Below are 115,343 nucleotides of genomic sequence, written 5' to 3' on the forward strand. Positions count from 1 at the left end.
CGGAATTTCTTTGTAAGCTCTCTGAACATCAAAGTCTTTAGCCGTAAAATGAGCATCAAAATGTGCCGAGGTTGGGGATTCGTCCTTATACAGCGCATTAACTCCTAAAACACAGTCAATAATACTAAAGGTAATATTTTCTAAGTAAAATCCTTCTTTTTTTATTCCTATTTTTCCGTTTAATTTGTTAAATATCAATTTATTGTACTCTATTTTGTCTGCATTTGCATTTAGATTGATATTTAAATTTTTCGGAATAATAACTACACCACTCATTTTTGGATGATCTTCTTTGGCATATTCCACCTCGATGTTTCGATTGTTGTTTTCGCCTTCTTTAAGCGCCATAAATTCATCCACATTAATTAATTTTGATTTTAGGTTGAAATTACCGCTCAAAGTTCCTTTTGATTCTAAGAAATAATTGATGGTATTAAGCAAATAACCGTTAATGTCAAAATCTGATTTTCCGTAAGAAGCATTGAATTTTTCAAACCACATTTTTTCGTTTTGAAAACGGAAATGTCCTTCTTTGATAAAGAAAGCTTTCGGAAACAATTCAGATGTTGCTTTTATGTTTTTTAGCAATAAAGTCCCTTTGTTATCCAATTTATTATATTGACCAGTTGTAGCATAACTTTGTTTTCCTTTTAAAGAAAGATCAGCTTTGGCGTAACCAGTTAAATCCAAACCTTTTTGAGAGAAAACCTGATAGATTTTGCCCACATTTAGCTCGCCTTTAATTTTGGCGTTATAAGCTAAATCGCTAAAATCGGATAATGTGGCATTGACATAAACAGGGTTTCCTTCAAAAACAAAAGAAGCAGGCGCTACGGCAACAATCAAATCCTGATAAGTTCCTGCTTTATTTAGCATATTGGCTATAAAAGTGATATTGGTAATAGGATTTGGATAATACTTTGTTTTAAGCCATCCGTCTCGCAAGGAAATACCGCCAATAGTTTTTGGGAATAATTTTTTAGTGCTAAAAACTCCTCGAGCTTGGATATCGGTTTTCAGAATTCCTTTCAAATCAATATTTTCCAATCCTAAAGCAGCATCAACAACAGCAAGATCCAAAGCACCTTTCACGCTTGCATTAATCGACATTTCGCCTAGACCTTTGCTGTGCAGATAAGCATTAAAATAATCTTTGTCGCCCACTTTAAATTTCAATGTTCTCAAATTAACCAGCAATTGTTCGGTGTCCAGAGATGGAAGCATCGCATTCAAATCCATTTTAAAATCGGTTAAAGGAACGGGAGCATTTTTATAATTTACCGAGCCTTCATTAATTTTTAAATTGAAAGCCAAGTTTGGTTTTTGTTTTTTCGAAACATTATAATCTCCTTTGAAAGTAAGCAGTAAATCGCTTCTTCCGGAAATTTCAGTTTTTTCAAGCCACGTTAAATATTCGGGAGGCATTACAGAAAGTAAATCTTTAACTGTTGTATTTTCTGAAGCTGCTTTAATATTGATTTTATATCCGTCTCTTAAAATGGTAAATAAACCTGTAAATTTTAAAGGCAGTTTATTGATGTGAAGCTCATTTTTTTGGAGAATAAATGAAAGGGCGTGTGTATTGATGCGGGTAATTAAATCGGCACTGACTTTTTTTCGTCTCAAATAGCCTGTTCGATCATAAAAGAAATCAAGATTATCAATTTTGGCATCGGTTGCGAGATCAAAAATATCGTCGCTCAGATTTCCTTTTCCGATGTAATTAAAACCTTTTGCATCAACCAAAATCTTTGCAGAACGGTCGTTATATTTTACATGGCAGTTTTGCAAATCAATGCGTTCCAATCTTATTGCTGTTCCTTCTTCTGGAGCATTCAGATCTTCTTTTTTGTCTCTGTCTTCTGGGGCAACATAAATATTATAATTGGCCTGACCTTTTTGGTTGACCATTATATTTATTAAAGCATCAGAAACATAAAGTTTATTAATTTTTATTTCGTTATCAAAAAGTAGCCTTTTGATGTCGATTCCAAAAGCAACCTGATTTGCTTTTATTAAAGTATCATTGTTGAAAGGTTGAGAACCTGTTAAAGACAAATCGTCTAATGAAACGGTCAATGACGGAAAATGCGTGAAAAACGAAAGTTTAGATTTGGTAAATTCCAATTTGGTGTCCAATCTTTCGTTTGCAATTTTCTTTACTTCCGAAGCAATTTTTCCAGGAAATAGCAACGGAGTAATAAACAGCAAAAACAAAATCACCACAATCGTAATTCCAGTAATTTTTAAAACTTTTAAGGCGGTATGTTTGATTGAACTAGGCATATAATTTTAATTGTGAATTGTAAATTGTGATATGCTGTATTTGGATTTTTCTTCGTGCCTGTCCTTCGACTTCGCTCAGGAAGACATAAAATGAGAATTGGAATTTGGCATTTTAAAAATTTGGAATTTAATTTTTAGTTTCTGATTTCTTAGCTTCTTCCTGTTTTTGCTCTTCTTGCTTTTGTTCGTCTTGCTTCTGTTGTTTTGCTTCTTGCTTCTCTTGTTTTTCTTTTTTAGCTTCTTCTTGTTTCTCTTTTCTTTCTTCTTGTTTCTCCTTTTTCTCTTTTTCTTTTTTCTTGAAGTAGCCTCTAAATAGGAAATTGCTTTTTGCTGCTTCCATGTTTTCACTAAAACCTTTTGTTCCCGTTTCCAGATTAGAAAGTGTATTCGAAACGCTATTAGCCATTTTATCATCTTTCACCAGTCTAGCTAAAGCGCCGTTTCCGTTGTTCATGCTGTGGCTGAAAATGGCTATTTCATCTGAGATCACGCCAATATTATCAACGCTTTTCTTCACGCTTTTCATAATATCGTACATTTCAATTCCGTCAACAGAAGCAATTTGACCATTCTCTTCGATTTCTTTTTTGGATTTGGCACCTGGCGAAATAGTCAGCACTTTGTCACCCATTAAACCATCTGAGCCTATACTGGCTGTGGCGTCGGTTTTAATGAATTTTCGAACTTCTTCTTTCATAACCAAAACAACTCTTACAGTTGAATCGTTTTTCAACTGAATTTGTTCTACGGTTCCCACGTTGATTCCAGAGAAACGAACATTATTTCCAACTTCTAAACCGCTGACAGTTTTAAATTGAGAAGTGATATGAAAGGTTGATCCGAAAAGGTTTTGCTGCTTCCCGATAAAATATACCGCCATTATAAAAAGCAGTAAACCGATCGTTACAAACATTCCTAATTTCCAAGTATATCCAGATTGCTTTTCCATGATTTCTATTATTTATTTTGCTTTATTCAAAAAATGAGCGAACCCATTCGTCTTCGTCTTTTTCTAATTCTTCGTATGTGCCTTCGGCGTGAATTACACCATCTTTTAAAACTACAATTCGATCGGCTGTCATTTTTGCGCAGGCCATATCGTGAGTGATAATAATCGAAGAGGTTTTTTGTTTGTGTTTAATGTCCAAAATCAATTCGCTGATTTCTCTAGATGTTATTGTGTCTAAACCCGTTGTTGGTTCATCGTACAAAATGATTTCTGGTTTTAAAATTAAAGTTCGCGCCAAGCCAATTCTTTTTTTCATCCCACCCGAAAGTTCAGAAGGCATTTTGTCAATGGCATCGGCAAGTCCAACATTTTCTAGTGCTTCCATTACTTCATTTTCGACTTCTTGATTGCTCAAATCACGTTTGTGTTTGGTCAATGTAAAAGCGAGATTTTCTCTAACAGACATTGAATCGTAGAGTGCTCCACTTTGGAACAAAAACCCGATTCGGACTCTAATTTCATTCAGCTCGCTTTTTGAAATATTAAGAACGTTTTCATCAAAAACTTTGATTTCGCCTTTGTCGGGCTCGATCAATCCAACGATACATTTTATGGTGACCGATTTTCCAGAGCCTGAACGTCCTAAAACCACCAAATCTTCTCCTTTATTCAAAGTGAGATTTACGCCTTTTAAAACGGCATTATCTGTTCCAAAAGTTTTGTGCAGATCTTTAATCTCAATAATCGGAGTTAGATCTTTTTCTTTTGTTTTAGGTTCTTTATGTAATTTTTCCTTCATCATTTTAAAAGAATAAATCGGTTATTTGAACAGCAACCATATCAATTATAAAAATGCTTAATGATGCCGTAACTACGGCAGAATTTGCAGCTCGTCCTACGCTTTCTGTTCCATTAGAAGCATTAAAGCCTTTAAAACAGCCAATGATCCCGATAAAAAATCCAAAGAAGAAAGTTTTAAGAGTGGCAGGAAGCAGATCTAGATATTCTAAGGATTGAACGATCTGAGTTAAGAACCTGTAAAAATTGACATCTCCATGAATATTAATTCCCACATAACCGCCAATAATTCCGATGGCATCTGCAAAAAACACTAAAATGGGAACCATCAAAGTGCAGGCTAAAACTCTGGTTACAACTAGATAGTTATACGGATTTATAGCCGAAACTTCCATGGCATCAATCTGTTCAGTCACTTTCATTGATCCTAATTCGGCTCCAATTCCTGACGAAATTTTTCCTGCACAGATTAATGCTGTAATTACAGGAGCAATTTCTCTTATTAGCGAAAGCGCTACCATTCCCGGAAGCCAGGATTCTGCTCCAAATTTTACCAATGTCGGGCGCGATTGAAGCGTAAGCACCAAGCCCATAATAAAACCGGTAATAGCAACCAAAGGCAGAGATTTGTATCCAATAACATAACATTGTTTCAGGAACTCGCGAGTTTCATAAGGCGGAATAAAAACCTCCTTAAAAAACCTTTTGGCAAATATTGTGGTTTCTCCAATTTCGGCAAATGTATTTTTAATATCGAGAATCAAAATTTTTGTTTTTAATGTGAATGATGTAAAATGAAAATCAATTATTTAACAGTTTTTTCAAATCGTTAAATTGTATAGGAAAGTTAGCTCAATACTTGTTAAAATGTATTACACAACTTTTTTTCAGCCTTATATAATTTTCATAAACTCACAATAATTAAAGCAAATTGACGTTTTTGGGCGAAACAAAAAATCCCTTTCATTAAGAAAGGGATTTTCAGGGTTTAAAAAATGAAGTATTTGGTTAGCTTCAATTTCTCTTCTTATAAATTTATGGCAATACCGCTTCGAGATTTCATTAACGGAATAACGCGCGATTGTGATATAGCTAATTTTTCCATTAATAATCTTGCAGTTAAGTAACAAACAGTAGATTCTGCGCCTTGATTTAAGTTGATATTATTTTTCTCCAGTCCGTCGTAACCGCCACCGCTTACAGGATTATACATAATTTGATTTAAATGATTTTTGCCTAAAAACCAGTTAAAAGCGGCTCTCATTTTCTTTTTGTATTCTGAGTTTTTAAAAGCATTGTAAAAAGTGTTTAATGTCTGAATGGTATAAGTGACATCAATTGGCTGCTCGCCATATTCATGTGGCTCAGAACCTTTATGATGCCAGCTTTGGTTCGAAATGGCTTTGAAAGTTCCTTCTTTGAAAGTTTTAGAAATTAGGAAATCTAAAGAATCTAATGCTACTTTTTTGTACACTGGTTTATTGGTAATTAAGTAAGCATAGAGCATTGATTCTGGCAAAATGCCGTTTCCGTAAGTCAAATAATTTTCAAACCATTGCCAGTCTTCTGTTGCAGTGTCTTCATAATTTGCAAGAAGTTTAGCATTTAGCTTATTGATAATTGCCGCAACGTATAAATTTGGAATGGTTGAATGGTATAAATACAATCCTTTTGTAGCAAAGCCAATTGAACGAGGCGACTGAATGTTTTCTGCCCATTTTAAGGTGTTTAATAAACATCTTGTTGCTTTTTTGGTAATCGCTTCTGGGAGAATATCAGACATAGAAACCACAGTTCCTAAAGCCCAAATGGCTCTTGCATTTGAATCTTCTAGATTTACTTCGGCATTTTGCTCAATATGTTCGCGGTTTTCTTGATCGACATAATTGATAAAATCTCCTTTTGGTTTCTGACAGCGTTGAATGAAATCTAAATAGATTAAAATATAAGCGAGATCATCTTTGTCTTGAGTAAGTTTATAATGCATGCAAAACGCTATCAAAGCTCTTGCATTATCGTCTAAAGTATAGCCTGAATCTAAATCTGGAATAGAAATTTTGCTGAACTGAATAATTCCCAATTCGGTTGTTAGTTTTTTGATATGTTTTAACTGAATAGGAGGATAGCTGTATTTGATCTCTGATGGATTTTTAATCAGGTTTTTATAAGTATTCATTTGAGTAATTCCAACATTTTCCCAAGATGAAGCTCTCATTTTGGTAAATGAATTGATTCCCATTTCGTGTCTTAAATTTTCATCTTCAATCAATTTAATTGCCGCTGCAGCAAATTGATCAGAATCTCCAATATCACATAAAATTCCAGAATCTGGAGTTAATACTTCTCTCGTATGCGGAATTTTAGATGCCACAATCGGACATGCACAGCTCATGGCGTAAGCAAATGTGCCGCTTACAGCCTGATTAGGATCTTTTGAGGTAAACATGTAAATGTCTGTAGCTTTTAAATATTCTAAAAGCTCATTGGTATCTAAATATTGATTGATAAAGCGAACATTATCCTGAAGATTTAATTCTTTTACCAAACCTTCCAATTTATCTCGATATGCATCAACGCCGTCCTTAATTAAATTTGGATGTGTTTTTCCTATAATGAGATATAAAGCATTTGGCGCTTTTTTGATAATTTTTGGTAAAGCCTGTAAGCCTGTTTCTATATTTTTTCCTTCACCCAAAAGCCCGAAAGTAGAAAACACTAATCTGTCTTCAATGTTTAATTTTTCTTTTGCTTGTTGTGGAGTTTCATATATTACAATGTGAGTTCCATGAGGTACGCAAGTAATTATTTTTTCATTGATATCGTAGTCGTTAATTAGAATTTCTTTGGATTTATTAGTCATTACAAAAACCGAATTGCTATAGCTTAACAGCAGTCTCACAAAGGTTCTCAATTCGTCATTCGGATTCGGAATTACGCTGTGAAACGTAAATGTAACGGGTGTTTTAATAGCGTTTAGAAAATCTAAAAGGTAATCTCCGTAATTTCCTGAAAACAAACCAAATTCATGCTGAATATGAACTAATTTGACAGTTTCATCCTGATTAATTTCCTCGGCTACTTTAGCATATTCTGCTCTATTTTTTGTGTTTAAGGTAAAAGCTTGCGTTGGTTCTTCAATAGGTTCTGTAACCAATTCGCATATTTCACATTTAATAGATTTACCGTAAACATCTGTAATTCCTTTGATGGTATCTTGCGTATAAGTTGCTATGCCGCATTGCGTAGGCGGAAAAGTAGATAAAAAAACTATTTTTGATTTATTTGATATTGTTTTCATGAGGATTCTTTTTTAGCTCGATTAATAACTCGTTCAGGTTCAAAGATGCCACCGCAATCTTATCATCGGTAGCGCCATAATAAATATATAGTTGGTCATCAAAAATGGCAATTCCTGTTAGGGAAACCCTATAATTGAGATAGCCATGTCTTTCCTATCATTATGCTAATAAATTTTATTTAAAATTACTTTGAGATAAAAGCGACGATTAATTCAATCCACTAAAAAATTAACTCAAAAGCATAAACATGGTAATTCTGTAAGGCTGTTAAGTAATAATGAAAAGGGCATGTAGTCTAGTTTTTTTGAAGGTTCATAGGTTCAAAGTTGCAAAGGCTCAAAGTCTTTAACCTTTGCACCTTTTAGCCTTTGTTCCTTTGCACCTTATCTCAGTACCATTTTGCGTAATATTTTCGTGTTATAAAAGCTATCGGAATTCCGACACAGCAGATAACAATCAATATGGAAAGCAAAAGAGGAAAATCTAGTTTTTTTTCAGGTAAAACTGGAAATACAATCGGCAACACAACAAGGTTCATTACAACCCAAATAAAGAAACCATAAGAAACTCCCGAGAGTAATGTGTTGATTTTAAAAAAGGGGATATAAGGAAAAATTTTAAAATAAAACCAAGCAAAAATAAAAGCAATTAAGAAATGAAGTCCCAAACCCGCAAAAGTCATTTCTGGTCCGCCTGCATATGCTTCTTTTTTAAAAATTCCGCTTGCAATAGATTGCAAAATTTTTTCGGCTGTTGTTTTATGAAGTATTACAGCATAAACTATAATAGCAGCAGCAATGTCTAATGTTCCTGCAACTAAACCTGATGAAACAATGGTCCTAACTTTTGATCTCATAAAAATAGTTTTAATTATACTGATCTATTGTTTTTTGATATGCTCGTAAATCGATTGTAGCTGGCGTGTATGTCTCTGTGTGTGCACAATGGCAAAATGAAGCCATTCATAAATGGTAAAATGTTCAAATCCTGGTATTTTAGCATCCGTGCACGTTAGTGTCAAATCGTAAGTTTCTGCGGCTTCAAATAAATCATTTTGTATTTTTTTGACAGAAGCCAGCAGTGTGCCTTTTTCATACTCGATAGCAGGAGGTTTTATGTTTTCGGGTGATTGGTATTTGGTAGTATAATCTAAAAAGATAGCATCGAGTCCTTTTACGTTTTCGTCAGGTTTTCTAGTTGTTTTTTCTGTTTTCCCTGCAAAGAGCATTGTTAGACCTGAGTAAGCAAGAATGATATGCTGTACAGTTTGTCCGGCTGTCCAGCTTCCTTCAAATGGAACAACATTGATTTCTTCTTTTGAAAAAGAGGAAATTAAGTCGCCAAATTTATCGTAGGTTTCCAGTAAGGTATTTTGAATAGCACTCTTCATTTTTTTAATTTTAGAAATTGAAAACTCGACAGTAGATCTTTACCGATTGGTTAAAGAAAAACCTCAGTATATTAAATCTGTGAAATTAAATTTATAGAATTAGGGGAAATGATACTCCTTCAAATATACAATAAAAAATATTAAAAAGCTATAAATCAGATATTTGAGAAGTGTTAATTTTTAAGGAAGCGCCTCGCAGAAGTAACCGTGCGAATTTAAAATGGCGATAATTTTTGTATTCGAAATAGCGGGCGCATGAATACGGAGGATTTTGTCGCAATCTTCTAAATCGAAGTTGATCGAGCTATTTGGAAAATGCTCAAGAAGCTTCTCAATGATAACTTGACATTGAGATTCTTCTTGAACATTTGTTTTAAAAACTTCAATAATCATAAAGTTTTGATTTTTAGAGTGCTATGTTTTTATAACGCTGTATTTTATGATATGTTACATACGAAACAATTAATATCGCTAAAATGATTAATGGAAAGAAGCCTTGAAAACCAATTCCGTCAACCGCAAAATGGCTTATTGAGGCAAAAATAAAATCGAATGCAAATCCTGCATAAGCCCATTCTTTGATTTTTCCAGGTACTTGCGGAATAATTAAGGCTAAAACACCTAGGATTTTAAACACGACTAATGCATTTCCGAAATATTCAGGATAGCCAAGATGTTTGATTCCTTCTTTGGCTAATTCAGTTTGAGAAGTTAATGCCGGCATAACACCTTCAAATAAAAAAATTAAAATAGTAGTAGTCCAGAAAATGATTTTGGTTGTCTTCATTGGGTATTTGTTTTAAAAGATTATTAGTTAATGTATTACAAATGTACTATTCTTATTTTTTCATGAAATACCTATTTATGACTATTTTGGGGGCATTTGGGACAAGATTTTGATTTTAGATTTTTATAAGTAAAGGAACAAGGGCTTTTTTTTTGAGTTTTAGTTTTTACACATAAAGTATGTCATCCTGACGAAGGAAGGATCACACAAGTAACTCTACAAAGATTAACGGAATAACTTTGCGGAATTTCTTGCGTGATCCTTCCTTCGTCAGGATGACAAAAAAATGCTAGAGGATTTAAAATTTTACGCCAATTGGTAATTCGTAATCGTAAACAAATCCTCAAAACCTAACCTCGTATAAATGCCTTTTCCTAAGGCAGAAGCTTGTAGTTGAGCATATTCACAATTGGCATCAATGGCTTCGTTGATGGCAAATTTCATGATTTCTTCTGCAAAACCTTTTTTTCGCATTTCAGGAATAACGCCAACACCATGAATTCCCATTATATTTTGGGTTTGAAAAAGAGTCAATGTTCCAATTGCCTTTCCTTCAAAATGAACCAGAAAAAACTTTGCATTTTGGTAATTATGAATCAAGGTTTCTTTGCTAATTACATAATTGAAAGATAACGGATAAATATCAGACCACGTTTTAGCATCTTCTTCATTTAAAACTCGTTTAAAAGTCAGATTGTTTTGAAGTGTAAACTTTTGATCTAGTTTTAATGCCATAGCCGCAAGTTGATTGCGAATGGAAAAACCATTTTTTTCAAAAATTTCATTTGAATTGCTTCCAAAGATATCCCAATAGGGAACAACCAATCCTGAATTCTTTTCAATAGTTTTTTGAATCTTCGGAAGATCTTCTTCAGTAATATCTTCTCTGAACCATAATCTATTTGGCCAGCCAGAGTCTTTGATTTGAGAAAATTCTAAAAATTCATTTTGATGATAGGAAAGGAGCGGAGTGGCAACGGTTTTCCAAAGAGTAGTTAAATTATCTATATTGTCTTTGATGAGATTTATATGGTTCATTGTGTTTGATGAATTAATAATTATAAGGCAAAGATAAATTCAGTTTTTCAGGAAAACCTTTACATATGTTGATTTACAAATCTTTTTCCAGACTTTTCCTGATTCGGCTTAACTGTGTTGGTGTAATGCCTAAATGAGATGCAATATGCAATAACGGAACGCGATCTGCAATTGTTGGATGCGTCTCAAGAAGAGTAAGATATCTTTCTGTTGCATTTTGCATCACTAGCGCCACTTCTCTTTGTTCTTTTTCAATAATCCAGTTTTTTTCTAAATAGGCAATGTAGAAGTTTTTGAGATCATCATTTTCAGTGATCAACTGGATATATTTTTTGTAATTAAGATTGATTAAAATACAATCTTCTAAAGCTTCGATCGTAAAGTCGGAAGGAGTTTGCAGCATTGATGAAACTTTAGAGCATGCAAGTCTGTTTTCGAAAAAAAGATTTTTGTTATAGAAATTTCCTTGTTCGTCTGTAATAAAAGTACGTATAATTCCTTTAGCAATAAAATACATATTTTTACAGATTTCTCCTTTTTCTAATAGGATTTCTCCCTTTTTGATTGTTTGGAAATCTGTCAAGTCTTCAATCAATTTCCATGACTTTTCAGAGATAGGAGCGTAACTTTCGAAATATAATTTTAGATTGTTGAGGTATGTTTCTTTGTTGAAAGTCATATTTTTTTGTTTTGCCACAAAGGCACTAAGGCGCAAAGTTTTTTTTATTTTAAGGTACTAAATTTACTATTCAAAAATAAAGAAATAAGTCTAAGTTTGTCATTTCGACGGAGGAGAAATCTCCACAAGTAGCTCCGCAACAAGAGTCCAATCTTTGTAGAGTTTCTCGCGGAGATTTCTCCTCCGTCGAAATGACAAAAAATATGAGAATAAATCTGCACAATTTGAATAATCTGTGAGAGACTGAAAAAAAACTTCGCGCCTTAGTGCCTTTGTGGCAAAAAACAAAAAACGCCATGAAACCTTAGTTCCACAGCGTTTTCATCTCAAAAAATAAATAATTAACGGGTAATGTAACTGGTATTATTTCCAGCCACCGCCTAGTGCGCGGTACAAATCTGTATTGGCTGTAAGCTGCTGTCTTTTAATATCAGCAAGTTCCAATTCGCTTTGCAAAAGATTTGCCTGCGCTGTTAAAACTTCTAGATATTCTGCTAAACCATTTTTGAATAAAAGGTTTGCATTTTTAATAGCCTGCTGTAATGTTTTTACTTTTTCTTTTAAGAAAGTTTCTTGTTGCTGTAATTTCTCCACTTTTACTAAAGCATCCGAAACTTCGCTAACGGCAACCAAAACCGATTGTCTAAAAGAAAAAACTGCTTTTTCTCTTTCCGCGACAGCGATATTATATTGCGTTTTAAGTCTTTTGTTATTCAAAAGCGGTTGTGTTAAACCACCTGCAACTGTTCCGAACAATGAAGCCGGAATATTAAACCAATTGCTGGTTTCAAAAGAGTTAACGCCGCCTTGAGCCGTAATTCTAAGAGCTGGGTATAAATCCGCTTTCGTGATACCGACATTTGCATTGGCAACTTTAAGAGCCAATTCGGCGCTTTTTACATCTGGTCTTCTGCTTACTAAAGCAGACGGAATTCCGATTGCTGTATTGTGTTTTACTTCAAGCGTGCTTAACTTAACCGTTCTTTCTTTTGAATCAGGAAATGAACCTGTTAAAACGCTTAAAGCATTTTCCTGAATTGCAATATTTTGTTCCAATAACGGAATCAATTGCGCTGAATTTAATTTTTGTGCTTCAGATTGCTGAATTGCTAAGTTGGTTACCTGACCAGCATCATATTTTAATTTGATAATATTGGTTGTACTATCATTTAAACGAAGATTTTGTCTGGCAATATCCAATTGCGCATCTAGCATTAAAAGATTATAATATCCTCTTGAAACATTGGCAACAATATTAGTCTGCAATGCTTTTTTTACTTCTTCAGATTGAAGATATCCTGCGTAAGCCCCTTTCTTTTGGTTTCTGATCTTTCCCCAAATATCAGCTTCCCAAGAAAGAGAAGCTCCAGCAGAATAGTCGTCAATATGTTTGGCACCAATTGCTTGATTTAAGTTCAACCCCGTAAAACTATTGTCAGACGGATTGCTTGTACTTGCGTTTACAAATAAATTAACCTGAGGCACATTTCCCCATTTTGATTGTGTAAAACGGTATTGCGCAATTTCGATGTTCTTTTCGGCAATCTGAAGGTCGTTGTTTCTGGCAACGGCGCTGTCAATTAATTTTATAATATCTTTTTCTGTAAAGAAGTTTTTCCACTCCACATCGGCAATACTAGTTGTATCACTCGAAACCGATGCATTCCTGAAATTCTCAGGAAATGCATCTTTTGGAGTTTCAATATCCTTTGAGACTTTACAGGATATTAAAGTCGTGATCAGAATGGCGAAGGTCACGATTTTGGTTATATAATTTTTCATTTAGTTTTTTATTAAATTTTTTTTATCCGTTGGGTTTTTAAACACATAGAAACATAGTTTGTAGAGGCTTTAAAAAAGGCGTTTCACTTATTTTAAATACACATAGTTTTTCTATGTGTGGAAACTAGTTTCTTTTATTCTCTTTTTTCAAAATAAGAAATCTATGTTTCTATGTGTTAAAATATTATTTTCCCAAAAAGGTTAAATTTCTGTACAAGTATCTTTTCTAGTTTCAAGATCTCTTGAGATTCTGTACGATATATATCCGATGCCAAATATGATGGCGACAAGTATGGTTGTGATATAGTTTTCCATTTATTATTTTTCTTCGTTATGAATTACAGCGATTGGTTTCCCGCTCACTTTTTCTTGTAAATGCTGGAAGATGATGAATAAAACAGGAATGATAAACAAACCTAGAATTACTCCTGAAAGCATACCTCCAGCTGCCCCAATACTGATAGAGTGGTTACCTTGTGCAGATGGACCTTTGGCACTCATCATCGGTATTAAACCAACCACAAAAGCAAGAGACGTCATGATAATTGGTCGCAAACGTAATTTTGCTGCCATAATTGAAGCTGCTATTAAACCTTGTCCAGATCTTCTTCGCTGTGCCGCAAATTCCACAATCAAGATGGCATTTTTGGCGAGAAGTCCGATAAGCATGACAAGAGCAACTTGTACGTAAATATTGTTTTCGATTCCAGTTAAACCAATAGCAACGAATACTCCAAAAATACCTGCAGGGATTGACAAGATTACTGCCAAAGGCAAAATGTAACTTTCGTACTGTGCAGCAAGTAGGAAATAAACGAATATCAAACACAGTAAAAATATAGTTGCCGATTGTCCTCCTGACGAAATCTCCTCACGTGTTTGGCCCGAGAATTCAAACCCGTAACCTGCAGGCAATTGTTGTTTTGCTACTTCTTCAATCGCTTTAATGGCATCTCCAGAACTAAATCCAGGTTTCGGAATGGCATTAATAGAAATTGAGTTAAACAAATTATATCTAGAAGCGGTTTCTGAACCATAAATACGAGTTAGTTTTACTAAAGTATTTATTGGCACCATTTCGCCTGTTTTATTTTTTACAAAAACTCTGTCAATTGCTGTTGGATCGGCTCTGTCTTCAATATCGGCCTGAACAACTACTCGGTAATATTTACCAAATCGGTTGAAGTCTGATGCTTGTGCACTACCAAAATACGCTTGCATGGTTTGTAAAATGTCTTTTACATTAACACCCAATTGATTTGCTTTTTCGTCGTTGACTTCCAATTGTAATTGTGGATAATCTGCTTTGAAAGAAGTAAAAGCAACTGCAATTTCCGGACGTTTCATTAATGCTCCGATAAATTCCTGAGAGATTCCACTGAATTTATCCAGTTTTCCTCCCGTTTTATCTTGAAGAACCAAATCTAAAGCCTCAACGTTACTAAATCCAGGAACGGTTGGGAAACTGAACACGAAGAAACTTCCTCCAGAAATTCCGCTTAGTTTACCGCGAACCTGATTCATGAATTCGTCAATGTTTTTTATTTCTCCACGTTCTTCGTTTGGTTTAAGCAATACGAAAATTACGGCTGAAGATGGACTAGTAGAATTCGTCAATAAGTTAAAACCTGAAATCGCGGTTACGAATCTTGAAGCTTCTAATGATTTTAAAGTATTCTCAGCTTCAGTCATTACTTTTTGAGTTCCGTCCAATGATGTTCCAGATGGCGTATTTACTGCAATTGCAATAAATCCTTGATCTTCTGTTGGAATAAACCCTGCAGGAGTTGTTTTTACCATCACTACAGTTGCCAAAGTAATTAAAGCTAATCCGCCTAAACTCAACCATTTTCTTCTGATTAAGAATTTAAGTCCGCCTACGTAACGATTTGTCAACGATTCAAAACTGCTGTTGAAAGCGCTAAAGAATTTTTCTTTAAAACCTTTTTTCTCATGAGGTGTATCGTGATCGTGCGCTCCGTGATTATCTTTTAAGAATAATGCCGCAAGCGCTGGACTCAATGTTAAGGCGTTTACAGCCGAAATTACAATTGCAATTGCCATCGTAAAGGCAAACTGACGATAGAAAACTCCTGTTGAGCCTTCCATAAAACCAACCGGCAGGAATACAGCAGCCATTACCAGCGTAATCGAGATAATAGCACCCGTTATTTCGTGCATTGCTTCATGGGTTGCGATTTTTGGAGACAAGCGTTTATGCTCCATTTTCGCATGCACCGCTTCGACTACCACAATGGCATCATCGACCACAATACCAATCGCCAGAATTAATGCGAAAAGCGTTAAAAGGTTGATCGAAAATCCGAATAACTGCATGAAGAAGAACGTTCCTAAAATTGCTACAGGTACAGCAATAGCCGGGATTAATGTTGATCTAAAATCTTGCAAGAAGATAAATACCACAATAAATACCAGTATAAAAGCTTCTATTAATGTATGCTCAACTTGTTCGATAGATTGGTCAAGAGATACTTTTGTACTATAGAAAATATTGTGTTTTATGCCTTTTGGAAAATCTTTAGAAGCTTTTTCCATCATTTTGTTAATGGCAATCTGAATATCATTTGAGTTAGATCCAGCCAATTGAATAACTCCAATTACAATTCCTTTTTTACCATTTAAACGAGTTAAACTGTTATAAGAGTAAGCACCCAATTCAACTCTCGCTACATCTTTTAAGCGAAGTACTGAGCCATCTGCATTAGAACGTATAGCAATATTTTCATAATCTTCTGGTTTAGTTAATTTCCCTTTGTATTTAATAACGTATTCAAAAACTTCTTTGCTTCGCTCTCCAAATTTACCCGGAGCCGCTTCCAAACTTTTGTCTTGAATCGCTCCCATAACTTCGTTTGGAGTTACTTTGTAAGCAGACATTTGCGTTGGATTCAACCAAACACGCATAGAGTAATCTTTTACCCCACCAAAAATACTGGCAGAACCAACACCTGGAATACGTTTTAATTCCGGAATAATATTAATCTGTGCATAGTTGGCAACAAATGTCTGATCGTATTTTGCTTCATCATCGGTGTACATACCAATCGCCATGATGAAACTGTTTTGCTGTTTCGCTGTAACAATACCTTGCTGTACAACTTCAGCAGGTAATTGGCTCGTTGCCTGAGCAACACGGTTTTGTACGTTTACCGCAGCCTGATCGGCATCTGTACCCAGTTTAAAGAAAACTGTAATTGCCAAAGTACCATCGTTACTCGCTGTAGAACTCATGTACGTCATGTTTTCTACACCATTTATTGATTCTTCGATAGAAGGTGCCACAGAACGTAAAACCGTTTCTGCGTTGGCTCCCGGATATACCGCCGTTACCAAAACCGATGGAGGCGCAATATCAGGAAACTGTTGTAAAGGCAGTTTAGTTAAACCTAATACCCCCAGAATCACCAATAAAATGGAAATTACGGTTGCCAGTACAGGTCTTTGTATAAATATTTTGAACATTGTCTTTTATAATTATTTTTGATTAGTTACTTCGGCAACTTTAGTTGATTTTTCAGGCTGAATCGCTTGCCCATCCTGAAGTTTATCAATACCGCTTAACACGATTTGGTCACCAGTTTTTACACCTTCTTTAATTAAATAGTTGGTACCACTTTTACCTACGACTGTTATAGGCATTTTAGTCACTTTGTTGTCTTTGCCTACAGTGAAAACAAATACTTTATCTTGCATTTCTACTGTAGCCGCTTGCGGAACTAAAATCGCATCGTCGTGTTGTAATCCTAAACGGATTCTTCCTGTGTTTCCAGAACGTAAAACACCGCCTTTATTAGGGAAAGTTGCTCTAATAGTGATTGCACCGGTAGTTTTATCAAACTGACCGTCAACCATATCGATTTTTCCAGTTTGAGGATAAGCGTTGTTATCAGCTAAAATCAAAGTAACAGGTGGTAATTTTTTGATTTTATCGCCTAATGAACTTCCAGCATATTGCTCTTTAAAGTTGATGAAGTCAGTTTCGCCTAAAGAGAAATAGGCAAACACTTCATGAACATCAGATAAAGTTGTAAGCGCTTCAACGTCAGTAGCAGAAACTAAACTTCCTTGTTTTTTAGGTAATCTTCCAATGTAACCACTAACTGGAGCTGTAACATTAGTATATCCTAAATTAATTTTAGCAGAACCTACCATTGCTTTTGCCTGTTCGATATTGGCAGCAGCAATTTTTTGAGAAGCTTTAGCAGTTTTCAATTGATAATCAGAAACTACTTTGTTTTGTACTAAAGGAGTCAATTTATCAACTTCTAAATTGGCGTTTATCAAAGCCGCTTCTGCAGCGTGAAGACTTGCCAATGCATTGTTTAACTGCTCGCGATATGGACGCTCATTGATTTTGAATAAAGTTTGTCCTTTGCTTACATAAGCACCTTCGTCTACATAAATTCTGTCAAGGTTTCCGCTTACTTGTGGACGAATTTCAACATCTACAGTTCCTTGTATAGAAGCAGGATATTCAGAGTCAGTTGTTGTGTTGGCACTTGTGATAGCCAATACTGGTAAAACCGGTGGTGGTGGAGCAGTAGGCGCTTGATTTTTGTCGCCACAGCTGCTTAATACTAAGGCCAGAATAAAACTGGTTATAATTACATTTTTCATTTTCATAGTGGTTTTAATTGGTTGAACATTTTCTCGGATAAAATTCTTTGGTATTCTGGCATTCTCGGGATTCATATTTAATTGAATTAAATTATCTAACATTGTTAAGTAAAAGAGCGCAAATTTCTATACAGTTAAGCTTTTCCAATTTTATTCAAAATCAGTATTAAATTATCTAACGTTGTTAAGTAAAAGTCTAAAAAAAGAGCTTTTATTACCTTGATTAAATTTTCTAACAGTGTTAAGCGAAAGTTATAAAAAAAAGGATTCTATGTTATCCCGTTTAAATCATTTTACACTGTTAAGTAAAATTGAAAATTTTTTTATTGTATAGATTTAATGATACCAGTAATGGCATCCTTCAAAATCTGAGCATTTATTGTTTCTAAAATATCACTTTTGTTAATGATGTTGATGGCGATTAAACCATGAATAACAGAAAAGAAAGTAAAATATTTTTGTTTAATGATATCTTCACTAGGATTGCTGTCCTTCATAATTTCAGCAATAACCCCAGTAAACAATTTGTAAGGTGCTTCCTGAGCCGAACATCGCTGTGCGCAGCAAGTCATTTGAACACCAAACATAAGTTGATACATTTCAGTATTAGTAAAAGCGAAATCCCAATAAGTCATCCACATGGCTTCTAACTGATCTTCGGGTTTGTCAAACTTGTCTTTTGCAGTCTGCAACTCTTTAGCCAGTTTTAAAAAACCTTTGCCTGTCAGTTCTTCTAATATTGCTTCTTTATTCGAGAAATATTCATAAATAATAGGAGCAGTATATTCGATTCTGTCGGCAATTTTACGCATACTCAAACCATTCCAGCCTTCATCTTTTACGATATCATAAGCAGCGCCAAGGATGTTGTTCCTTGTCTCTTCTTTTTGTCTTAAAATTCGATCTTTGCTAGCCATTGTATTCAAGTATTAAATCGTTTAACACTGTTAGGCAAATGTATGGCAGATTTTCGAATTTCAAAATATTTTTATCATAATATTTTCTTATCGTGCAATAAGTGTTTTTAAAATTCTCTGCAAAGTCCTTATTTTATTAGACTTTTTGTTGAGATAATTTTTTTAAGGAGCAGATCTATTTTGGTTTTCAGAACCATTTGTCCCGTTCTACATTCTATTTTTTGTGGTGAACCCCACCACAAAAAGATGCCATTTCGATCGGGGCTAGGAGAGAACATGTATTTTTTCATTAGAACTTTGTCAAAGTTTCAAACTTTGACAAAGTTGACACTAAGGATTTTCTTTCTGCAAAAATTCCAGCGGAATGAAATATTTATGGATTATTGAATACGCCGTTTGCAAAAGCTCCAACGGAGTGACATATTAATTATTGTAAAACCAAAAATATTTCACCCCGCTGGGACTCTTGCAAAACGGAATTACTATTTCTATAAATATTTCGTCCCGCTGGGACTTGCTATAGAATACAATTTTAGCGTTTAGTTTGTCATCCTGAGGAACGAAGGATCACACTCGCAATTCGACAAAGAGTATATTCTACGCGTAGTTTGTCATCCCGACGAAGGAGGGATCTTCGTAAGCAGCTCCGTAAAGATTGTTAATTATGATTGCAGAAATATCTAGTGTGATCCTTCGTTCCTAAGAATGACAAAAACTCGAATAGAGCCATCTGTATTCGTTTTTTTCGTAACATTACAACAAAAAAAAATGAAAACCCTGACTATCCTAAAAACCACAATCACTATTTTATTTTTCCAGCAAACCTTTTCTCAGGAAACTAAAAAAGAAACTGCATCGCCCCAATACACAATAGAAAACTGTGTCAATCATTTTGATATAAACAAAGCCACCAAAACCAAAGTAGGCTACCAATATTGGTTTGCAAATAAAGATTTCACTCAAGAAAACACTTTAAAAATGAGTATTGTCGAACCTGGAAAATCGACGCACGCGCCACATCATCATCCTGAAGAAGAATTTTTCTATATTTTAGAAGGAACTGCCGAATTCTTTCTAGACGGAAAAACCGTTACAGCGGGTCCAAATACAAGTTTCTATTGTCCGCCAAATGCCGAACACGGAATTAGTAATGCTGGGAAAACAGATTTAAAGTATTTGGTTATTAAAAAAGATTTGAGGTAAAGATCATAATAGAAGTTCAAAAAATGTAATTATTTAAATTGCCTCCAGCTTTAGCTGGAGGTTAATAATTTAGTAATAGAAAAAGGCTTTAGCCAAAAATACATTTGCCCAAAGCCTAAACAAAGAATTACGAATAAGTCTCCAGCTAAAGAGCTTGGCTACTAAATATTATGTTTACTTCAAAATGACAACCTCTTCAGGAATCATAAACAAAAGCGTACAGCCAGTTCTAGAAAATACAGAATGCGTACTTCCAGGTGGCATATACAAATAATCGCCTGCTTTTAGTTGATCTTTTCCAGAGCGTACTTCGCCTTCTAGAACGTAGATTTCTTCGCCCGCAGGATGTACGTGATTTGGATATGAAGCGCCAGGTTCAAATTTTAAAAAGAAAGTAGGAGGACGGTTAGTGGCGGCATCAAAGCGTAAAACTTTAGCATAAATTCCGTCTGTTTTTACACCTTCTTCTTGAAGTGGTTTCCATTCTAATTCGTTGCTTTTTGTGATTTTAGTTTCCATATGTATTCAAATTTAATTTGTTAAGTTATTGGATAATTATTTTAAACACATAGAAACATAGAGTTAGTAAACTTATAAAGGCGTTTCACTTACATTGGTAAACATAGCTATGTGTGAAAATCTAGATTTTTTTAATTGCCTTTTTTCTAATATTTTATAATCTATGTTTCTATGTGTTAGATTTTTTTGTAAACCAAAGGAGTTATTAGATTCTTAAAAGATACTCATCCAAACTCCATCGGTATTTGTCTGCGGTTGCTAAGAGAAAAGCCCCCATTGAAAAGACAAATACAGAATAATCGAGAGGATCTTTTATTCCGAAGGAATAAGTCATTGCCAGCGCAAATAGAAAAGTTAAGATAGAAGCGCCAACAGCAGTTTTTCTGGTCTGATATCCAATCAGCAATAAAACAGCAAATAAGGTTTCCAGAAAAGTGCTGATAATTGCAATTGACGGAATAAAACTTTTAGGTAAAAAAGAATTTACACTTTCGGCGTAAGTCAGAAAATTTTCCCAACCCGAAGATTGTTTCCCAATCAAACCTAACCGACTTAAAACGGCAGATAAAAATCCAATTGCCATTGCAATTCGTAGAAGCAAGATGGCATAATCTTGATATCTTTTCATAAACTATTTTGTTAGTAATTAATCAGATACAAAGATCAGGCAATGGTGCTTTTTAAAGAATAGAGAATCTTGGAAAAAGCATGTAATGGAACATTCTGTGCGATTTATTTAAACACATAGAAGCATAGAATTGTTGTAGTATAAAAAAGGCGTTTCACTTGCTTAAACAAACATAGCTATGTGTTGAGAAACTAGTTTCTCTTTTACATTCTTTTAAGCGGATCTAAAATCCTATGTTTCTATGTGTTTAAAAAACAATCGCTACAATTGAACAACTTTCTCCTTATAAGATTTTGGAGAAATATTCGTGTGTTTTTTGAAGAAGTTCGAAAAATAAAAAGGATCATTAAAACCCAAAGCATAAGCTGTTTCTTTTACCGATAATTTCTCGTAAGTAAACAAGCGTTTTGCTTCAGAAATGACCAGTCCGAAGATGATATTTTGTGCGGTTTTGTTGCAATGCAGTTTAGAGAGTTCGTTTAGTTTGGCCTCAGTTGTGCCTATTAAATTGGCGATTTCGTTTACCGAAAGATTTTTATCAAAATTTCCTCGAATGGCTTCCAGAAAATGAAGAAACAAAGCGTCTGGTTTGTAGATTTCTTCTCCCAATTTTATTTTAGAACGATTGATTTCGATTAAAATCAATTGAATTCTAGAATGAATAGAAATTAAGTATTGATAAGGTTTTTGTGCAATTTCCTGCTGAATAAGCTGTAAAGCATCAACAACCAATTTGTCGTCATCTACTTTTATCACTTCATTCATTGCAAAATGGCAGAACAAGCTGTTATGAAAAATGAGTTCAATGTCATTATCATTTTTGCAGAAGAAATCATAAGTAAATTCGAGAACAAATCCAGTTGCATTGCTGCTGTTTTTTATAAAATGAATTTGACCAGACGTTATCGTTAGGATCGAATTTTTGATGATTAGATATTCGTTTTCATCCACCGAAAGCGTTATTTCGCCCGATGTGCAAAATAGCAACACATATTTTAATACGCGTCTAGGATGCTTTAAATCTTCTGCCTGTTCAAACGTCTTTATTTCAATCATTTGTTTTGGTTTTTAAACGCAATTTCGATAGCTATCGGGAACTAAGATTTTGTAAAGTTATGCATTTAAAGAAATAGTTTTTCAAGCTTACATAAGATTAATCTGCATGTTTTTCAAAATAATTGGAAGCCATTTCTACAATTGCCTCTTTTGTTGCAAAACTGTACTGAACTCCATGATTGAGCGTATAAGAATCACCATGTTCTGGATAATGTTGTTCTCCGTCTATTTGAAAGGGATCCAGAACCGAAAGCCAGAGATTGCGATGTCGATCTTTGAAATAAAACTGATTTCTATCTGAAACCACTAAGATCGTTCCGTTGTTATTGTCAAGAATAGAAGTATGGTTACTGCCTTCATAATCACCCATTATAGTAATATTGGTGTTGTACTTTTTGGATGTTATTTCTGCAATTTTTTTTGTTAGTGGCATAAGAAGTGGTATTTAATTTGTCTCGATGATAGTAAATTTAAAACAGTTGATTTTATCAATATTACCCCTAAAAGTTATTTTTATATCAAAATAAGGTTTTTAATTTAATGAGCTGAGTGAAGCTTTCAATTCTAATTTCGGCTAGAGGTAAAGATTTCAATAAAATATAAAAACCTCGATCTTTATGGATCAAGGTTTTGTTTTAAAGTATTTGTTTTTAAATACGTTATCTATAATTCTAATGTGATCAAATAAAGAATGAATGCAAGTACTATTGATCCAATTCCAACTAATAGTATAGGATCGACCATATCAAAAAGTTTAGGTTTTTTAGGTAGAGCATATACAATGGCTGTCAAAATGGAAATTGAAAACAAAATCAGAAAAATTCTTTTTCCTCCTCCAGTGTCTTCTTCATTTCTGCATCTAAGATAGAGGTAATCTTTATCATTTTTTATGAGCGAATGAATTTCACAGGAATTTTGCGTATTGAAATCATCCAAATCATATTTTAAAATAGCAACAGAGATGGTATCTCCAGTTTTTATTTCATTTAGAAGTTCTTCTTTATTAACACAACTATAGTCATCACCAGTAATTTCAAAATTACTTTGATTATTAATGCAGTTAAATTCTATCCATTTTTTGCTTCTTTTTCCTTTTCTTTCTTTGAATTTAGGAGCGTGCGAAATGATCAGGTTTTCATAAACTTCAAGGTCTGATTGTTCTATGTTATAACTTCCGCTAATGACTTTGATAAAAAAATAAGTTCCGAAAATGAGACATAATACAGATACAACTAAATAACCTTTTTGCTTTTCTTCCCAATCACTAATGCTGTTAATCATATTAAAGTTTGTGAGATTTTGTATTCAAAAATAGGAATATTTTTTAGAGATTTTGGGTTTGGAATTGTTTGTGTTTTTTACGTACAGTTTGTCATCCTGAGGAACGAAGGATCACACGCGAAATCGAAAAAGATTGGCAATGAATAGCCCCTAGTTTTAACTAAGGGATTTGATAGGATTTTATAGTTAGAGGCTTAAGCCAAAACCCGCATTTGGCTTGAGCCTTATTCTCGCTTTTATATATCTCCATCTAAAGATGGAGGCAATTCATTCTTTTAATTGAGATGTTTTTAAATCTGTAAAAGAAAATTCCGGAGGAATGAAATATTTATAGATTCATAAAACGTGCTGTACCAAAAGCTCCAGCGGAGCGACATCGTTATAAGATTTCACCCCGCTGGGGCTTTTTTAAAATGGGAAAAATGTTTTCTATAAATATTTCGTCCCGCTGGGACTTTCTCGAGACAATTCAGAAAATTTTAAAAATGATTATTTCTAATAACGATTTTATACATTTGGTATATTATAAAGTCGATAAATATAGAAATAATATTGAAAGAAAAATCTTTCTTTTTAAAGTAGTTTTCTCTACATTTGAAGTTCCTAAAAAATTACGACTTTAAATTAGAGCAAGATTTGCCCTTGTATTATGTGTACGGTATCGGAAACGACCGTAAACGCCGTCGTAAGCGTTAGGAACACTAAGATACAAGGGTTTTTATATTCCTAATATTACGACATTATGAGTACAAAAAACACCCTTTCCAAAGAAGCCGAAACAAGGCTGATTGATTTTTTTAACCATATTATAGATCCAGAAGATATGGCTAAAATCTTAAGACAAGTAAATTGCATTTTAGCTCTCGGCGTAATGCGACAACACGAAACCCTCCAAATTGGACTAACCAATTTTGAAGACAATTATTATTGGCTCAATGAATTGGCGGAGATTTTGAATCCTTATTTGAGTGAGGAGTAGAGTTTATAAAATGGAAAAACCTCGATTTTTTGGAATCGAGGTTTTTATTTTACCAATTGATTTTTTTTACTACATAAAAATTCTCTTTCGTGCCTCTAACGGCTTTAAAATGAATAGAATCAGGAATTCTTTCAAAGTTGTTAATGAGTGTTTTGTTTTCATTTCTAAATTTATCGTATGTCACTAATTTTATTGTGTCTCCAAATTTCAAATTATCCAAAGATTTATTTTGGTTGTATTTTCTTAATAATTTTAAAGCGTCAACTTTCGATATTAGATGATTTCGTTCTTTTATGATTATATCAATTGGTTTATCAATTAATGATTTATCTGAATCTAACTGATAGATAACTTTTCTTTTATTTTGCTTTTTATATACTTGATAATCAAAAGACCCATCTCTTAATGTTCTATTATCAATTCGATAAAGCCAAACTGCATAATCCACAGAAGAATCCATTGTTATCTGAAATTCAGTAGGAAGTGATAAGACTACACTATCTTTAATATGGGGATTTTTTAAATTTGGTAAAATAGTAACTATTTCTTTAGTATCTAATTGCTTAACTTCAATCGGATCTTTTTTTTTCAAGCAAGATGTTAGTAATGTGGTTACTAAAATAAGGATATAAATATGTTTCATTTTGCTAATTTATAAAGATACAATCTACATAAGTTTTATAATCATCAATAGTATCATCTTTTATTGAATAATGAAGGAGAGTATACTCAAAAAGAGATTTGTCATAATTATTTTTGATTAATTGATTTTCATATAAGTCATTTAATTTTTGTATTGTTTTTATTTCTCCTTTTAATAGTTTGTCCAATATTTGTTGATTAATAAGAGTGTATTGATAGTTTCCATATTTTTCTTTTTTAAACCATTTTGCATCTGCTAATTCATAAATACCATTAAGCCCTCTATCCTTTGCTTCTTCAACAGCATCTGAAACCATTCCATTCCAAACTTGTTCAATAGGTTTGCTAATGCTAGGATAAACAATTGCATTTAAAAAGTCTAAAGGAGCAAACATGGTTGTAATAGTTTCCATTTTTTTTTCATCCATTGCAAAACGTAATAGATCTAGAGCTTGTAAGGTATAATCTAGTTTTTCTACATTTTTTAATAGCGTATTACGTACTCCAACTTCTCTAAAATAATCAAGCTGGCTTATACCCTTTGTGGTAACAAGTTTTCCTTCTTTTATGTAGCCAAAATTTGCAGCTTGTGTAATTTCGTAAAGTTTACCGCTGTTTTCAAATACGGGTTTAGTGTAAAGTCTTTTACTAAATTCTATTTTACCCAAGTTGTTGGCTAAAAATCCTTTTTTGAGTTTTTTTACCGCAATAGAATACCTTAGTTTATCACTGTATTTTACCATCTTTTCGCGAACATCTGCGATGGCGTTATCTTTAATATCGTCGAGAATAGTATCCATTATTTTTTCTAATTCTTTCGATGGTTCTACAATGGCAACAATTCCAGCAGAGAAAACAATAAGTTCGCCGTCTGCAGCTCTAATTTCTGGAAAGCCATAACCTTCATAGGCAGGTTTTATAAATAAATTAGTTTCAGAAGCGTAAACACTCAATAAATTATTATTTGAAATCCAATCCTGATTACGATATTTCCAAGTCCAATAAAAATCTAGACAGCCATCTTTAAAATAACCTTTGTCTGATAAAAGATCACTATTCCATTTTGGGTTCAAAAATAACTCAATGGTCATAATGTGTTTTCCATTTACTTCTCTTACAATAGCATTTCTATAAACTTTTTTACCATCGAGTTTATCATCATCAGGAACTAGCCAATCCAGAAACATTCCAGTATCTTTATCCCATAGCTGAAACGTAATAATCGTACCGACAGAAATATCATTGCTCACAGTCAATTGAAAATAAACGGTTTTACCTAAAGAAGATTTAGGTCCTCTGTTGTCCTGTTCTAAATTTCTCATTCCTTCATAATCTGAAGTCCAACAACCTGAGAAAGCAATTTCAGGCTCTTCTCTAACTGGTCTTGGTTCAGGTTCTCCATAGGTATATTCGGGTGCGAAATATTCGATACGTCTATTGGAGATTATTTCTATTTCGTTTGCCCAAATTTTTGTAGTTCCTCTTACAATATAAGTGGCATTGCCACCAACGCGTCTGGTTTTGGTCATAAGGCATAATTATTTAAATAGTTAGTAAAAAAAACGCAATTTTTTGGATTTTATCTTACTTTCTAAATGTATGCACAAGTAGATTAGGTAAAAACCTTTAGAGGTTTTATTTATATCAAAATAAGGTTTTTGTGAAACGGTTATTATTTTTTCTTCTCTGTATTTGAATAATTGAATCTTAAATTATTTTACAAAAAAAGGACAGTCCTTCCAATTAAAGAAGAACTGCCCTTTTAGGCAAATTTTTAAATTTGCATTCCTAAGAATGCGTACAGTTTTTGGTAATCACTAAATTGAAGACTAAACGCAGGTTATTCGTTTATGACATCGCCTTCCTTAGTTTCTTCGCTGGCAATTTTTACCAGTTTATCGTTTGGAGTTAAGTCGCCAAAAATTTCAATTTTATCTTCGATTTCTCTTCCTTTTTTAATCTCCACTCTTGTTGCTTTGTGGTTTACTACTTTTACCACATATATTCCTTCTGCAGAACTTACTACTGCCGATTTTGGCACTACAAATGTGCTGTCTTTCGCGTTAAGAGGCAACAAAACTTCGGCAACCATTCCAGGCAATAAATTTCCTTTCGTGTTATGAACGTCCATTTCAACTCTTTCAGAACGCAGTTTCAAATCTAAAGCGCCAGACATTCTGGTAATTTTTGCTGTAAACGTTTCTGGCAGCGATTTTACATTAAAACTCATTTCGTCGCCTGGGTGTAAATATCCTGTGTACAATTCTGGAACAGAAACCGCCAAACGTAATTTGCTTTGCTCCTGAATCGTTAATAAAGGCAAATCTGAACCTTTTCCTGCTGGCCCAACAAATGTTCCTAAATTCACATTTCTAGCCGCTACAACGCCATCAAAAGGCGCACGAATTTCTAAGTAACCTCTCATAATCGCAATTTCTTTATGAGCCGCAATTGCCGCTTGAAGTTGTGCGTAATCAGAATTCTTTTTTCCGCTTGCCATTTCTAAGTCGTTTTTAGAAATTGTTCCTTCAACCTTGCTTGTTTCGTACAAACGGTTGTAAGTGCTTTTGCTGGTTGCATAAATCGCTTCCATAGATTTCAGTCTTGATTCGGCCGCAGCTAATTGTGAGCTGATTTCAGGTGCTTCTAAAACAATTAAAAGCTGTCCTTTTTTTACTTTCGTACCAATATCAACTTTCAATAATTTTACGAAACTGCTCACTTTTGCATACAAATCAACTTGTTGGAAACCGGTTAATTCAGCTGGTAAACGCAATTCTGTTGTCAGTTTTTCTTTCGCTAAAGCGAAAGTTTCAACTTTAGGTTCGATTTCTGCTTTCGCAGTTTCTTCTTTTTTCTTTTCGCAGCCGCTTAATACAACTAGTGCTGTAAATAGTAATGCAGATGATTTTATAATATTACTTTTCATTTTTTGGTTTTATATAATGAATATGTTTTTTAACTCTTTGGGATTAATTGTTTTAACACATAGATACATAGCTTTTCTTTGTGCACAAAAGGCGTTTCACTTGTTTCAATGCACATAGCTATGTGTGAAAACTAGTTTTTTTCTTTTACCTTTTTTTATTTAAAATTAAAATCTATGTTTCTATGTGTTAAAAAAATTACACCCAACGGTTTATAACTTTCGACTTTATGACTTTAGACTTTCGACTTATTCAATGATGAGATATAATGGATGCTTTCTTCGTCTTCAGGATCTAAAGAAACCGATTGTGTCGATGTTTTTTCTTGTGCCCACGCAAAGATTTGCGGAAGGATTAACAATACGGCAAAAGTAGAAAATAATAATCCACCGATAACCGCTCTTCCTAACGGAGAAACTTGATCGCCTCCTTCGCCGTGTCCAATTGCCATTGGCAACATACCCATAATCATCGCAACCGAAGTCATGATAATTGGACGAAGACGCAAGGCAGCTGCTTCACGCGCAGATTCTAAGGCATTTCCGTTTATTTTTCGAAGCTGTTCGGCATTCGTAACCAATAAAACGGCGTTGGCAATAGAAACCCCAACCGACATGATGATTCCCATATACGATTGCAAGTTAAGCGTAGAACCTGTAATAGTCAGCATTAATAAAGCGCCTAAAACTACGGCAGGAACGGTGGTTAAAATAACCAGCGAAACTTTGAACGATTGGAAATTAGCGGCCAGCATTAAGAAGATTACAAACACAGCGACCAATAATCCTGTTTGTAAGCTGCTTAATGTCTCTGTCAGTACAGTACTTAGTCCGATTGGCGTGATAAACAAACCACGTGGTAATTCTCCCAATGAACTAATCGTTTTGCTCACATCTTTTGATGCCGTCCCCAAATCGGTTTTGTAGATGTTTGCTGTAACGGTAATGTACGGCATGGCCCCTAAATTGTCATTTTCACCGCTTACAAAACCTGGTGTAATTTTGGCAACGTCACTTAAAACAGGACGAAGAGAGTTTTTCAATACCGGAATTTCTCCAATATCGGTTTTGCTTTTCATTTTATTTAAAGGCACTTGAACTTGAACAGAATATGATAATCCTGCTTTTTCATCGACCCAGTTATTTTTTTCGGTATAACGTGAAGATGAAGTCGAAGCCACAAGCGAACGTGAAATATCATTCATATCAACTCCCAATTCAGCAGCACGAGTTCTGTCAATATCAATATTCATTGCTGGATAATGAATTGGCTGACCAATTTGCACGTCTCTGAAATATGAAATCGCTTTTAGTTTGTCTACAATTTGAGTTGCGTATAATTCATTTTTCTTTTTGTCTTTTCCAGCCACTCGAATCTCGATTGGAGTAGGAGAACCTTGGCTTAAAACTTTATCTGTCAATTCGATTGGCTCAAAAGAAAGTTTAGTGTCTGGCAATACTTTTTTAAGTCTCGCTCTGAACTCATCTTTAAAATCGTCCATATCTTCATGATAGTCTTTTAAACTCACTTGGAAAACCGCTTCATGAGAACCCGCCATGAACAAATAAATCGGGTTGATTGAGAATAGTGAAGGGTGCTGACCAACATATACAGACGAAATTCCGATATGATCTTTTCCGACCATTTTTTCCAATTCTTTTAAAACAATTCTAGCTTGTTCTTCTGTTCTTTCCAAACGCGTTCCGTCAACTGCACGCATTCTCAACTGAAACTGACTTGAGTTGGTTCTCGGGAAAACGTCTTTTCCAATAAAACTAATAAATACAATGGCCAAAGCAGTTGCAGCAACCAGATATGTAATACTTGTTGCTTTTTTGTGAACAAACAAACGATCTAAAGTTCGCATGAAACGATTTCTGAATCTTTCGAAACCGCTTACTTTTCCATCATTGTTGAAATCTTCTCTTTCAACCAAATCCTTTTTCTGACCAATTAAATTTTGCTCAGATTCTGGTGTTAAACCGCAGTCGTTAAACTCAGCTTCGTCATCTGTAATTTCTGGTCCATGTGCATGTTTTTCATGTCCTTTCATCATCCAGTTGGCCATTACAGGCACAAAAGTTTGAGATAGTAAGAACGAAATAACCATAGAAAAACCAATTGCTAAAGCTAAAGGCAAGAACAACGCTCCCGGAATACCAACCATAGTAAATGCTGGAGCAAATACGGCTAGAATACAAAGAAGGATCAATAATTTTGGCAAGGCGATTTCTTTACAGGCGTCCCAAATGGCGAGTGCTTTTGGTTTTCCCATATCGAGATGCTGGTGAATATTTTCGATCGTTACCGTACTTTCATCCACCAAAATACCAATTGCCAATGCTAATCCCGATAATGACATTAAGTTAATCGTCTGCCCGAATAATTTCAGGAATAAAACTCCAGAAATAATTGAAATCGGAATGGTCATAATTACGATTAATGCTGCACGACGGTCACCAAGGAATAATAAAACCATTAATCCCGTTAGAACCGCACCGATAATTCCCTCAGTAATCAAACTTTTAACCGAGTTAATTACATAAACCGATTGATCAAATTCGTACGTAATGTTTACATCTTCAGGAAGTGTGCTCTGAATTTTAGGAAGTTCTTTTTTCAATTTCTGAACCACGTCCCAAGTCGAAGCGTCTCCCGCTTTTGCAATACTAATGTAAACCGAACGTTTTCCGTTTACTAAAGCATAACCAGCTGTAATATCGGCACCGTCTTTTACATTAGCAACATCGCCTAATTTTAAGTTTTGAACACCGCCTTTGAATAACGGAATTTGTTCAAAATCTTTAATTTCTTTAATGGTATTATTAGTTGGCGTAATATAGTTTTTGTCGCCCATACGAACGTTTCCTGATGGAGCCGTTTGGTTGTTTAAACGAATCGCTTCTACGATTTGATCTGGCGTCATATTATGAGAACGCAATAAATCTGGATCTACGTTTACCTCAATAGTTCTTGGGCTTCCTCCAAATGGTGCTGGAGATAATAAACCAGGAATCGAAGTAAAAGAAGCACGAACATAAACGTTGGCTAAATCCTGCAATTCGTTGTTTGATCTAATTTTACTGCTCAGAACCAATTGTCCGATTGGCAGAGAAGAAGCATCAAAACGAATGATAAACGGAGGTTGTGTTCCTGGAGGGAAAACCGCTTGGATTCTGTTTGAAAGCGCACTTAACTCGGCAGCTGCCTGAGCCATGTTGGTTCCTTCGTAATAGGTTAATTTCATAATCATTAACCCCTGAATATTTTTGGTTTCTACCGATTTGATACCGTTCGAAAAAGGTAAAACGTTTACGTAGTTTTTGGCAAAATAAGCCTCCATCTGATCTGGCGTATAACCTCCAAACGGATGCGCAATATAGATAACCGGCAAATTCATTTTTGGCAGAATGTCTACCTTAATGTCTCTTATGGCACCAATTCCGAAGAAAAATAGACCCGCAACCAATACTAAAATGGAAATGGGTTTGCGGAGTGCAAAACGTATTAAATTCATTAGGATTTATAATTAAAATTCATTTATAAATAAGTCAAAATTTCCTGTTGCAGCGACTTTCAATAAGTACGATTGCCACACATTATTATTGACAATATCTCGATCGATTTCAGCGCGATTTAGCGTAAACATGGTTTGAGTCAAATCAGTTAAATCAGTTAGACCATTTTTGTACAATGTCGATTTCTGAATGTAAGCTCTTTGCGCGGCATCAACCTGAATTGGCGCTTCGGCATAATTTTCCAAAGTAATTTTAATTTTATCTTCGGCAAAAGTCAGCTGCGATTTTAATTCTCTGTCGGCCTGATTGTACTCTTCTTGCAATGCTTGAGAAACAAATTTCTGAGCGCTTACTTGCTTGCTTGATCTGAAAGGTGTGGTCAAATTCCACGTAATTCCAACTCCAACCAAATAATTGGTACGATCTGGATTTACGCCATCCCAATAATTTCTCGTAAAAGCATTTTGATTGGTTGCATACGAATTGTCAAATCCAGAAGCTCTGGTTTGTAAAACCCCAAAAGCACTCATTGTTGGATAATAGAAACGTTTGTACAATTTAACCTGCTGATTGCTGTAATCGATTTTGGTTTTGTAGAATTGTAATAAAGGGTGAAGGCTGTCTGTAGCAATTTCTTTAGTTACCAATTCTTTCGGAATTTGAGTTACAAATAAAGTATCGGTAACGAAATCCTGCGGAGCAACGCCCATTAAATCGACTAATTTGTTGTTTTGTTCCTTAACAAAGTTTCTGGCTAAGTTTAAAGCGATTTTTGCTTTAGAGACTTCGGCTGTAGCCAATGTAGAATCGACTCCGGCCAATAATCCGTTTTTAACTCTTGCAACAGCTGTCTTTTTGAAGACTTCTGCGCGGTCTAAGTTTTTTTGCTGCGAAATCAGCAATCTTTGGCTAGCCAATAAATTCAAATAAGCAGCCGAAATTTTGATTTCCTGTTGGAATTTTTCCTGCTGCAAGTCTTTTTCTTTAGCCTGAACATCAATTTTAGATAAATTGATTTTTTCCTGTGTTTTTCCGAAGGTGAAAAAATCCCAGTTCATGTTGACTAAATAAAGTGCACCAAATGCTGAGTTCCAGTTTTGTTCTGGAAGAGGAAGTCCTGATGATGCAACTCCTAAACCTCCAAAACCATACAACGGTCCGTTTTGTCCGTTTACAGTTCCGTAATCCTGCTGTGCCGATAAATTCAAGTTTGGCAGATAATCACGGCGAGATTGTTTTAGAGTCTCTTTTGATGCATTGGTGTAATTGTTTTTTGCTCGGATAGAACCGTAGTTTTCAAGACCTATCTTTAATGCTTCTTTTAAAGACAGGGTTTGAGCATAACCGATTGAGGCAAAAATCAATAAAAATAGTAAGGTAATTTTTTTGAAATACATAAACTCAAGGTGTGAATAGAAATGTTTTTTGATGAAACAAATTTATTTCTCTTATACTGATAAAAGTCAGGTTAAGTGATGTACTGCACTAGTAAATGACGAATTGAATTGGTCATTTTTTGAAAAAAATAATTAAATAATTGTTCGTACTTTGTAAACTATTTCAAAATTAAGAATGAACAAAAGAATTGATAACATACTGGATAACAAATGGTGGCAGGAGGTTGCCGTTGTCCTTTTTTCATTTACAATATATACCCTAAAAAATGATTGGATGTTGTTTAGTTCCTTCATTTCTATAGCAATGGGTGTATTTTTTTATTGCATTTTATACATGCATGCCCAATTTAATCGCTTTTTTATCCTTCCGATTTTATTCAAAGCAAACAAACCTTTTACCTATATTGTTTTAACGCTCTTTGGAGTTTTTGTATTTTCTGTCATTTTGTATGAAATTACAAGGATGGATATGTTTGCCAAATGCCATTTGTACCAAAACTCGCATCAGAGAAGTTATGCGTACCAATTGGCTAGTGTTTTAGGAACTTTGGTCTGCATTCTAAGTCCGATTATTGTCTTTAAGTTTTATCGTATTCATAGAAAACAAACCGATGCGGCTTTATTGTTCAATCAAATGCAATTAAATTCATTGAAAGGACAATTAAATCCGCATTTTTTGTTTAATACTTTTAATACGCTTTACGGAATAAGCCTTCAGTTTCCAGACAGAACGCCAGATTTAATTATGAAAGTTTCGCAGTTAATGCGTTATCAATTGGAAAGTAACAGTAAACAATGTGTATCTTTAGAAGATGAACTAGAGTTTATAAATAGTTACGTTCAGCTTGAAAAAGAGCGTGTTGGTTATCGATGTGATATTACTTTTGAAAGTAATGTTGATAACGAGAATGCGTATAAAATTTCGCCAATGCTTTTAATTGCATTTATCGAAAATGCCTTTAAACATGGAACCTGCGCTATCGAAAGGTGTTTTGTAAAAATTACGATTTCAGTCGAAAAAGGATTGCTGCATCTTCATGTTGCTAATTCAATTCCGAAGAAAAATGATGTGATTTCGACTAAAATCGGTTTAAAAAACACTATCGAACGTTTGAATTTAATTTATGGGAAAGATTATAAATTGGATATAAAAGACGATAAACAGACTTATATTGTAGATTTAGAAATACAGCTTAAAAAGTTTGTAGGATGAGAGAAACGAAAAGATGCATTATTGTAGATGATGAGCCCGCTGCGCATTATGTTTTGGCGAATTATATCAAACAAAATCCGCAATTAGAATTGGTTTTTCAAGGTTATAACGGCATTGAAGCGATGAATTATCTTAGAGAAAATCCAGTCGATTTAATGTTTCTAGATATCAATATGCCTGAAATTTCAGGAATGGAACTGCTTAAGATTCTTCCAACGCATCCTAAAACTATTTTGACTACAGCATATTCTGAATTTGCTCTTGAAAGCTATGATTATGGCGTAATTGATTATTTGCTGAAGCCGATTTATTTTCCAAGATTTCTAAAAGCAATTGATCGTTTTTTTGCAACAGAAAGCGTAAAACAAAAAGCAGAAGAAACGGTAAATTCGGTTAGCGTAAAAGTAGACGGTTATTTGATGGATATCGAATTGGACCAGCTTTTATACGCACAGAGTTTTGGCAATTATGTAAAACTTCACACGACAAAAAGAACTTACCTAGCTTCGATAACTACGACAGAGTTTGAAAAATGTCTTCCAGAAAAGAGTTTTATGCGTATTCATAAATCATATATCGTGGCATTGGACAAAATTGATGCAACCGAAAAAGATTTTGTGGTCATTAAAAACGAAAGAATCCCAATTGGAATTACATATAAAAGAGAACTAACAGACCGATTAAAAAAACTCGAATTGTAATTGAATACTTGATTTTAGAAGGGTTGTTTCAGCTGATAAAAAATGTTAATTTCTTCATGTTATCGTAAGAGAAAAAGTATTAATTTTAATACGTTGCTAAAGTTTAATTTTAAAAATGAAACTATGAAAAACGTGTTTTTGTCTTTTACTTTTTTATGCAGTAGTTTTTTAATTGCTCAGGAAGGAACGAATATGAAAAAGGAAATCACACCACCAGAAAAGGTTCGGTTTGCTTTTGAGAGAGAATATCCGGGGAAAGTACCAGTTTGGTCTGAAGAATATGTTGGAGATGATGCAGATGAGATTCGTTTTGAAGCGCGATACAATGTAGATGATAGAACCAAAGCGGTAGCGATTTATGATAATCTAGGAAACATGAAGGCTTATGAGCTGCAGATTCCGTTTAAACAATTGCCTATAAAAGCGCAGTCGTATTTAAAGAAGAATTATAAAGCAAAAGCCATTCAAGAAATTGCAATGGTGGTAGACGATAAGAAAAAAACAACCTACGAGGTTGGAGTAATAAAGGACACTAAATTTTATGATATTGTTTTTGATGCTGAGGGTGGTTTTGATGTCAGTATAGAAAAAAATTAAACACTCAATGTAAGAAAATACTTTGTTTTGTTATATTTACTTTTTAAAATATAAATGTAATATGAGAAAGATTTTTTTATTTGTTTTCTTTATTTCGATGAGCTTCGCAAAAGCTCAAAATGGGACTTTAGTGCCGCCTGATAATGTTGTAAAAGCATTTGAGAACCAATATCCGAAGAAAAAGGCAATATGGGATATTGAATATAGTGGTAACGGTGATGATGTTATTTTTGAGGCAAACTTTAATGCGGCACCAAAAACAATCGCGCTTGCAAGGTATGATAAAAACGGGGCTTTTAAAGCGTATAAAGTGCAGGTGTCTATAACAAAACTGCCTAAGAAAGTTCAGACCTATTTAAAGGCAAATTACTCTGTTAAGTCCTATAAGCAGTTTTTTTCTGTTATAGATAACACAGATAAAAGACATACGAAGCAGGAGTGACCAAAGATTCAAAGTTTTATAACTTAATTTTTGATCAAGATGGCGAGTTCTTAAAAAGAAATCAAATTCGATAAAACGGCTTACTAATTCAAATATTATTTGAAATGACAAACCCGATGAGTTTTTAATGCTTATCGGGTTTTGTTTTGTGTTTTTTTGTTTCAGGTTGATATTCTTTGTGTGTTTTAACCGCAAAGTGCGCAAGGTTTTTTCTAAGCTTTATGTTATATAAACGCGAAGTTCACAAAGCTTTACGTAAAAAACTTTGCGAACCTCGCGTAATTCCTAGCGTTCTTTGCGGTTAAACTTGAAACCTGAAACTTGAAACCTGAAACCTGAAACTTCCTTACAACATCATTCCGCCAGAAACTTCAATTCTTTGAGCGTTTATCCAGCGAGCGTCTTCGGTACATAAAAAAGCGACTACACCTCCAATATCATCAGGAAGACCAACTCTTCCTAAAGCCGTCACAGAAGCAATCTGTTGGTTCATTTGTTCATTATCGCGAACAACTCCGCCTCCAAAATCGGTTTCTATGGCGCCAGGTGCCACTATATTGGCTCTAATTTTTCTTGCACCCAATTCCTTAGCCTGATATTTTGTCAAAGTTTCCATTGCGCCTTTCATAGAAGCGTAAGCAGCATAACCAGGAAATGAAAATCTAGCTAAACCAGTTGAAATATTTATAATTCCACCACCGTCGTTCATTACATTAAGTCCTTTTTGAGTTAAGAAAAAAGGCCCTTTGAATTGAATAGTAGTTAATTGATCAAATTCTGCTTCGGTTGTTCCAACAAATGAGTTGTGAATTCCGATTCCGGCATTATTTATTAAAAAATCGAATTTATCTGTATTAAAAGTATTTTTTAAAACTGAGTTTACACTTTCAAAGAAAGAATCAAAAGTACTTGAATCAGCAACGTTTAATTGTAATGAAGCTGCTTTTTGCCCTAAACTTTCAATCTCTGAAACTACAGTGTCAGCTTCTTCTTTTTTACTGTTGTATGTGATAATTACATCCAATCCTTTTTTTGCAATCGCAATTGCCATGTTTTTGCCTAAACCTCTGCTACCACCTGTAACTAGAGCTATTTTTGTGTTTACTGCCATATTTTTGTAGTTATGAGTTATGAGTTTTGAATTATGAGTTATGAGTTATGAAATGTTTCTTGTATTTGTGATGTACAATTCATAACACATAATTCATAATTAAGAATGCATTGCATTAAAATGATTTTTCAACTCTTCTGCGCTTGCGTTTAACCTCGTTTCGCTTGTTCCGAAAGTCAATTCTTGTCTGCCTTCTTTTAATTGTTCGAAAATAGATTCGATAAAACTGCTTACACTTGGATGCGCGTCATGAAGACCAATTCCGCCTAAATCAGTATTTAATGCTGGCGGAATAATTTCTACCACTTCAATATTTTTCTCTTTTAATAAATGACGAAGCGAAAGTGTAAATGATCTAAAAAACGCTTTTGTAGCCGAATAAACTGGAACTTTTGCAAAAGGAGAAAACGCCAGTCCAGAAGTAGTGTTCATTACGGTTTTTAGAGAAGGCAACTGAATAAATAATGAAGTTAAATGAAGAGGAGCTTCAATATTGGTAGTAAGCTCATTTTTCATGTTTTCATAAAAATCAGCGTCGGTTATGTTCATCCAGTTTTGAATTCCCGCATTATTGATTAAAACGTTTAAATCAGGATGATTTTCTTTGATCCATTCAAAAAGTGCGATTCGTTCTTGTTCTATAGACAAGTCGCAAACTTTTGTTATAACCGAAGGAAATTTTGTTTTTACGTCGTTTAAAACCGATTCTCTTCTACCGCAGATAATTACGGTATTGTTTTCTTGAATAAATCGTTCGGTAAGTCCAAGTCCGATACCACTTGCACCGCCTGTAATTAAAATTTTGTTGTCTGATAAATTCATCTTTTCGTTCTTTTAATTTGATGGGACAAAGGTAGGAGCGAAGTATAGTTGGGGAGTTGTAAATATCAAATAGATGTTTGCGAAATTCAAATCAAGTTTGAAATTCCAATTTTTTAAAATTCCAAATTCCAAAGCTTTGTGGAGCTTCTTGCGGAGATCCCTCGTTCCTCGGGATGACAAACGGTATGGTTACGACTCGTAAAACCTGAAACCTGAAACTTGAAACTTGAAACTTGAAACCTGAAACCTGAAACAAAACAACTAACTCCTAAAAGCAATCGGCGTAAAAGAAGTTTGTTTTTTAAAGAAATTAGAGAAATGCGCTAACTCTTCAAAACCAAGTGAATAGGCAATTTCAGAAATATTCCAATCGGTTTGTTTTAAAAGTATTTTAGCTTCGTTTGTTAATCGGTTTGTAATTAATTCGGTTGTGGTTTTTCCGGTATTTTCCTTTAAAACCTTATTTAAATGATTCACATGAACAGATAATCTTTCGGCAAAATCTTTCGCTGTTCTCAATTCCAATCTTTGATTTGGGGATTCAATAGGGAATTGTCTTTCCAACAATTCAGCAAATAAAGAAGAAACTCTGGCTGCCGAATTGTGCTTCGAATATAATGCCGTAATAGGCTGTAATTTTTGTCCAAAATGAATTAATTCTGCGACATAATTTCGGATTAAATCGTATTTGTAAATATAATCAGAGTTAATTTCTTTCTGTATTTTATTGAAAATCAATTCAACTTCTGAAACTTCTTCATCAGAAAGCTGAAAAATCGGATAGCCGTCTGAAGCAAAAATTGGAAGTTCATCCAAATCTATTCCGCTTTTACTTTTCGATAAAAATTCGCTTGTGAATACACAAAACTGACCGCCTTGATTGGTGTCTTGAGGGAGATAATTGTATGGGATTTTTGGTGTTGCAAATAACAATCCTTGTTTTTCAATTTCGATTACTTTATCGGCGTATTCTGCTTTGTTATGACCTCTAATTAAACTTATTTTGTAATAGGCCCTTCTATCATAAGGCATTCCAGGTTTTCCTTTCATACGCTCTAAAAGTTCTTTTATATCGAAAACATTAAAATGCCCGATTTCTTTCTGAATGTCGTTTGGCAATAAGGAAGTAGGATCAACAGTTGAACCTTCGGTAATATCTTGGTAAAATGAATCTAGGGATTTCATATTGTAATGAATTGCGAAATTCAAATATACGAAAAATATAAAGATTGGTTTTAGGTTGTTTTAGGTTTAAAGTTTCAAGTTTGAAGTTTGGTTAGAACTTTGTCAAAGTTTGAAACTTTGACAAAGTTTAGCGTACAATTTTGTCATTTCGACGAAGGAGAAATCTTCGTAAGAAACTCCGCAAGCTGAATCGCCAATCTTTGTAGAGCTACTTGTGGAGATTTCTCCTTCGTCGAAATGACAAACTTTACGCTTATAAATTGCTTAAATCTTTGCGAACCTTACGAAAAAACTTTGCGTTCTTTTCGGTTAAAACAAACTTCCCTGAACAAACTCAGGCTCTGGATTGCTTCCAAAAGGAAAAGCATCAATCACAAAAAACTGTTTTACTTTGGGATCAAATTCTCTTAGAATAATTTCATTACATTCAAATTGAAGATCGATTGTGGTAAAAAGTTCTGAAGCTATTTTAAGATTTTCTGGCGTTAATCTTCTTCCGATTGACAGATGCGGATTGTCGCTTTTTTTGAGTTTTAAAAACTTGAAGGTTTCATGAATCTTTTTCATGATTGGCACCAGATTATTTTTTGAATCTTCGGTTACTCCTATAAAAAAAGCACCACTATTTTGAAAAGAATCAAAATGATCTAGAGATAATTTAAAAGGCGTAAAAGTATCTGAAATTTTAGAAAGCTTTTGTTTGATAGAATCGAACTGAGATTCATCGATCGTAAACTCACAAATCGTAATATGTGCTTCAGAATTGCAGCTGTTGTACCAATTGATTTTGCTTCTTAAAAAGTCCTTCAATTTTTTAACGGGCTCAACCAGTGTTTTAGAATAAAATACAACTGAATATGTTTTTTCCATTAGATAAATAATGTTCTACAATTTTAAAATTGGAATTGTAATGGTACTGTCAGAATACCATTTTATTTCTAATGGTTCTTTAGCATCGTCAATGGTTTCGTCACTCACATTTTTGCCAGTACCGTAATTAACTTCCCAGTTTGGGTTTTTATTAGCTCCTAATACGATTATAATTGAACTTCCTTTTTCTAATTCTTTTGAAATTATAAAGGTTTGCTCTATCTTAATTGTTTCTATTTTGTTGGGAGTCAACAATTGTCTTTTGGTTCTGTCTTTTGCAAAACTGGCTCTTTGTAAATTGTTGGTTAAGGCAAAATATTGACCTTTTGCTGTTTTTTCATAAAGCTGTATTTCTACATCAATGTCTTTTTTGTTTATGCTTATTTTTAATGATGTTTTTAATGAACCGCTGATTATAGTGGAGTTTTCAAGAGGATCACTTTCAAAAACCAGTAGATGTTTTTCGGGTTTAAAAATCGAATCTATAACTTTAGGAAAACCATTTACGTAGTCATCATTGTAGATGTTAATTTCAGATCGATCCTTCAAATCAACAGTTTGGTTAATAGAAATGGCCTTTTTAGGAGCTGTTTTTTGTAATGAATATTTCGAATTGCTATTGCTTAAATAAAAGGTTAGGTTTTCATTGTGCATTTTGTCTAAAGAAGAAACGCTTTTCCATTTGTTTTTAACCATAATTTCAAAGTTCACTTTATCCTTCAAAATTTCAGGACGTTTTGCGCCTTTCAAAATATGATCAAACCATTGAAAAATAATAGCATTAATTGGAATATTTGCTACTTCATCGACGGTATAACCGCCTAATTCTTTTCGGGGAGCTCCTTGTGAACCGCCATGATCATAAGGCCCGATTATGAGATAATAATTATCGCTTTTATTATATTTTTGATATTGATTGTAATAGTACATTGCTCCAAGCTGATCGTCATCGTAATAACCTGTTGTACTCAAAATTGGAATATTGATATTCGCAAAAGCTTCTTTTTGCGGCGTCATATTCTGCCAGTAGCTGTCATAAGCAGGATGATCTAACCATCTTTGAAATAAAGGAGATAGATTGCCTTCAATTTTATCTAAGGAACGGAAACTTGCGCCAGTTTTATAATATTGTGTAAAAACTTCGTCCCATTTTTTACTGTTCAAAAAACTATTGAGATCTGTTAATTTAGTATTGGTAACCAAATGAATCCACTTTAAAGCATAACTCATAAAAATACCGTTTTGCATAGGAAAATCAATTCCGGCTCCTACCGAAACCAAAGGCACAATTGTTTTTAAAGCAGGATGTACTTTTTTTACAGCGCTCCATTGGCTAAAGCCTAAATAACTACCGCCATATAATCCAATTTTACCATTGCACCATGATTGTTTGCTAACCCAGTCTAGAATATGGTATGCATCGTCACCATCGTGTTCGTAAGGTTCTATCGGGTCATTGCTTAAACGTTTGCCTCGCGTATTAGCAACAAAACCTACGTATCCCATATTCGCAATTTCTTTGCAGTCGCTAACTTCGTTTCCGGCATAGATATTATATTTCATTACAACAGGCTGTGGTTCAGATACATTTTTAAGTCTGACCATGGTGGCAGAAATTGTGCTTCCGTTTGGCAGTGTAATAATGATATCGCGGTCAATTACATAAGTATCAGCTTCTATTTCTGCAATTATTTTATTAGCTAGAGAAAATGTTTTGTTTATAATAGAATAGCGAGCATATTGTCGGCATAATTGCGCGGCACTTTCTACACTAATGCTATCACTATCTTGAACAGCTTTAAGTTGCTCTTCAAAATCGTTTTTAATGTCGGCCAGTTTTAATTCATAATACCCTTCGGCCCAGCTTTTTCCTTCTGCATTTAATGTATTGTATAACTTGTAGAATTCAGATTTGTAGACTTTTTCAAAATCAGATTTTGTTTTAGGTTCTTTTAAAGCTGTTTTTCCATAAGTTTTATAAATAAAACCTAAAGGTCTGTTGGCAATACTGTCTCCTAAAATTTCCTGAGAATAGGTTGCAAAAGTTTGATGCATTCCTTTGAAATCTCCCGCAACGGCTTGTATTCTGGCATAATTATCTAAGTAAGAAGCCCTGCTTGGATTTTTATAAAGAGGCAGTATCTTTTTGGCAAGAAGCGGCATGCTTTTGCTGAGAGTTAAACTGTCTTTATAATTGTTTTTTTCGAAATAGATTTTTTGTGAAGTTCCTATTTGAAAGGAAAAACAAATTAATAAAAGAATGATGCTTTTTTTCATCTTAAGAAACTTACTTTTTGAGGTTTTGGTTTAAATTTGTCTTCTCAAAAGTAGCATAAATTTCTTATAATCTACAAGTGTAGTTTTATTATGTTTAAAAGAGAAAAAAAGTGTGCCTAAATTTTCCCTTTTAGATGTAATCTGTGCAGAATTTCAGATTTCAATAAACCGCTTCCGCCTCCAAAATGTTCAATGACTTCAACGTCTGGTTGAGTTTTTAAGCAGAAAGCTGTAAATTCTTTTTCTACATGATCTTCAATTGCAGAACTTAAAAGAACAATATCGATTTTATGGTTAAGAAAGTGCTCTTGTGCTTCTTTTTCGTTATTAAAAGCAATGGCATTCCAGTTTTCATCTGCATTAACCAGACGAAGTAAAATAGCTAAAATAGCTTCATTTTTTCCGAGTAATAAAAATTGCAACTGTTTCATTTTTTTTGAGGTTCTAAGATGCTAAGATACTAAGGTTCTGAGATTCTAATTATCTAATTAAAGAATTACTCACAAATGTAGGGAGGGTTTTAAGAAAAGCGACTTAATCTAGGACAAGAAATGTGTTTCTTGAGTTTTTTTGGCGCATATCTGGAAAAGAATCTAGTATTTTCTTTCACAAATTTACGTTAAATAGGATTCTGACAATATTTTGCAGTACAATTACTTAAGGTTTTAAATTAAAGTTAAGAATGTTAATTTTTTCACACAATGAGGAAAACCGTAAGGTTATCTATAATGTGAATTCTAATTTTGGCCTGTAGAAATTTGAAAAGATGGTAGCCTTTACCTTTTTGGGGATCATTTAATTTCTACAGAAAACTGTTTTTGGAGAAACGTTTTTACATTGAATTTGACATATTCATTTGATCGTGGGTACTTGTATATAAGTTTGCAATATACATTAATGTCTAATTTTTTTAGGGTTTTAAGATTAAGTCGACGGACGTAATTTTAAGACCCTTTTTTTTACCACAATAATGAAAAGCCAATTAGCCAGAACTGAATAATATCGGTGTTGATTTTAAACTTTTGAGGCGAAGATCCGTAATAGTTTTTGAATGCTGCAGAAAAATGCGAGACATCTTTGTAGCCACATTTATAAGCTGCTTCGCTTACTGTAGCCGTTTTGTTTTGAAATAATTCTTTCGCATGTTCCATTCTAAGTTTAATGATATAACTTTTGACAGTGGTTCCAAAACAAGCTTTAAAGCCTCTTTTTAGTTTGAATTCGTTTAACGAAATAAGTCTCGAAAGTTCTGGAAGAGTAGGTGTGTTTCTATAATCGTTTTCTAATATTTTTTTTGCTTCTAGAAGTTTATCGTAATCTTCTTGATTTATGTTTTCTGCTTCTAAAGGTTTGATAATTAATGTTTCTAGCTGATGAATGAGAAGCTCTTTAATTTTACTTTCGATATAAATTCTTTTTAGAACACCTTCGCGAGTGCAGTTTTTAATTTCAGATGTTACCCATTGAATTGCAGGTGTAAAAGGAAGATATTTTGAAGTTAAGTAGCTAGATTGTTTTTGAAGGATTTTCTTTGAAAATTTTTCATGTAATTGCCAGTCTTCATTGATAATGTTATAATAAAACTCTTTAGAAAGAATAATTGACAAATAATTGATTTCTGTAAAAGGTGGAATGTTAAAGGTGGCTTTAAAACTATTGGTGTAGAAAATATTATGCGTGTTTTTTTTTGAATATTTTTCGCTTTCCAATTGATCAATATGGGTTTCGACATTACTGCTGTAAATGAAATTCATGACAACCGATTCTTCATCAATCTCAAAACTAACAGTTTTTGGTGTTGAATAATACATCTGAGTATCAAGAAGAACCAATCCTTCCGTTATAAGATGACGGCTTATAATTTTTTCCGAATCTCCATTTTCAATGTTGACATTTTCTTCGGTTAAAATACTTTTCGGATAATATTTATCTCCAATTTCAATTTTAATTATAGGCGTTTCTGACGTTAAAAGGGTGGCGTTGATTTTCAAAATTTAATCCGTTTTTACAAAATAATAATCCGTTTTTCCCTATCTTTTTTAAAGACGTTGATGGTACTTTTGCAGCAAAGTTATTTATAATTAGTCTAATTAAATATATGTCAGCTCAAAAATTTTTATTTGCCAGTTTATTTTTTCTAACTACGTTCTTATCATTTTCCCAGCAAAATCAAGGTTTTACAGTGTCTGGAAAAGTTGTTGAAAATTCTGGAGAAACAATTCCGTTCGCGACTGTTGTTGTCGAGAAAACAGGTTTAAGCGTTATTTCGGATGAAAACGGAAATTATATTTTAAAAAATGTGCCTTCAGGAAAACATACACTAAAAATCTCAGCATTGGGATTTGCTGTTCAGAAAAAACAGATTGAAGTTTTAGGAAGTAATTTAGAAATTACTATTAAAATGGAAAGCGAATTGCAAGAATTAGAAAGTGTTACAGTTCTTGGAAGATCACAAACCGATAAAGTAAACAAACAAGCTTACAGCGTAACTGCAATTGATGCTAAAAAACTGCACAATTCAACGCTAGATTTATCTCATGCTTTAGATCGCGTTTCAGGTGTTCGTAACCGTGAAGCGGGTGGAGTAGGTTCAAGATCGGAGCTTTCGATCAACGGATTCTCAGGAAATCAGATTAAAGTTTTTATTGATGGAGTTCCTATGGATAATTTCGGTTCTTCTTTTCAAATGAATAATATTCCAATCAATCTTGCCGATCGTGTAGAAGTTTACAAAGGTGTTGTGCCAATCTGGTTGGGAGGAGATGCTTTGGGTGGAGCGATAAATATCGTAACGAATAGCAAACCAAGAACTTTTGTAGACGCTTCTTATTCGTTCGGATCTTTCAATACGCATCGTTCAAGCATAAACGCGGGTTATACTGCAAAAAGTGGTTTTACAACCGAAATTAATGCTTTTCAAAACTATTCAGATAACAATTATTGGGTAAATGTAGATGTAGCCGATTTAAATACAGGAGCTTATTTCCCAAATCAGAGAGTTAGACGTTTTCATGATAAATATCGCAACGAAACAGTGATTGTAAATGTTGGGGTAACAGGTAAAAAATATGCTGATAAATTAATGATTGGTTTTACTGGTGGAGAAAATCAAGCAGATATTCAGACTGGTGCAAGAATGGTAAGCGTTTTTGGAAAGATTTACAGAAAAGGAAGCATTGTAATGCCAACTTTAAAGTATCAGGTTAAAGATTTATTTACCAAAGGGCTGAATGTGAATGTTACAGGTAACTACAATTTTGGTTACGAGCAGAATATCGATACCGTTTTTAGAAGATACAATTGGTTTGGTGATTATAAACAATATGCAGGAGCAGGAGGAGAAAGAAGCCGAACGCTTCGCAAGTTCTATAATAACAATGGTATAGCAACTGCGAATGCCACTTATACACTTAATGATAGACACTCTTTTATGGTCAATAATACGTTTAATACGTTCGACCGTAAAGAAAGTGACGAATTGGTTCCTGAATCATTGGTTTATAAACAGCCTAAAAAAACACAGAAAAATGTTTTAGGATTGGGGTATAAGTTAGATTATAACGATAAATGGAGTACTTCTATTTTCTTAAAAGATTATTCATTAAAAACTACTTATTCAAGAAGTTATAATCCGTCAGGAGCTACTGGCGACATTGCTTATCAAAAATATGTAGATCATACTTCGACAACTGGATATGGAGCCGCTACAAGTTATTATCTGAAACACAATCTGCAGATTAAAGCTTCTTATGAAAAGACATATAGGCTTCCAACTCCAGAGGAAATCTTTGGTAATGTGAATGATAATTTAGAAGGAAATCTTGCTTTAAAACCAGAATCTAGTAACAACTACAATTTAGGTGCGAGTTATCAAACTAGCTTCCGCGAAAAAAATGCTTTGTCTTTTGATGTAAATCTTTTGCATAGAAATGCAGTCGACTTTATTCGTCCGACATTAAATAATAATCAAACCATGACTACCAATGTCAATCAAGGGAAAGTAACCAATTATGGTATCGATGGCGAGATTAGATATTCGTACAGCAATCGTTTTACAGCTGGTATTAACACGACTTACCAGAATATTCGAAACAAAACAATGTACGAGCCAAATCAAAATTATGTGTCTCCTTTTTATAATGACAGAATTCCAAACATGCCATACCTTTTTGGAAATGCAGATGCGACAATGTTCTTTAATAATGTTTGGAAAAAAGGAAATAATCTGTCAGTAGGGTATAATCTGCTATATGTTCACACCTATTATTTGTCGTGGCCAAGTATGGGAAGCAAGGATAGCAAACTAGAAATTCCTCAACAGTTTAGTCATGATTTAAATGCTGTTTATACAATGGCAAACGGAAAATATAATATAGCATTTGAGTGTAAAAACCTTTTAGACAATAAGCTTTACGACAACTTTTCATTGCAAAAACCAAGTAGAGCTTTCTATATCAAGTTGAGATATTACTTCAGTAAATCAAATAATTAAATTTTAATACAAACACTATAATACAATGAAAAAAAGTACCACATTAGCGTTATTATCAGCTGTTATAGCTTTTACGGCATTTTCTTGCAGCAGCGATTCTGATAAACCAGGAGAAACTGGCGGAGGAACAGATACAGGGAAAACTAAATATATTATTACTGCAACAACCGGCGCAGCAGGAATTGCAGATTATTTATTAACTGCAGATGATGTTTCTACAGGATCTATAACCACTACAGGAAACGGATTGGAGCAAGATGGAACATACCGTTACTATATTACAGCACAAAACAACTTCTTTAGTTTGCTTTACGGACAAGGAAATCCAGGAGCTGTAACAACTTACAACTTAAATGCTGAAGGTAAATTGGTTAAGAAATCAGATTTTCAAGCTGAGACAGTACATGTATTTGCTGCAATCAACAAAGATATCTTAACAGTTAAAGTTCCAAGAAGTGGTGCTTCTATCGCTTCTATGTACAAAATTGATGCTGAAAAATCACTTATTACTGGCGAGGCTCAACAAGATACTAAGAAATTGGCTGGAAACGGTGAAAGAGCTTTCTATACATGGGCAACTCAGGTTGGAGATAAAGTGTATATGCCTTATATGAGTATTAAAGGAGACGGTGTAGACAACTTTGGTACTGCAAATCCAGATAGTACTTGGGTTGCGGTTTACAATTATCCAGAATTGAAATTAGAAAAAGTAATCAAAGATAACCGTACTAGTTATTTAGGAGCTTATTTCACAAACGGATTATTTCAAGATGAAAATGGAGATGCTTACGGATTCTCTGGTGCTATCGCTACTAGCAATGCTGTAATGACTTCTACAAAACCTTCTGCGATTGTAAAAATTAAAAAAGGAACTACAGAGTTTGACAAAACGTATTTCTTCAATGTTCAGGAAAAATCTGGAGGATATAAAATTTCGTCTACAACTTATATTTCAAAAGGTAAATTCTTATTGTTAATGTATGGAAATGTGGGTAAAAACAACGGTGCAGTAAAAATGGCGATTGCTGATGTTTACAACCAAACGTTTACGTGGGTAACAAATGCTCCAGAAACATTAACTTCTGTAACTAGCCGTTACAATATTACTTCAGAAGACGGAAGTTCTGCAATTGTAGGTATTAATACTCCTGACGGAAACTGGATTTACGCTATCAACGGTACAACTGCGATTGCAACAAAAGGTATGAAAGTGGAAGGCGGACAAATTACTGCAATCCAAAAATTAAAATACTAATATTTTTTTGCCGTAAGTCCTATTTTATAAGGACTTACGGTTTTTTTATTTATCCTATTTATCTATCCAATTATGTTTTCTTCTTCAAAACCAAATAATAAGAAAAAAAGTAAAAAGTCGCTTTTTAAGCGTATAATGGCCTGGCTGCATTTGTGGCTTGGTTTAGCATCTGGAATCATTGTGGTCATTGTCAGTCTAACGGGCTGTATTTATGTTTTTGAAAATGAAATAAAAGATTTTATCGAAGACTGGCGTTTTGTAAAACCTCAGGAAAAAGCATTTTTATTGCCGTCTCAGTTGGTAACGATTGCAGATAATAAAATGAAAGATAAAAAAGCAACAAGCGTAACTTTTGGAGCAAAAGATGAAGCGGCGATTGTTGGTTATTTTGTGGAGAAAAAAGATAATGCCGAAAGAGGAGGTAAAGAAGAAAATAAAAAAGGCGAAAGAAGAAAAGATTTTGCTAAAAATGAAAGCAAAAACGAAAAATCTGAGGTAAAAGCTCAGAAGAATGAAAAAGGTAAAGGCAAAGGAAAAGATGAAAAGCGTAAAGGTGGCAGAAGACAGGGGACTTTTATTAGCGTTTATATGAATCCGTATACTGGAGATATATTAAATATAAAATCGGTTTCTAGAAGTGATTCTCCTGACTTTTTCAGATGGATTTTAAACGGGCATCGTGCTTTGTGGCTTCCTTATGATATTGGAAGACCAATCGTTGGAGTTGCAGTTTTAATCTTTGTTGTTTTACTGATCTCTGGAATCGTTTTGTGGTGGCCAACAAAATGGATAAAATCTATTATTGATAAAAGTTTTAAAATAAAATGGGATGCCAGTTTTAAGCGTGTCAATTATGACATGCATAATGTATTTGGCTTTTACAGTTGCATTTTCCTGTTTTTTATTGCCGTAACAGGTTTAGTATGGAGTTTTGGATGGTGGAGTAAATCTTTGTATTGGGTTACTTCTGGAGGAAAACCATTGGTTGAAAACCGCGAATCTCCAAAATCAGATACAACTCACATTGCCGTATTTAATATTACAACAGCAGACAAAGTTTTGCTGAATTTAAGAAAAGAGAATCCTCAAGCAGCTGGAATTTTAATCAGTATTCCTGCGAAACCTGCAGATCCTATTGGTGCTTTTGTTTATAAGCAAAGACATACTTTTTATAATATGGATCGATATAGTTTTGATCAGCAGAGTTTGAAAGAAATCTCGATTAAGACACCTTTTTCAGGAAAATATGTAGAAGCAAATATTCCAGACAAAATCAGACGTATGAATTACGATATTCACGTAGGAAGTGTTCTCGGGCTAACAGGGAAAATTATTGCATTTTTAGCGAGTTTAATTTCTGCCAGTTTACCCATCACAGGATTTATTATTTGGTGGGGAAAACAGAAATTTGGCAAAAAGAAAACTGCGGCAAAACCAAAAGTGACAACTAAAGCAATTCCCGTTTCTAAATTGAAAAGAATAGCAGAACAAGAAGTTACTGCTTAAACATATAAAATTGGTTTTTATAATTCCTTTTTGTTTTTTTTTTTTTTGAAAAAAGGCAAAACTTTTACAAGTTTTGCCTTTCTTTTTTTAGTTATATCCGTTTGATTTCAGCCATTCTTCGCAATCTTTAGTCCAATATTTGCTAGTGTCAGCAACGCCTAATCCAAATCCGTGACCACCTTTTTCATATATATGCAATTCTGCAGAAACGCCTTTTTTCTTTAGTGCCAAATAGTAATTAATACTGTTTTCTGGAATAACGACAGTATCATCTGTAGCATGAATTAAGAAAGTAGGAGGTGTTTTAGAAGTCACTCTCTTTTCGTTTGAATAATTATTTATTAGCTCTTTTGAAGGATTATTTCCAAGTAAATTGGTTTGCGAACCTTTATGTGTGATTTCATTTTCCATAGAAATTACAGGATAAATCAGCAATGAAAAATCAGGACGTGCACTTACTTTATATGCTGATTCATACACTTTATCATCATAATGTGTTGAAGCGGTCGAAGCCAAATGTCCACCAGCAGAAAAACCTAAAATTCCAATTTTATTAGGATCAATATTCCATTTTGATGCATTCTGTCTCACGTAGCGAATCGCTTCTTGAGCATCTTGCAACGGTCCGACATTTTTGTTTTTCATGGTCAAATCAGTTGGCATTCTATATTTTAGTACAAAAGCTGCAATTCCTAAGCTGTTAAACCATTCTGCGACTTTTGTTCCTTCTTTGTCAAATGCCAAATGCGTATAACCGCCTCCTGGACAAATAACTACCGCTGTTTGATTTGGTTTTACTTCTTTCGGAATAAAAATACTTAAAGTAGGTACAGAAACCTGACTTGTACTCTGCATCTTTCCATCTTTTAACTCAGGTTTTTCTTTGTAATTGGCTGCTTGTATTTCATCTGGAATTTTATCCCATAACGGAATAACTTGATTTTGCGCATTCATAGAAAATAATCCTGAGAAAAGAAGAAAACTCAATGTAATTCCTCTTGAAAATGGTGTTTTTGTAGTTTTCAATTTAATATATAATTATTTGGTTTGTAATAGTATATGCTTTTTGTTTCAAAAAAAAGCAGCTGATGAGCTAAATTAATCAAAGCTGACAAAAAATACTCTTCTTAATTGTAAATTTCAGGACAATTTTACCCCAAAAAAGGATGAATTTCACCCATTGGCTTTTAACAAATATATTGTTTAATGTGTAATTTTGAATTCTTTTTTTTAAGTAATATGTTTATTTGATAGGCTAAAATAATTTTTTATACAATATTATTTGGATTGTACAGATTAAAAACTATATTTGTGCAATCGATTACATTATTTCTTTCCAAAGGTGTTAATTTATTGATTTTAATATTTTTAGAAAGTAGTGAATATGGTCTTTTACGATTACCAAAAATTACAAAAACTATAATACCCACTTACTATGAATCAAACCGAAACTGTTGCAGTAAATCAAGGCATCAAAACCACAGGAAAATACCGTTGGAGTATTTGTGCATTGCTATTTTTTGCAACTACAATCAATTACCTGGATAGACAAGTATTGTCGTTAACATGGAGCGATTTTATCGCGCCAGAATTTCACTGGACCAATAACGACTACGGAAATATCACTGCTTTGTTCTCTATTTTTTATGCAGTGTCATTATTGTTTGCGGGCCGATTTGTAGATTGGTTGGATACTAAAAGAGGGTTTCTTTGGGCAATCGGAATCTGGTCAGTTGGAGCCTGTCTTCACGCTTTCTGCGGTATTGCAACTTCAGGAATTATTGCAGGTGAATGGTTTGTAGGCTTTCATGGTTCAAAAGAAATAATCAGTACAATAAGCAATACAGCATTGGTTATCAATGTAAGTGTTGCTTTATTTATTTTTGCTCGTTTCGTTTTAGCAGTCGGAGAAGCAGGAAACTTTCCTGCAGCGATTAAAACAACAGCAGAATATTTTCCTAAAAAAGACAGGGCTTTTGCAACTAGTATTTTCAATGCAGGAGCAACAGTTGGCGCTTTAGCGGCGCCAATTACAATTCCATTTATTGCAAAATCATTCGGATGGGAAATGTCATTTATCATCATCGGAGCTTTAGGATTTGTCTGGATGGGATTCTGGATGTTTATGTACGATAAACCAGAAAAGCATGCAAGAGTTACGCCAGAAGAATTGGCTTATATTCAGCAAGATGATATTGAAGACAGCAAGATTGGTTTTAAGCCAGAAGCTGGAGGTAAAGTGTCTTTAGCAGATTGCTTCAAATACAAACAAACTTGGGCTTTTGCATTTGGTAAATTTATGACAGATGGTGTATGGTGGTTCTTCTTGTTCTGGACTCCAGCCTATTTAAGTTCTGTTTACGGAATGGATTCTACAGAAGCAGCATTACCTCTATTTGTACTTTACATGATTACATTATTGTCAATTATTGGAGGATGGTTGCCAACATATTTTGTAGAGAAAAAAGGAATGAATCCGTACGAAGGAAGAATGAGAGCGATGTTGATTTTTGCATTTTTCCCATTATTGGCTTTAATCGCACAACCATTAGGATATATCAGTTATTGGGTTCCGGTAATTATTATTGGAATTGCGGGTGCGGCTCACCAATCATGGTCGGCAAATATTTTTACAACAGTAGGAGATATGTTCCCTAAAAAAGCTATTGCAACCATTACAGGAATTGGAGGTTTAGCAGGTGGAGTTGGTTCAACGTTGATTAATAAAGGATCTGGAGTATTGTTTGATTATGCAAAAGATACCAATATGGCTTTTATGGGATTCAAAGGAATTGAGGCTGGATATTTTATCATATTTTCTATTTGTGCAGTTTGTTATTTAACAGGCTGGATTGTAATGAAAACATTGGTTCCAAAATACAGTCCGATTACAGATCTCTAAATAGATTTCTCAAAACTAACTAACCAACCTAAACCACAACCACATTATGAACCAAGCTAATGCAGCAATAGGAAAATACCGTTGGACTATTTGCAGTTTAGTTTTTTTTGCTACAACTGTCAATTATCTGGATAGAAATGTAATAAGTTACCTTAGGCCTTTTTTGGCAGAAGCGTTTCACTGGACCCCCGAGCAGGAGGTTATAGATTACTCGAATATTGAACTGGCATTTAAAATTGCATATGCGCTCGGAATGCTAGTTGCGGGAGGAATTATTGATAAATTGGGGACTAAGTTGGGTTATGCCATTGCAACAGGATTATGGAGTTTAGCTGCAATTGGACATGCATTGGCAACAGGAACAGGAGGGTTTTTAATTGCTCGAGTGTTTTTAGGAGTTACAGAAGCAGGAAACTTTCCGGCAGCAATTAAAGCGACAGCAGAATGGTTTCCGCAGAAAGAAAGAGCTCTTGCCACAGGGATCTTTAATTCAGGAAGTAATATTGGTGCTATAATCGTACCTTTAACTGTTCCTCATATTGCAGAAAACTATGGTTGGCAATGGGCATTTATAATAACAGGAATTGTTGGATTTATTTGGCTTGCTTTATGGTTTTTGTTGTATGAAGTGCCTCAAAAGCAAAAACGTTTATCTCAGGCAGAATTAGAATATATTACTTCAGATCAAGTTGAGGAAGTAGTAGTAGAGTCAAAAGAAAAGGTTTCTTGGATAAAATTATTATCATTTCGTCAGACTTGGGCTTTTGCAATTGGTAAATTATTGACAGATCCAGTTTGGTGGTTTTATTTGTTCTGGTTGCCAGACTTTCTGATGAAGCAATATAAGCTTAATGCGACAGAAATTATCTGGCCTTGTGCATTGGTTTATATGATTGGAAGCATTGGAAGTATCGGAGGAGGCTGGCTTCCATTAAAATTAATAAATAACAATTGGCCTGCTTACAAAGCTCGTAAAACAAGTATGTTGCTTTATGCATTTGCTGTATTGCCGGTTTTATTCGCTCAGCAATTAGGAGCTATAAATATCTGGTTTGCAATTTTAGTAATCGGATTGGCGGTTTCGGCGCATCAGGCGTGGAGTGCCAATATCTTTACAACAGTATCTGATATGTTTCCTAAAAAAGCAACAGCATCTGTTACCGGATTAGGAGGAATGTTTGGAGCGCTCGGCGGAATTTTGCTGACATTGCTAGTTCAGAAAAACATGTTTGTTTACTATACTAAACTTGGAAAAGTAGAAACAGGTTATTTTATTATGTTCTGTATTTGTGGAGCCTCATATTTATTGGCTTGGCTGATAATGCATATTCTGGTTCCTCGAATGAAAAAAGTCGAATTATAAAGAAAAATGAACAGAATTGAAATATTTTTTTCGTTTCAATTATGCTATTTAAATATAAAAATATAATTTTGTGCAATCGATTACATTAATTTAAAATTATGACAAAATATAGTTCAAGATACGCGTCAAGCCCCGAAGCTGTAAAAAAATATGACACGCAGCAATTGAGAGAAGAATTCTTAATTGATGACTTAATGCAGGAAGATGAAGTAGTATTGGTTTATTCACACTACGACAGATACATTGCAGGTTCTGCAGTTCCTGTAAAAGGTGATTTAGCTTTAGAAACTATTGATCCGCTAAAAGCTCCTTATTTTTTAGAAAGAAGAGAATTAGGAATCATAAATGTTGGAGGAAGCGGTTCGGTTGTGGTAGAAGGAACAACTTATGAGTTAGGTTTTAAAGATGCTTTGTACATCGGAGCAGGAAATAAAGAAGTAACTTTTAAAAGTGATGACAGCAGCAATCCTGCAAAATTCTATTTAAACTCAGCGCCAGCTCACACGACTTACCCAACTAAAAAAGTAAGTTTAGCTGAAGCTAATAAATTACAGTTGGGAACAATGGAAACGGCAAATCACCGCACCGTAAACCAAATGATTATTGGAAGTGTAGTAACTACTTGTCAATTGCAAATGGGAATGACGGAATTGAAACCAGGAAGTGTTTGGAATACTATGCCAGCTCACGTTCACGATCGTAGAATGGAAGTATATTTTTATTTAGATATTCCACAAGATCAAGCAGTTTGCCACTTTATGGGACAACCGCAAGAAACGAGACATATCTGGATGAACAATCATCAGGCAGTAATTTCTCCGCCTTGGTCTATTCACTCAGGTTCTGGAACTAGCAATTATACTTTTATCTGGGGTATGGCGGGTGAAAACTTAGATTACGGAGATATGGATGTTTGTAAAATCACTGATTTAAGATAAGATGACAAATTTATTTGATATAAAAGGAAAAGTTGCCCTTATCACTGGGAGTACACACGGACTGGGAATGGCAATGGCAAAGGGATTAGGTCAGGCGGGTGCAACAATTGTGGTGAACGGAAATTCTTCTCAAGAAAAAATTGATAATGCTGTAGCAGAATTAAAAAGTGAGGGCATTAACGCTGTTGGTTATAAATTTAATGTGACTGAAGAGCAAGAAGTAAAAACTGCTGTTCAGAAAATTGAAAGTGAAGTTGGACCAATCGATATCTTAATCAACAATGCTGGAATTATCAAAAGAATTCCGTTGCTAGATATGGAAGTGTCAGATTTTAGAGAAGTAGTAGATATTGATTTGGTAAGTCCGTTTATCGTTTCTAAGCATGTTGCAAAAGGAATGATTGAAAGAAGACAAGGAAAAATTATCAACATTTGCTCTATGATGAGTGAATTAGGAAGAAATACTGTCTCTGCTTATGCCGCTGCAAAAGGTGGTTTGAAAATGCTTACTAAAAATATGGCAACAGAATGGGCAAAATACAATGTTCAGATCAACGGAATTGGGCCAGGATATTTTGCAACTGAGCAAACAAAACCAATTAGAGTGGACGGTCATCCGTTTAACGATTTTATCATAAGCAGAACGCCGGCTGCAAAATGGGGAGATCCAAGCGATTTGGCAGGAGCAGCGATATTTTTATCATCAAAAGCGAGTGATTTTGTAAACGGTCACATTTTATATGTTGATGGAGGAATCTTAGCAACAATCGGAAAACCTTCAAACGAAGAATAATTTTCAAATTATATTTAAAAAGACATGAGCCAGAAATTCATACACGATAATTTTTTATTAGAAAATAAATATGCTGAAGAGTTGTACCACAATTACTCTAAAAATCAGCCCATTATTGATTACCATAATCACTTAAATCCACAGTTTATTGCAGAGGATAAAATCTTCGACAATATCACGCAAGTTTGGATTAATGGTGATCACTACAAATGGCGTGCAATGCGTACTTTAGGAATCAACGAGCAGTTTGTAACTGGAAATGGTTCAGATAAAGATAAATTCTTAAACTGGGGAAAAACGGTTCCGTTCACAATGCGTAATCCGTTGTATCACTGGACGCATTTAGAATTGGCTCGTTATTTTGATATTTATGATTTGTTGAATGAGAAATCGGCAGAGAAAATTTATATCGAAACTTCAGAGAAAATAAATTCTCAGGCGTACAGCACACAAAACCTTCTTAAAAAAGTAAACGCTGAATTAGTTTGTACTACAGAAGATCCAATCGATTCATTAGAATTTCACCAAAAATTCGCGAACAACTCAACTGGAATTAAAATGAGTACGGCTTTCAGACCTGATAAAGCCATCTTAATTGCTAATGATGGTTATAATGCATATCTGGACACATTAGGGGATGTGTCCGGTATTGCAATTAATACATATGCTGATTTACAGTCTGCTTTAAGAAAAAGAATCGAATTCTTTAATGCAAACGGATGTAAATTAAGTGATCACGGATTAAATCAAATTGATTTCGAGAACTATACAGAAAGTGAAATCAATTCTATTTTCAAAAAGAAAAGAGAAAACGGCGAATTGTCTCCAGAAGAAGTTTTAAAATTCCATAGCGCCATTTTAGTTTTCTTATCAGAAACTTATCATGAGTTTGGATGGGTTCAGCAGTTTCACTTAGGTGCATTGCGTAACAATAATGCACGTATGCATAGAATCTTAGGTCCAGATACAGGATGGGATTCTATTGGAGATTATCCGCAAGCACAAAAATTATCAGCTTTCTTAAATGCTTTAGACAGTAAAGATAAATTGACTAAAACGATTATCTATAACCTAAATCCTGCTGATAACGAAGTTATGGCAACAATGATTGGAAACTTCAACGACGGAAGCGTTCGCGGAAAAGTACAATTTGGTTCAGGATGGTGGTTCTTAGATCAAAAAGACGGAATGACAAAACAATTGAATGCGCTTTCAAACATGGGCTTAATTAGCTGTTTTGTTGGAATGTTGACAGATTCTAGAAGTTTCTTATCGTTCCCAAGACACGAATATTTCAGACGTATTTTATGTAATCTTTTGGGAGACGAAATCAAACGTGGAGAACTTCCAAATGATATGGAATGGATCGGAAAATTAGTTGCTGATATTTCATACAACAACGCTAAAGAATATTTCAAATTTTAATTTTTTTTAATCATTAAGGCATTAAGAAAATTAAGTTTTTGGTTTAATAAATAGTTGTTTAAATAATAAAGATAATTAAGCGAGTAGGCTTAATAAACTTAACCTTTAATCGCAAAGAGAACATAAAGTGAAGCTTAATTTTCTTAATGCCTTAATGGTAAAATTAAAAATATAAGAAATGAGTAGAGTAGTTGCATTTGGAGAAATTATGCTTCGTTTATCGACAGAAAGACATTTGCGTTTTTCGCAATCTACAGCATTTGGTGCTACGTATGGTGGCGGTGAATTTAATGTATGTGTTTCTCTGGCTAATTATGGTGTAAATGCTGAATTTGTTACCAGATTACCTGAAAATGAAATTGGTTTTTCTGCATTAAAAGAAATCAGAAAAATGAATGTCGAATCTAAAAACATTGTTTACGGAGGAGAGCGTTTAGGAATCTATTTCTTAGAAACTGGAGCAGGAACTCGCGGAAGCAATGTCGTTTACGATCGTGCTCACAGTGCCATGTCGACTATCCAAAAAGGACAGGTGGATTGGGAAAAAGTATTGGAAGGAGCCGAATGGTTTCACTGGAGTGGCATTACGCCAGCAATTTCAGAAAGTGCAGCTGAAGCTTGTTTAGAAGCGATTAAAGTCGCTCATAAAAAAGGAATTAAAATTTCATGCGATTTAAATTATAGATCAAAACTTTGGCAGTACGGAAAAACTCCAAGTGAGGTTATGCCAGAAATGCTAAAATACAGCAATGTGATTTTGGGAGATATAGATACAGCGTATTTCATGTTAGGAATCCCGAAAGTAAATCCGAATTATCAGGACGAAAAATCACTTCCAGCAGTATATGATAAATTGTTTGAGTTGATTCCGAGCTTAAAAATTGCGGCAACGACACTTCGTTATTCTGTTAGTGCTTCGCACCAGAGAATCGGCGGAATTTTATACGACGGAAAAGCAATTTACAGCGCAGCCGTAAAAGAAGTTACACCAGTTGTAGACCGTGTAGGAAGCGGTGATGCTTTTATGGGCGGATTAATCTATGGTCTGTTAGAATACAATAATAACCAGAGAGCATTAGATTTTGCAGTTGCAGCTTGTTGTTTAAAACATACTATTGCAGGAGATTATAACTTGGTTACTTTAAAAGAAGTTGAAAATATGATTGATGGTGATGGTTCTGCATTAGTATCAAGGTAATTTTAAATAAAAATGGCAAAATATTCAAGAATTGAAGTAGCTCAGACAATGAAAGAGAATGGTATGGTTCCGTTGTTTTTTCATTCTGACATTGAGCTGAGTAAAAAAGTTTTAAAAGCATGTTATGACGGTGGATCCCGTTTAATGGAATTTACTAGCCGAGGTGATTTTGCTCACGAAGTTTTTGGAGCTTTAAACAAATATGCTTTGGCAGAACTGCCAGGAATGATTCTGGGAGTTGGTTCTATTACAGATGCAGCTTCGGCTTCTTTGTATATGAGTTTAGGGGCAAATTTTATTGTAACTCCCGTTTTTAGAGAAGATATAGCTATAGCTTGTAATCGCAGAAAAGTGCTTTGGTCACCAGGCTGCGGTACTTTGACAGAAATTGCAAGAGCAGAAGAATTAGGTTGTGAAATCGTAAAACTATTTCCAGCTGATACTTACGGTCCAGAGTTTATTAAAGCGATCAAAGGCCCATGTCCGTGGACTAACATTATGCCTACGGGCGGTGTTTATCCAACAAAAGAAAGTTTGAGTTCATGGCTTAATGCAGGAGCAACTTGTGTTGGATTGGGCTCGCAGTTAATTTCTAAAGACATACTTGACAATAAAGACTTCGACGGACTTACTGCAAAAGTGAAACAGGTTCTTGACATTATAAAAGATATTAGAAAATAGATTAAGGGGTAATCATGCCAACTCCTTATTTTATAAGTTTTTTTAGATTTTTAGAGATTGTAATTGAACATTACGCTTGAAAAATTTAGCTAGCCATTCCTCACAGCCGGCTTTATTTTACTCAATCGGGTGTAATGTTTCATTTACAATTTTAAAGGCAGAAATAAAGAAATAAGGTTTATAAATGGTTATTTATAACGCATTAAAGAAAATTTAAAATGAAAAAATTAAATAGAGTAAATACAGGATTAGAAAAGTTACAGCCAATTAAAGTAGTTCAGTTTGGAGAAGGTAACTTTTTAAGAGCCTTTGTTGATTATGCTTTTGACAAATTAAATAAAGAAGTCGATTTTAATGCCGGTATTGCAGTAGTTCAGCCTTTGAAAGACGGTATGGTAAATATGATTAATGATCAAGACGGTCTTTATACCTTGTTTATGAACGGAATTAAAAAAGGTGAAAAGATACAAGATATTGTCTTAATTAATAACATTGTAAAAACTATAAACCCATATACTGAATTTGCAAATTATTTGGCTTTAGCTAAAGAAGAAGAACTTCAGTTTATTGTTTCTAATACTACAGAAGCTGGAATTGAATTTATTGAAAGTGATACTCCAGACATGCAGCCGCCAGTGTCATTTCCTGCAAAATTGACGGTTTTATTACATGAAAGATTTAAACATTTTAATGGAGATGCTTCTAAAGGAGTTACAATAATTCCTTGCGAATTAATTGATTATAACTCTGAAACGCTTAAAAAATACATTTTACAATATGTTGATTTATGGAAATTAGAAGATGCATTTAAAACATGGGTATCAGATGCTTGTACCTATCATAGTACTTTGGTTGACAGAATTGTACCTGGATATCCAAGAGCTGAAATTGAAGAATACAATAATAAATTAGATTATGAGGACAATTTAATTGTTGCGGCTGAACCTTTTTTCCTTTGGGCTATTGAAGGTGGAGAGGATCTAAAAGCAAAATTGCCTTTCCACAAAACAGATTTGAATGTAAAAATCGTTGATGATATACGCCCTTTTAAAATGATTAAAGTTCGTATTTTAAACGGTGCGCATACGGCAATGGTTCCTTTTTCACTTTTGCATGGTAATAAATTAGTAATGGAAACTGTCGACGGAGATTTTACAGGGAAATTTGTAAATAGCGTTATTAGTGAAATTAGTGAAACTCTTGATATGGACAAAAATGAAATTACAGCCTATTCTGAGGAAGTAATGGACCGATTTAAAAATCCATTTATCAAACATGCACTTGCTGATATCGCATTAAATTCTGTATCGAAATTCAAAGTAAGAGTTTTGCCTAGTTTATTAGGATATTATAATGCTAACAAAATATTGCCTGTTAATTTGACTTTTTCATTAGCGAGTTTAATTCGTTTCTACAAAGGAACTTGGAATGGTGAAAGTTTACCAGTTAAAGATGGTGAAGATATTACAACATTCTTTAATGGACTTTGGAAGTCTGATGATTATGAGAAAATTGCTCGTTTGACATTACAAAACAAAGGTTTCTGGGACCAAGATTTGACTGAAGTTCCAGGTTTAACAAGAGCAATTACAATTGCTTTAGAAGAAATTGATTCAAACGGAATTGAAGCTGGTTTTGCTAAGTTTCAAGAAAGAATAAAATAAATCCGTTAGATAAAAATCTAATTTGATCTGCTAAAATCTTTTTAAATCTGCGTGAAATATTTGTTACACATCGATTTTTTCACGCAGGTTTATACAGATTAAAGCAGATTTACACAGATTTAAATTTAAGCTGGTGAATATTATTGAAAAAAATAATTTCACATAACAGATAAAATAAAAGAAAAACAAAAAGAACAAAGAACAAAGGTTAATTATGGCAACGCAGAAAAAATTAATAAAAGTACACCCAACCGATAATGTTGCGGTTGCTTTGGTGGATCTTACTGCAGGCGAAGTGATTGATTTTGAAGGACAATCAATTACAGTAGAGTCTGATGTAAAAATGAAACATAAGATTTCAATGGTTCCTTTTAATGTAGGGGACAGAATCATTATGTATGGTGTTTTGGTTGGAAAAGCAAGCGCTAAAATTGAAAAAGGCGGTTTACTTTCTACAGCAAACGTAAAGCACGAAAGTGATAAAGTTACTGGTAAAACAGAAACTATTGGCTGGAATGCTCCAAATGTTGATAAATGGAAAGACAGAACGTGGCAGGGCTATCATAGAGAAGATGGACAGGTTGGAACAGAAAATGTATGGTTATTTTTTCCATTAGTTTTTTGTGAAAACAGAAACATCGAAATCTTAAAAGATATTTTTGAGAAAGAATTGATGAAACCTAAGGAGAACGATTATCAACTATTGTTGCGTTCTTTGGTGAAATCAGAAACGGGTGGAGCAGGAAATCAAGAAGCTTCAAACGATGCTAATTTATTCAATAATATTGAAGTAAAATTCATCACACACCAAGGTGGATGCGGTGGAATTCGTCAGGATTCTCATAGTTTAGCAAAGCTTTTAGCTGGTTATGTAAACAATCCAAACGTGGCTGGAGCAACAGTATTGAGTTTAGGATGTCAGAATCTTCAAATTTCAATCTTCAAAGAAGCTTTAGATGCGATTAATCCAAACAGTAAAAAACCTGTTTTAATTTACGATCAGCAGTCTATCGGTACAATTGAAACGATGTTGAGCAGTGTGGTAAAAGACACTTTTGAAGCTATTAAAAAAGCAAATGAAATTAAGAGAGAACCAGCTCCATTGTCTAAACTAAGAATTGGTTTAGAGTGTGGTGGATCTGACGGATTCTCTGGAATTTCTGCAAACCCAACATTGGGAGTGTTATCGGATCATTTAGTTGCTTTGGGAGGAACTACAATTCTTTCTGAATTTCCTGAATTATGTGGAGTAGAACAAGAATTGGTAAATCGTTGTATAGATGATGAGGATGGAAAACGTTTCTTAGACTTAATGAAATGGTACGAAAAAACAGTTGTTGATGCAGGTTCAGGATTTGATATGAATCCGTCTCCAGGAAACATCAAAGACGGTTTGATTACGGATGCTATGAAATCGGCTGGTGCTGCTAAAAAAGGTGGGACATCACCAATTACAGGTGTTTACGATTATGGAGAATATATTAGCGAACCAGGTTTTACATTGTTATGTACGCCAGGAAATGACGTAGAATGTACAACGGCTATGGTGGGTTCTGGAGCCAATATGGTATTGTTTACAACAGGTTTAGGAACTCCAACAGGAAATCCAATTGCTCCCGTTGTAAAGATTTCATCAAACACACAATTAGCAAACAAAATGTCTGATATTATCGATATCGATACTGGAGGAATTATTACAGGCGAAAAATCAATTGACGAAATGGCTGACGAAATGCTTGAGTTTATTATTGATGTTGCCAGCGGTAACATCAAAACAAAAGCTGCTATTTTAAATCAGAACGATTTTATTCCTTGGAAAAGAGGAGTATCACTTTAAGTTTTTTAGGTACTAAGGTTCTAAGGAGCAAAGTAACAAAGGTTTATATAGAAGACGCACAATATAGTGCGTCTTTTTTTGTGTGTTAGATTTATCTGTAGAAACGCACTGCAGTACGTCTTTGTTTTTCTAGAGAAAGCTCCGGAGGAGCAAAATATTTATAGCAAAAGATTAGCCGGTTACAACATAAAGCTCCAGAGGAGCGACATATATTTAGATTGCAAAAAAATATGTCGCTCCGCTAGAGCTTTATTCTCGATGACTAATTTTTATCTGTAAATATTTAGCTTCTCCGAAGATTACAAAAAAAAGCCCATTCTAAAATGAGCTTATATAACTTATATGGTGAAAAAAAACTAAAAATTAGTTCTTGTAGAAGATTTACGAATATGTAATTCTGGCGCAAGAACAACTTTCTTTTCAATTTTAATAGTATCTGTTTTGTCAACCTGTTCTAAGAAAACACGTGCAGACATTCTTCCCATTTCAAGCGGCGACTGATCTACAGAAGTGATAGATAATTCCATGAATTTAGTAAAAGGTTCGTTACTGAAACCAGCAACACAAAACTCACTTGGAATACTGATATTTCGCTCTTTTAACTCTTGAATTGCTCCCAATGCGGCAAAATCACTCGAAGAAAAAATAGCATCAGGCGGAGTTTGTAATTGTAAAAGTTTATCAACAGCATCTTTACCTGCCTCTACGCTACTTTTAGTGAAAATAACATACTCTTCGTTAAAAGAAAGTCCGTTATCCAATAAAGCTTGTTTGTATCCTAAAAACCTGTTTTTGAAAATGTCTAACGATTGATCTCCAGAGAAATGAGCAATATTTCTACAGCCCTCATCAATTAAATGTTTAGTTGCTAAATAACCGCCTTTAAAGTCGTTAATGGTTACAGAGCTTACACCATCAATGTGTTTGCTTCTATCAAAAAATATTAGCGGTACATTTTTTTCTAACACGTTCCTGAAAGCGCTGTCATTTTCATCAGATATACCAGTAACCGACATCATAATGCCATCAACTTGAGCGTCTACAAGTGTATGGAGGTTTTCATTTTCCCTTTTAATGCTTTCGTGAGTCTGGCAGATAATAACCTGATAACCGTGTGGATAAAGTTCTTCTTCGATTCCTCGAATAACCGATGCGAAAAAATTACTGTCAATACGCGGCACAATAACTCCGATATTATTGCTTCGGCCACTTTTTAAAGCTAGCGCCAGTTTATTTTGCTTGTAGTTCATCGCAGCAGCAGTCTTGATAACCAACTCACGCGTCGCTTCCTTTATTTTAGGATTATTGTTTAACGCTCTGGAAACTGTTGCAGCTGTGATATTTAGTTTTTCAGCAATATCGTAAATAGTTACTTTTTCACTCATTCAAAAAAAGTTTATCGAATTATTTTTAAACAAAAGTACATTTTTTTTTATTACGCAATAAATATTGTTATCGATTACCATAATTTAAAACTCAAACGTTTTAGGTTTTACAATGATAATAAATTATCTAAATTTTTGCATTAAATGTAATTAAAATTTGTAATAAAAATTAAATATATAATTTTTTTCTAAATTAATTTGGTGTCTCAGAACTATTTTTCTACTTTCGTGTAATCGATTACATAAAACTTAGTGTTTTTGATATTAAAACAAGAAAAATCTATGCAAATGATTACAAATAAGATAGTCACAATAAAAAAGATTCTTTTTTTAGCCTTTTTAGGGCTTTTGATGCTATCATGTGCAAGACATTCTTCTTCTGTTTCTTCGGAGAATCCTTGGAAAACAATGGATTTAGTTATAAAAAGTATTCCGCAAGTCCATTTTTCAGATAAAGTTTATAACATCAACGATTTTGGTGCTGTTGCTGATGGAAAAACGTTAAACACTTTAGCGTTTCAGAAAGCTATAAAAGAATGTGCAGCAAATGGTGGTGGGAAAGTTTTAGTTCCAAATGGAAAATATTTAACTGGAGCCATTCATTTAGAAAGTAATGTCAACCTGCATTTGGAAGACAATGCTGAGATTCTTTTTAGTTTAAATCCGAAAGATTATCCTATTGTTCATACTTCTTGGGAAGGAACCGAGGTGATGAATTATTCTCCGCTTATTTATGCAAAGAACAAAACCAATATTGCCGTTACAGGAAAAGGTACTTTAAATGGCCAAGCTGACAGCACAAACTGGTGGATTTGGTCTGGTGGAAAAAATTATGGATGGAAAAAAGGTATTCCGTCTCAAAATGATCCAACAAATCGTGAAGTATTGGTCGATATGGCAGAGAAAGGAGTTCCGGTATCAGAAAGAGTTTTTGGAGAAGGGCGTTATTTAAGACCAAATTTTATTGAGTTTTTTGAATGTAATACAGCTTTAGTAAAAGATGTAAAAATCATCAATTCTCCATTTTGGATTTTGCATCCAATAAAAACAAATAACATGATTATTGATGGAGTAACGGTTAATAGTCATGGTCCGAACAATGATGGTTGCGATCCTGAATATTCACAAAATATCGTAATTAGAAACTGCACTTTTAATACAGGCGATGATTGTATCGCAATTAAAGCAGGACGTGACGGAGACGGGAGAAGAGTAGCCATTCCAAGTAAAAACATTATTGTGCAAAACTGTAAAATGATTGACGGTCATGGAGGAGTTGTAATTGGAAGCGAAATTTCGGCAGGTGTAAACAATGTTTTTGTTGAAAATTGCGTAATGGACAGTCCAAATTTGGATCGCGCCATTCGAATCAAAACCAATTCAAAAAGAGGCGGAATCATTGAAAATATCTACGTAAGAAATCTTGAAGTTGGAACCGTAAAAGAATGTGTTCTGAAATTGAATATGTTTTACAATGTCTACGGATCTCAGACAGGAAACTTTATACCAACAATCAGAAATGTAAGTTTAGAGAATGTAACAGTAAAAAACGGTGGCAAATACAGCGTTTGGGCTGAAGGTTACAAAGAATCGCCTGTTGAGAATATTACATTGAAAAATGTGAAAATTCAAAAAGTAGATTCGCTCTATTTATTAAAAAACGTCAAAAACATAAATTTTATAAATACCTATATCAATGAGAAAAAAGTAGAATCTATTACTAACTAAACACTATCAATTAACCAAACTTTAAACCACATGAGTATTAAACAATTATCTGAGAAAAAAGATAAGTACTTTGTATTTTTCTTTTTCCTGAATTTTTTACTGTGCAGTTCTATATACGCACAGTCAACCACAATTGAAGGGAAGATTACCGACGCTACTGGTATGTCACTGCCAGGGGTAAACATTAATGAAAAGGGAACAAAAAACGGAACTTCGACAGATTTTGAAGGAAGTTTTAAAATTAATGTATCAAACAGTAAAGCAACTTTAATAATTAGTTATTTAGGATTTCAAACACAAGAAGTAAGTGTTGCTGGGAAATCAAAAATCAATGTAACTCTTGCTGAGCAATCCAATTCATTAAATGAAGTTGTTGTTGTTGGATACGGTTCTGTAAAAAAGACAGATCTTACAGGATCTGTTAGTACAATCAGCGCAGCAACTATCACAGAAAGAAATACTACGAGTCCATTAGAGGCAATTCAAGGAAGTACTCCAGGGGTTCAGATTTCATCAGCTTCAGGACGTGCGGGAGATGGATACAAAGTAGTGATCAGAGGAAACAATTCATTAGTTGGATCTTCGCCTTTATATATTGTAGATGGGGTTCCTGTTGACAATATTGACTTTTTGAATCCGCAGGATATTTCTAGAATGGACGTTTTAAAAGATGCTTCTTCGGCTGCAATTTATGGTTCTAGAGGAGCGAGTGGTGTTATTATCGTAACTACAAAAAGTGGTGCTAATGTAAAATCTGGAATCAACGTAACTTTTGACACTTCTTACGGTAATAAGACTGCCGCAAGAATGCCAAAAATGATGAACGGAGAAGAATGGTGGAAATTCCATCAAGTAGCTTACATGAGTGCTACGCCGCTAACACAAACGCCAGCGCAATTAGCAGCATTAGCAGGAAATCAGAGTCCATTATTAGTTTCTCGCGCAAACAGCGGTTATAATTTTGACTGGACAGATGCTGTTCTTAAACCAGGTATGACTCAAAACAATTACTTAAATGTTACAGGACGTTCAGATTCTGGTTTGAGCTACAACTTAGGATTTGGTGTTCAAAGTGATGAAGGACTTATCGAAAATGATTCTACTGATAAGTATTCTTTTAAACTAGGATTAAACCACAAAATCAATGACAAATTTACTACTGGTGCCAACATTACCATTGCTCGTATTGACACACAATTAGGGAGTGATTTAGCAATGCAGGACGCTTTCAGATTAAGTCCGTTAATGTCGCCTTGGGCTGTTGATGCACAAGGAAATGAAAAAGTAGGAACGTTATTTTTCCTTCCAGGTAAATTAACTTATCCCGACGGCTCATGGGCAATTAATAAAACAAGTACTGTAAACCCTTTAATGGAAATTGCCAATTCTTCTCAAACAGAAAAAACATGGCAAACAGTTGGAAATGTTTTCTTCCAATATCAGCCTTTGAAATGGCTTTCATTTAAAACAACATTTGCTGGAGGTATCGAAAATACTGTGACAAGTGCGGCTTATAAAGCGCAGACAAATGCAGGTGTAACGCTAAATGGTAAAAATTCAGCATCAATTAAAAATTTCAATAACTTTAATTACACTTGGGATAATCAAATTGATTTAAAGCATACGTTTAATGAAGTACATGATTTTAGTGTTTTATTGTTGCAGAGTTTGTATTCAAATGTTGATGAAACATCTTATTTATATTCTAACAATCAGCCTTTCGATGTTGGATCAAATAATATGGGATCAGGAGTTCAGACAAGTTACAATATAAGTTCAGGCTATCAAAAGAATACTTTAAGTTCTTATGCGGTTCGTTTAAATTATACTTTTAAAGACAAATATTTATTGACAGCTTCTACAAGATGGGATGGTTCTTCTGTTTTATCTGAAGGTAATAAATGGCAAAGTTTCCCTTCTGTAGCTTTAGGATGGAAAATCAGTAAAGAATCTTTCTTAGCAAACAGTTCAGTTGTTTCAGATTTAAAACTTCGTGCGAGTTTAGGTTATACAGGAAACGATAACGTTGCGCCTTATACTTCTCAGGCTTTATTAAACCAGCAGACTTTTTATGCAAACGGAGCCAATGTGGTTGCGGGGTGGCAGTCTGAAAACTTAGCGAATCAAAATTTAACTTGGGAAAAAACACGTGAGTTAAACTTTGGTCTTGATTACGGATTCTTGAACAATAGAATTACAGGTTCTGTAGATGTTTACGACAGACTATCAGATAAATTAATTTACAAACAACAATTGCCAGCAGAAACTGGCTGGAAAAACACTTATGCTAACGTTGGTTCGGTTAGTAACAAAGGGGTTGAAGTATTGTTGACTACTAAAAATATTAAAAGTAAAAATGTAAACTGGGAAACCACTTTTACATTCACTAAAAACGTAAACAAATTAGAGTCAATTTACAATCAGGATCAAGTAAGTGATATTGGTAATAAATTAATCTTAGGATCTGAATTAAATCCAAACTACAACTATGTTTATGATGGAGTTTGGCAAGAAAGTGAAGCGGCACAAGCAGCATCTTATGGAATGGCTCCAGGACAGGCAAGGCCAAAAGATTTGAATGGAGATGGTAAATTCAATCAAGATGACAGAACTGTTATCGGAAATGCAAATCCAGAATGGCAAGGAAGTTTATATTCTAAATTGACTGTTGGTAATTTCGATTTCAACTTCTCAGTTTTAACAAGTCAAGGCCAAACAGTTTTGAGTACTTTCCACCAAAACTTTGCTGATGTGAGCGATAGAGGGCGTCAGAAATTGGCAATGGATTATTTTATTCCAACAAACGGAACAGGAATTGCGGCTAATGCAAATAATGAAAACCCAAGACCAGGACCTGTTGCAACTGGTGCAGGAGCATACTGGACTTCTCTATTTGGGTACTACAGAGACGTTTCTTACGTGAAGATTAAAAATATATCTTTAGGATACACATTGGATTCTGAATTATTGAAAAGACTTAAAATCAGTAATTTGAGAATTTATATAAATGTTTTAGACCCATTTGTATTTACAGATTTTGATGGATATGATCCTGAATGGGCTGGTGCTGCTTTTGGAGTAAACCGTCCAGCATCAGTGACTACACAATTGGGATTAAGTGTTAAATTTTAATAAAGATATCAAATGAAAAAATTCATCATATTATTAGGAATCATTGTAGGAACCTTAAGTTCTTGCAGCAATTATATTGAAGAGGAGAGTTTGTCAAATGTTCCTGCTGACGGAACTTATAAAACGGCAGCTGGTTTTCAATTGCTAGTTAATACCAATTACGCTTGGTTAAAAGGAATTTATGGCGGAAATCCGTGGCTTTTTGAAGCTGGAACCGATATGTATGCAGAAGGAAGAACACCAGAACCAGCAGGTTTAAGCCAGTACGCGCTTTTGATTCCGTCTTCAGACAATGTTGCCGATTTGTACAATTCATGTTATCAGCTGATTCAGTCTGTAAATAAAACGGTGTATTATTCTACAGTAACAGAGCAGACTTCAAATCTTAATACATTAGTAGGCGAGGCTAGATTTCTTAGAGCAAATGCTTACTTCTTATTAGTTCAGACTTATGGAGGAGTGCCAATTGTGAGTGAGAATATTACAAGTCCTGTTTTATCTTTTACAAGAAACACAGCAGAAGAAGTATATACACAAATTATATCAGATTTAGATTTTGCTTTGGCTAATGTTGGAACAGCAGCTTATAGCACGGCTGGAAAAGTAAATAAAAGAGCAGTAAACGATTTATTAGCAAAAGTATACTTAACAAGAGGATACGAAACTTTTGGTAAAGCAGATGATTTTTCAAAAGCAGCTACTTATGCAGACGCTGCAATTGCTGGACAAACTTTAGCATTAGCTTACGATCAATTGTTTAAGCCAGGAAATGATTTAAATGCAGAAACAATTTTTTCTGTACAATATGATAAGGCTTCAACAAGTACAAGCCCTACAACATTGGGTAATAACCAATTTTACTATTTCAGTTCTTATTTAGGAGGAGCAGAAACAGGAGCGCCTTTAAGAAGCTACAATTTGTGTCCTACAGATTATGCTTTAGGTTTATATGAAAAAGGCGATGCAAGATGGAATGCTACTTTTATGACTGAAATTGTAGAAGGACCAGAAACAACAAATGGAGTTACAAAAACTATTTTATACTATCCGTACTACAGAAGTTCAAATCCTGCTTCGTTAAAAGTGAGACATTTTTATGAGCCAAAATGGTTTACAGCTGCTGATAAAACAGCTTGGATGACAGCTAATGCTTCAAGATTATCGGCAACATTTGTATATCATCCTTGGGGAGAATATTCTGCGGCACATACGCTAATTAAAAACTTAGATTGTTATACGATTCCAGTTAAGAAATTTGACGATCCAGATCCAACTACACCATCAAGTACAGGACCTGTAAGCACAAGAGACATTATTGTTTCGAGACTTGGAGAAACGTATTTAATTGCTGCTGAAGCTTATTTAAAAGAAGGAAATCCAGGAACTGGTTTGGCTCGTTTAAATGAAGTGCGTAGAAGAGCAGGTGTGGCAAATGCGACTTTAGCTCAGTTTAATATTGATTATATCTTAGACGAAAGAGGAAGAGAGTTGTTAGGAGAGTACAAACGCTGGTTCGATTTAAAACGTACAGGAACATTAGTAGCGAGAGCCTCAGCGTATAATTATAAAATAAAAGAAGCAAATTTTGTTGGTGTTGACGGCAAGCTTAAAATTTTAAGACCAATACCACAATCTGCTTTGGATTTAAACCAAAATAAAGATTTTCCTCAAAATCCTGGTTATTAGTAATTGGTAATTTTTTGAGAACTATGTTTTTTGAAGTAGTTAAAAAGGAGTTTGACTATAGGTCGAACTCCTTTCTTAACTAAAAAGTAAAGATTAGAAATGCGAAAATTTAAATTAATCTTAGTATTGTTTTTTAATGTAATTGTAATGCAAAGCCAGCACTACAAGGTAGACACGTCTTATACCATTAAAAGCACTTACGCTAAATTAATTAAGAAATATCCATTTATCACGATTCCAGAAATAAAAGCAAATCCAAATGTTAAAGAAACATTCGATTTGGTTTACAATAAAGAACACGATCGCGTTTTGCATTTTGATGCTTTTATCAATACTAAAAAGAAAAAAAGTCCTGCCGTAATTATGATTCATGGCGGAGGATGGAGATCGGGAAATAAAAATCAGATGCAATTTATAGGAAAAGAAATTGCAGCAAAAGGTTATTCTTGTTTTGCAATAGAATACAGACTTTCACTTGAAGCAAAATATCCAACAGGAGTTATTGACGTTAAGAATGCGATAAAATTTATCAAAGACAATGCGGACAAGTTTAATGTAGATCCAAACAAAATTGCGGTTTTAGGCTGTTCTTCGGGAGGTCAAATGGCAGCTTTGATTGGTACAACAAATAATGACCCGTTTTTTGAAGAGAAAAATTTTAAAAGCAGAGCATCGTCAAAAGTCAATGCTATAATTGATGTAGACGGTGTTTTGGCATTTAAACATCCAGAATCCTCAGAAGGAGATATGGCAGCATTTTGGCTTGGAGGAAAATCAGATGAGATTCCTGAGAATTGGAAGAATGCTTCGGCATTGAGTCATACAGACAAAAATACACCGCCGATATTATACATCTGCAGTAGTATTCCGAGATTTCATGCAGGAAGAGACGATATGATTCAGATTTTGAATAAATATAAAATCTATAATGAAGTGCAGACTATTCCAGATTCGCCTCATTCATTTTGGTTTTATGATCCTTGGTTTACACAGACAATCTCGTACAGCGTACGATTTTTAGATAAAATTTTTAAATAATTTAGAATACAAATGAAAGCAAAAATCACCACAGCAGTTTTATTTTTCGCAGGTCTAACAGCTATAAATGCGCAGAAATATGATATTAAAACCAACAAAACGTACGCCGAAATTTCTGCTAAAACAGACGGGAAATGGGAAGGAAGAAAGTATAAAGGAGGTACCGTATTTAAAAATGTGGACAGATTAAAGCTAGCTCCAGAGCATACCGACCATTCTTTTGATATTCGTTACGAAGGTCCAGGTTGGGAAAGTAACAGAATTGGATATCGTTTGTATTTAGATTGGAGAAATGCAATTGATATCTTCGGAAAAAAGACATCAGAAAATATTTTGCCAAAAGTAGGAAAGGATGGTTTCGATTCGTACCATGAAATGAGCGATTGGGGAGCTGATATTTTAAAAGCAGGAAAAGGAATCGGAATTGGTTCTATCGACCGTTATTTAAACAATGAAAAATTGCACTTCCGTGAAGTAGATTCAACAATTGCTACAGTGGCTAACAAATCGAATGAATCTACAGTAAAAGTAAATTATTATGGATGGAAAACGGCTTCAGACAAAATTGATTTTACTTCAGAATTGACAATTAAACCAGATCAATTATATACGCAGCATACTATTAAAGCTTCTCAGGCAATTAAAGGAATCTGTACTGGAATTGTAAAACAAAAAACAGCTGAATTGCTTAAAAAAGAAAGCAAAAACAAAAAATGGGCGTATCTGGCAACTTATGGAGAGCAATCTTTGGTTCCAGACAAGTTAGGAATGGCAATTTTTTATGAAATTAGTACGATCGAAAATATCGCAGATACAGACTTAGATTATCTTTTAGTTTTTAAGCCAACTACAAAAGCGGTGACTTTTTACCTTTTAGGCGCTTGGGAACAAGAAGTAAACGGAATCAAAACAAAAGAAGAATTTGCACAATATTTAGATAAGCAATTGGAAGTACTGAACAAAAAAGGGAAAATGTAAATTGTTATTTGCCACTCCCGATAGCTATCGGGATACAGGATTAAAAAGATTTAAAAAAAATCTGCCTAATCTGTGAAATCTGCGTGAAAAATTTAACACATAGAAATATAGATTGTATAGCGTTTTAAAAGAGTATTTAAAGAAGCGTGCTTCTACACATAGTGTACTATGTTTGTTACTGCAAGTGAAACGCCTATTATTAAGTTTTCTAAACTATGTATCTATGTGTTAAAAAAACAGCCATAGAATAATCCAAATAATCCGTTAATCTGTGGCTAAAAAAGAATAAATATGAAGTATAAAAAAACAGCCCTATTGTTATTTCTGCTTTTCAATGTTTTTGCAATTGCGCAAAATCAGGCTGAAACAGTAATTCCGTACGACTTAAAATGGTCAGAACGAACAGCGCTTTCTATTTTAAATAAATATCCTAATGCTTGGCAGCTTGATGGAAATGACAAGCCAAAATGGGATTATAAAATGGGTTTTGTATTGTCGGGATTTGAAAAATTATATCAAAAAACAAACAATAAAAAATATTTGAATTACATCACAGAATATGTTGATGGAATGATTGACAGTACGGGAAGTATCAAAAAATATGATGTTAAGGAATATAATATTGATTGTTTAAATCCAGGAAAACTGCTATTTAATTTATACGATATAACAAAAGATTCTCGCTATCTGAAGATTATTGGGCAGCTTAGAAATCAGTTAGAAAGTCAGCCAAGAACAGCGAGTGGAGGATTTTGGCACAAACAGATTTACCCAAACCAAATGTGGATTGATGGTTTGTACATGGCAGAACCTTTTTATGCACAGTTTACAGTTAAGTACGAAAAGGGAAAAAGTTTGGATGATATTGCAAAACAATTTGAATTGGTTCAAAATCATATTGTAGACAAAAAATCAGGTTTGGTTTACCAAGCATGGGATGAAAGTAAAGAGATTGCTTGGGCAGACAAACAAACAGGAACATCGCCTACAATCTGGGGAAGAGGAATTGGCTGGTACATGGTGGCATTGGTTGAAACATTAGATTATTTTCCAAAATCACATCCTAAATATAAAATGTTGGTGGGTTATTTGAATCAGATTTCAAAAAATGTGAATCAGTACAAAAGTGAAAATGGATTATGGTATCAAGTTGCTGATAAACCAGACTTATACGGAAATTACGTAGAACCATCGGCTTCTGGAATGATTATTTATGCTTTTGCAAAAGGCGCCAATAAAGGTTATTTATCGTCAAGTTATAAAACAACTGCTAAAAATTCATTTGACAGTTTTATCAAAGAATTTGTAAAAGTGGATAAAAAAGGAGAAGTCAATGTTTTGAATGTTTCATCGAATGTAGGTTTGGGCGGAAAACCATTTCGTGACGGAACAAACAATTATTACTTGTCTTCCAAAACAAAAGAAAACGGTGCCATAGGATTGGGCGCTTTTTTACTAAGTGCAATCGAATTAGATAAGTAAATGTTTTTTAATGGATAAAAAGAGAAAAAATTTTGGATTACCACTCATGGTTATTGGCCTTCTGTTTTCATTTATGAATGCAATAGCTCAAGAAACGACAATTGTTATTTCTAAAGACTTGAAGTGGTCTGAAAGAATGGCTCTTTCTATTATGAAACGTGACCCAAAAGCTTGGCAAATTGATAATAACGAAAAACCAAAATGGGATTATAAGCTAGGTCTTATTATGACTGCTTTTGAGAATCTGTATAATAAAACACAGAATCCTGTTTATTTCAATTACGTTAAAGAGTATTACGAAACAGTTGTAAACAACTCTGGCGATATTCTAAATTATAAACTAGAAGATTACAATATTGATTATATAAATGCAGGCAAAGGACTTTTTGAAATTTATAAACAAACCAAAGATGATCGTTATCTTAAAGCGTTGCAGCTTTTAAGAAAACAATTGGAAAAACATCCGAGAACAAATTCTGGTGGATTTTGGCATAAAAAGATTTACCCAAATCAAATGTGGTTGGATGGATTGTATATGGGAACTCCATTTTATGCACAATATACAGCCGAGTTTGAACAAGGAAAAAGTTTTGATGATATTGTAAAACAGTTTGAGCAGATTCACCAGCATACTTTAGACCAAAAAACGGGTCTTCTTTTTCATGCTTGGGATGAAAGTAAAAAAATGGATTGGGCGAATAAAGAAACTGGAACATCTCCCAATTTTTGGTCTCGATCTATAGGCTGGTACATGATGGCTTTGGTTGATGTTTTAGACTTTATGCCAAAAGAACATCCAAAAAGAAAAGAACTTATCCAGTATTTGAATGAGATTTCGAAAGCTGTTGCAAAATATCAAGATAAAACAGGATTATGGTATCAAGTGACAGATGCTGGAAATAGAAAAGGAAATTACTTTGAAGCATCTGGTTCTGAAAAGTTTGTTTACGCATTTGCAAAAGGAGCAAGAAAAGGGTATTTGCCAAAAACCTATAAAAAGTTAGCAGAAAAAGGATTCGACGGAATTACAGAAAAACTTGTTACAGTAGATCCAGACGGAGAAATACATATTACTCAAGTTTGCGCTAGTGCAGGGTTAGGAGGAAATCCTTATCGTGATGGTTCTTATGAATATTATATAAGCGAAAAAATAAAAGTGGATAATTCGCATGGATTAGGTCCTTTTATTTTAGCTGCAGTTGAATTAGAAAAATAGTAGAATTTAAATATATTTTGAAATGAAAAATAGTAGAAAGCAAAGTTATTTTATGTCGATTTTGATGGCTTGTTTTATGACCATTACAAGTTGTAAAGTAACATCGCAGGAACCAGCAAAAGAGATTGTGATTGGAAAGAATGCGAAATGGTCTGATAAAATGGCCTTGACCTTGATGAAACGCCATCCAGAATCGTATATGATTGACGATGCTAAAAAACCAAAGTGGGATTACGTTCATGCTTTAGTACTGCATTCAATAGAAGAATTGTACAAAAAAAATCCTGATGCTAGATACAAAAAATACGTAAGAAGTTATGTAGATCAGTTTGTGCAAACAGACGGAAGCATTACTACGTACGAGTTTGATAAATACAATATTGATTTAGTTTTGCCAGGACGTCTTCTTTTTGATGTTTATGAAACTTCAAAAGATGAAAAATATTTAAAAGCATTACAATTAATTCGCAAACAGCTAGCAGAACAGCCAAGAACACAAAGCGGCGGATTTTGGCACAAACAAATTTATCCAAACCAAATGTGGTTAGATGGTTTATACATGGGTGAGCCATTCTATGCAGAATATACAGCAAAATTTGAGAACGGAAAAAGCTTTGATGATATCGCAAAACAATTTGAAGTGATTCAGCTTAAAGCTACAGATCCAAAAACAGGATTATTGTACCACGGATGGGACGAAAGCAAACAAATGCCTTGGGCAAATAAAGAAACGGGAAACTCTCCAAACTTCTGGTCTAGATCTTTGGGTTGGTATGTAATGGCTTTAGTTGATGTTTTAGATTATATGCCAAAAGATCATCCAAAGAGAAAAGAGTTAATTAAATATTTAAATAACGCTTCTGAAGCGATACTTAAATTTCAGGATAGTAAATCAGGTTTATGGTATCAAGTTACTGACAAAGGCGGTGAAAAAGGAAACTATTTAGAAGCTTCTGGTTCAGCTATGTTTGCTTACGCTTATGCAAAAGGAGCAAACAAAGGATATCTTCCTGCTAAGTTTAAAAAAGCAGCCAACAAAGCTTTTGACGGATTAACTACAGTTTTAATCAAAAAAGTAGACGAAGATGGCGGAATCACTTTAACAAACTGCTGTCAAGTGGCAGGTTTAGGTGGAAATCCATATCGTGATGGTTCTTACGAATATTATGTAAACGAAAGAAAAAAAGACAACGATCCTAAAGCAACAGGGCCTTTTATTTTGGCAGCTATTGAATTGAATAGATAATTTTTTAGAAGTTATGAGTTTTGAGTTATGAGTGATGAATGTTCAGGTTTGTTTTGCTGAGCGAAGTCGAAGCATCTCAAAATAACTCCTCACAGAATAAGCAAGTTACAAACCCGACAGGTTTTTAAAACTTGTCGGGTTTAAATAAAAGAACAGTTAAAAATGAAAAACATAAAAATCATCCTATTCCTCTTCTGCATTATTTCTTTCCAGAAAAATACCGCACAAGTTTGGACGCCAGATAACGGTGACGGAACATACACGAACCCGATTATTCATGCCGATTATTCAGATCCAGATGTTGTTCGTGTAGGCGATGATTATTATATGACGGCTTCATCTTTTAACTGTATTCCTGGTTTGCCCATTTTACATTCAAAAGACTTAGTAAATTGGAAAATTATTGGACATGCTTTGGTAAAGCAGCCGCCATTTGAAACTTACGATAGTGTACAACACGGAAACGGAGTTTGGGCACCAAGCATTACATTCCATAAAAACGAATTTTATATTTATTACCCAGATCCCGATTTCGGAATCTATATGATTAAAGCAAAAAAAGCAGAAGGGCCTTGGTCTGAACCACTTTTAGTTAAAGCAGGAAAAGGATTGATCGATCCTAGTCCGCTTTGGGATACAGATGGCAAAGCTTATCTAACACATGCCTTTGCAGGAAGTCGCGCGCAGATTAAAAGTTTGTTGGTAGTTTGCACAATGAATCCAGAAGGAACTGTCGTGAACAATGACGAAGTAATGGTTATTGATGGGCATAAAGGCGAAGAAACTATTGAAGGGCCTAAATTTTACAAGCGAAATGGATATTACTACATTTTTGCTCCAGCAGGAGGAGTTCCAACAGGTTGGCAGACTGTTTTAAGATCGAAAAATGTTTTCGGACCTTACGAAAAGAAAAAGGTTCTGGAACAAGGTTCGACCACAATAAATGGTCCGCATCAAGGCGCTTGGGTTACGACTCAGACGGGTGAAGATTGGTTTTTTCATTTTCAAGATAAGGGTGCTTACGGACGCATTGTACATCTTCAGCCAATGAAATGGGTAAACGACTGGCCGGTTATGGGAGAAGATTTTGATAAAAACGGAATTGGAGAGCCTGTAACAACTTATAGAAAACCAAATGTCGGCAAAAAATATCCGATAGAAGTTCCTGCAACTTCAGATGAATTTAACGAACCTAAACTTGGATTGCAATGGCAATGGCAGGCTAACAAACAAATCAATTTTGGATTTCCGACAAGTCTAGGATATCTGAATCTGTTTTGTAATACCACAACACCAAACATTTTTAATGCGCCAAATTTACTATTGCAAAAATTCCCAGCAGAAGAATTTACAGCTACAGTAAAACTGACTTTTAATTCGAGGCTAAAAGGTGAATCAACAGGTTTGATTGTAATGGGATTAGATTATAGTTTTCTGTGTTTTAAAAATATCGATGGAAAGTTATACTTGAACCAGAAAACGGGAACTTTTGACAAAACGGTTTCAGAAACAGGAACAAAACCAATTTTAATAGAAAACAATACCATTTATTTAAGAGTACAAATTAAGAAAGATGGAATGTGCAGTTTCTTTTACAGCTTAGATGATAAAAATTATCAATCTATCGGAAATGATTTCAAATCAAGAGAAGGAAAATGGATTGGTGCCAAAGTCGGACTTTTTGCTTTAGGCGAAGAAATAAAAAATGATTCAGGTAATGTGGAGGTAGATTGGTTTAGAGTAACGAAATAAGAAAGAAATGATGCAGCTTAAAAGACAAATAATGTTTTTTTTATGCCTTTGCAGTTTTGCTGTAAATGCTCAGAATACTTATAAAAGATGGCCAGATATTATTCGTAAGAATGATGCTGCTTGGTTTGCAACAGAAGAAGCAAAAAGAATAGCCGAAAATGTATTGCTTTATCAAAGAGATATTGGAGGCTGGCCAAAGAATATTCAGATGCAGGATGAGCTGACCGAAAAACAGAAAAAAGATTTAATTGCACTCAAAAAAACGGCTGTAGAAACTACAACAGACAATGGTGCAACTTGTCAGGAAATGCTTTTTATGTCTAGAATATATGCACAGGTTAAAGACGAGCGTTACCGAGAATCTTTCTTAAAAGGTTTAAATTATCTGCTTGAAGCACAATATGCAAATGGCGGTTGGCCACAGTTTTATCCGTTAAAAAAAGGATATTATACGCATATTACCTACAATGACGATTCAATGGTTAATATTATGAATGTAATAAAAGCAATAGCAGACGAATCGGATTATTCTAGCATTAAACCATCAAAAGAAATGGTTGAAAAATGCAAAAAGTCATTTGATAAAGGGATTGACTGCATTTTAAAAACGCAATATAAACAAAATGGAGTTTTGACTGCTTGGTGCGCGCAGCATGATGAAGTTACGTTGGCTCCTGCAAATGCAAGAGCTTTTGAATTGGCTTCGCTAAGCGGTTATGAATCGGCAAAAATTGTATTGCTTTTAATGTCAATTGATAAGCCTTCAAGAGAAATTGTAACGGCAGTAAAAAGTGCTGTAGCGTGGTTCGAAAAAACAAAAATCACCAATTTGGAAGAAAAAAGAGTTTTAAATGACGCTGGAAAAATTGTAGATAAAAAAATGATTCCAACAGCAAATGCTAAACCAATTTGGGCGAGATTTATGGATTTGGAAACTAATGAGTCTTTCTTTTGCGATCGCGACGGAATCAAGAAAAAATCATTAGATCAGATTGGATCAGAAAGAAGAAATGGCTATTCGTGGTATTCAGATGCACCGCAAGAAGTTTTGAAAAAATTTCCCGATTGGGCAGTCAAAAATGGAACTAAAGTAGGTGCTTCAGAAAAGAAAAATGTAAACTATATTACAGTTGCACAAGACGGTTCTGGAGATTATACCAAAATACAAGATGCAGTTTATGCAACTCCAGCTTTTCCTTATGAGAAAGTGACCATCTTTGTAAAAAACGGAACGTATAATGAAAAAGTCCGAATTCCAGAATGGAATACAAATGTTATTTTACAAGGTGAAAGCAAAGAAAACACCATTATTACTTTTGACGATAATTTCTCGAAAATTGCTCTTGGAAGAAACAGCACCTTTTACACTTATACGCTTTTGGTTGAAGGAGATGATTTTTCGGCATCAAACTTAACCATTAAAAACACTTCAGGAGAACACGGACAGGCTATTGCATTGTCAGTTACAGCAAATCGTGCCAAAATAGTAAACTGCAATCTTTTAGGTAATCAGGATACATTATATCTATCTGGAAAAGAGGCTAAACAATATTTTAAAGATTGTTACATAGAAGGAACAACCGATTTTATCTTTGGAGGAGCAACTGCTTTATTCGAAAACTGTACTATTCACAGCATTAAAAGTTCTTATATCACAGCAGCTTCAACTCCAGAAGGAACAGCTTTCGGATTTGTTTTTAAAAACTGTAAGCTTACAGCAAATCCAGAAGCAAAAGATGTTTATTTAGGAAGGCCATGGCGTATTTATGCCAAAACGGTTTTTATAAACTGCGAAATGGGTTCACAAATTAAACCCGAAGGTTGGGAAAACTGGTCAAAACCCGAAGCAGAAAAAAACGCTTTTTATGCTGAATACAATTGCACTGGTGAAGGATTTCAGCTAACAAAAAGGGTAAAGTGGTCGCATCAGCTTTCCAAGAAAGAAGCAGGGCAGTATTCGATAGAGAACATTCTTAGTGATAAAGTGTCTAATTGGTATTTTTAGTAACAGTTTGCAGTCTCAGTATTCGGTCACAGTTTGCACTGAAAAGTGAGATCGAAAACAAAAGTAAGACGACAAACAAAAACAAACAAAAAATAAATCTCCGAAATCTGCTAAATCAGCGAGAGTAAAATTTTTACGTTCCCGATGGCCATCGGGATAAAAAGATCAAAGCAGATCAAACAGATTTTCTAGAATTAAATCTGCGTATATCTGCTAAAATCAGCGAAATCTGCGTGAAACAAAATAATAATATTAAAAAAATGAATCTAAAATACCTTCTTTTAATTCTCCTCTCCAGTGTTTGTTTTGCACAGAATGGCGACTTTCCATCAGCCAAAGTCGATTCTATTGTAAAACGAATTCAATTGCCTATTATACCTTCATATCAGATCAATATCTTAAAATTAGGAGCAAAAGGAGATTCGATCACAGATAACAAAAAAGCTTTTGATAAAGCAATGGCATTGTGCAAGAAGAACAACGGCGGAACTATTATTGTTCCAAAAGGGATTTACAAAGTTAATGGACCAATTCATTTTGTGAGCAATGTTAATTTGAAGATAGAAAAAGGAGCAAGAATCAAATTCAGTGATAATCCGAAAGATTACTTGCCAATGGTTTTAACGAGCTGGGAAGGAACAATGCTTTATAATTACAGTCCGCTTATTTATGCTAACAATTGTACCAATATTGCCATTTCTGGCGAAGGTATTATTGACGGAGAAGGAGGTAAGACATGGAAAACTTTTAAAGCAAAAGAGAATGAAGGTAAAAACCGAAGCCGTGACATGAATCACAACAATACGCCATTAAGCGAAAGAAAATTTGGAGAAGGTTATTTCTTAAGACCGCAAATGATCCAGTTTTTAGACTGTAAGAACATATTAGTAGAGAATGTCCGAATCGAAAATTCGCCATTCTGGTGTCTGCATCTCTTAAAATCAGAAAGCATTACCATTCGCGGGATAAGCTACAAGTCTTTAAATCATAATAACGATGGAATTGATCCAGAATATGCAAAAGATGTTTTAATTGAAAATGTCACTTTTGATAACGGAGACGATAATGTCGCGATAAAAGCAGGACGGGACAATGAAGGAAGAGCCAATAAAGCAATACCAAGCCAAAATATTATTATTAGAAATTGCAATTTTAAAGGACTTCACGGAGTAGTAATCGGCAGCGAAATGTCGGCTGGAGTTCAGAATATTTTTGTAGAAAATTGCAAAACTGCAGGATATTTAAAAAGAGGCATTTATTTAAAAACCAATGCCGATCGTGGTGGATATATCAAAAATATATTTGTTAGAAACATTCAATTAGATCAAGTAGAAGACTGTTTATACATTACAGCAAATTATCACGGAGAAGGAAAAGGCTATCAATCGGATATATCAAATGTATATTTCTCTAATATTACCTGTAATAAAGCATCAGAATCTGGAATCGTAATTCAGGGATTTGCAGACAAAAAAATCAAGAATATATCATTAAAAAATATAGAAATCAAAGAAGCCAAAAATGCGTTGTCAAATGAAAATGCAGAAAATGTCTTAATGACAGATGTGTTTATAGGACAACGAGCAACAGTGCCGACAGCAGTTTCGAAGCATTAGTTTTTTAGGTTTAAAGTGGCAAAGGAACAAAGAGACAAAGGTTTTCTTTGCGGTTAATTTTGTATCGCAAAGTTTTTTTAGCGCACTTTGCGGTAAAAAAAAAAACACTTGGCAGAAAAAACACTCAGTAGAAAAAAATAAAGAAAATGAAAAAATATATCATCCTAGTATTCCTAATCACCACAGTAAGTTTCGCACAAAAAACAACTTTATACTGCATTGGCGACTCTACAATGGCCAATAAAAAAGATCCTGACAAAAATCCTGAGCATGGTTGGGCGCAGGTATTGCAGCCATTTTTTAAAGATGATATTGTCGTTGTAAACAAAGCCGTAAATGGAAGAAGCACCAAAAGCTTCATCGCAGAAAAACGTTGGGATTCAATATATCAAAAACTGAAAAAAGGAGACTATGTGTTTATCGAATTCGGACATAATGATGAAAAAATAGAAGATTCAACACGATATACCAATCCACATACTGCTTATCGTTATAATTTGATTCGTTTTGTTCTAGAAAGTAGAGAAAAAGGAGCTATACCTATTTTATTGACTTCAATAGCGAGACGCAACTTCAATGAAAAAGGAGCTTTAGTGCCAACTCATGGAGATTATCCATTGGAAACAAGATTGGTAGCACAAGAATACAATGTGCCATTTATTGATTTAGAATATTACACAGAAATATTAGAACAATCATATGGACCAGAAAAATCTAAGCAATTGCACTTACATTTTAAAGCTGGTGAGAACGCCTATTATGATAAAGACAAGGCAGATGACACACATCTTTCGTTATTAGGGGCAAAAAGTATTGCTAAGATTGTAATTGATCAAATTAAAGTTTCTAACGATATATCCTTAAAGCTGCTTAAGAGAGAAATTAAATAAAACCATTTGCACATATCAAATTAAGACATACAAATTTTAGATGTTATGCAAATGTTTTTTATTTGGAAGACATTTATTATGTAATAGTATTTTTTAGAAAGTGATAAGATTCGTTCTTTTTTACTTTTTTTTCTTTTTTATTAAAAACAAAATATCTTGTTAATTTATTGAAAATCAGTATATTTGATATTTATTGTGTAAATGAGTGATTTTTAAGTGACAACTTTAATAATTAAATTCTAGATTAATACTAGAATTGTACAATCTATCTTGCTCTATTTGCTATACGCCTGGTTTTATATATACTTTTGAAGCTGTTTCTTTTTTCAAATTTTAACGTATTACTTGCTTTTACAATACTTTACTTATAGTTTACATAAGTAAAAACAATTTTCCTTTTATTTGATTATCAATTGATTAATGTTTTATTGTGCTATTTTTTTAACTTTTAGAGGTAATAAGCCACTTCTAGGAGAAAGACTTTTGTATCCGCTTTTCTAAAATACTGAAAATCAGTCTATTTGTAAGAGTTTTACAGGATTTGTATTCTGAAGGTCATATTTTTTTGAGGTAAATATTGTGTTTAAGTTAAGAAAGTTTAATTATTAATGAACAATTATGAAATCAAAAATTACTTTAGTAGTACTGCTGATTATTCTGCCTGTAATGAGTTTTATGAGAAACGGAGTTTTTGCACAAACTGTTTCTGGAATAGCAAGTAATACAGGATGTTTTAATAGCGGAATTGTAACAGCTAGCAGTACATAACATTGATCCTATAATATAGGTCTTCTCTAAATAAACCTTTTAGAACTAATTCTTCAAGATTGCTGTTTGTTGCAGATAAAATCCTGACATCAATTTTTTCTGGTTTTGTGGCGCCCACTCTTAAGATTTCTTTTTCTTGAATAACGCGTAAGAGCTTAACTTGTACAGACATTGGGGCGTCTCCAATTTCATCCAAAAAAATGGTTCCTCCATAAGCTGATTGAAACAAACCGATCCTATTTTCTGTCGCTCCAGTAAATGAGCCTTTAATGTGGCCGAATAATTCAGATTCTATTAAATTTTCGGGTATTCCTCCGCAGTTTACAACAATAAACGGTTTGTTTGCAAGTTTGCTGGTAAAATGAATGGCTCTTGCAATCAGTTCCTTTCCAGTGCCACTTTCTCCTTCTATGAGTAAAGTTGCTTTAGTGTCTTTAACTCGCTTGATTGTTTCTATTAATTCTTTGAAAGGCACTGAATTTCCTGTAAGACCTCCATATGATCTTTCGTTGTTTATATCTTGAAAATTAATTGAAGTCTTAGAAATAAAATTTCGTTTCTTCAGTGAATCTAGAATAGTTTTATGAAGCTCTTCGCTTGTAAAAGGTTTCGTTAAATAATCTAAAGCTCCAGATTTCATTGCACTAACTATATTGTAAACAGATGGAATACCTGATATGACAAGTTTTGGGATTGCTGGATAATGTTCTTCTGCAAATTTTAGTAGTTCAATGCCATTGATGTTTGGCATATTTAAGTCACTTATCAATAAATCTATATCTGAATTTTTGAGTACATCTATAGCTTCACTTACAGAAGAAGCCTTGTATGGGCGATAATTGAAAGATTTTAATTGTCTTTGAATTAAATCCAGCATATCATTATTATCGTCAACAATCAATATATTTTCTTTTTTGAAAGTCATGTTATTTTAAGATAATGGGATTCGAATTGTAAAAATTGATCCAATAGGGGAATTGTCTTGAAGAGTGATTTCTCCATTATGATTTTTTATTATGCCATGAACAACACTTAAACCGAGACCACATCCATAATTGACAGGTTTGGTTGAAAAAAAAGGTTCAAATATTTTTTCTTTTATAGAATCTGGAACTCCAATGCCATTATCTTCAATTTTTAAATACAGATAAGTTTCATCATCATCTATTATTATCTTAATAGTACTCTTTTCTGGCGAAGCATAGATTGCATTTATAAGAAGATTAAATAGTACTTGAGTGATTTGAACAGAATCTATCGTAGCCATTATAGCGTCATTCTTGAAAATCAATTCATGTCTTATTGCTTTTTTTTGAAAATTGGATTTTAGAAAAGAAAGAGCAAAAACTATAATAGGTTTTAATTCTTGCAACTCTAATTTTTGAGGCATTTCGCAAGAAAAGTACATCAGTTTTTTGACAATTTCACGTGAATAAATAACAGAATTGATAATAATAGAAATGTCAGCATTAATTTCAGAATCAGAATTTTGATCTTTGATCAGTTCGGCAAAACCTAAAATATTGCCTAAAGGAGTATTTAGCTCATGAGCAATCCCCGCAGTCATTTCTCCTAGTAAAGAAAGTCGCTCCATACGTTCAACAGTTCGTCTCAATGCTGCTTTTCTTTCTAAGGTTTGATATTTGTCAACATAATTTCCAATTTCTATTGCAATAGTATCCAAAAGCAGTTGTTCATCTTCACTAAAATCGCTCAAATTGTATTTTTTTGAAGGATAGTGCACCTTAATGTGTCCATAATATATTTTGTTTACTAGTATTGTACTAGACTGAAATATAGTGGGTTCCATTTGTTCAGATGTAGATAAATGATAATCTTTTATGTGGAGCTCTACGACATTGTCTGTACAGTAGCGCCACGCACTTTTTACGCTAATAATGATATCGTAAAGAGTCTGGATGTTTATCGAATTCGATTTGGCGATGATTTTTGAGATAGTATAAAGACAGCTAAGTTCTTTTATTTTTTCTCTTAAAGCCTCTTCTGTTGAGTGTGGTTGCATTGTAGGAAATTATTCTCAAAAAATTAAATTAATTTCAAAAGTAGCTAAATAATTTAAACCTCAAAATAAAACTTTGTTTTGTTGTAAGTATTTGAATGTAAACTAAATAAGATTTTATTTTATGTCTTATTTTATTATTTTTTTGTCTTTTTGGGAGCTTATTTGACGTAAAATTTTATATAGAAAAAATCTTACTTTATGAGCAAATATTTTTTGAATTCGAAATTTAAAAAGTCCTATTATGATAGTTTAAAAGCTTTTTGGTCTGTGCTGAAGAAAAATCTTAAGATACTTTTGTTGTTAAGTTAAAATCTGAAGCAAAAGTCATGAATACCACAAATTTTTCATTAGAGTTTCCATTGCGTCTTTCTGAGATAAGAAAGCTTAATAAAATGTATTTTGAGCATCTATTTAGAGAACGTGTTGTTTTTGTTTCAATATTGATTTTGTTACTTCTGATTTTTCTTGATTTATCAAATATTGATTTTGAAACTGATTTTTTGTTTTGGCTAATAAGAAGCTTGGTAGTAATAGTTTTTTTTGTAGTAATTGAAAATTCATTTGCTGATGCTATTTCAGAAATAGTTTTTAAGTTGACAAAGAGATTACTAAAATTTAAAAAATTAAATAGCAGGTATAAATTCAAATTTACTAGTTCAAAGGTTTGTATTCAATTTCCATTAGGTAATTTAACTCATAAATGGACAACAATTGAAAAGGTAATTCTGACCAAGAATTTTTTGTTTCTATATATAAAAGGACACAATAATTACATTATTACTATTTCTAGGAAAGATTATGATTGTAGGAAAATGGAAGAGTTATTGGTCTTTGTTGAAAACAATGTTACTCAGATTATAAAGATTTAAAAATACCCTATAATGTCTAATTTTTGACCTGTCAGGGTACTTATTGATTATTTACTGATTTAATTTTGATGTTTATTTAAAATAGAGGAAAATGAAGAAGGAAAAAGTTTTAGTATTTGATAGTAAAGGCGTTTTTCTAAAAATGTTTAAAAGAAGATTTAAGGAAGAGCTTGATTTTATAGAAGATTCTTTTTTTGACGAAACAACAGCTAAAGAATTTGATCGTATCGTTTTTGTAATACACAATCACAACGAATTGCTTAATTTTTTAGGACAAGAGAAAAGAGGAGCTAATATTTTAGTTTGTTTGTTTAATGTTCAGCATTACAGGAGCTTATCTTTTTTAGAAAGTACAAATAATTTTATTCTATTTAACGAGTCTAAAACCAAACCTGAAATCTTAAAAGAGTTAAAAGTATTTTTTGATAATACATTGGATTCTAAATCAATCGAAAAACCTTTTTTGCCCCCAAAAATCTCTCAGAGAAAAATGCAGGAATACTATAAAGCCATGTATTTTTTAATGTAATTTATTTTATTTTTTTATAATTTTTTTCGCGCAAACATTTGTATAAAATGTTGCTTTTAGAAGCAGGATAGATGTTGTTTATCCTGCTTTTTTTATGTTGCTACTATTTCTTTCTGACAAACTTTTCTGTATTAAGTGTTTTTATAACAATTAAATCCCTTAAATTGTTCGGAAAAATAAAGAATTAAAAAGAATGAAAAAAAGAGTGTTATTATATCTTCCTGCGGCTCTATTAACTGCTTTATTATCAAGTTGTAAAGTTTCTAAAAATATAACAGAAAAAACTATTGTTTTAAAAAATGAGACTTCTTTGGCACTCAATCAAAAATCAATTTCTATAAAAAGAGAGCATATCGGAGAAAGTGCTATAAAAGGGACTTTTCCAATCTTAATATATAAAAACGATACCATTGCAGCGCAGACAAACGATCTGAATGGTGATGGAAAATGGGATGAAATTTTCTTTACTGCTGATTTTTTGCCCAATGAAGAAAAAAATATACAGTTAAAATGGTCTCAAACAGATCCAAAGTTTATCATAAAAACAAGTGTTCGTTTTGGAAAAAGAGAAGGGAAGAATCTTCCAGTTCATCCTGACACGCAGGAAATATTAATGGCAGATCAAGTTCATAAAAAATTGGGCTATCAAAAATACCAGACCGACGGCCCAACTTGGGAAAATGACAAGGTTGGTTTTAGACATTATTTGGATGGAAGAAACTCTAAAGATGTTTTCGGGAAAAAACTTCCAGGAATTACTCCAGAAAATGTAGGTATAAACAGTAAAGGTGCGGTTGAAGATAATTATCATGTAATGTACGATTGGGGAAGAGACATTTTTCCTGTTGGAAATTCTGTTGGTTTAGGAGGATATGCATTGCTTATCGATAACAGAATAAATAGACTAGGAATTTTAGGAAATGACACTATTAATAATGTTGAAAAGACAACCTTTAAAATTGTAACTGAAGGGCCTGTAAATTCCGTTTTAAGTTACCACTATCAAAATTGGAATGCTTCTGGGAATCTTTATCAAGTAGAGGAAACTACTTCTATCTGGCCAGGCATGTATGGTTATAAAAACACTGTTTCTATAAATGGAATTAAAGGAAACGAAACGTTTCTGGCTGCAATCTCTAATTTGAACAATAAAAAACCGCTTCAGGTTATAGAAGCTGGAGATTGGGTATGTTTAATTCAACATGATTATCTAACTTACGAGCGCCAATGGATTCTGGGAACAGCCATTTTAGTTCCCGCAAATATTTATCAAGGCTACATTGAAGCTCCAAAAACAGGACAGCTGACAGATTCGTATTTGGCAAAACTAAAAATTGAAAACAATAAAGAAATCAGCTATTATGCTATTGCCGCTTGGGAACTGAGTGCAGATAAAGGATTTAATGATTCTGCTTTTTTTACCAATTATGTCACAAATTTGGCTAAACAACTTTCTGCAAAAGTAAAAGTCAAAGTAAAATAACTTTGTCTCTTTTTAATATTTTATAAATATAAAAAGCTTGTATTGTTTTTGTTCTATAAACCATTCGCTAACCATTAAAAATGAAAAATAGCTTTACATTAAAAGAAGCCTTAATAGGGAAGACCACAATCTTGATTATTCAATTATAGTCTCAAAGATTGAAGGATAGGATTTGGCTTATATCGGCGATTTGATGGATGTTTGTTAAAAAAGTACGCATATAAATAAGATTCCATTTGAGTAAAATTTTCCTTTTTTGGGTAATTTTTCCGCTAAAGAGTTCTTCATTAAAAGCATTTCTAGAGGTGTTTCAAGAAAAAATGTTATTTTTTACAACACTCTATTGAAAGCTCTTAAAAATAGTTTTGAAATTATTTTCACTAATAAGTTATTGATTGTTAATGTATTGTGTTTGTTGGTTTTTTTGAAAAATAAGAAGTCAATTTATTGTAAAGAAATTGAATGAAAAACTGCATTAAATTTAACAGCAAAATTGTTGTAACTATCACACAAACTTTTATTTTTGTGGCTTAATTTAACAATATATAAGCATGAAAGATTTATTAGTAAAAATCAACGCCGAAATTGAAACATTCAAAGCTGAAGCTGAATCTTTGACTGAAAAAGGAATTAAAGCTGCTGGACCAAGAGCACGTAAATCAACTTTAGAAATTGAAAAACTTTTAAAAGAGTTCAGAAAAGTTTCTATCGAAGAATCAAAAAAATAATACAACTAAAACCTCGTCAACAGACGAGGTTTTTTTATGAAATAAATTTCATCAATAAGTTTTAGTCAAAATGAAGAAAGCTTAGAATCTTAGCTTCTCAGAACCTCAGAGCCTTAGATCGAATTTCTATCAATAAAATTAAAAGGAACTTTTACTTGACCTCTTTCTTTATTCAAAATCATTCTCGCGGCAGTTTCTCCCATTACATTAAAATCTGTTGACATTACAGTAATGCCTAGTAAGTCTTTTAAAGGAGTGTCATTATAAGATATAACGCCAATATCTTTTCCTAAAACAAATTCTTCATCGCGAATCTGTTTCACTAAATTGACCAAATCAGATTCTTCAATTGTAATAAATAAATCTCCTTTTTTAAGAATCATGTCGTCATAAACTTCACTCAGAATTTCAAAGTTAATTTCATGCTCAACGCAGAATTTTCTAAATCCGTGTAGAATTCTTCTTGGATACGGATAAACCGCTTTGTCTGGATATACCAAAATTAAACGTTTATATTTTGTGATTTTAGAAAGACCTTCTTTTAGGGCATTATAAATATCATTTTCAAAATCCTGATAAATCTTAATTACATCATCTCCTGTACCCAGTTTGATATTATCTAAAACAACCAGTTTTTCTTGTGGAATTTTTTTAATAGCATTTACAACATCATCAGTAAAACTTAAATGTTTTAATTCGTCTGTTTTAAAGTGCGTTGTAATAACATAATAATCATAAGCTCCCTCAAACTTATCTAAGATGTTCAAAAATAAAGTTTCATCGCAGTGGTAAATTTGAAGATCAACATGTGCATTTGCGCCCAAAGTATCAATAAAAGAACTGTACGTCTTCATTTTATATGAACTCAATTTATTGGTCAGAAATAAAATATTGACTTTAGATTCCAATTTTGTTCGGGTAATATAATAACCTTTTCCTCTAATGGAAGAAATGATTTTTCTCTCTTTTAAAATATTATAAGCTTTCTCAACAGTATCACGAGACATATAAAATTCTTCGCTGAAACTATTTATAGAAGGAATTTTTTGATTGATTTTTAAATTTCCGTTAGCGATGTTCTGAAGAATAGAGTCAACAATCTGCTTGTATTTAGGAACTCGAGAATCTTCATCTATTTTAATAAGTTTAATCATGTTCATTTTGAGGAAATTTGTCTTGTATTTCTGCAGGACACTTTTTTAATTCTAAATAATTTAAAAAAATCTCTTCTTTAAAAAGGGAAGCTGTTAAGCAGTATCATTTTACTAATGAAAAAGAGAAATTGACAAGGCTTGTAATCTTTTTTTTATGATTTCTAAATTTTAACCCCAATGAGGAATCAATAATTACGAAATCAATTGCTAAAATAGCTATTTTAAATCTATTTACCCAATAATTACAAGTCGTTATTTCTAATAATCTTTAGTTTTAACAAAAAATATAAAATCCGTAAAGGATAGTACAGGACAGTTTTCTTTTTGACATTCTCTTATTTTACAAAACCAAATCACTATCTAACAAACCAAAAACTAAAATTTATTAAATGGAATCATTATTAGGAATCATTTTTCATTCTATCGGAGGATTTTCTTCAGGTAGTTTTTATATGCCTTTTAAAAAAGTAAAAGACTGGGCTTGGGAAAGCTATTGGCTTGTTGGAGGTTTTTTCTCTTGGCTGATTGTTCCGCCAATTGCAGCCTACTTAACGATTCCAAATTTTACTGAAATTATAGCAGCGGCTTCTCCATCAATAAAAACCTTCACTTTTACGATGGGTTTAATTTGGGGAATTGGCGGCTTAACTTATGGTTTAGGTGTTCGTTATTTAGGAATGTCTTTAGGAAATTCAATTACGTTAGGATTCTGCTCTGCATTTGGAGCTTTGGTTCCTTCCATTTATTATGATATTGTTCCAACTGAAGGTAAGATTTCATTTTCTCACATGCTTACTAATACTGGTGGTCAGATCGTTTTATTGGGTGTGGTTGTATATTTAATCGGAATTGCCATTTCGGGAAAAGCAGGAATGCTAAAAGAGAAAGATTTTGCAACAGGTCACGAAGATAAAGACAAAGACTTCAATCTGGTAAAAGGTTTGATTGTAGCCGTGATTTCAGGAATTTTAAGTTCATTTTTTAATTACGGAATTGAAGCTGGAAAATCTATGGCAGAGCAAGCAGTTGTAAATGGAGCAAATCCATTATTCCAGAATAATGTGACTTATGTAGTTCTTCTTTGGGGTGGACTTACAACCAATTTTATCTGGTGCCTTTATTTAAATTTTAAAAATAAAACCATTAAAAATTACACGGACAAATCTACTCCAATAACTAAAAACGTTTTGTTTTCTGCTCTTGCTGGAACCATGTGGTTTTTACAGTTTTTCTTTTACGGAATGGGAGAAAGCAAATTAGGAAATGGTGCAAGTTCATGGATTTTGCATATGGCAACCATTATTCTAACAGCTAACTTTTGGGGATTTTATTTGAAAGAATGGAAAGGAGTTTCTAAAAAAACAATGAGAACTTTTTTCTGGGGAATTGGGCTTATTATGCTGGCAATCGTTTTGGTAGGAATTGGGAACTCATTATAAATAAATACAAGAAATAATTTAAAATAGTATATGTCGAATACAAACACAATTAATAATATGAATTTTAAGCATGTAAGCTACCTTTGGGATGAAGCTAAGGCAGCAGCATTAGCAGGTGATGAAGTAGCGCTTTTTATTTATCGTTCTAACTTGCTAGGGGCTGATTTAAGATTGACCAACTACGGCGGTGGAAACACTTCTGTGAAAATTACAGACAAGGATCCTCTTACTGGAGAATCTTCTGAAGTAATGTGGATTAAAGGTTCTGGCGGTGACATTGGAACGTTGACAAAATCAGGTTGTGCAGCTTTGTATTTGGACAGACTTCGTAATCTTGAAAATGTTTACAGAGGTATTGAGTTTGAAGACGAAATGGTAGAATTATTCAACCACTGTATTTTCGATTTAGCTTCAAAAGCACCTTCAATCGATACACCTTTGCATGGTTTTCTTCCATTTAAACATATCGATCACTTGCATCCAGATGCGGCAATTGCGATCGCTGCAGCGAAAGATGGAAAGAAAATTACAGAAGAATTATTTAACGGAGAAATTGGCTGGGTAGGCTGGCAGCGTCCAGGATTTGATCTTGGTCTTCAGTTGAGAGCTTGTTTAGAAGAGGCAGAAAAAAACGGTAAAAAACTACGCGGAATCATGTTAGGTTCTCATGGTTTATTTACTTGGGGAGATACTGCGTTTGATAGTTATATCAATACGCTGGAAGTAATCGAGAAATGCGCTTCTTACTTGGAAGATAATTACGGAAAAACACGTCCAGTTTTTGGAGGAAAAAAAATCGACAGCCTTCCAGAAGCAGATCGTAAATTGAAAGCAGCAAAAGTAGCTCCAATCTTAAGAGGTTTCTGTTCATCAGAACGTCAAATGATTGGTCATTATACAGACGATGCAAGAGTTTTGGAATTTATAAATTCTAATGATTTAGCGAAATTAGCTCCATTAGGAACATCTTGTCCAGATCACTTCTTGAGAACTAAAATCAGTCCTTTGGTTTTAGAATTGGATCCAAACGAAGATTTATCTGATGTTGATGCAATTAAAGCAAAATTAACTCCTGCATTTGAGGCTTACCGTGCAATGTACAAAGATTATTACAATGCATGTAAAAAATCAAATTCACCAGCAATGCGTGACCCGAACCCAGTTGTGATTTTATATCCTGGCGTTGGTATGTTTACATTTGCTAAAGATAAAACAATGGCACGTTTAGCATCTGAATATTACATCAATGCAGTAAACGTAATGAAAGGTGCAGAAGCAGTTTCAGAATATACTTCTTTGCCGCACCAAGAAGCTTTTGATATTGAATATTGGTTACTAGAAGAAGCAAAATTACAGCGTATGCCAAAACCAAAAGCATTATCTGGAAGAGTAGCTTTGATTACAGGTTCTGCGGGCGGAATTGGTAAAGCTATCGCTAAAAAATTCGCTCAAGAAGGTGCTTGTGTGGTAATCAACGATATCAACGAAGAGCGTTTGCAAGGTGCATCTGCTGAGTTTGTAAAAGCATTTGGTAAAGATGCCGTTTCAAGCACTTTATTAAATGTTACTGACGAAGTAAGCACAGAAAAAGCATTAGATGAAGCTTCTTTAGCTTTTGGAGGTGTAGATATTATTGTAAATAATGCTGGAATCAGTATTTCAAAATCTATTGCTGAACACACTTTAGAAGAGTGGGATAGATTGTACGATATCTTGGTAAAAGGACAATTTATTGTTTCTAAAGCAGGAATCGAAGTAATGCGCAAGCAAGGTTTTGGAGGTGATATAGTAAATATCGTTTCTAAAAATGCAGTTGTTGCTGGTCCGAATAATCCAGGTTATGGTTCGGCAAAAGCTGCTCAAGCGCACTTAACACGTTTAATGGCTGCAGAACTTGGAGCTGACAAAATTCGTGTAAACACAGTAAATCCTGATGCCGTAATTTCAGATTCAAACATTTGGTCTGGAGGATGGGCAGAAGGTCGTGCAAAAGCATACGGAATCACGGTTGAAGAACTTCCGGCTTATTATGCAAAACGTACGTTATTAAATGAAATCATATTGCCTGATGATATCGCAAATGCTTGTTTTGCGTTTGTTGGTGGTTTCTTGAATAAATCGACAGGAAACGCCTTAAACGTAGACGGCGGCGTTGCAATGGGCTTTTATAGATAAAGATTGTTTAGGTTTTTTATATAAGTTTGTTTAAGCAAAAGTGGTTTTTTGTGGTCTAGCGTTCGATTCTTTCGAACGTTAGATTTTTTTAGCATATAACAATTCGCTTTAACAAAGAAAACTTAACAAAAAAGTGAAGTACAACCAGAGTTTAGTCGCTATAAAATTTTTAAGTTGAAAAATAGTAAACACATGAAAAGCATAGTACGCGGATGACACAGATTCGCTATCGCGAAAACGCCGATTGAGACAGATTTTTTTTAATTACCTTTTTTAAAAATCCGTTTTTTTCCGCGTCTTCGCGATAGCGAATCCGTAGAATCAGTGTCACGAATTTCGGTATTATGTTGTTAAAAAAATATACTAAACGTATAAAAGTTATACCTTGTAAACTCTATTAAAATATCAATAACTATGTTAATCGGATCAAACCACATCGAATCTCATAACGAAGATTTATTAAAAAAACACCAAAATAAACTTGTTTTTACAGCATCAGAAATAAATGATACAGAAGCGATTATTCAAAAATTAATCGACTTTCAAATTGCCATTCCGTCTTGGGCTTTAGGAACAGGAGGAACTAGATTTGGACGTTTCGCTGGTGGAGGAGAACCTCGTTCATTAGAAGAAAAAATCGAAGACGTTGGATTGCTTCATAAATTAAACAATGCTTCAGGAGCTATTTCACTTCATATTCCGTGGGATATCCCAACTGATTACAAAGCGATCAAAACACTTGCCAATCAGCACGGATTGAAGTTTGACGCGATGAACTCAAATACATTTCAAGATCAAGCAAGCTCTGAGCATACTTACAAATACGGTTCTTTACAAAACGTAAACAAAGCAGTTCGTAAACAGGCAATTGCGCACAATATAGAAGTTATTAAACACGGAATCGAATTAGGATCTGAGTCTTTAACAGTTTGGTTGGCAGACGGATCTAATTTCCCTGGGCAATTAAACTTTAGAAAAGCGTATCAAAATACATTAGAAAGTTTAGAGGAAATCTACGATGCTTTGCCTTCAAATTGGAAATTATTTTTAGAATACAAATGTGCTGAGCCTAACTTTTATTCTACGACTGTAGCAGATTGGGGGCAGTCTTATTCGTATGTTAAAAAGTTAGGTGACAAAGCGCAGACTTTAGTCGATTTAGGACATCATCTTCCAAACGCTAATATTGAGCAGATTGTTTCTTTACTATTGATGGAAAACAAACTAGGAGGTTTCCACTTTAACGATTCAAAATATGGCGATGACGATTTAACGGCTGGAGCATTAAAACCATATCAATTATTCTTGATTTTTAATGAATTGGTTGAAGGAATGGATGCAAGAGGAATGAATCACGCCAAAGATTTAGGCTGGATGATCGATGCTTCTCATAACATCAAAGATCCGTTAGAAGATTTATTACAATCTGTTGAAGCGATTATGATTGCTTACGCACAAGCACTTTCTGTTGATAGAAAAGCATTAGAACAAGCACAAGAAGAAAATGACGTGGTAAAAGCACAGGAAATTCTTCAAAATGCATTCCGTACAGATGTTCGCGCATTAGTTGCCGAAGCTCGTCTTCGTTCTGGAGCTGCGTTAAACCCTGTAGCATTATATCGTTCGATTCAAGTAAGACAGAATCTGATTGAAGAAAGAGGTTTAAAAACAATGGCCACTGGGTTGTAGTTATAAGTTATGAATTATGAGTCATAAGTTAAGCTTTTTGTGTTTTTTGCTAAAAACATAAATAGACTTAGCTTAAACATAAAAAATCATAATTCAAGAACTCATAACTTATAACTCATAACTCATAATTAAAAAAATGAATGTAGTTGCGATTTTTGATATTGGAAAAACAAACAAAAAGGTTTTTTTATTTAATGAAAATTATAAAATTGTTTGGGAAAAATCAGTTAATCTGGAGGAAACAAAGGATGAGGATGGTTTTCCATGTGAAGATATAGAAGTTCTTCAAAAATGGATTTTAGATCGATTATCTGAAATAAAAAATCTTAATGATTATGTTTTAAAAGCCATCAATTTCAGCACTTACGGAGCAAGTTTTGTTTATATAGACGAAAACGGAAAAGTTTTAACTCCTCTGTATAATTATTTAAAAGATTATCCAGAGGAATTAAAATCTGATTTTTATAAAAAATATAAGGGAGAAGAGAAGTTTGCTGTAAAAACGGCTTCTCCAGTTTTAGGCAGTTTGAATTCTGGAATGCAGATTTACAGATTAAAAGAAGAACAAGCTGAATTATTTGAAAAAGTAAAATATTGTCTTCATCTTCCACAGTTCTTAAGTTTTCTTTTAACCAATGAAGCTTACGCTGATATTACAAGCATCGGCTGTCATACCAATTTATGGAATTTCAAAAAAATGAAATACCATAAATGGTTGAAAAATGAAGGAATCGATGCTAAGTTGCCTCCAATTTATTACGGCAAAGACGTCATAAAAACAAAAGATGGATTAGCTATCGGAACAGGACTTCACGACAGTTCTTCGGCTATAATTCCGTACACGATTAACTTTACAGAACCTTTCGTTTTATTATCAACAGGAACTTGGAGTATTTCTCTAAATCCTTTTAATACTAAACCGTTGACTTTTGAAGAGTTGCAGAACGACTGTTTGTGTTATATGCAATACACAAATAAACCTGTTAAAGCAGCACGTTTATTTGCTGGAAATGAGCATGAAGTACAAACAAAAAGATTGGCAGAACATTTTAAAGTGTCTGTAGATACTTATAAAGAGATTTATTTTGATAAAAAAATCACAGCCAACTTGCGTTCTCTGAATTATCAGATTTTCTATCCAAAGAAATATGATTTTGATATTTTAAATGAATGTCCTTTTCAAAAGAGAGATTTATCGCAGTTTAAAGATTACGAAACAGCTTATCATCAATTAATGTTGGATTTGGTGGAACAACAGGTTTTTTCGACCAATTTGGTTATCCAAAATAGTCCGGTGAAAAAGATTTTTGTAGATGGTGGATTTAGCAAAAATTCTATTTATATGAATTTGCTAGCAGAAGCTTTTCCAGACGTAGAAGTTTACGCCGCTTCGATGGCGCAGGCAAGTGCTTTGGGCGCCGCGTTGGCGATTCATGATAACTGGAATCCAAAACCAATTCAGAACGATTTAATTGACTTGAAATTCTATAAACATTAGGTAAAAACGGTCTGTATGTTGTAAATTTGCTGAGAAACGTATTTTTTACATTTTTACAGTACACGCCTAATGAACAACACACTAAATACTACAACATGAAAATTGGACTTTTTATACCTTGTTATGTCGACCAATTTTATCCTAAAGTAGGAATCGCAACCTACGAGTTACTTCAAAAATTAGGTTGTGACGTCGAATTTCCGATGGGACAAACCTGCTGTGGGCAGCCAATGGCAAATAGTGGTTATGCGCATTTAACAAAAGGATGCGATGCCAATTTTATTGCCAATTTTTCTGGATTTGATTATATCGTTTGCCCTTCTGGAAGCTGTGTTTTGCATGTAAAAGACCATTTGCATGACGAAAAACAAGAAGAGAAGGCAACAGCAATTCGAAATACAGTTTATGAACTTACAGAGTTTATTACTGATGTTTTAAAAATCGATCATATTGATGGAAGATTTCCATATAAAGTCGGAATGCACGTAAGCTGTCACGGTCAGCGCGGTTTAAAGCTTTCGCAGATGTCTGAATTAAACGCTCCATTTTTTTCTAAGCCAGAACAATTATTGCATGGCATTAAAGATCTTGATTTGGTTGCTTTAACGAGAAAAGACGAATGTTGTGGTTTTGGAGGTACGTTTTGCGTTACAGAAGAAGCAGTCTCTGTAAAAATGGGACAAGACCGTATTAAAGATCACGAAAGTCATGACGTGGATTATATTACAGGCGGAGATATGTCTTGCTTAATGCATTTGGACGGAATTCTAAAAAGACAAAAAAGCAGAATCAAAACGATCCATATTGCCGAAATATTAAATTCACTCGAAAACTAATTTTTTTCTACCATTAAGATATTAAGTCCATAAAGCTTGGTTTAAGTATTTAGTTGGTAAAAAAATAAGAGATTTAAGTGATTTTAAAAAACTTAATTTTCTTTTCATCACTAAGATATTAAGTTCATAAAGTTTAGCTTAATTTACTTAATGTCTTAATGGTAAAAACAACTTTTATAAGATGTCATCAGAAAAAATAATACAGCACAGCGAAGCCGCAGCAAAGTTTAATAAAGATGTAGAACGTGTCAATTGGCACGATGAAACACTTTGGTTTGTTCGCGCTAAAAGAGATAAATCGGCTCACCAAATAGCAGATTGGGAACTGCTTCGTGAAACTGCTTCTCAGATAAAGTTTAATGTGCTTTCGAATATTCACGATTATTTAGTTGAATTTGAAGCAAATGCACAACGAAACGGAATAATCGTACATTGGGCTGCCGATGCCAAAGAACATAACGAAATTGTACATTCTATCATGACAAAACATGATGTAAAGCAAATGGTGAAATCCAAATCGATGCTTACAGAAGAATGCCATTTAAACGATTATTTAGCCGAAAAAGGAATTGAGGTAATTGATTCTGATTTAGGTGAATATATCGTGCAGCTTCGTAAAGAACCGCCAAGCCATATTGTGCTTCCAGCGATTCACTTAAAAAAAGAAGATGTAAGTGAAACTTTCCACGAACATTTAGGCACAGAAAAAGGAAATTTCAATCCGCAGTATTTGACAGAATCTGCTCGCCATAGTTTGAGAAATACTTTCTTGACTAGAAAAGTGGCTTTAACAGGAGTCAATTTTGCGGTTGCAGAAACAGGAGAATTTGTAGTTTGTACGAATGAAGGAAATGCCGACATGGGTGCGCATTTAGCAGATGTTCACATCGCTTGTATGGGATTTGAGAAGCTGATTCCGAAAAGAGAACATTTAGGTGTTTTCTTGAGATTATTGGCAAGAAGTGCAACGGGACAGCCAATTACAACTTTTTCTAGCCATTTCAAGAAACCAAGAGACGGAAAGGAAATGCATATCGTAATTGTAGATAACGGAAGAAGTACACAATTAGGAAGAGAAGATTTTAGAAATTCGCTAAAATGTATTCGTTGTGGAGCGTGTATGAATACTTGTCCAGTTTATAGACGAAGCGGTGGACACAGCTATCATAATGCGGTTGCTGGACCAATTGGTTCTATTTTAGCGCCAAATTTAGATATGAGCAAAAATGCCGATCTGCCTTTTGCAAGTACACTTTGCGGTTCATGTACCAATGTTTGCCCAGTGAAAATTGACATTCACGATCAATTGTATAAATGGCGTCAGGTTTTGGTAAAAGAAGGACATACACCGACAGCTAAAACTGTAGCGATGAAAACGATGGCAACCGTTTTGGCAAACCCAACTGTGTTTAATATTGCTGGAAAATCAGGCCGATTTGTAATGAAGAATATTCCAGGAATGGTTAATAATAAAATGAACAAATGGTACGATCAGCGAGAAATGCCAGATGTTCCAGAAGAATCTTTTAGAGAATGGTACAAGAAAAATTCGAGAGAATCTAAAGCAAAAGGAGATGAGTAGTAAAGGCGAAATTTTAAAAAGAATAAAAGCAAATCAGCCAGAAATGGTTTCAGAATTGCCGGATTTAAATCTTTTAGGTTCTGAACAATTTGACGTTTTAGAAACATATAAAACGGTTTTAAAAGGTATTGGTGGAGATCCAGTTGAAGTTGCGGATTATAATGAAATCATCAATTACATCAAATCCAATTATAATCTCGAAAAACGATTAATTACAACTCTTCCTGAACTTTCTGAAATTGCTTCGTTAGACTGGAAAACAGTAGATCCACATTCGCTTCAGGATGTTGAATTAACGGTTGTAAAAGCACATTTTGGCGTTGCAGAAAATAGTGGACTTTGGGTAACAGATGATATTTTAGGACAGCGAGTAGCACCTTTTATTGCGCAGTATCTTGCAATTATAGTTCATAAAAAAGATCTTGTTCCAACAATGCAGCAAGCTTATGACAGAATTGGTAAAATGGAATATGGTTTCGGAACTTTTATAGCAGGGCCATCAAAAACTGCAGATATTGAACAGTCTTTGGTTCTTGGAGCTCACGGCGCAAGAGGATTGATTGTTTTTTTATTGGATTAAGAGAAGTTTCAGATTTATTAAAAATACATTGACTAATTTTTTTAAACTGTTTTATTTGTAAGAAAATTAATTAATTTTGCTTTTGTTAGAACACTATTTAGAATAAATTCGTGATATAAATCTGTCTTTTTTTATGTTTATTTTAAAATCATTAAATAATAATTTCAAGATTTCGACTATTGAGCTAGAATTAGTTTACACTGAATCTAGAGGTGTGAAAATTATGGTTGAAGTTGTAAAAGATAGTTTGGAAGAGTATTCCAGAATAGAAATTGAATTTTTTATCGTGGCCGAAGTAAAATGTGTAACATTAAACTTTTATGAATCAAATTACAATAATTATTTAATGAATTATGAATTTGATAAAAATCTGGAAGAGAGTGAAAAATCTTTTGATTCAGGATTTTACGAAGTAATAGATTCTGCTTATTTAAAAGAAAATATTAAGAAGTACGATCCCAAAATGAGATTTAATTTAAAGCATTATATCGTAACAGGTAATGATAGTTATGCTGAAATAATAGCATCAAATTATATTATTAATCCATGATTAATTTTCATTTATAGAGTAAATAAAAAGCGAGGTTAATTTATAAATTACCTCGCTTTTTTATTTTATAACAGTTTTCAATTATGCCGTTTGATCGTCAATAGTTGCATCAGGAGCATTCTTTTTAACAGATTCGATTCCGTTTTCTCTAGCTGCAACACTTTCGTACATTTCACTAGAACCAATAATCTGACCGTTTCCTGCTTTTAGATTAAAATAAGGTTTTCCGCTTTTAGATTCTAATCTATCATAACGATCATCGTCTGGTGCATTTTTTTTAACAGATTCGATACCATTATTGCAGGCAGCTTTTGTAGTATAGCCTTCACTCGTTAGAATGGTCTGACCATTACCAGCTTTTAAATTGAATTGGAACTCTCCGTTGGCTCTAGTAGTGATTACAAATTTTCCCATGTAGTTTACTTTTAAAGTTAGGTGTATAAATTTTGCTATTGATAAAAATACAAAACTTAGTAATATAAATCATACGTCAATTTGAAAAAATGATTACTATAATCATAATAAATTGGTTTATGGAATTAAATTAAGCTGATTTTTTCAGATCTAAACAAATATATTATTGGTATAAAGAAATAATCTTCGAGAGAAACCTTGTAAATATAAATGTCTTTTATTGTATGGTATATTTGTAATATTTTTTATTTTTAAACTATTAAACAAAATCATCAATGCTTATTTCTATTGGTGAATAATTGCCTATGAAAGAAATCAGCGAAATCCTTAAAGCATATTCGGCAGCTAAAGCAGAAGAAAAGAAAACAGCTTTGGCAACTGTAGTAAAAGTTGAAGGTTCGTCATACAGGCAGCCAGGTGCACGTATGTTGGTTACCGAAGATGGCATGTTGACGGGCGCAATAAGTGGAGGCTGTTTAGAAGGAGATGCATTGCGAAAAGCGCTTCTTTCAATTAATCAAAAGCAAAATAAACTTGTAACTTATAATACAAGTAATGAAGACGATGCAGAAGTTGGTTTACAGCTTGGATGCAACGGAATTGTTCATATTCTTTTTGAATACATAAATGACGAGATCGAAAACAATCCGATTCAGCTTTTGCAACAACTCGAATTAGAAAGAAAAGAAGCAGTAATAGTAACAGTTTTCTCTTTAAAAAGAAATGCTTCTCAGATAGGAACAACTTTGTTTTTCAGAAAAGACAGTCCAGTTTTAACTCATGATAATGAAGCTTTAAGTTTGATTTCGGAAGTGAAAGAGGTTTTGAAAAATAAAACTTCGGCAGTAAAAAAACTTCAGAAAGAAAATGACAGCGAAGCTTTAATCGAATATATAAAACCATCAATTTCACTCGTAATTGCGGGAGCAGGAAATGATATTCAGCCATTAGTGAAAATGGCTTCTGTTTTAGGATGGAAAACCAGTATTGGTGAAGGACGCGCAACGCATGCAACTAAGAAACGTTTTCCGAAAGCCGATCAAGTTTCGGTAGTAAATCCAGAACATTTTTTGGAGAATATTGTTATTGACGATCAGACCTATTTTGCTTTGATGACGCACAATTACAAATACGATTTAGCAGTTTTAAAAGAGCTGCTAAAAACCGATTTTCATTATATCGGAATTCTAGGTCCGAAGTCAAAATTCAACCGAATGTTGGACGATCTTTTGATCGAAGGAATCACAGTAAGCGAAGAACAGATCAAAAGAATTCATACTCCCATTGGTCTCGATATTGGCGCAGAAACCTCGGAAGAAATCGCTTTATCAATTGTTTCTGAAATAAAAGCTGTAGCTTCAGAAAGAATAGGAACTTCGCTGAAATATAAAGAAGGCAAAATTCATGATGAAATTCATTATGGAGAATAGATTTCAAAATAAAACAGGTATTATTATTTTGGCTGCAGGTAATTCTTCCAGATTAGGCAAACCAAAACAATTGTTGCAATATAAAGAATCAACTTTGCTGAAAAACACCATTTCAGAAGCTTTGAAGGTTGAAAATTCGTCTGTAATAGTTGTGACAGGTTCAAACCATGATTTAATTGAGAAAGAGCTTAATTTGCCTGAAATACAGTTTTCGTTTAATTCTGACTGGGAAAATGGAATGTCATCTTCAATCGTAAAAGGTGTCAACCAATTATTACATCAAAATCCTGAGTGCGAACAATGCATTTTAGCAGTTTGCGATCAGCCTTTTGTAACGGTTTCTGTCTTTGAAAATTTAATTGTTGAAGCCAATAGAACCAAAAAAGGAATTGCAGCCTCAGCTTATTCTGATACTTTAGGAACACCAGTTTTATTTCATAAAAAATACTTTCAAGAACTTCTGGAATTGAAAGGACAGGAAGGCGCCAAAAAACTCATTAAAAAGTATTCTGCGGATGTGGTTTCAGTTTCTTTTGAAAAGGGGAATATAGATATTGATACGGAAGAAGATTACTATAAGTTGATTTCTTGAGATAAAGTGGCAAAGGTTCAAAGGGGCAGAGTGACAAAGTTTTTTTTACATAGATTTTCTAAATCCAGTTTGTCATCCTGACGAAGGAAGGATCACACGCGGGAGTCGACAAAGATTGAGGATTTATTTTATGGAATTTCTAGTGTGATCCTTCCTTCGTCAGGATGACAAAAATAACCTTTGCGTCTCTGCTCCCGATAGCTATCGGGATTATGAGATTAAAAAAAATAAAACTTAGTGTCTTAACGCCTTATTGGCAAATTCCGCAGCTAAGCTCAAAACTCGCTCAACAGCAATATCAATTTCTTCTGCAGTAGTAAATCTTCCCAAACTAAAACGAATCGAACTCAAAGCATCTTCATCGGATAATCCCATGGCTTTTAAAACATGCGAAGGCTCAGAAGTAACCGCCGAACACGAAGCGCCATTGGAAACCGAAATATTTCCCAAAGCCAGAATAAGCTGTTCTGAATTTACGTTTGGAAAACAAATATTAGAAGTATTATAAATTCGGTTTTCTGTATTTCCATTTACAAAAGAACCTTCAAATTGTAATAAACCTTTTTCGAGTTTGTTTCGTAATAGAGAAACTCTATTTTGATCTTTTTCTAATTCATTTACAGCTATTTCAGATGCTTTTCCTAAACCGATAATTCCGGGAACATTTAACGTTCCACTTCGTAATTTTCTTTGTTGTCCGCCCCCAAGAATTTGAGGAGACAATTTTATTTTGGCTTTCGCCGAAATATATAAAGCGCCAATTCCTTTCGGACCATAAAATTTATGGGCAGACAAAGTCAAAAGATCAATTCCGAGTTTTTTTACGTCAACAGGAATTTTACCGACAGCCTGTGTAGCATCGCACATAAAAAGTACATTTTTGGCTTTCAGTATTTTAGAAATTGCACTGATATTTTGTATGACTCCAGTTTCATTATTTGAAAACATTCCTGTGAAAACCAGTGTTTTATCTGTAGTTATTTCTTTTAAAAGTTGAAGGCTTATAAGTCCGTCAGAATCAGTTGGAAGATAAGTCACTTCAAAACCAATATTTTCCATAAAACGGCAGGTTTCCAGAACTGCTTTATGTTCGGTTTGAATGGTAACGATATGTTTTCGGTCTTGATCGGCTAAACCTTTAATTGCGAGATTAATTGCCTCAGTCGCGCCCGAAGTAAATATTATTTCTTCTGCATCGGCATTTATTAAATCTGCCGTTTGCCATGCTGCGTTTTCAATAGCTTCTTTTACCGTTAATCCCGCTAAATGTGTTCCTGTTGAATTAGCATACAAATCGGTAAAATACGGAAGCATTGCATTCACAACACGCTCATCAACACGGGTTGTGGCATTATTATCAAGATAAATGATTTCTTGTTGTGGCATAATTTGGGCTTAGTTCAGTAAAAATACAATTTCAGAATTAATCTACGTGAAAAAATTAACCGCAAAGGCGCAAAGGGTTTTCGCAAAGAACGCAAAATTTTAATGTGTATAATTTTTTGTTTCTCGCAGATTTTGCAGATCTAAACAGATTTTTTATTTATTTCTATCATAAAGAATCTGTGTAAATCTTTTCATCGTATTCAAAATCTGCATTATCTGCCAAATCTGCGAGAGAAAAATAACTTAGCGAACTTAGCGAAAACCCTTTGCGCCTTTGCGGTTAAAAAAACAAAATTGTAATTATTCTAAATAAGAGTAATGTTTGAATTTTATAATTTTTTCTTACATAAGATCGCTAAATTTGTTAGAATGACAAAAGCGAATTTGCTAATTTAACAAATAGATTGAATGGCTTCTAAAAAAACAAATCAGAATAAAGTAACACCCGAAGATTCCAATTCGCGTCGTGACTTTATAAAGAAATCAGGACTTTTTACCGCTCTTGCCCTGACGCCACCTTCATTGGTTATGGCTTCAGAAAAGAAATGGGATGAAAAAATAGCGGAATATTTAGAAACAGTACCGCTTTCTATTGAGGTAAATGGCACAAAACACAATTTGAATATTGAACCAAGAACTACGTTGCTTGATTTACTTCGCGAACAATTACAGCTTACTGGAACCAAAAAAGGATGCGACCACGGACAATGTGGTGCGTGTACGGTTCACGTAAACGGAACGCGAATTTTGTCATGTCTGTCTTTGGCAACGATGCAGCAAAACGCACAAGTCACAACAATCGAAGGGCTTTCGAAAGGAAAAAAACTGCATCCTATGCAGGAAGCTTTTATCAAGCACGATGGTTTTCAGTGTGGCTATTGCACACCGGGACAAATCATGTCTGGAATTGCTTGTATCAAAGAAGGGCACGCCAACAGTAGAGAAGAAATCAGTGAATATATGAGCGGTAACATCTGCAGATGCGGTGCTTATCATAATATCGTTGACGCTATAACCGAAGTGAAGGAAGGAGGAAAGGAGATATGAAAAACTTTCAGATAATTAAAGCTTTGTCGTCTTCGTCGGCAGTTACGGGAAAAGCCAAAGATAATTCTTCTATGTTTATTGCGGGAGGAACCAATCTGGTCGATTTAATGAAGAAGAATGTCGTAGCTCCAGATAAATTAGTTGACATTAACGGTTTAGACTTAAAGAAAATAGAGTTCTTAAAAGGAAAAGTTTCGATCGGCGCTTTGGCAAAAAACAGTCAAGTTGCAGAAGATGCTTCGATAAAAGAAAAACATCCGTTGTTAGCTTTAGCATTGGCAGCTGGAGCTTCTCAACAGATTAGACACATGGCAACTGTTGGAGGAAATATGCTGCAGAAAACGAGATGCTCTTATTATTACAATACCGATATGCCTTGTAACAAACGTGTTCCAAAAAGCGGATGCGGTGCGATTGGCGGTTCTAATAGAATGGCAGCTGTTTTTGGAACTTCGGATAGTTGTATTGCGGTTCATCCAAGTGATATGTGTGTAGCTTTGGCGGCGCTTGACGCGAAAGTTTTGGTAGAAGGTCCAAAAGGAAAACGAGAAATTAATTTTACTGATTTTCATAGACTTCCTGGAAATACGCCCGAAAAAGACAATACGCTAGACAGTAGAGAATTGATCACTGCTGTTGAAATTCCAGATAATACTTTTACTAAAAATGTGCATTATCTAAAAGTTCGTGACAGAACGAGCTATGCTTTTGCATTGGTATCGGTTGCTGCGGCTTTAGATATAAAAAACAATACCATAAATGATGTCAGATTGGCAATGGGAGGTGTGGCACATAAACCATGGAGATTGACTGAAACAGAAAAATTCCTGAAAGGAAAGACAATTTCTGAAGATCTATTTAAACAAGCAGGCCATTTGTCTATGAAAGGCGCAAAAGGATTAGGTGATAATAATTTTAAATTAACGCTTGGAGAGAATGCAGTAGCAGAAGCACTTACAATAGCAGCATCAAAATAATTAAATTATGAGCAAGACAAGTAATATTAATAGAGTTGACGGATTTGCTAAAGTAACGGGTTCAGCAACTTATTCTGCAGAATATAAAACAGCAGGTGTTGTCTATGCCTGTTTGGTAGGAAGTACGATTGCAAAGGGAAGAATTAAAACCATTGATACCAAAAAAGCAGAATGGGCACCAGGAGTTTTGGCGGTTATTACGCATTTAAATGTAGATAAACCTGCTGGCTACGAAAAAGCAAAGGATAAACATAATTTTGGTCAACCCTTGCAGATTTTTAAAGATGATTCGGTTTTGTATTACGATCAGCCCATTGCTTTGGTGATTGCGGATACTTTTGAACGTATGCGATATGCGGCGAGTTTAATTAAAGCTGATTATTTTAAAGAAGAACATTCGACGGAACTTAAAAAGGCAGCTGAAAAAGAAAAGAAAGTCGAAACCGATAAAGGAAATGATTACCATCGCGGTGAACATGACGGTTATAAAAATGCTGAGGTAATTTTAGAAACCGAATATACCATTCCAACCGAGGTGCATAACCCAATGGAACTAGCAAATATCATTGCGAAATGGGACGGAAACAAACCTATTTTATATACAAAAAGTCAAGGTGTCGAAGGAACGCGTAGAAGTGTTGCTGGAGTTTTTGGAGTGCCTGTTGAAGATGTTGAGGTTCATGCCGAATATCTTGGCGGTGCTTTTGGAATGGGATTGCACACTTGGCCGTATGAAATCGCAGCATTAATTGGAGCTAAAAAATTGAATCGTCCAGTGAAATTAGTACTGCATCGCGAGCAGATGTTTACCAATGTTGGTTTTAGACCTTACACGATTCAGAAAATGGGTCTTGGAGCAACAAAAGATGGAAAACTGACAGGTTTAACGCACGAGGCTGTTGCAATGACTTCGAGCTATGAAGATTTCATGGAAGGAACCGTAAATATGTCTAGATTTATTTATGATTGTCCAAACGTTTCTACACGTTACAGAATTGTGCCTTTGGATACGTGCACGCCAATTTGGATGCGCGGACCAGGAGAAGCGACAGGTTCTTTTGCCTTAGAAAGTGCAATGGACGAATTGGCTTATAAATTAAATTTAGATCCGATTGAATTTCGAAAATTGAATTATGCCGAAAAAGATCAGGAGCAAAATAAACCGTGGAGCAGTAAATTTCTTTTAGAATGTTACGAAGGCGGAATGGAACGCATTGGCTGGAAAAACCGTAAAAACGAACCGGGTTCTGTGAAAGAAGGAAACTGGCTTGTAGGTTACGGAATGGGAACAGGAACTTTCGGCTGTTATAGAAGCCCAACTTCTGTAAAGGCAAAATTTTTAGCGAATGGCGATTTAGTTCTACAATGCAGCGTAAACGATATGGGGCCAGGAACGGCAACTATGATGACTGCTATTGGAGCTGAAGTAATTGGCCTTCCATCAGAAAATGTGATTATCGAAATGGGAAAAAGTGGTTTGCCAAAAGGTCCAACGCAAGGTGGTTCGGCAACGACTTCATCTGTTGGTTCTGCGGTTCACGATGCTTGCAATTTATTATTGAATAAAATAATTGAATTAGGAAGTAAAAATCCTGCTTTAAAAGGAATTGCTCTAACAGATTTAACTTTTGAAAACGGTGCGGTTTCTTCGAAAAAGGACAAATCTAAATCGGTTACGTTAGCAGCACTTTTAAGCAGTAATAAATTAGAAGATTTTGAAGTAGAAAATGTTTCTAAAGCTGCTGAAGAAGCGAAGAAATACTCGATTTATTCCTTTTCGGTTCATTTTGTAAAAGTATTAGTGAATCCGAATTTGGGTAAAATAAGATTGGCTCATGTTGTGTCTTGTGCCGATATTGGAACCGTAATAAGCCAAAAAACTTCTGCGGGACAAATGTTTGGTGGAGCAGTAGGAGGAATCGGAATGGGATTAATGGAAGCTTTAGAAATCGATCACCGTTTTGGCCGTCCAATCAATAATAATTTCGCTGACTATCATGTTCCTGTAAATGCAGATATTGAAAAACAAGAAGTTTTCTTCGTTAACAAAAAAGACCCGATAAGTAACCCAATGGGAACAAAAGGTCTTGGAGAAACGGCTCTAGTTGGAATGGCGCCTGCAATTGCAAATGCTGTTTTTAATGCAACGGGAAAACGTGTACGAGATTTACCAATTACATTGGATAAAATTATAGAAACCGTTAAAGTTTAAAACAAAAAGAGACATTGAAAAATGTCTCTTTTTGTTTTACGTTCCAATTTTAAATATAGCCCGTGGTTTCAACCACGGGAAACGTATTTTAATATACGTAATGTTATATGCTTAGCGTCCCCGTGGTTGAAACCACGGGTTATGTTTGCATACGATTGTGTTTGCAAATGCAATTATTTAAACAAAAAAAAGAGGCATATTAGATGCCTCTTTTTATATCTTAAAAACGATTAATTATTTAACCGTAATAGGTAATTCAACAGTTGTTTTATCCCATCCAATAACAAGATTTGCTACATTACCTTGAGCTGTAAATGCAATAGATAAAGCTTCGATAACTTCAGAAACTGGTTTTACAGGAACTGAAACTCTTACTACATCTTTACTTTCATCATAAGCATAAGAACCCCATAAATCAAGTTCTTTGTTGATGATAATAGTCCATTTGTCTTTTTCTGGAATAGCAAATAAACTGTATGTTCCTGCAGCAACTTTTTTTCCGCCAATTGTTACATCTTTATAGAATTTAACTTCTGTGTTTTCATTAGCACCAACTCTCCAAACTTCACCAAACTTTACAACATCGCCAAAAATAGTTCTTCCTTTTACAGAAGGTCTTGCGTAAAGCACTTTTACAACCGGATTTGGATTGTCTGTTTTTTTGAATTTCACCGCTTTGTTTGGGAAATACGAAATATCAACTGGACTTGCATCAAGCGGAGCAAATTTTACTATGTCTTGAGCCTGAACTGTAAAAGCAGCAAACAAAGTAACTGCTAGTAAATAGAATTTTTTCATGGTTTACAATTTTTAGATTAACTACAAAGTAAATTAATAATGAAGAAAAATCATATAATTTGCTGCCTGTTTTTTGTTAATGATTTGGTAATGACGAATTAATTCTGATATTCCTTTTTCTTCTTTGCATACCAATCCTGCATAATGTAGAAAGCTTTTTTCTTTTCGCCATCATTTGAAATTAAACCTTTACGATTGTAACCGTCCTGAATTCCTGGAAGCAATCTTTTTGGCGATCTGAAATCAACCAAAATCCACGGACTAGTCCCGCTTAAGTGAGGAATTTTTTCAATCATCTTTAAATTCTGAATGTATAAATATTCCTGATATTCCTCAGTCCAGCGTTCGTTCTTCTCTCCGTGAAATCCAGCTTTGGCATCACCTCCAAATTCAGAAACGAAAACTGGTTTGTTGTATTTAGATTTCCATGTTATTTTCTCAGCATCTTCCAAGTTTCCGCCATACCAGCCTAAATATTGGTTGAAAGCCACAACATCCAAAACTTCTCCAATAGGATCATCAATAGTTTCTTTTTTGGTTAATAAAGCAGCGCTAATTAATCTAGTATTGTCTAATGATCTGGTGTGAGATGCTAAATTTTTAATGAAAGTATTTCTAGCTTCCGAAATTGGAGTTTCATTTGCCATAGACCAAATCACAATACTAGCTCTGTTTTTATCTCTTGTAATAGCAGCTGTTAATTGATCTTGGGCATTTTGATATGTGTTTTCATTTTTAAATTCAACTGTCCAATAAACCGGAATTTCTTCCCAAACCATTAAACCTAATTTATCAGCTTCTCTAACCATGTTTTCGTTGTGTGGATAATGCGCCAGACGAACATAATTACAACCTAATTCTTTTGCCCAGTTTAATAAACGTAAAGCATCTTCCTGAGAATTCGCACGTCCGCCTTTGGCATTTTCTTCATGAATCGAAATTCCGCGTAAAAAGACTGGTTCTCCGTTCAACAAAATTTTATCTTCTTTTGTTTCGATAGTTCTAAAACCAATTTGATCGTTTAATTTTTTCCCATTAAAATCAATGGTGACATCATATAATTTCGGATCTTCTGGAGACCAATAAGAAATCTTTTTCGCTGGGATTTCGAAGCTTAAAATTCCGTTGTTATCAGCTTTTCCTTTGTAGTTGATTTTTAATTCAGGAATAGAAATTGAAACCTGATTTTTTGATGCATCCAAATTATTGATTTTGATAAAACCAGAAATCACATTTGCATTGCCTTTCTTCAGCTGAATATTATAATCTTCTACAAAAGAGGATTCTTCTTCAATTAAAGTCACATCGCGTGTGATCCCACCATAATTCCACCAATCGGTATTTACAGTAGGAACATCTTCTTTATGACGTGTATTATCCACTTTGATAACCAAATAATTTCCTGTTGGTTTTACAATCGACGTGACTTCGTAATTAAACGGTGTGAAACCGCCCTCGTGAGTTCCTAGTTTTTTTCCGTTTAAATAAAGATCAGCTTTATAATTGATAGCTCCTAAATATAAAAATAGACGTTTATTGGCCGCTAGATTATAATCGAAAGACTTTTTAAACCAAACATTTCCCTCATAATATTTCAGTTCTGTAACCTGCGAATTCCAATCGCCTGGGATATTGATTGTTGGCGATTTATCAAAATCATATTCTACTAGTTCCTGTTTGTTTTGAGCATGATAATTGGTGAAAAAAGCTCCTTTTGCTGGCTTTTCACTTTTGTCATATTGGTCAAGGTGAAAACTGTAAAAGCCTGTTTGATAGGGGTCTATAATATAATTCCAAACTCCGTTTAAAGAAGTGGTGTTTCGGTTGGGTACGTTAGAAATTAAACCTTGAGATTGTCCAATTGCGAATGATGTTAGGAATAATAATGTTAGAATTTTTTTCATTTTGTAATCTTTATTTGTATTGTATTTATGTTTTACCTCAAAGGCACTAAGTCACGAAGTTTTTTGTCATCCTGACGAAGGAAGGATCACATTAGAAACTCCGCAATCTTTGTCGCCAATCTTTGTAGAATTCCGAGTGTGATCCTTCCTTCGTCAGGATGACAAACTAGGCGATAAAACTTAGCATCTTAGTCCCTTAGCAACTTAGAATCTTTTCACTCAACTGGAATCTTCAAATATTCTCCCTTAAAGCTCTGGTTCAAAGCCGTCATTTCAATCGGTTTGCCAGAACCATCAGGAATCACTTCAATAGAAGCTTTTCCGTTTGCCATTTTAATAGATTCGCTGCCCGTTGGAGTTCCTTGATTTTTTAAAGTTTTTCCTCCTTTTAAACATTGAAAATAGACACTTGCTTCATAATCCAGACAGCGTAAATTATTGTTGTCAATTGCAATTGCTGTAATCAGATAATTACCGTTTTTCAGTTTTTCTGATGATAATTGTAAAGAAGAAGCGGTATCATTTTTAGTGAAACGATAATTAACTTTAATAGTATCAGAAACCGTTTTTCCTTCTTTACTTTTACCAACGGCAATTAGGATATTTTCTCCTTTTTTAAAATTGACATCCCAAGTTAAACCATTAGCAGGATACAGAGCAAGATTTCGCTGTTTTTCTCCCAATGATTTTCCGTCATGGTATAAAGTCACTTTGTCGCAATTACTAAAAACACTAATCGTTCTCGGTGTATTTTCAGGTCCTTGACGCTCTGTCCAAGTATGCGATTCGATGTAAGTGAAAGGTTCTTTTGCCCAATAACTTTTAAACACATAATAGGCATCTTTTGGAATTCCGTTTCGGTCTGTTAATCCTTTTTGGTTCATGTACGGAATATCGTCTTCTGGACGTAATGGCGTTGCAAAATCCTTGAATGCCCATTGAATATTTCCCACAAACGTTGGGTCATTCTCGGATATATGCAAATGCCAGTCAAACAGATCAACTATATAGTTTTCGCTCCAATCGCCAATTTGCGCAATATTGGCAACTTTGGTTTGCACAATTGCTTCTTCCCAGCCTTCGGCTTTTATTACATTTTCGCCAGTAACAGGACTTTCACTGTGACGCCCAACGTGGCTGTCTCCGCCATATTCGGCATGAATAAAATGTTTGTATTCTTTTTTATAAACATCAATTGCTTTCTGGTAGCTTTTGTAACTTCCAGAATACCAGCCCGACCAGATAGAAGGAGAGAAGACATCTACTATATGCGATCCTTCATAATATTTTCTAATTGCCGTTTTTCTGGTAGGATCGAGTTTATGTGCGATATCATTTAATTCATTTAAAAACACATTGGTTTTATCAGCATTATCTCCGTCAGGAAAATCTGGAAGCCAATTAATTTCGTTTCCTAAAGACCAAATGATAATACTCGGATGATTGTAATTTTGATTGATAATTTCCTCTAGCATATTTTTGGTATTTGTTTTCCAAACATCATTACCAATTCCGCCACGACACCAAGGAAGTTCGTCCCACACCAAAAGGCCAAGTTCGTCGCAAGCTTTATAAACCTCAGGATCTTGCGGATAATGTGCTAAACGAACAAAATTAGCGCCCATTTCTTTAATTGATTTCATATCGACCCAATGCTGCTGGTTGCTCATGGCAGCGCCAACTCCAGCTTGTTCTTCATGACGATGTGTGCCGCGAATCAATAGACGTTTTCCGTTAAGGTAAAATGGCCCGTGATCTTTAAACTCAAACCATCTAAAACCTACTTTTTCGGAAATACTATCTCTAATTTGATTTTTTTCTGATAAAACAGCAGAAAGTTGGTATAAATTTGGTTTTTCGGTATCCCAAAGTTCTGGGTTTTTAATGTTTTCAAAAGTGATAGTTGAAGTTTTGTCGGTAACCGGAATTGTTTTGCTAACTACTTTTTTTCCTTTCGGATTTTTAAGCGTTACAGTTAAAGATAAATCCTTTGAATTATCAGGATTTACAAAAGAAGAAACAATTTGTACCGAAGCTTTTTTGGCAGAAACCTCAGGAGTTGTAATCTTTATATTTTCGATATGATTTTTGTATTTCGAAACCAACCAAACATCGCGTGTGATTCCGCCATAGATAAAGAAATCGCTTTTTTGAGACGGAATAATTTCAATATCATAACTATTATCAACACGAACAAAAACATCGTTGTTTCCTTCTTTAATAAAATTGGTAATATCTATTGAAAAGCCAATGTAGCCGCCAATATGCGATCCAGCTTCTTTTCCGTTTACATACACATTTGTAGTTACATTCGAACCTTCAAAGTATAAAGAATAAACGCGGTTTTTGTCGATTTGGGGAATATTTAATTTTTTTTGATACCAGCTTGCATCGCGTCTATAACCCGGATATAAATCGGTTGCATCTTCTGCGTTCCAAGTATGCGGTAAGTTTAAAGAAGTCCAGTTGGATGCTTTCTGCGCTTCGCTTAATTTTTGAGTGTCATTTTCTAAATAAAGCCAGTTGTCGTTAATGTTCATCTTTGTCTGAGCAAAACTGCTCAGACAAATTTGAAACAAAACAAAAAGTGCAAAAATTGAAAATGTATTTTTTTGATATTTCTTCATGGGTGTTTAGGTTCAAAGGTTCAGAGGCTCAAAGGTTCAAAGTTTTTTTAGGTTCAAAGGCAGAAAACCTTTGTTACTTTGCTACTTTGCACCTTTGCCACTCTTTCTTAATAATGCTTCCAAAAAATAATAATCGGCGTAAATTATTGGTTCGTCTATTTCGTCGTGTTTCGGCCAGTTTCCAGTACTATGATCAAACAAGAAAGGTGCTTTAATTTTTGCATCTAAAATATATTTGTCTGTCTGTACAGAAGTCATCAGTTTATCGGCGAAAGCCAAATAACTATTATTTTTAGTATAGCCGTATAACTCATATAATGCTGAAGCCATAAGCATTGCGGCAGAAACATCTCGCGCTGCATTTGGAATACTAGGATCTTTAAAATCCCAATACGGAATTCCGTCTTCTGGCAGATTTTTATTGGTCATAAAAAACTTTGCAGTCGCTTCGGCCTGTTTTAAGTAAGCAGGATCTTTTGTATAGCGATAAGACATAGTAAATCCGTAAACTGCCCATCCTTGGCCACGTGCCCAAACCGAATCGTCATTGTATCCTTGAAGAGTCGTTTTCTTTCTAACTTCACCAGTATTCGGATTATAATCGATAACGTGGTAACACGAATTATCTTCTCTAAACTGATTTTTCAAAGTTGTATTGGCGTGTTTGATAGCAACGTCACGATATTTTGGATTTCCTGATATTTTAGATGCTTCAAAAAGCAACTCCAGATTCATCATATTGTCTATGATTACTGGATAATCCCAAATTTCTTTGTTGAAATCCCATGAACGAATAGAACCCACTTTTGGATTAAACCTGGTGCATAAAGTTTCGGCGCCTTTAACAATTACCGCTTCGTATTCTTTCTTGTTTTCCACTTTCAACGCTTCTCCAAAACTGCAAAACACTTTAAAACCTACGTCATGCGAATTACTGTTGACACTTTCTTTTTTGCTGAAAGGAGTCCATTTTTGAGCTTGTTCTTTATATTTTGAATCGCCTGTCAATCGGTATAATTGCCAAAGGTTTCCAGCGAAGAATCCGCTTGTCCAATCTCTGGACGGAACTTTGCGAATTTCAAGAGTTTTTATATTCATACTTCTTGGCATAGATAGAGAATCTACTGGATAATCGAGCAGCATTTTGTAACGCGTTTCGAGTAGATTATTTGTTGCCGTTGTGCTTTTTGTTTGAGAATTAACCCCAGATTTGCACGCTGTTGCAAGCGATGCAAACCCAAGGATTAAAATGAAACTAATTTTATTCATATTACTAATTAATCTTTATTTTTAGTTTCTATACTAAAATGTTAGACGCGGATTGTACGGATTCGTTATTGCATTCCTGATAGCTGTCGGGAGCTGATTTTGCGCGGATTTTTTTATTTCACGCAGATTTAAAAAGATTTTGGCAGATAAAGCAGATTTTAAAAAAAAATCAATTTTAATCAGCTTAAATCTTTTTAAATCTGCGTGAAATCTAATTATACACGACGTGATTAAAAAATCCGTTTCAATCAGCGTTTTCGCGATAGCGAATCCGTTTCATCGGCGTTCAATACTAATTGTGCTAAATTAATAACCAGGGTTGTTTGGTTTTAGATTCGGATTAATTGCTAATTCTGTTCCTGGCAATGGCCATAAATAATCTCTGTTTGGATCAAAATTAGCATGTGGCTCTAAACCATTTGGGCCAAATACTTCTGGTCCGATTTTTAATCTCTTAATATCGTACCATCTTACGTATTCAAAAGCCAATTCTAATCTTCTTTCATCAATAACCATTTTTCTGAAATCTGCTTGAGATAATCCCGGAGTTACATTTGCTGGAAAAGAAACCAGTTTTCCTGCTTTATTTCTTGCTCTTGCGCGAACACGGTTTACATAACCATCAGCTTCTGTTGTTCCTGGATT

92 protein-coding genes (2 of these 92 cut by a window edge) are annotated in these 115,343 nt (G+C 34.1%); 48 read left to right on the forward strand and 44 right to left on the reverse strand.

Translation table 11 applies throughout. The annotated features are described in order from the left end of the window. From DMA14_RS15660 to DMA14_RS15735, 15 genes are all read right to left on the reverse strand, one after another. Positions 1 to 2,286 carry the 5' portion of an AsmA family protein gene (locus tag DMA14_RS15660; RefSeq protein ID WP_111425536.1) on the reverse strand. The gene continues 534 nt to the left of window position 1, outside the view, so only the first 2,286 of its 2,820 coding nucleotides appear in the window; its start codon is at positions 2,284 to 2,286; the stop codon falls past the left edge of the window. A gap of 127 nt (positions 2,287 to 2,413) precedes the next feature. Then, a complete protein-coding gene (locus DMA14_RS15665) occupies positions 2,414 to 3,235 on the reverse strand; it encodes an MlaD family protein (protein WP_111425537.1) in 822 nt (273 codons plus the stop codon). A gap of 22 nt (positions 3,236 to 3,257) precedes the next feature. Beyond that, a complete protein-coding gene (locus DMA14_RS15670; RefSeq protein ID WP_394336025.1) occupies positions 3,258 to 4,034 on the reverse strand; it encodes an ABC transporter ATP-binding protein in 777 nt (258 codons plus the stop codon). Between the two features lie 4 nt (positions 4,035 to 4,038). Next, positions 4,039 to 4,797, reverse strand: coding sequence for an MlaE family ABC transporter permease (locus DMA14_RS15675; protein WP_111425539.1), 759 nt, complete (start codon positions 4,795 to 4,797; stop codon positions 4,039 to 4,041). Positions 4,798 to 5,060: 263 nt separating this feature from the next. Continuing rightward, positions 5,061 to 7,331, reverse strand: coding sequence for a glycosyltransferase (locus DMA14_RS15680; RefSeq protein WP_111425540.1), 2,271 nt, complete (start codon positions 7,329 to 7,331; stop codon positions 5,061 to 5,063). Between the two features lie 389 nt (positions 7,332 to 7,720). Beyond that, positions 7,721 to 8,188 (reverse strand): DUF1440 domain-containing protein, encoded by a 468-nt coding sequence (locus DMA14_RS15690; protein ID WP_111425541.1) that lies wholly within the window; start codon positions 8,186 to 8,188, stop codon positions 7,721 to 7,723. Between the two features lie 24 nt (positions 8,189 to 8,212). Beyond that, positions 8,213 to 8,722: a DinB family protein gene (locus tag DMA14_RS15695; protein ID WP_111425542.1), complete on the reverse strand. Its 510-nt coding sequence runs from the start codon at positions 8,720 to 8,722 to the stop codon at positions 8,213 to 8,215. Between the two features lie 180 nt (positions 8,723 to 8,902). Beyond that, complete coding sequence (locus DMA14_RS15700; RefSeq protein ID WP_238989983.1) at positions 8,903 to 9,115, reverse strand: hypothetical protein; 213 nt, start codon at positions 9,113 to 9,115, stop codon at positions 8,903 to 8,905. Positions 9,116 to 9,128: 13 nt separating this feature from the next. Beyond that, positions 9,129 to 9,509: a DoxX family protein gene (locus DMA14_RS15705; RefSeq protein ID WP_111425543.1), complete on the reverse strand. Its 381-nt coding sequence runs from the start codon at positions 9,507 to 9,509 to the stop codon at positions 9,129 to 9,131. Positions 9,510 to 9,815: 306 nt separating this feature from the next. Next, positions 9,816 to 10,547, reverse strand: coding sequence for a GNAT family N-acetyltransferase (locus DMA14_RS15710; protein ID WP_111425544.1), 732 nt, complete (start codon positions 10,545 to 10,547; stop codon positions 9,816 to 9,818). A gap of 73 nt (positions 10,548 to 10,620) precedes the next feature. Beyond that, on the reverse strand, positions 10,621 to 11,226 hold the full coding sequence (locus tag DMA14_RS15715) for a Crp/Fnr family transcriptional regulator (RefSeq protein WP_111425545.1): 606 nt from the start codon (positions 11,224 to 11,226) through the stop codon (positions 10,621 to 10,623). 363 nt (positions 11,227 to 11,589) lie between these two features. Continuing rightward, complete coding sequence (locus tag DMA14_RS15720; protein WP_111425546.1) at positions 11,590 to 13,008, reverse strand: TolC family protein; 1,419 nt, start codon at positions 13,006 to 13,008, stop codon at positions 11,590 to 11,592. Positions 13,009 to 13,326: 318 nt separating this feature from the next. After that, a complete protein-coding gene (locus DMA14_RS15725; protein ID WP_111425547.1) occupies positions 13,327 to 16,491 on the reverse strand; it encodes an efflux RND transporter permease subunit in 3,165 nt (1,054 codons plus the stop codon). Between the two features lie 12 nt (positions 16,492 to 16,503). After that, a complete protein-coding gene (locus DMA14_RS15730; RefSeq protein WP_111425831.1) occupies positions 16,504 to 17,721 on the reverse strand; it encodes an efflux RND transporter periplasmic adaptor subunit in 1,218 nt (405 codons plus the stop codon). A 248-nt stretch (positions 17,722 to 17,969) separates the two neighbouring features. After that, positions 17,970 to 18,563 carry a TetR/AcrR family transcriptional regulator gene (locus tag DMA14_RS15735; RefSeq protein ID WP_111425548.1) on the reverse strand — a complete coding sequence of 198 codons (594 nt, stop codon included), beginning with the start codon at positions 18,561 to 18,563 and terminating at the stop codon, positions 17,970 to 17,972. Between the two features lie 768 nt (positions 18,564 to 19,331). Here DMA14_RS15735 and DMA14_RS15740 point away from each other — a divergent pair. Next, complete coding sequence (locus DMA14_RS15740; protein WP_111425832.1) at positions 19,332 to 19,766, forward strand: cupin domain-containing protein; 435 nt, start codon at positions 19,332 to 19,334, stop codon at positions 19,764 to 19,766. A 174-nt stretch (positions 19,767 to 19,940) separates the two neighbouring features. Here DMA14_RS15740 and DMA14_RS15745 read toward each other — a convergent pair whose 3' ends face one another. The 5 genes from DMA14_RS15745 to DMA14_RS15765 all read right to left on the reverse strand — a co-directional run bounded on the left by DMA14_RS15745 (position 19,941) and on the right by DMA14_RS15765 (position 23,250). Next, on the reverse strand, positions 19,941 to 20,285 hold the full coding sequence (locus DMA14_RS15745) for a dimethylsulfonioproprionate lyase family protein (RefSeq protein WP_111425549.1): 345 nt from the start codon (positions 20,283 to 20,285) through the stop codon (positions 19,941 to 19,943). 205 nt (positions 20,286 to 20,490) lie between these two features. After that, complete coding sequence (locus tag DMA14_RS15750) at positions 20,491 to 20,913, reverse strand: DoxX family protein (RefSeq protein ID WP_111425550.1); 423 nt, start codon at positions 20,911 to 20,913, stop codon at positions 20,491 to 20,493. A gap of 261 nt (positions 20,914 to 21,174) precedes the next feature. Continuing rightward, positions 21,175 to 21,969 carry a helix-turn-helix domain-containing protein gene (locus DMA14_RS15755; protein ID WP_111425551.1) on the reverse strand — a complete coding sequence of 265 codons (795 nt, stop codon included), beginning with the start codon at positions 21,967 to 21,969 and terminating at the stop codon, positions 21,175 to 21,177. Positions 21,970 to 22,066: 97 nt separating this feature from the next. Further along, positions 22,067 to 22,402: a hypothetical protein gene (locus DMA14_RS15760; RefSeq protein ID WP_111425552.1), complete on the reverse strand. Its 336-nt coding sequence runs from the start codon at positions 22,400 to 22,402 to the stop codon at positions 22,067 to 22,069. A 230-nt stretch (positions 22,403 to 22,632) separates the two neighbouring features. Beyond that, the gene (locus tag DMA14_RS15765; protein WP_111425553.1) at positions 22,633 to 23,250 is read right to left on the reverse strand and encodes a hypothetical protein; all 618 of its coding nucleotides are present in this window, start codon (positions 23,248 to 23,250) and stop codon (positions 22,633 to 22,635) included. A 742-nt stretch (positions 23,251 to 23,992) separates the two neighbouring features. Between DMA14_RS15765 and DMA14_RS15775 the strand changes: the two genes are divergently transcribed. Further along, positions 23,993 to 24,229, forward strand: coding sequence for a hypothetical protein (locus DMA14_RS15775; protein ID WP_111367063.1), 237 nt, complete (start codon positions 23,993 to 23,995; stop codon positions 24,227 to 24,229). A 49-nt stretch (positions 24,230 to 24,278) separates the two neighbouring features. Here the strand turns inward: DMA14_RS15775 and DMA14_RS15780 are convergent, their stop codons facing one another. The 5 genes from DMA14_RS15780 to DMA14_RS15800 form a co-directional block, all read right to left on the reverse strand. Next, positions 24,279 to 24,872, reverse strand: a complete 594-nt coding sequence (locus DMA14_RS15780; protein ID WP_157957719.1) for a hypothetical protein — start codon at positions 24,870 to 24,872, stop codon at positions 24,279 to 24,281. 4 nt (positions 24,873 to 24,876) lie between these two features. Beyond that, positions 24,877 to 26,400, reverse strand: coding sequence for a hypothetical protein (locus DMA14_RS15785; RefSeq protein WP_111425556.1), 1,524 nt, complete (start codon positions 26,398 to 26,400; stop codon positions 24,877 to 24,879). Between the two features lie 311 nt (positions 26,401 to 26,711). Further along, a complete protein-coding gene (locus DMA14_RS15790) occupies positions 26,712 to 27,800 on the reverse strand; it encodes an efflux RND transporter periplasmic adaptor subunit (protein WP_111425557.1) in 1,089 nt (362 codons plus the stop codon). Between the two features lie 233 nt (positions 27,801 to 28,033). Continuing rightward, a complete protein-coding gene (locus tag DMA14_RS15795; RefSeq protein ID WP_111425558.1) occupies positions 28,034 to 31,315 on the reverse strand; it encodes an efflux RND transporter permease subunit in 3,282 nt (1,093 codons plus the stop codon). Between the two features lie 12 nt (positions 31,316 to 31,327). Next, a complete protein-coding gene (locus DMA14_RS15800; protein WP_111425559.1) occupies positions 31,328 to 32,713 on the reverse strand; it encodes a TolC family protein in 1,386 nt (461 codons plus the stop codon). Between the two features lie 175 nt (positions 32,714 to 32,888). Here DMA14_RS15800 and DMA14_RS15805 point away from each other — a divergent pair, with 175 nt between their 5' ends. The 4 genes from DMA14_RS15805 to DMA14_RS15820 all read left to right on the forward strand — a co-directional run bounded on the left by DMA14_RS15805 (position 32,889) and on the right by DMA14_RS15820 (position 35,666). Further along, on the forward strand, positions 32,889 to 33,926 hold the full coding sequence (locus DMA14_RS15805) for a sensor histidine kinase (RefSeq protein WP_111425560.1): 1,038 nt from the start codon (positions 32,889 to 32,891) through the stop codon (positions 33,924 to 33,926). Next, positions 33,923 to 34,627, forward strand: coding sequence for a LytR/AlgR family response regulator transcription factor (locus tag DMA14_RS15810; protein WP_111377136.1), 705 nt, complete (start codon positions 33,923 to 33,925; stop codon positions 34,625 to 34,627). The genes DMA14_RS15805 and DMA14_RS15810 overlap by 4 nt, the downstream gene beginning before the upstream one ends. A 123-nt stretch (positions 34,628 to 34,750) precedes the next feature. Continuing rightward, positions 34,751 to 35,224, forward strand: coding sequence for a hypothetical protein (locus DMA14_RS15815; RefSeq protein WP_111425833.1), 474 nt, complete (start codon positions 34,751 to 34,753; stop codon positions 35,222 to 35,224). Between the two features lie 61 nt (positions 35,225 to 35,285). Then, the gene (locus DMA14_RS15820) at positions 35,286 to 35,666 is read left to right on the forward strand and encodes a hypothetical protein (protein WP_111425561.1); all 381 of its coding nucleotides are present in this window, start codon (positions 35,286 to 35,288) and stop codon (positions 35,664 to 35,666) included. 346 nt (positions 35,667 to 36,012) lie between these two features. Here DMA14_RS15820 and DMA14_RS15825 read toward each other — a convergent pair whose 3' ends face one another. From DMA14_RS15825 to DMA14_RS15855, 7 genes are all read right to left on the reverse strand, one after another. After that, entirely contained in the window at positions 36,013 to 36,777 is a 765-nt protein-coding gene (locus DMA14_RS15825) for an SDR family oxidoreductase (protein WP_111425562.1), read from the reverse strand. Positions 36,778 to 36,876: 99 nt separating this feature from the next. After that, complete coding sequence (locus DMA14_RS15830; protein WP_111425563.1) at positions 36,877 to 37,599, reverse strand: SDR family oxidoreductase; 723 nt, start codon at positions 37,597 to 37,599, stop codon at positions 36,877 to 36,879. 261 nt (positions 37,600 to 37,860) lie between these two features. Continuing rightward, positions 37,861 to 38,784 (reverse strand): helix-turn-helix domain-containing protein, encoded by a 924-nt coding sequence (locus tag DMA14_RS15835; protein WP_111425564.1) that lies wholly within the window; start codon positions 38,782 to 38,784, stop codon positions 37,861 to 37,863. A 309-nt stretch (positions 38,785 to 39,093) separates the two neighbouring features. Beyond that, positions 39,094 to 39,654, reverse strand: a complete 561-nt coding sequence (locus DMA14_RS15840; protein WP_111425565.1) for a 2'-5' RNA ligase family protein — start codon at positions 39,652 to 39,654, stop codon at positions 39,094 to 39,096. A 15-nt stretch (positions 39,655 to 39,669) separates the two neighbouring features. Further along, on the reverse strand, positions 39,670 to 41,931 hold the full coding sequence (locus DMA14_RS15845) for a CocE/NonD family hydrolase (RefSeq protein ID WP_111425566.1): 2,262 nt from the start codon (positions 41,929 to 41,931) through the stop codon (positions 39,670 to 39,672). A gap of 116 nt (positions 41,932 to 42,047) precedes the next feature. Next, the gene (locus tag DMA14_RS15850; protein WP_111425567.1) at positions 42,048 to 42,362 is read right to left on the reverse strand and encodes a hypothetical protein; all 315 of its coding nucleotides are present in this window, start codon (positions 42,360 to 42,362) and stop codon (positions 42,048 to 42,050) included. A gap of 528 nt (positions 42,363 to 42,890) precedes the next feature. Further along, positions 42,891 to 43,922: a helix-turn-helix domain-containing protein gene (locus DMA14_RS15855; protein WP_111425568.1), complete on the reverse strand. Its 1,032-nt coding sequence runs from the start codon at positions 43,920 to 43,922 to the stop codon at positions 42,891 to 42,893. Positions 43,923 to 44,029: 107 nt separating this feature from the next. Between DMA14_RS15855 and DMA14_RS15860 the strand changes: the two genes are divergently transcribed. From DMA14_RS15860 to DMA14_RS15870, 3 genes are all read left to right on the forward strand, one after another. Next, complete coding sequence (locus tag DMA14_RS15860; protein ID WP_111425569.1) at positions 44,030 to 46,423, forward strand: TonB-dependent receptor; 2,394 nt, start codon at positions 44,030 to 44,032, stop codon at positions 46,421 to 46,423. Positions 46,424 to 46,448: 25 nt separating this feature from the next. Further along, positions 46,449 to 47,678: a DUF4374 domain-containing protein gene (locus tag DMA14_RS15865; RefSeq protein ID WP_111425570.1), complete on the forward strand. Its 1,230-nt coding sequence runs from the start codon at positions 46,449 to 46,451 to the stop codon at positions 47,676 to 47,678. A 135-nt stretch (positions 47,679 to 47,813) separates the two neighbouring features. After that, a complete protein-coding gene (locus DMA14_RS15870; protein ID WP_238989984.1) occupies positions 47,814 to 49,184 on the forward strand; it encodes a PepSY-associated TM helix domain-containing protein in 1,371 nt (456 codons plus the stop codon). An 87-nt stretch (positions 49,185 to 49,271) separates the two neighbouring features. Here DMA14_RS15870 and DMA14_RS15875 read toward each other — a convergent pair whose 3' ends face one another. Continuing rightward, on the reverse strand, positions 49,272 to 50,210 hold the full coding sequence (locus DMA14_RS15875) for an alpha/beta hydrolase (protein ID WP_111425572.1): 939 nt from the start codon (positions 50,208 to 50,210) through the stop codon (positions 49,272 to 49,274). A 409-nt stretch (positions 50,211 to 50,619) separates the two neighbouring features. Here DMA14_RS15875 and DMA14_RS15880 point away from each other — a divergent pair, with 409 nt between their 5' ends. From DMA14_RS15880 to DMA14_RS15920, 9 genes are all read left to right on the forward strand, one after another. Further along, positions 50,620 to 52,086, forward strand: a complete 1,467-nt coding sequence (locus DMA14_RS15880) for an MFS transporter (protein WP_111425573.1) — start codon at positions 50,620 to 50,622, stop codon at positions 52,084 to 52,086. Between the two features lie 46 nt (positions 52,087 to 52,132). Next, positions 52,133 to 53,449, forward strand: coding sequence for an MFS transporter (locus DMA14_RS15885; protein WP_111425574.1), 1,317 nt, complete (start codon positions 52,133 to 52,135; stop codon positions 53,447 to 53,449). 98 nt (positions 53,450 to 53,547) lie between these two features. Then, positions 53,548 to 54,387, forward strand: coding sequence for a 5-dehydro-4-deoxy-D-glucuronate isomerase (kduI, locus tag DMA14_RS15890; RefSeq protein WP_111425575.1), 840 nt, complete (start codon positions 53,548 to 53,550; stop codon positions 54,385 to 54,387). A 1-nt stretch (position 54,388) separates the two neighbouring features. Beyond that, on the forward strand, positions 54,389 to 55,180 hold the full coding sequence (locus tag DMA14_RS15895; protein ID WP_073417848.1) for a gluconate 5-dehydrogenase: 792 nt from the start codon (positions 54,389 to 54,391) through the stop codon (positions 55,178 to 55,180). A gap of 24 nt (positions 55,181 to 55,204) precedes the next feature. Continuing rightward, complete coding sequence (uxaC, locus tag DMA14_RS15900) at positions 55,205 to 56,605, forward strand: glucuronate isomerase (protein WP_111425576.1); 1,401 nt, start codon at positions 55,205 to 55,207, stop codon at positions 56,603 to 56,605. Positions 56,606 to 56,783: 178 nt separating this feature from the next. Next, complete coding sequence (locus DMA14_RS15905) at positions 56,784 to 57,803, forward strand: sugar kinase (RefSeq protein WP_111425577.1); 1,020 nt, start codon at positions 56,784 to 56,786, stop codon at positions 57,801 to 57,803. A gap of 12 nt (positions 57,804 to 57,815) precedes the next feature. After that, positions 57,816 to 58,484, forward strand: coding sequence for a bifunctional 4-hydroxy-2-oxoglutarate aldolase/2-dehydro-3-deoxy-phosphogluconate aldolase (locus tag DMA14_RS15910; RefSeq protein WP_111425578.1), 669 nt, complete (start codon positions 57,816 to 57,818; stop codon positions 58,482 to 58,484). 218 nt (positions 58,485 to 58,702) lie between these two features. Continuing rightward, positions 58,703 to 60,148, forward strand: coding sequence for a tagaturonate reductase (locus tag DMA14_RS15915; RefSeq protein WP_111425579.1), 1,446 nt, complete (start codon positions 58,703 to 58,705; stop codon positions 60,146 to 60,148). A gap of 214 nt (positions 60,149 to 60,362) precedes the next feature. Further along, complete coding sequence (locus DMA14_RS15920; protein ID WP_111425580.1) at positions 60,363 to 61,985, forward strand: UxaA family hydrolase; 1,623 nt, start codon at positions 60,363 to 60,365, stop codon at positions 61,983 to 61,985. Positions 61,986 to 62,341: 356 nt separating this feature from the next. Here the strand turns inward: DMA14_RS15920 and DMA14_RS15925 are convergent, their stop codons facing one another. Then, positions 62,342 to 63,370 carry a LacI family DNA-binding transcriptional regulator gene (locus tag DMA14_RS15925; protein ID WP_111425581.1) on the reverse strand — a complete coding sequence of 343 codons (1,029 nt, stop codon included), beginning with the start codon at positions 63,368 to 63,370 and terminating at the stop codon, positions 62,342 to 62,344. 288 nt (positions 63,371 to 63,658) lie between these two features. Here DMA14_RS15925 and DMA14_RS15930 point away from each other — a divergent pair, with 288 nt between their 5' ends. The 13 genes from DMA14_RS15930 to DMA14_RS22755 all read left to right on the forward strand — a co-directional run bounded on the left by DMA14_RS15930 (position 63,659) and on the right by DMA14_RS22755 (position 82,907). Then, positions 63,659 to 65,098 carry a glycoside hydrolase family 28 protein gene (locus DMA14_RS15930; protein WP_111425834.1) on the forward strand — a complete coding sequence of 480 codons (1,440 nt, stop codon included), beginning with the start codon at positions 63,659 to 63,661 and terminating at the stop codon, positions 65,096 to 65,098. A 30-nt stretch (positions 65,099 to 65,128) separates the two neighbouring features. Then, positions 65,129 to 68,230: a SusC/RagA family TonB-linked outer membrane protein gene (locus DMA14_RS15935; RefSeq protein ID WP_111425582.1), complete on the forward strand. Its 3,102-nt coding sequence runs from the start codon at positions 65,129 to 65,131 to the stop codon at positions 68,228 to 68,230. Between the two features lie 12 nt (positions 68,231 to 68,242). Next, positions 68,243 to 69,916 carry a RagB/SusD family nutrient uptake outer membrane protein gene (locus DMA14_RS15940; protein ID WP_111425583.1) on the forward strand — a complete coding sequence of 558 codons (1,674 nt, stop codon included), beginning with the start codon at positions 68,243 to 68,245 and terminating at the stop codon, positions 69,914 to 69,916. A gap of 99 nt (positions 69,917 to 70,015) precedes the next feature. Beyond that, on the forward strand, positions 70,016 to 70,954 hold the full coding sequence (locus DMA14_RS15945) for an alpha/beta hydrolase (RefSeq protein ID WP_111425584.1): 939 nt from the start codon (positions 70,016 to 70,018) through the stop codon (positions 70,952 to 70,954). A gap of 12 nt (positions 70,955 to 70,966) precedes the next feature. After that, positions 70,967 to 71,932 (forward strand): DUF4861 family protein, encoded by a 966-nt coding sequence (locus DMA14_RS15950; protein ID WP_111425585.1) that lies wholly within the window; start codon positions 70,967 to 70,969, stop codon positions 71,930 to 71,932. Between the two features lie 291 nt (positions 71,933 to 72,223). Continuing rightward, entirely contained in the window at positions 72,224 to 73,414 is a 1,191-nt protein-coding gene (locus DMA14_RS15955; protein WP_111425586.1) for a glycoside hydrolase family 88/105 protein, read from the forward strand. A 10-nt stretch (positions 73,415 to 73,424) separates the two neighbouring features. Next, positions 73,425 to 74,630 carry a glycoside hydrolase family 88/105 protein gene (locus tag DMA14_RS15960; protein WP_111425587.1) on the forward strand — a complete coding sequence of 402 codons (1,206 nt, stop codon included), beginning with the start codon at positions 73,425 to 73,427 and terminating at the stop codon, positions 74,628 to 74,630. A 22-nt stretch (positions 74,631 to 74,652) separates the two neighbouring features. Beyond that, positions 74,653 to 75,876, forward strand: coding sequence for a glycoside hydrolase family 88/105 protein (locus tag DMA14_RS15965; RefSeq protein WP_111425588.1), 1,224 nt, complete (start codon positions 74,653 to 74,655; stop codon positions 75,874 to 75,876). Positions 75,877 to 76,038: 162 nt separating this feature from the next. After that, a complete protein-coding gene (locus DMA14_RS15970) occupies positions 76,039 to 77,628 on the forward strand; it encodes a glycoside hydrolase family 43 protein (RefSeq protein ID WP_111425589.1) in 1,590 nt (529 codons plus the stop codon). A gap of 31 nt (positions 77,629 to 77,659) precedes the next feature. Further along, positions 77,660 to 79,633 (forward strand): pectate lyase, encoded by a 1,974-nt coding sequence (gene pelA / locus DMA14_RS15975; protein ID WP_238989985.1) that lies wholly within the window; start codon positions 77,660 to 77,662, stop codon positions 79,631 to 79,633. 260 nt (positions 79,634 to 79,893) lie between these two features. Beyond that, positions 79,894 to 81,249, forward strand: a complete 1,356-nt coding sequence (locus tag DMA14_RS15980) for a glycoside hydrolase family 28 protein (RefSeq protein ID WP_111425591.1) — start codon at positions 79,894 to 79,896, stop codon at positions 81,247 to 81,249. Positions 81,250 to 81,395: 146 nt separating this feature from the next. Further along, the gene (locus DMA14_RS15985) at positions 81,396 to 82,139 is read left to right on the forward strand and encodes a rhamnogalacturonan acetylesterase (RefSeq protein ID WP_111425592.1); all 744 of its coding nucleotides are present in this window, start codon (positions 81,396 to 81,398) and stop codon (positions 82,137 to 82,139) included. Positions 82,140 to 82,757: 618 nt separating this feature from the next. Beyond that, positions 82,758 to 82,907: a hypothetical protein gene (locus DMA14_RS22755; RefSeq protein ID WP_157957720.1), complete on the forward strand. Its 150-nt coding sequence runs from the start codon at positions 82,758 to 82,760 to the stop codon at positions 82,905 to 82,907. Here the strand turns inward: DMA14_RS22755 and DMA14_RS15990 are convergent. Then, on the reverse strand, positions 82,894 to 83,832 hold the full coding sequence (locus DMA14_RS15990; RefSeq protein WP_111425593.1) for a sigma-54-dependent transcriptional regulator: 939 nt from the start codon (positions 83,830 to 83,832) through the stop codon (positions 82,894 to 82,896). The two genes, DMA14_RS22755 and DMA14_RS15990, sit on opposite strands and share 14 nt — an antisense overlap. A gap of 6 nt (positions 83,833 to 83,838) precedes the next feature. Then, on the reverse strand, positions 83,839 to 84,930 hold the full coding sequence (locus DMA14_RS15995) for a sensor histidine kinase (RefSeq protein WP_111425594.1): 1,092 nt from the start codon (positions 84,928 to 84,930) through the stop codon (positions 83,839 to 83,841). Positions 84,931 to 85,256: 326 nt separating this feature from the next. Between DMA14_RS15995 and DMA14_RS16000 the strand changes: the two genes are divergently transcribed. The 4 genes from DMA14_RS16000 (at position 85,257) to DMA14_RS16015 (ending at position 88,539) form a co-directional block, all read left to right on the forward strand. Continuing rightward, a complete protein-coding gene (locus DMA14_RS16000) occupies positions 85,257 to 85,799 on the forward strand; it encodes a hypothetical protein (protein WP_111425595.1) in 543 nt (180 codons plus the stop codon). Positions 85,800 to 85,890: 91 nt separating this feature from the next. Beyond that, positions 85,891 to 86,328 carry a hypothetical protein gene (locus DMA14_RS16005; RefSeq protein ID WP_111425596.1) on the forward strand — a complete coding sequence of 146 codons (438 nt, stop codon included), beginning with the start codon at positions 85,891 to 85,893 and terminating at the stop codon, positions 86,326 to 86,328. Positions 86,329 to 86,521: 193 nt separating this feature from the next. Then, positions 86,522 to 87,811 (forward strand): DUF4861 family protein, encoded by a 1,290-nt coding sequence (locus DMA14_RS16010; protein WP_111425597.1) that lies wholly within the window; start codon positions 86,522 to 86,524, stop codon positions 87,809 to 87,811. A 551-nt stretch (positions 87,812 to 88,362) separates the two neighbouring features. Continuing rightward, the gene (locus DMA14_RS16015; RefSeq protein WP_008467640.1) at positions 88,363 to 88,539 is read left to right on the forward strand and encodes a histone H1; all 177 of its coding nucleotides are present in this window, start codon (positions 88,363 to 88,365) and stop codon (positions 88,537 to 88,539) included. Positions 88,540 to 88,652: 113 nt separating this feature from the next. Here DMA14_RS16015 and DMA14_RS16020 read toward each other — a convergent pair whose 3' ends face one another. After that, positions 88,653 to 89,693, reverse strand: coding sequence for a GntR family transcriptional regulator (locus DMA14_RS16020; RefSeq protein WP_111425835.1), 1,041 nt, complete (start codon positions 89,691 to 89,693; stop codon positions 88,653 to 88,655). 389 nt (positions 89,694 to 90,082) lie between these two features. Between DMA14_RS16020 and rhaT the strand changes: the two genes are divergently transcribed. The 8 genes from rhaT to DMA14_RS16060 all read left to right on the forward strand — a co-directional run bounded on the left by rhaT (position 90,083) and on the right by DMA14_RS16060 (position 100,042). Beyond that, complete coding sequence (rhaT, locus tag DMA14_RS16025; RefSeq protein WP_111425598.1) at positions 90,083 to 91,132, forward strand: L-rhamnose/proton symporter RhaT; 1,050 nt, start codon at positions 90,083 to 90,085, stop codon at positions 91,130 to 91,132. Positions 91,133 to 91,162: 30 nt separating this feature from the next. Then, a complete protein-coding gene (locus tag DMA14_RS16030; protein ID WP_111425599.1) occupies positions 91,163 to 93,307 on the forward strand; it encodes a bifunctional aldolase/short-chain dehydrogenase in 2,145 nt (714 codons plus the stop codon). Positions 93,308 to 93,721: 414 nt separating this feature from the next. Next, positions 93,722 to 94,996, forward strand: coding sequence for a TIM barrel protein (locus DMA14_RS16035; RefSeq protein WP_111425600.1), 1,275 nt, complete (start codon positions 93,722 to 93,724; stop codon positions 94,994 to 94,996). 136 nt (positions 94,997 to 95,132) lie between these two features. Continuing rightward, positions 95,133 to 96,494 carry an FGGY-family carbohydrate kinase gene (locus DMA14_RS16040; RefSeq protein WP_111425601.1) on the forward strand — a complete coding sequence of 454 codons (1,362 nt, stop codon included), beginning with the start codon at positions 95,133 to 95,135 and terminating at the stop codon, positions 96,492 to 96,494. Positions 96,495 to 96,589: 95 nt separating this feature from the next. After that, entirely contained in the window at positions 96,590 to 97,330 is a 741-nt protein-coding gene (locus DMA14_RS16045) for a (Fe-S)-binding protein (protein ID WP_111425602.1), read from the forward strand. Positions 97,331 to 97,511: 181 nt separating this feature from the next. After that, complete coding sequence (locus tag DMA14_RS16050; protein ID WP_111425603.1) at positions 97,512 to 98,912, forward strand: lactate utilization protein B; 1,401 nt, start codon at positions 97,512 to 97,514, stop codon at positions 98,910 to 98,912. After that, positions 98,905 to 99,492: a LutC/YkgG family protein gene (locus DMA14_RS16055; RefSeq protein WP_111425604.1), complete on the forward strand. Its 588-nt coding sequence runs from the start codon at positions 98,905 to 98,907 to the stop codon at positions 99,490 to 99,492. Before DMA14_RS16050 ends, DMA14_RS16055 begins: the two co-directional genes overlap by 8 nt. Positions 99,493 to 99,625: 133 nt before the next feature. After that, positions 99,626 to 100,042, forward strand: coding sequence for a hypothetical protein (locus tag DMA14_RS16060; RefSeq protein WP_111425605.1), 417 nt, complete (start codon positions 99,626 to 99,628; stop codon positions 100,040 to 100,042). Between the two features lie 81 nt (positions 100,043 to 100,123). Here DMA14_RS16060 and DMA14_RS16065 read toward each other — a convergent pair whose 3' ends face one another. Further along, positions 100,124 to 100,456, reverse strand: a complete 333-nt coding sequence (locus tag DMA14_RS16065; protein WP_111367166.1) for a YegP family protein — start codon at positions 100,454 to 100,456, stop codon at positions 100,124 to 100,126. A 305-nt stretch (positions 100,457 to 100,761) separates the two neighbouring features. Here DMA14_RS16065 and DMA14_RS16070 point away from each other — a divergent pair, with 305 nt between their 5' ends. Together DMA14_RS16070 and DMA14_RS16075 are read left to right on the forward strand one after the other, a co-directional pair. Further along, positions 100,762 to 101,886, forward strand: a complete 1,125-nt coding sequence (locus DMA14_RS16070; RefSeq protein WP_111425606.1) for an XdhC family protein — start codon at positions 100,762 to 100,764, stop codon at positions 101,884 to 101,886. Then, positions 101,861 to 102,478, forward strand: a complete 618-nt coding sequence (locus tag DMA14_RS16075) for a nucleotidyltransferase family protein (RefSeq protein ID WP_238989986.1) — start codon at positions 101,861 to 101,863, stop codon at positions 102,476 to 102,478. Before DMA14_RS16070 ends, DMA14_RS16075 begins: the two co-directional genes overlap by 26 nt. A gap of 234 nt (positions 102,479 to 102,712) precedes the next feature. Here the strand turns inward: DMA14_RS16075 and DMA14_RS16080 are convergent, their stop codons facing one another. Beyond that, on the reverse strand, positions 102,713 to 103,864 hold the full coding sequence (locus tag DMA14_RS16080; RefSeq protein ID WP_111425608.1) for a cysteine desulfurase family protein: 1,152 nt from the start codon (positions 103,862 to 103,864) through the stop codon (positions 102,713 to 102,715). A gap of 408 nt (positions 103,865 to 104,272) precedes the next feature. Between DMA14_RS16080 and DMA14_RS16085 the strand changes: the two genes are divergently transcribed. From DMA14_RS16085 to DMA14_RS16095, 3 genes are read left to right on the forward strand one after another with little or no spacing between them, the layout of a single operon-like run. Further along, a complete protein-coding gene (locus DMA14_RS16085) occupies positions 104,273 to 104,911 on the forward strand; it encodes a 2Fe-2S iron-sulfur cluster-binding protein (RefSeq protein WP_111425609.1) in 639 nt (212 codons plus the stop codon). Next, positions 104,908 to 105,888, forward strand: coding sequence for an FAD binding domain-containing protein (locus DMA14_RS16090; RefSeq protein ID WP_111425610.1), 981 nt, complete (start codon positions 104,908 to 104,910; stop codon positions 105,886 to 105,888). Before DMA14_RS16085 ends, DMA14_RS16090 begins: the two co-directional genes overlap by 4 nt. A gap of 7 nt (positions 105,889 to 105,895) precedes the next feature. Beyond that, positions 105,896 to 108,100: a xanthine dehydrogenase family protein molybdopterin-binding subunit gene (locus DMA14_RS16095; RefSeq protein ID WP_111425611.1), complete on the forward strand. Its 2,205-nt coding sequence runs from the start codon at positions 105,896 to 105,898 to the stop codon at positions 108,098 to 108,100. Positions 108,101 to 108,334: 234 nt separating this feature from the next. On the opposite strand, the gene DMA14_RS16100 is transcribed toward DMA14_RS16095, so the two are convergent. The 5 genes from DMA14_RS16100 to DMA14_RS16120 form a co-directional block, all read right to left on the reverse strand. After that, complete coding sequence (locus DMA14_RS16100) at positions 108,335 to 108,898, reverse strand: DUF2911 domain-containing protein (RefSeq protein ID WP_111425612.1); 564 nt, start codon at positions 108,896 to 108,898, stop codon at positions 108,335 to 108,337. Between the two features lie 98 nt (positions 108,899 to 108,996). Then, on the reverse strand, positions 108,997 to 110,802 hold the full coding sequence (locus DMA14_RS16105; protein WP_111425613.1) for a glycoside hydrolase family 2 protein: 1,806 nt from the start codon (positions 110,800 to 110,802) through the stop codon (positions 108,997 to 108,999). A gap of 215 nt (positions 110,803 to 111,017) precedes the next feature. Continuing rightward, positions 111,018 to 113,429: a glycoside hydrolase family 2 protein gene (locus tag DMA14_RS16110; RefSeq protein WP_111425614.1), complete on the reverse strand. Its 2,412-nt coding sequence runs from the start codon at positions 113,427 to 113,429 to the stop codon at positions 111,018 to 111,020. An 81-nt stretch (positions 113,430 to 113,510) separates the two neighbouring features. Further along, on the reverse strand, positions 113,511 to 114,698 hold the full coding sequence (locus tag DMA14_RS16115) for a glycoside hydrolase family 88 protein (RefSeq protein ID WP_111425615.1): 1,188 nt from the start codon (positions 114,696 to 114,698) through the stop codon (positions 113,511 to 113,513). A gap of 306 nt (positions 114,699 to 115,004) precedes the next feature. Next, positions 115,005 to 115,343, reverse strand: partial view of a RagB/SusD family nutrient uptake outer membrane protein gene (locus DMA14_RS16120; RefSeq protein WP_111425616.1) — the end only. Its footprint extends 1,182 nt past the window's final position; only the last 339 of its 1,521 coding nucleotides appear in the window; its start codon lies beyond the right edge, outside the window; its stop codon occupies positions 115,005 to 115,007.

This window comes from Flavobacterium sharifuzzamanii, assembly GCF_003254585.1.
GTDB lineage: Bacteria > Bacteroidota > Bacteroidia > Flavobacteriales > Flavobacteriaceae > Flavobacterium > Flavobacterium sharifuzzamanii.

What these genes read in the sequence shown, in the direction of transcription:
- DMA14_RS15665 (WP_111425537.1), bottom strand. Translation starts at nt 3,235, where the DNA reads ATGGAAAAGCAATCTGGATATACTTGGAAATTAGGAATGTTTGTAACG.
- DMA14_RS15670 (WP_394336025.1), bottom strand. Translation starts at nt 4,034, where the DNA reads ATGAAGGAAAAATTACATAAAGAACCTAAAACAAAAGAAAAAGATCTA.
- DMA14_RS15680 (WP_111425540.1), bottom strand. Translation starts at nt 7,331, where the DNA reads ATGAAAACAATATCAAATAAATCAAAAATAGTTTTTTTATCTACTTTT.
- DMA14_RS15690 (WP_111425541.1), bottom strand. Translation starts at nt 8,188, where the DNA reads ATGAGATCAAAAGTTAGGACCATTGTTTCATCAGGTTTAGTTGCAGGA.
- DMA14_RS15695 (WP_111425542.1), bottom strand. Translation starts at nt 8,722, where the DNA reads ATGAAGAGTGCTATTCAAAATACCTTACTGGAAACCTACGATAAATTT.
- DMA14_RS15700 (WP_238989983.1), bottom strand. Translation starts at nt 9,115, where the DNA reads ATGATTATTGAAGTTTTTAAAACAAATGTTCAAGAAGAATCTCAATGT.
- DMA14_RS15705 (WP_111425543.1), bottom strand. Translation starts at nt 9,509, where the DNA reads ATGAAGACAACCAAAATCATTTTCTGGACTACTACTATTTTAATTTTT.
- DMA14_RS15710 (WP_111425544.1), bottom strand. Translation starts at nt 10,547, where the DNA reads ATGAACCATATAAATCTCATCAAAGACAATATAGATAATTTAACTACT.
- DMA14_RS15715 (WP_111425545.1), bottom strand. Translation starts at nt 11,226, where the DNA reads ATGACTTTCAACAAAGAAACATACCTCAACAATCTAAAATTATATTTC.
- DMA14_RS15720 (WP_111425546.1), bottom strand. Translation starts at nt 13,008, where the DNA reads ATGAAAAATTATATAACCAAAATCGTGACCTTCGCCATTCTGATCACG.
- DMA14_RS15725 (WP_111425547.1), bottom strand. Translation starts at nt 16,491, where the DNA reads ATGTTCAAAATATTTATACAAAGACCTGTACTGGCAACCGTAATTTCC.
- DMA14_RS15730 (WP_111425831.1), bottom strand. Translation starts at nt 17,721, where the DNA reads ATGAATCCCGAGAATGCCAGAATACCAAAGAATTTTATCCGAGAAAAT.
- DMA14_RS15735 (WP_111425548.1), bottom strand. Translation starts at nt 18,563, where the DNA reads ATGGCTAGCAAAGATCGAATTTTAAGACAAAAAGAAGAGACAAGGAAC.
- DMA14_RS15740 (WP_111425832.1), top strand. Translation starts at nt 19,332, where the DNA reads ATGAAAACCCTGACTATCCTAAAAACCACAATCACTATTTTATTTTTC.
- DMA14_RS15745 (WP_111425549.1), bottom strand. Translation starts at nt 20,285, where the DNA reads ATGGAAACTAAAATCACAAAAAGCAACGAATTAGAATGGAAACCACTT.
- DMA14_RS15750 (WP_111425550.1), bottom strand. Translation starts at nt 20,913, where the DNA reads ATGAAAAGATATCAAGATTATGCCATCTTGCTTCTACGAATTGCAATG.
- DMA14_RS15755 (WP_111425551.1), bottom strand. Translation starts at nt 21,969, where the DNA reads ATGATTGAAATAAAGACGTTTGAACAGGCAGAAGATTTAAAGCATCCT.
- DMA14_RS15760 (WP_111425552.1), bottom strand. Translation starts at nt 22,402, where the DNA reads ATGCCACTAACAAAAAAAATTGCAGAAATAACATCCAAAAAGTACAAC.
- DMA14_RS15765 (WP_111425553.1), bottom strand. Translation starts at nt 23,250, where the DNA reads ATGATTAACAGCATTAGTGATTGGGAAGAAAAGCAAAAAGGTTATTTA.
- DMA14_RS15775 (WP_111367063.1), top strand. Translation starts at nt 23,993, where the DNA reads ATGAGTACAAAAAACACCCTTTCCAAAGAAGCCGAAACAAGGCTGATT.
- DMA14_RS15780 (WP_157957719.1), bottom strand. Translation starts at nt 24,872, where the DNA reads ATGAAACATATTTATATCCTTATTTTAGTAACCACATTACTAACATCT.
- DMA14_RS15785 (WP_111425556.1), bottom strand. Translation starts at nt 26,400, where the DNA reads ATGACCAAAACCAGACGCGTTGGTGGCAATGCCACTTATATTGTAAGA.
- DMA14_RS15790 (WP_111425557.1), bottom strand. Translation starts at nt 27,800, where the DNA reads ATGAAAAGTAATATTATAAAATCATCTGCATTACTATTTACAGCACTA.
- DMA14_RS15795 (WP_111425558.1), bottom strand. Translation starts at nt 31,315, where the DNA reads ATGAATTTAATACGTTTTGCACTCCGCAAACCCATTTCCATTTTAGTA.
- DMA14_RS15800 (WP_111425559.1), bottom strand. Translation starts at nt 32,713, where the DNA reads ATGTATTTCAAAAAAATTACCTTACTATTTTTATTGATTTTTGCCTCA.
- DMA14_RS15805 (WP_111425560.1), top strand. Translation starts at nt 32,889, where the DNA reads ATGAACAAAAGAATTGATAACATACTGGATAACAAATGGTGGCAGGAG.
- DMA14_RS15810 (WP_111377136.1), top strand. Translation starts at nt 33,923, where the DNA reads ATGAGAGAAACGAAAAGATGCATTATTGTAGATGATGAGCCCGCTGCG.
- DMA14_RS15815 (WP_111425833.1), top strand. Translation starts at nt 34,751, where the DNA reads ATGAAAAACGTGTTTTTGTCTTTTACTTTTTTATGCAGTAGTTTTTTA.
- DMA14_RS15820 (WP_111425561.1), top strand. Translation starts at nt 35,286, where the DNA reads ATGAGAAAGATTTTTTTATTTGTTTTCTTTATTTCGATGAGCTTCGCA.
- DMA14_RS15825 (WP_111425562.1), bottom strand. Translation starts at nt 36,777, where the DNA reads ATGGCAGTAAACACAAAAATAGCTCTAGTTACAGGTGGTAGCAGAGGT.
- DMA14_RS15830 (WP_111425563.1), bottom strand. Translation starts at nt 37,599, where the DNA reads ATGAATTTATCAGACAACAAAATTTTAATTACAGGCGGTGCAAGTGGT.
- DMA14_RS15835 (WP_111425564.1), bottom strand. Translation starts at nt 38,784, where the DNA reads ATGAAATCCCTAGATTCATTTTACCAAGATATTACCGAAGGTTCAACT.
- DMA14_RS15840 (WP_111425565.1), bottom strand. Translation starts at nt 39,654, where the DNA reads ATGGAAAAAACATATTCAGTTGTATTTTATTCTAAAACACTGGTTGAG.
- DMA14_RS15845 (WP_111425566.1), bottom strand. Translation starts at nt 41,931, where the DNA reads ATGAAAAAAAGCATCATTCTTTTATTAATTTGTTTTTCCTTTCAAATA.
- DMA14_RS15850 (WP_111425567.1), bottom strand. Translation starts at nt 42,362, where the DNA reads ATGAAACAGTTGCAATTTTTATTACTCGGAAAAAATGAAGCTATTTTA.
- DMA14_RS15860 (WP_111425569.1), top strand. Translation starts at nt 44,030, where the DNA reads ATGTCAGCTCAAAAATTTTTATTTGCCAGTTTATTTTTTCTAACTACG.
- DMA14_RS15865 (WP_111425570.1), top strand. Translation starts at nt 46,449, where the DNA reads ATGAAAAAAAGTACCACATTAGCGTTATTATCAGCTGTTATAGCTTTT.
- DMA14_RS15870 (WP_238989984.1), top strand. Translation starts at nt 47,814, where the DNA reads ATGGCCTGGCTGCATTTGTGGCTTGGTTTAGCATCTGGAATCATTGTG.
- DMA14_RS15880 (WP_111425573.1), top strand. Translation starts at nt 50,620, where the DNA reads ATGAATCAAACCGAAACTGTTGCAGTAAATCAAGGCATCAAAACCACA.
- DMA14_RS15885 (WP_111425574.1), top strand. Translation starts at nt 52,133, where the DNA reads ATGAACCAAGCTAATGCAGCAATAGGAAAATACCGTTGGACTATTTGC.
- kduI (WP_111425575.1), top strand. Translation starts at nt 53,548, where the DNA reads ATGACAAAATATAGTTCAAGATACGCGTCAAGCCCCGAAGCTGTAAAA.
- DMA14_RS15895 (WP_073417848.1), top strand. Translation starts at nt 54,389, where the DNA reads ATGACAAATTTATTTGATATAAAAGGAAAAGTTGCCCTTATCACTGGG.
- uxaC (WP_111425576.1), top strand. Translation starts at nt 55,205, where the DNA reads ATGAGCCAGAAATTCATACACGATAATTTTTTATTAGAAAATAAATAT.
- DMA14_RS15905 (WP_111425577.1), top strand. Translation starts at nt 56,784, where the DNA reads ATGAGTAGAGTAGTTGCATTTGGAGAAATTATGCTTCGTTTATCGACA.
- DMA14_RS15910 (WP_111425578.1), top strand. Translation starts at nt 57,816, where the DNA reads ATGGCAAAATATTCAAGAATTGAAGTAGCTCAGACAATGAAAGAGAAT.
- DMA14_RS15915 (WP_111425579.1), top strand. Translation starts at nt 58,703, where the DNA reads ATGAAAAAATTAAATAGAGTAAATACAGGATTAGAAAAGTTACAGCCA.
- DMA14_RS15920 (WP_111425580.1), top strand. Translation starts at nt 60,363, where the DNA reads ATGGCAACGCAGAAAAAATTAATAAAAGTACACCCAACCGATAATGTT.
- DMA14_RS15925 (WP_111425581.1), bottom strand. Translation starts at nt 63,370, where the DNA reads ATGAGTGAAAAAGTAACTATTTACGATATTGCTGAAAAACTAAATATC.
- DMA14_RS15930 (WP_111425834.1), top strand. Translation starts at nt 63,659, where the DNA reads ATGATTACAAATAAGATAGTCACAATAAAAAAGATTCTTTTTTTAGCC.
- DMA14_RS15935 (WP_111425582.1), top strand. Translation starts at nt 65,129, where the DNA reads ATGAGTATTAAACAATTATCTGAGAAAAAAGATAAGTACTTTGTATTT.
- DMA14_RS15940 (WP_111425583.1), top strand. Translation starts at nt 68,243, where the DNA reads ATGAAAAAATTCATCATATTATTAGGAATCATTGTAGGAACCTTAAGT.
- DMA14_RS15945 (WP_111425584.1), top strand. Translation starts at nt 70,016, where the DNA reads ATGCGAAAATTTAAATTAATCTTAGTATTGTTTTTTAATGTAATTGTA.
- DMA14_RS15950 (WP_111425585.1), top strand. Translation starts at nt 70,967, where the DNA reads ATGAAAGCAAAAATCACCACAGCAGTTTTATTTTTCGCAGGTCTAACA.
- DMA14_RS15955 (WP_111425586.1), top strand. Translation starts at nt 72,224, where the DNA reads ATGAAGTATAAAAAAACAGCCCTATTGTTATTTCTGCTTTTCAATGTT.
- DMA14_RS15960 (WP_111425587.1), top strand. Translation starts at nt 73,425, where the DNA reads ATGGATAAAAAGAGAAAAAATTTTGGATTACCACTCATGGTTATTGGC.
- DMA14_RS15965 (WP_111425588.1), top strand. Translation starts at nt 74,653, where the DNA reads ATGAAAAATAGTAGAAAGCAAAGTTATTTTATGTCGATTTTGATGGCT.
- DMA14_RS15970 (WP_111425589.1), top strand. Translation starts at nt 76,039, where the DNA reads ATGAAAAACATAAAAATCATCCTATTCCTCTTCTGCATTATTTCTTTC.
- pelA (WP_238989985.1), top strand. Translation starts at nt 77,660, where the DNA reads ATGTTTTTTTTATGCCTTTGCAGTTTTGCTGTAAATGCTCAGAATACT.
- DMA14_RS15980 (WP_111425591.1), top strand. Translation starts at nt 79,894, where the DNA reads ATGAATCTAAAATACCTTCTTTTAATTCTCCTCTCCAGTGTTTGTTTT.
- DMA14_RS15985 (WP_111425592.1), top strand. Translation starts at nt 81,396, where the DNA reads ATGAAAAAATATATCATCCTAGTATTCCTAATCACCACAGTAAGTTTC.
- DMA14_RS22755 (WP_157957720.1), top strand. Translation starts at nt 82,758, where the DNA reads ATGAAATCAAAAATTACTTTAGTAGTACTGCTGATTATTCTGCCTGTA.
- DMA14_RS15990 (WP_111425593.1), bottom strand. Translation starts at nt 83,832, where the DNA reads ATGACTTTCAAAAAAGAAAATATATTGATTGTTGACGATAATAATGAT.
- DMA14_RS15995 (WP_111425594.1), bottom strand. Translation starts at nt 84,930, where the DNA reads ATGCAACCACACTCAACAGAAGAGGCTTTAAGAGAAAAAATAAAAGAA.
- DMA14_RS16000 (WP_111425595.1), top strand. Translation starts at nt 85,257, where the DNA reads ATGAATACCACAAATTTTTCATTAGAGTTTCCATTGCGTCTTTCTGAG.
- DMA14_RS16005 (WP_111425596.1), top strand. Translation starts at nt 85,891, where the DNA reads ATGAAGAAGGAAAAAGTTTTAGTATTTGATAGTAAAGGCGTTTTTCTA.
- DMA14_RS16010 (WP_111425597.1), top strand. Translation starts at nt 86,522, where the DNA reads ATGAAAAAAAGAGTGTTATTATATCTTCCTGCGGCTCTATTAACTGCT.
- DMA14_RS16015 (WP_008467640.1), top strand. Translation starts at nt 88,363, where the DNA reads ATGAAAGATTTATTAGTAAAAATCAACGCCGAAATTGAAACATTCAAA.
- DMA14_RS16020 (WP_111425835.1), bottom strand. Translation starts at nt 89,693, where the DNA reads ATGATTAAACTTATTAAAATAGATGAAGATTCTCGAGTTCCTAAATAC.
- rhaT (WP_111425598.1), top strand. Translation starts at nt 90,083, where the DNA reads ATGGAATCATTATTAGGAATCATTTTTCATTCTATCGGAGGATTTTCT.
- DMA14_RS16030 (WP_111425599.1), top strand. Translation starts at nt 91,163, where the DNA reads ATGTCGAATACAAACACAATTAATAATATGAATTTTAAGCATGTAAGC.
- DMA14_RS16035 (WP_111425600.1), top strand. Translation starts at nt 93,722, where the DNA reads ATGTTAATCGGATCAAACCACATCGAATCTCATAACGAAGATTTATTA.
- DMA14_RS16040 (WP_111425601.1), top strand. Translation starts at nt 95,133, where the DNA reads ATGAATGTAGTTGCGATTTTTGATATTGGAAAAACAAACAAAAAGGTT.
- DMA14_RS16045 (WP_111425602.1), top strand. Translation starts at nt 96,590, where the DNA reads ATGAAAATTGGACTTTTTATACCTTGTTATGTCGACCAATTTTATCCT.
- DMA14_RS16050 (WP_111425603.1), top strand. Translation starts at nt 97,512, where the DNA reads ATGTCATCAGAAAAAATAATACAGCACAGCGAAGCCGCAGCAAAGTTT.
- DMA14_RS16055 (WP_111425604.1), top strand. Translation starts at nt 98,905, where the DNA reads ATGAGTAGTAAAGGCGAAATTTTAAAAAGAATAAAAGCAAATCAGCCA.
- DMA14_RS16060 (WP_111425605.1), top strand. Translation starts at nt 99,626, where the DNA reads ATGTTTATTTTAAAATCATTAAATAATAATTTCAAGATTTCGACTATT.
- DMA14_RS16065 (WP_111367166.1), bottom strand. Translation starts at nt 100,456, where the DNA reads ATGGGAAAATTTGTAATCACTACTAGAGCCAACGGAGAGTTCCAATTC.
- DMA14_RS16070 (WP_111425606.1), top strand. Translation starts at nt 100,762, where the DNA reads ATGAAAGAAATCAGCGAAATCCTTAAAGCATATTCGGCAGCTAAAGCA.
- DMA14_RS16075 (WP_238989986.1), top strand. Translation starts at nt 101,861, where the DNA reads ATGATGAAATTCATTATGGAGAATAGATTTCAAAATAAAACAGGTATT.
- DMA14_RS16080 (WP_111425608.1), bottom strand. Translation starts at nt 103,864, where the DNA reads ATGCCACAACAAGAAATCATTTATCTTGATAATAATGCCACAACCCGT.
- DMA14_RS16085 (WP_111425609.1), top strand. Translation starts at nt 104,273, where the DNA reads ATGGCTTCTAAAAAAACAAATCAGAATAAAGTAACACCCGAAGATTCC.
- DMA14_RS16090 (WP_111425610.1), top strand. Translation starts at nt 104,908, where the DNA reads ATGAAAAACTTTCAGATAATTAAAGCTTTGTCGTCTTCGTCGGCAGTT.
- DMA14_RS16095 (WP_111425611.1), top strand. Translation starts at nt 105,896, where the DNA reads ATGAGCAAGACAAGTAATATTAATAGAGTTGACGGATTTGCTAAAGTA.
- DMA14_RS16100 (WP_111425612.1), bottom strand. Translation starts at nt 108,898, where the DNA reads ATGAAAAAATTCTATTTACTAGCAGTTACTTTGTTTGCTGCTTTTACA.
- DMA14_RS16105 (WP_111425613.1), bottom strand. Translation starts at nt 110,802, where the DNA reads ATGAAAAAAATTCTAACATTATTATTCCTAACATCATTCGCAATTGGA.
- DMA14_RS16110 (WP_111425614.1), bottom strand. Translation starts at nt 113,429, where the DNA reads ATGAAGAAATATCAAAAAAATACATTTTCAATTTTTGCACTTTTTGTT.
- DMA14_RS16115 (WP_111425615.1), bottom strand. Translation starts at nt 114,698, where the DNA reads ATGAATAAAATTAGTTTCATTTTAATCCTTGGGTTTGCATCGCTTGCA.